This window comes from Ruegeria atlantica (assembly GCF_013032005.1).
GTDB lineage: Bacteria > Pseudomonadota > Alphaproteobacteria > Rhodobacterales > Rhodobacteraceae > Ruegeria > Ruegeria atlantica_A.
In genome coordinates this window covers 1-112,678 of the sequence record NZ_WQBE01000011.1, presented here as the reverse complement: position 1 = coordinate 112,678, position 112,678 = coordinate 1, and the positions used below count along the sequence as shown (strand labels likewise).

Below are 112,678 nucleotides of genomic sequence, written 5' to 3'. Positions count from 1 at the left end.
AGATCAGGTCCATCTGTTCCGGGCGATACATGCGCACGGCAATGTCGGCCTCGCGATACAGCAGGTTTTCGATCGTGTCCGTTGCCACCAGTTCCAGTTGAATGGCCGGCTCCTGGGCCCTGATCTGTGCCAGAATTGGTGGCAGCAGATGATGCGATGCAAAGACCGAGGCGGTGATGCGCACCGTCCCCTCCAGTTGCTGTGCCTGACCTGCCGCCGTCAGGCTGAATGACGTCATCGCTGAATGCATCTGTTGCGCCATCGGCAGCAGTTGCGCCCCAACATCGCTGAGCTTCAGGCCGCGGGCATGCCGGTCGAACAAGGACACGCCCAGCTCATCCTCAAGCGCGTGGATTTGGCGGCCCAGCGTAGGTTGGCTTCGGTCCAGCTGCCGCGCTGCTGCCGAAAGCGAGCCGGTCTGAGCCACGGCCAGAAAGCTTTGGATCAAAGACCAGTCGGCATGAGTAAGAGATTTGTCCATTCATAAATGAATACACGTTCCGAGTCTGGCGGCAATAACAGAAGTTAAATGAATGGATCAGTGCGAAAGCTGCTTGGGCGCAGCAATGTCGACCCAGACCAACCGGTGTCTGCTGGCCTGTTCGGCGGCGATGCGCAGAGGCGTGCCCGGTTTGGGCCAGAACACCCCCGCTGCGGTAACTTGCAGGTCGGCCGAGGGCAGCACGTAATCCACCCGCATTTCGCCCACCGCCTTCCAGACCACAGTAGTCTGGGACTCCAATGGTTGATCTGCGTGTGGGTCCTGCAAGCGCGGATCGGCCAGCAGCGCCTGTATTGCCTCTTTCCGCCCATCGCCGCGTGTCGGGTCCAGGTTGGCATCTCCGGCGATCACGAAGGGGCCTTGGGGCCTATGCCCCAATTTTCCGTCCAGAACTGCGGACCAAAGGCGGATTTCGTCGCGGTTGCGCAACCCGTTGCGGTCCTCGGGGCCGTCAAACACTGGTGGGGCGGCGTGAAATGTCATCAGATCCAGCGAACCAACGGGTGTGTCCACAGGTACGATCCAATGGGCCACGGCAGACAGGCGCTGAATGCGCTGGGCCTGTTCCGATGGGAAGGGGCCGTCTTCCGTCACTGGCAATTGCGCGCCCGGTAGGTCGCGCCACAGCAGATCCGTAAACTGCTGCACAGTGTCGGTGCGGATAGGGTGCCGTGACAGCACCGCAAGCCCACCCTGACCGGTGAAACGACCCCAGCCCTGCGCGTCTGCCGGGCCATGGGTGCGCCCGTCTCCGTTCAGATCCAAAGCGGTCTCAAGCCCTGCATTGGGCTGGGCGGCGAAGTGATGGGGATAGTCCAGTCCAGCGGTCCGCAACAGATCGACCAAAGCAGTCAAAGCCTGCCCGTCCATATCCCAGTCGATGCCTTGCAAGCTGACGATATCTGGTCGGGCGGCGACCAGAACGTCGACCACCGCCTGTACCTGTGGATCGCCGCGCCGGATATCGCGCAGCAACAGACCAGGCCCGTCGCGGTTAAGTTCAGTGTTGAAGGTGGCAATGCGCAGCGTTTCTGCCTGTGCCATTACCGGCAACAGCAACAGAAGAAGAATGCGGATCATGCGGCCTGTGTGGACTCAGCCGTGGAATAGGCGCGGCGCTTTTCAACGATCAGATTGGCGATGCGCAATGTCGCCATGCCGCGCATGATCATTGAGGCGGGCAGGAAGGCCCAGGCGCTCATGGTCCAGATCATGGTCTGAGGATTGCTCAGCGAGATCGGGTTGGCATAGTCAGTCAGCAATTTGATCAGCGCTGGAATCAGGAATGGCAGCAGCACCCCGATCGAGATATTCAGGCGCCCGTCCCGTTGCAGGCGGGTGACGACGTCCCCGCCCTTGGTCGGGTCAAACAGAGGCAGGTTGGTCCAGACGTTGAACGCACCGTTGCCGGTAGGCCAGCCGCGCATCTTCACCGCATAGGCAAAGCTGGCAATGGTCACTAGCGCGGCAACATAAGCCACACTGGCTGAGATACGCACCAATTCGATCAGCGGCGCGTTGGCATCGGCGGGCAGCACCAGCACAACCAGCCGAACCGGCGAATAAGGGAAATCGACAACATTGGCGATGCCCAGCCCCAACGCATAGAAAAGCCCGGTCAGATCGCTGGGCGCATAGGCGTTTTTGCAGATCAGCGTCAGGAAAGTGATCATCGACATCAACCCGACAAAACGCAGGCGGTTCACAGGTGGTGCGTCGCGGAATTCGATAAAGCTGGGAAAGGCCGAGTTATATTCAGCAAACGTCAGAAAGAATGCGAGAATGGCGAGAAAGACGACAATCTCGGTGCCATTCGTTGACGATACGGGCAAGTACAACGCGGGGGTTAGCACCATCAGTGCAACCATTATTCCCCGAATTGCCGCCCCAGTTGTGCGCGCAATCACTATCCGAACCCTTTCCAAACCGGAGTAGCCGATTCTGTGCCGACTTACGTTCCAACTTGTGCCCGCCGCGTAATTATTTGACGGATGCCTCTGTCTCGCCAACATTGACGATAAGCGACATTTCGCTCAAGCCAGGGTGCAGAAAACACGTACTTTCGGGCAAAATGATGGCGCAACTGGTGCGGGATTGCATCATTTTCGACGCAAATCCGACGTGTATCTCAATTTGATACCTACATCTTGTGGTTTTCGAGCTTTTAACCCCAAGAATGCGAATGGGGCCGCCGAAGCGACCCCATTAGGTTGAGTGTCCACAGATTCATCCACAGAATCACACCCAGGGGCGGGCCTGGCCTGCGTGATCCTCGAATTTGTCGATGTGATGGTCTTTTTCCATCGTGAGGCCAATATCGTCCAAACCGTTCAGCAGGCAGTGTTTGCGGTGTGGGTCGACGTCAAACTCGATCACGACGCCATCCGATGTTGTGATCTGCTGATCTTCCAGATGCACGGTCATGCGGGCGTTCTGACCCTTATGGGCATCTTCCATCAGCAGCGCGTGATGTTCTTCTTCGACCACGATCGGCAGAATGCCGTTCTTGAAGCAGTTGTTGTAGAAGATGTCGGCAAAGCTGGTCGAGATCACCACCTTGATGCCGAAATCCTTGATTGCCCAGGGCGCGTGCTCGCGGGACGAGCCGCAGCCGAAATTGTCGCCTGCCACCAGAATCTCGGTTTCACGATAGGCGGGTTGGTTCAGGACGAATTCTTCGTTCTCCTGCCCGTCATCGTGATAGCGCATCTCATCAAACAGCACGACGCCAAGGCCGGACCGTTTAATGGTTTTCAGATGCACTTTCGGAATGATCATATCGGTGTCGATATTGATCAGTGGCATTGGGGCAGCCACCCCGTGGACTTTGTCAAACTTTTCCATGTTCACACTCCTGCGGGAGAAGGCTGCGCCCGTGCCCCGCGTTTAAGCCTGTTTCGCTTCTATTGTTTCGTCTTTGGGTGCGTTCTTGATGAAGAGCGCCATGAAGACCAATCCGAACCCGTTGAACAGCATCTCAATGCCCAGGAAGATCCCCAGAATGCTCAGCAGAGCCTGGGGTTCCTTGCCCACATACGTCCAGATGATAGCGGCGAGGACGATCGACAAGATGCCCGAGATCATCGTGGGCCAGAAAAACTGCGTTCCTTTCATTTGGAACGACAGAATGACCCGCGCGATGCCGCCTGCCATAAACAGAACCAGCATCACCGTCGCCAAGGTCAAGGTCCCCTGCAGCGGGTGATCCAGGAAAGACCAGCCCAGAAACAGCATCACCACACCCATGATGAGAGACAGGATCTTGTTGCCGGTGCCTTCGACGGTGAACCCGCCGACAACCTGCAACGCGCCTGCAATCAGCAGCAACACCCCGGTCACCACCGTCACCGCAACTGAAGCTGCAATCGCATTGCCCAGCGCAAAGACGCCAAATGCTATCGACAGCAGCCCCAGCAGGAACCATTTGATCCAGTCACTCATGTGTTCAATCCCTCAAATATCTAGATATGAGGAGACTTTACATCAATTCACGGACGTCTGTCAGCCGTCCCGTAATTGCCGCAGCGGCAGCCATTGCCGGGCTCAGCAGGTGGGTGCGTCCGCCCCGGCCCTGACGTCCTTCGAAGTTGCGGTTCGAGGTTGCGGCACAGCGTTCCCCCGGTGCCAGCTGATCCGGATTCATCGCCAAGCACATCGAACACCCAGCCAGACGCCATTCAAAGCCTGCTGCTTTGAAGATATCCGCCAGACCCTCTTCTTCGGCCTGCGCGCGCACCAGGCCCGAGCCGGGAACGATCATGGCCCGCAGACCATCTTTGATCTTTTTGCCCTTCAGAATTTCGGCGGCAGCGCGCAGGTCTTCGATCCGGCCATTGGTGCAGGACCCGATAAAGACGGTGTCAATTTCCACATCGCTCAGCTTTTGGCCCGCTTCCAGGCCCATATATTCGATCGAACGACGGGCCGCCTCGACCTTGCCGCCTTCGAAATCCTCGGGGTTCGGCACGGTCGCGGTGATCGGCAGGACGTCTTCGGGGCTGGTGCCCCATGTGACGACTGGCGCAATGTCTTCGCCGCGCAGAGTGATAACCTTGTCAAAATGCGCGTCTTCGTCGGTGTAGAGCGTTTTCCACCAGTTCAAAGCCGCTTCCCATTGCGCACCCTTCGGCGCGTGGGGGCGTCCTTTGACATATTCATATGTGGTCTCGTCCGGCGCGATCAGGCCGGCACGCGCGCCGCCTTCGATGGCCATATTGCAGACGGTCATGCGGCCTTCCATCGACAGATCACGGATCGCTTCGCCACAATACTCGATGACATAGCCGGTGCCGCCAGCCGTACCGGTCTCACCAATCACGGCCAGAGTGATGTCCTTGGCGGTCACGCCTGGCTGCAATTTGCCGGTGATCTCGACCTTCATGTTCTTGGATTTCTTCTGGATCAGAGTCTGTGTGGCCAGAACATGCTCGACCTCAGACGTACCGATACCGTGGGCCAGCGCTCCAAACGCGCCATGGGTGGCGGTGTGGCTGTCGCCGCACACAACGGTCATGCCGGGCAGGGTCCAGCCCTGTTCCGGGCCGACGATATGCACGATGCCCTGACGGACATCATGCACTGGGTAATAGTGAATGCCGAAATCCTTGGCGTTCTTGTCCAACGCTTCGACCTGAATGCGCGATTCCGGGTTTTCGATCCCGTTCACGCGATCCGGTGTAGTCGGAACGTTGTGATCCGGCACGGCGATGGTTTTTTCCGGGGCGCGCACCTTGCGGCCCGCCATGCGCAGGCCTTCGAACGCCTGCGGGCTGGTCACTTCGTGGACCAGGTGGCGGTCGATATACAGCAGGCAGGTGCCATCATCGGCTTCGTGCGCGACATGGGCATCCCAGATTTTGTCATAGAGTGTTTTGGGGGACATTGGTCCTCTCCCGTATTTAAATGAGAAATAGCTGGCGAGTGGCTGGACGCGCCTTATAGGCGGGCCAGAACCGTGCGGGCGGCCCCAAAGAACCGTTCACGCAGGCGCGTGCGGTCTTGCAACGTGGGTGCAGGGGCCAGATTGAGTCTCATGCGCACCAGATATATCGGGCTTTGCTGTCAATCAAGGTTCAATCCGGTGTCAGACTTGCATCATTGTGCAACGCTGTCCAAGCTGGAACCATGAATCAGGACCTGATCCCCAGCTCGCTGTCGGACCTTTATGAAAACATGGTCGCGGGCTTTTCCGTGCAATTCGAAAACCTTGTCGAACTGATTGTCACCCCCGGTTGGCGACAGCACCAGTTGGTCATCATTGTTGTTCTTTGGGGGTTGGCCCTCCTTTTGAAATTGGCAACGCAAGGCCGGTGGGAGACCTGGGCCCGGTCCCGCTCGGGCTGGCCAAAATGGCGGCTTCGTACATTGGTACAGTTAATGCAGCGCCTGACGCTGGTTTATTTCGTGGTGATGTCCTGGGCGTTGTATCTGTTGATGCAGCAAGTCACCTGGCCGTCGCGCAGTTACATTATCGGTGTGTTTGCGACTTTGGCCTTGGCATGGCTGGCCATTGCCCTGGTGGCGCGGCTGGTGCGCAACCGGACCCTGCGGCGGATATTCAAATGGGCCATGTGGGTCTATGCAACACTGATTGCGCTGAATCTGACCGATGACGTGGCCGATTTTCTGGACGGGGTAGCGATTTCCATTGGCGATCTGCACATCTCGGCGCTGGGGATCATCAAGGCGGTTCTGCTGATCGGTATTTTGCTGACGCTGGCCCGTATTGGCACCCGCGCGGCTGAGCGGGGGCTGATGAACAATGACGATATCACCCCATCCATGCAGGTGTTGTTGGCCAAGGGCATTCAGGTGCTGCTGTATGGCGCTGTCTTTCTGGCAGCCATCCGCACGCTTGGGTTTGACCTGACCGGTATTGCGCTGCTGTCCGGTGCGATTGGTGTGGGGATCGGGTTCGGGCTGCAAAAGGTGGTGTCCAACCTGATATCCGGGATCATCATCCTGATGGACCGGTCGATCAAGCCGGGCGACGTGATCTCGTTGGGCGACACGTTCGGCTGGATCAATGCGCTGGGCGCGCGTTATGTCTCGGTCGTGACGCGGGACGGGCGGGAATACCTGATTCCGAACGAGGATCTGATCACCAATCAGGTGGTGAACTGGTCGCATTCCGACAAATTCGTGCGATTGGACCTGGAGTTCGGCACCAGCTACGACGACGACCCGCATAATGTCCGTGCAACGGCCATCGGTGCGGTCAAATCCGTGACGCGCGTGTTAAGTGGCGGTAAGCACGAGCCGGTCTGCCACATCACCGGGTTTGGTGACAGCAGCGTGGATTACGTCCTGCGGTTCTGGATCAGTGACCCGACCAAGGGCCTGACCAATATACGCGGCAATGTCTATCTGGCCCTGTGGGATGCGTTTAAATCCAAAGGTATTTCCATCCCTTTCCCACAGCGCGAGGTTCGGTTGTTGTCCGACGCAGCCACGCAACAGGTCGCCAAAGAGTGATCCCCTGTGCGCCCCGCATAGCGGCGTTTCATTGAAATGTTGCATTCCCCTTGTTACCTTATTAGTACCCCGGCGCCGGGGTTTTACGGCGCGCAGCAAAGGAGGACTATGTTCTGTCTCTACATACCCAGGCGGGTTTGCCCGCCGATGACCGGGCCAATGTAATGGCTCACTCTCAGTCAATCAGCGACAAGCTGCTTGAACGTATCCTTTCCTCACTTTCCGATGACAAGGCCGAAGATGTCGTGCAGATCAACCTGCAAGGCAAGTCCTCGGTTGCGGATCACATGGTGATTGCCTCGGGTCGGTCGACCCGTCAGGTCTCGGCCATGGCGGAAAAGTTGACGGATCGCATCAAGCAGGAATTCGGTTTCACCTCGAAGGTCGAAGGCAAGGATGCCGGCGACTGGGTGTTGATCGATACGGGCGACGTGATCGTCCATATCTTCCGCCCCGAAGTGCGTGAATTCTATCAGCTGGAAAAGATGTGGCTGCCTCAGGGCGGCAGCGCCTCGGCGAACTGAGGCGCCATCCCGGCCTGCATTAACAGGTCGGCGGCGAGAGAAATATGCGTATAAGCATTTGTGCGGTCGGGCGATTGCGTGCCGGACCGGAGAAGTCCCTGCTTGATGATTACCTGACCCGATTTGACCGGACCGGCCGCGCGCTGGGCCTTGGTCCTGCGCGGGTGATCGAGGTTGAGGACAAGAAAAACGCAGGCATGGGGGCGGAAGCCGCGCTGCTGCGTAAGGCTCTGCCCAAGGGCGCAGTGATCTGCACACTGGACGAGCGGGGGCGGGTGATGTCCTCGCCGGATTTTGCCAAGAAACTGGGCGGATGGCGCGATGCCGGGCGTCAGGATTTGGCGCTGATCATTGGCGGGGCGGACGGAATAGACCCTAATCTGCGGGACGAGGCCGATTTTTCTATCTCATTCGGGTCAATGGTCTGGCCCCATATGCTGGTCCGTGTGATGCTGGCCGAGCAACTGTACCGGGCTGCAACCATCCTGTCGGGCGGCCCTTACCACCGGGTCTGACATGGCGCAGCTTTTGATCGTCTACCATTCGCGCACCGGCGGCGCCCGGCAAATGGCCGAAGCCGCGGCTGAGGCCGCGCATGATGAGGCTGAAACCATCCTGAAACCCGCCGATCAGGCCGGACCGGACGATCTCCTGCGCGCCGATGGCTACCTGTTCTGCGCGCCCGAGAATCTGGCCGCGATTTCGGGTTTGATGAAAGAGTTTTTCGACCGCAGCTATTATCCCGTACTGGGCAAGATCGAAGGCCGTCCCTATGCCCAGATGGTGTGCGCCGGGTCCGATGGCGAGAACGCCGCGCGCCAAATGGCCCGGATCGCAACCGGCTGGCGGTTGAAAGAGGTGCAACCGCCCCTGATCATCTGTACCCAAGCTCAATCGCCCAAGGCGATCTTGGCGGAAAAGACCATCCCTGGTGATCAACTGGAAAAATGTCGCGAAATCGGCGCCGCCTTGGCCGCAGGTCTGAGTCTGGGTGTTTTCTGACTCTCAGTTCAGATCAACAACCGTGGTGCCTTCGTTCCAGCCATCCACATTGCACCGTGCCTGAACCTGCACTTGAGTAGCGCCCTTGGGAATCACGACACCACTGAGTGAACGGGTAAAGGGCTGCTCATTCTCATGTGGATGGTGCAACACGCGCATGCCCAGCTCGTCGCCGTCCATATCCAGCACGCGCCAGCCATCGGCGTAATGATCCCAGCCAGTATCGGGATGGCGGATCGTCACGTCGAATCGCCAGGTATCGCCGCTCTGACGGGCTGAGACATTCTCGATCACCGACGGATCGGCAAGGGCAGGGCTGGCCAGAAAGGCACTGAGAATCAGGTATCGCATGCGCTGACCATAGGGTGTGCGACGCACCCGCGTCATCACGAACCTGTGTTGGGTGGCAGGTCCATCAGGATCGATCGTGAATGCGAGGCAAATTCCCGCCGGTACAACACGCCAAAGGTGACGGTGGTGCCGATGATCAGGGCAACCGGCCCCAATATCCATGTCACCGAGGCCAGCGCAAAATAGGTCGCTCGAAGGGCACGGTTGAAGCTGCGCGCGGCGGTAACGCAAATCTCGGCGGCTTGCGCGGCGCGGGGATAGGCCTGCGGGTCTTCGGGGTCATTGGGCACGGCGGCCATCAGCACCCCGCAATAGCCGAACAGGCGATGCGCCCAGACATACTTCAGAAACGCGTTGGACAGAAATGCCAGTACAATCAGAATCTTGATCTCCCAGACCAAGGCCGGGGCGCTGCCTATGGCCAGATCCTGCGCCACTCCGGCCAGACGTTCGGTATTGCCCAGCAAGGCCAGCCCGCCGCCAATGGCAATCATCGTGGTCGAGGCGAAAAACGTGCTGCCCTGCCGCATGGTGCCAACCATCTGCGCATCAAACATGCGCGGTTGGCGCGTTACCATCTCGTGCATCCAGTTGCGGCGAAAATCATCCATCATCATCGTGACGGAGTTTTTGCGCGGTGAAGGGTTGTCGATCCGCCAGCCGATCCACTGCCAGGCACAAAACAGCAGCAAAATGGCCGCATAGTCGAGTGGTGAAAACACCAGGGCGCGTTCAATCCAGGTCATGGTCGCGACACTACGCGCGGCCAAGAGAACTTGCCAGATGTAGAAATTGGTAATATTAATTTACCAAACCGGAGGGCTCGCCATGGACATGCCAACGCCAAACCCAGATATTCTGCGCCGCAGGGACGCCGTTTTGCAGCAATTGCTGGAGGTTTTGCCCCAAGATGCCGTGATCCATGATGCTGCTGAAACCCTCGCGTATGAATGCGATGCGCTGACGGCGTATAAATGTCCTCCGATGCTGGCGGTGCTGCCGGCGACCACGCAACAGGTCTCGGACGTGCTGCGCATCTGCCATGCCGAAGGCGTGCCGGTTGTGCCGCGCGGTTCGGGCACGTCTCTGGCGGGCGGGGCATTGCCGACGGCGGATTGCGTCATTCTGGGCATCGCCCGCATGAACGAGGTGTTGGAGACCGATTATGACAATCGCTATATCCGCGTTCAGACCGGCCGCACCAATCTGAGCGTGACCGGGGCCGTTGAGGAAGAGGATTTCTTCTACGCCCCCGATCCTTCGTCACAACTGGCCTGCGCCATCGCGGGCAATGTCGCGATGAATTCCGGCGGGGCGCATTGCCTGAAATACGGTGTGACGACCAACAACTTGTTGGGCGTGACCATGGTATTGATGGACGGCAGTGTGGTTGAGATCGGCGGCGCGCATCTGGATGCAGGTGGATTGGACCTGCTGGGGGTGGTTTGCGGCTCGGAAGGGCAATTGGGTGTCGTGACCGAAGCAACGCTTCGCATACTGCGCAAACCCGAGGGCGCTCGGCCGGTTCTGATTGGTTTCGACGACAACGAAGTCGCCGGGCATTGTGTCTCGGATATTATCAAATCGGGCATTCTGCCCGTCGCGATCGAGTTTATGGACACGCTGTGCATCAGGGCTTGTGAGAATTTTGCCAAAGCAGGCTATCCCGATTGCACGGCGCTGCTGATCATCGAGGTCGAAGGGTCCGAGGCTGAGATCGACTATCAACTGTCGAAGATCGTCGAGATTGCCAAACGCCATAACCCGGTGGAAATTCGCGAAAGCCAATCGCCCGAGGAAAGCGCCAAGATTTGGTTGGGCCGGAAATCGGCCTTTGGGGCCATGGGGCAGATGAACGACTATATGTGTCTGGACGGTACGATCCCGGTCTCGTCCCTGCCCGAAGTGTTGCGCCGGATCGGCGAGATGAGCCAAGACTACGGCCTGCCCGTCGGTAATGTGTTTCATGCGGGTGATGGTAACATGCACCCTCTGATCCTGTTCGACGCCAACAAACCCGGTGATCTTGAGAAATGCGAGGCGTTTGGCGCCGACATTCTGCGGCTATGCGTTGATGTAGGCGGCTGCCTGACGGGTGAACACGGGGTAGGCGTGGAAAAGAGGGATTTGATGACACATCAATACGCGCCGCAAGACCTGGAAGCACAGATGGCGATCAAGGATGTGTTTGATCCGAAATGGTTGCTGAACCCCGCCAAAGTGTTCCCTCTGGACGCGTCAGCATCCCGGCGCGATGTGCGTTTGGCTGCGGAATAATAGGCTCTAACACAAAAGATATGCGATGAAACCCAAGACGGAAACCGAACTGGCCGAGATGGTGGCCGGACTGAGCCATCCGGTGCGTATTGCCGGTGGTGGCACCCGTGGTATTGGCGGGCCAGACGCAACCATTCACACCGCGGGCCTAAGCGGAATAACCCTGTATGAACCCGGCGCGCTGACCCTTGTGGCGCAGGCCGGCACACCCTTGGCCGAAATTGAGGCCGCTCTGGAGGCAGAAGGCCAGCAATTGCCGTTTGAGCCTATGGATCATCGTGGTCTGCTGGGCACGGGCGGAGAGCCCACCATCGGCGGTGTCGTGGCGGCCAATATCTCGGGCCCACGGCGTATTCAAGCCGGGGCCTGCCGGGATTTCCTGCTGGGTGTGCGATATGTCGATGGCAAGGGGCAGATGATCAAAAACGGTGGCCGGGTGATGAAAAACGTTACCGGATACGATCTGGTCAAATTGATGGCAGGGTCCTGGGGCACGTTGGGGATTTTAACCGAAGTGTCGCTGAAAGTGCTGCCAAAGCCCGAATCCACCGCGACCTTGGCTGTACAGGTCGCTGATGCTGAAGACGCAGTGCAAGCCATGTCCGCAGCACTGAAATCTCCATTTGAGGTCAACGGGGCCGCGTATGACCCTCAAGATGGGCGCACCTATTTGCGGATCGAGGGGTTTTCCGATTCGGTGTCCTATCGCTTGGGCCAACTGAGATCCGTATTGACCGGATTCGGTGAGGTCAAAGAAATCCCGGATCCTGCTGACCTGTGGCAAGACCTGCGTGATGTTAAGCCGTTTCAGAGTCTAGACGGCGACGTCTGGCGGATTTCGGTCAAGCCAAGCGACGCGCCCGATGTTTCGATGCATCTGGCAGCGGACCAGCTTTTGTTCGATTGGGGCGGGGGCCTGATCTGGGCGCGGGTCTCACAGGGAACTGATCTGCGCGCACGTTTGGGTGCATTAGACGGCCACGCAACACTGGTACGGGCTGGAGCAGATACAATAGAAATTTTGGGTCAATTTCAGCCTGAACTTGCGGAAGTTAAGGCTCTAACACGGGGATTAAGACAGCGTTTTGATCCACGCGGCCTCTTCAATCCGGGCCTGATGGGATAAATTGATGCAGACGACGTTTACCGAAGAACAGCTGAAGGACCCGGCGATCCAGCGCGCGAATGAAATTCTGCGTAGCTGTGTGCATTGCGGGTTCTGTACTGCCACCTGCCCCACCTATCAGGTACTGGGCGACGAACTCGACAGCCCGCGCGGACGTATCTATCTGATCAAGGACATGCTTGAGAATGAGCGTGTGCCGGATGAAAAAACGGTACGGCATATCGATCGTTGTCTGTCCTGCCTGGCTTGTATGACAACCTGCCCGTCCGGCGTGCATTACATGCATCTGGTGGATCACGCGCGGGACTATATCGAACAGAATTACAAACGCCCCTTCAGTGATCGTGCGCTGCGCTGGATACTGGCGCAAATTCTGCCCTACCCGACACGATTCCGCTGGGCGCTACTTGGGGCGAAACTGGGCCGCCCGTTTCGCTTCCTCATGCCGGATGCGCGACTGCGGGCGATGTTGGATATGGCGCCCAAGCATATCCCTCCGGTCAGCCGAAATGACGACCCGCAAAGCTTTGTGTCCAAGGGACCGCGCAAGAAACGCGTGGCTTTGATGACAGGCTGTGCGCAAAAGGCGCTGAACACCGATATCAACGACGCAACCATTCGCCTGCTGACCCGGTTGGGGTGTGAGGTTGTGGTGGCCAAAGGGGCCGGGTGCTGTGGCGCGCTGACCCATCACATGGGCAAGACCGGCGACAGTCACAAAGCGGCCCAAGCCAATATCAAGGCCTGGACGGCCGAGATGGATGGCGGTGGACTGGACGCCATCGTTATCAACACCTCAGGTTGCGGCACGACGGTCAAGGATTACGGGCACATGTTCCGAAACGATCCGCTAGCAGAAGACGCCGCGCGGGTGGCGGATATCGCGATGGATGTCAGCGAATTGCTGATGCTTCTGGACCTTCCCGAAGGTACGAACCAGAACTTGACCGTTGCCTATCACGCGGCATGTTCTCTGCAGCATGGGCAACAGATCAAAACTCATCCCAAGACTTTGTTGAAAAAGGCTGGATTCACCGTATTAGAGCCTGCTGACAGCCATTTGTGCTGTGGCAGCGCTGGTACGTATAACCTGATGCAGCCGGAAATCTCGGGCCAGTTGAAGCAGCGCAAAGTGAAAACGCTTGAGGCCAAGAAGCCCGACATGATCGCGGCGGGCAATATTGGTTGCATGATGCAAATCGGCTCGGGCACAGATATTCCGGTTTTGCACACGGTTGAATTGTTGGACTGGGCCACCGGTGGCCCCAAACCACGGGCCTTGCAACCGGGTGATGGGGCACAGATTCCGATCCTCAGGTAAGCCTGGTTGATGCAGCAGCGCATCAGTTTTCGGACGAAACCAAACCCGGCACGGCTGCCCTATTTTCGCCCAACCACGACCGTAGGAAGGTGATCCAACAGCAACGCCGGAGAACCGCTTGCAAAACTGGATCAGGGCTTTAGCGCTGGCATTGATGCCGATAGCGGCCGCGGCGCAGGATAGTGGGCTAAAAAGCCTGGATACCACCGATGCCGGGCGGGCGTGGATGGCCGTTGGCCGTCTGGATATAAACGGATCGGGGTTTTGCACGGGTACGCTGATCTCACCTACTTTGGTGCTGACCGCCGCGCATTGCCTGTACGACAAAACAACCGGTCAGCGGATCGATCTGTCCGGGGTCGAGTTTTTGGCTGCGTGGCGTCTGGGCCGCGCGTCCGCCTATCGTGCGGCGCGGCAGGCGGTGGTGCATCCGGACTATCGCTATGACAACGAAACTTCGACGGCACGGTTGCGCAATGACATTGCACTGATCGAGTTGTGGCAACCCATTCGCAACACCACTGTGATCCCGTTTGAAACCGGCGATCGCCCCCGTCGTGGGGAAGAGGTGGGCGTTGTCTCGTACGGGCAAGACAGGGCCGAAGCCCCGGCGCTGCAAGAGGTCTGCTCGGTCATGACCCGCCGGTCAGAAGTTCTGGTGATGTCCTGCGATGTCGAGTTCGGCTCTTCGGGCGCGCCGGTTTTTTCCTTTGAGGGTGACCGCCCACGCATCGTGTCCGTGGTGGCTGCCAAGGCCGAGTTGAACGGCCAGCGCGTTGCCGTCGGTACCCCGGTCGAAGGGTCGCTGCGCCTGTTGCAAGCTGAACTGTCGGCTGGGCGCGGGTTTCTGGCTGCGCCCCCTGAGGGTACATCCAAAAGAAACATTGGCGCGAGGTTCATCAAGCCATGATACGAATTCTGCTGGGCACATTGTTATGCTTGTCTGTCTTGTCGACCGCATCCCATGCGCAAACCGCAAAACGCAAGCTGACGGATCGTGACGACCTTTATGGCTGGGAGGCGGTGGGCCGCCTGGATATCGGCAATAAGGGCTTTTGCACCGGCACGCTGATTGCACGGGATCTGGTTCTGACGGCGGCTCATTGTGCGTTGGATAAGGCCACCGGCCGGCCCTATAAACCCGGAGAAGTGACGTTTCGTGCCGGATTGAGCAACGGTAATTCTCTAGCCGACCGCAAAGTCATCCAGATCGCCACCCATCCGGATTTTGTGGCCAATGCGCCGGTCTCGGCACCGCGAGTTCGCATCGACGTGGCGCTGATGCGTCTGGATACCCCGGTCCCGCACGGCGTCGCCGATCCGTTTGCGTTGTACGAGGGACGGATCAACGACAACGAGATCAGCGTTGCATCCTACGGGCAAGGCCGATCCGAGGCAATTACGCGCCAGCGTTCGTGCAGCATCCTTCAACGCGGTCGCGGGCTGATCAGCTTTGACTGTGACGTAACCTTTGGGTCTTCGGGGTCGGCCATTCTGGCAAAAAAGGGACCGCGCTGGCAGATTCTGTCGGTTGTATCCGCGGGTGGTTTTGATGGTCGGCGCAAGGTCGGGTATGGCATGGAACTGTCTGGGATCGTTTCTGATTTGAAAGCTGACCTGCGCCGAGATGCACCCCAGCCCAAGGCCAAGATCCGCCGGTTGCAGGTGGGGTCGGACAAGTCCAGTTCCGGTGCCAAATTCATCTCATCCGACGGGTCTTGAACTCGTTCGAAATGCTCCCCATGTGAGTTGTACCGGGTCGCCGTGAACGGGGCCTGGCATGCTCAATCGCCCGTCCGAACGGAGGGCAAATCGTAGATCGCTCAGATATGAGGATATGACACATGCGTACTTTTGATTTTGCACCGCTGCACCGCGCAACCATTGGTTTCGACCAGATCGCAGACATGATGGACCGCGTTCTGACCAATGACGTGGCTCAGCCCAGCTATCCGCCTTACAACATCGAAAAAACCGATGCCGACACCTATCGCATCTCGGTCGCTGTCGCCGGTTTTTCGGAAAATGACCTGTCGGTTGAAGTGAAGGAAAACGCGCTGATCGTCGCCGGTAAGAAAGCCGCCGAAGACCAAGAGCGCAGCTACCTGCACCGTGGCATCGCCACCCGTGCATTCGAGCGCCGCTTTGCGCTGGCCGACCACGTGCGTGTTACCGGCGCGAACCACGAAAACGGCATGCTGAATATCGACCTGAAGCGCGAGGTGCCTGAGGCCCTGAAACCGCGCCGGATCGAGATCGCTTCGGCCAATGCCATTGAAAAGGATGTGGTCGACGCCAAAGCCGTGAACTAAGGCGGTCAACCCACACGCCGCGGCGATCTCCTCCTCTCTGGGTCGTCGCACCATGCGCCCCGCGTTCCTCCAGACGCGGGGCGTTGTTTTTTTAGCGCACCTAAGCAAACTCTTTTGGTCCACCAAAATTCTGGCAATCACTAAACACCGTGAACTAGTCTTTTTCAGGATTAACCGTTGATCAAGAATTCAAAATTGTTGACCACAAAAGGAACCGGGAAACATGCGCTCTAGTTTCATTTTCACCAGTGCAGTTTGTGCCGCCTTAGCGTTTACGGCACTAACAGCGACAAATACCCAAGCTGACGATGCCGGGAAGATAATCGCAGGGGTCGCTCTGGGTGTGTTAGGCGCGTCAATTGCTGAACATCACCATAAACACGGGTCGCCGTACCAGAAACACCCCGACGTCTCGCCCGAAGAGAATGCAGTTGGGCTGTGTATGCATCGCACCAAAACCGCGATGACCAATCAGGGATATTACGCTGTCGATTTCGAGCGCACGCTGTCTTACACCACAAATTCAGATGGGATCGATCTGATTGATCTGGAGGTCGCCCGGTCCAAGAACACCAATGATGCGCGCAGCACGATCAAAGCCCATTGCGCAATTCAGAACGATGCAGTGGTGAATTTCCGGTACTCGAATTACTGAGCCTCAGGCCCGGAACCCAGCGTATTGAGAATGGCCACCGCCGAATGGCGATGGCCCAATCGGATCAGACCGACATGCAAATGTATTTCATCTCAAGATAGTCTTCCATGCCGTGATGGCTGCCTTCGCGGCCCAGACCGGATTGTTTGACGCCGCCGAACGGGCCCAGCTCGGTTGAGATGATGCCGGTGTTCACGCCCACGATGCCGTATTCCAGCGCCTCGGCCACTTTGTAGACGCGGCTCAGGTCCTTGGCATAGAAATAGGAAGCCAGACCAAAGATCGTGTCATTGGCCATGGCGATGACATCATCCTCGTCCTCGAACTTGAACAGAGGGGCCAGCGGGCCAAAGGTCTCCTCTTGCGCGACCTTCATGTCCTGCGTCACGCCAGTGACGATGGTGGGCTGAAAGAAGGTGCCGCCCAGATCATGTGGCAGGCCACCGGTCAGGATAACGCCGCCTTTTTCCGTGGCATCGGCGATGTGTTCGCGCACCTTGGCGACGGCCTCGTCACTGATCAGCGGGCCGGTGGTGATACCCTGGTTCAGGCCGTCGCCGACGTGCAGGGCCTCGGTTGCGGCTTTCAGCTTGGCCGCGAATTCGTCGTATACACCGGCCTGCACATAGATGCGGTTGGCGCAGACACAGGTCTGGCCGTTGTTGCGGAACTTGCACATCATCGCGCCTTCGACGGCCGCATCCAGATCGGCGTCGTCGAATACAATGAAAGGTGCATTGCCGCCCAACTCCATCGAACATTTCATGACCTGATCGGCGGCCTGACGCAGCAGGATGCGCCCCACCTCGGTCGAGCCTGTAAAGGTCAGCTTGCGCACGCCGGGGTTTTCGCAGAACTCTTTGCCGATCTCGCTGGCCTGAGACGAGGGCACGACGTTGAACACGCCGGCAGGTACGCCCGCCTGTTCCGCCAGCAGCGCCAGCACCAGCGCTGACAACGGCGTTTCCGTCGCCGGACGGGCCACAAAGGCGCAACCTGCGGCCAGCGCCGGGGCCGCCTTGCGCGTGATCATTGCGTTGGGGAAATTCCACGGAGTGATCGAAGCCGCCACACCGATGGGCTGTTTCAGCACGGTGATCCGCTTGTCGCGCTGATGGCCGGGGATGGTCTCGCCATACACACGCTTGGCCTCTTCGCCGAAGAATTCGATGAACGAGGCACCATAGGCAATTTCACCCACGGCTTCAGCCAGCGGCTTGCCTTGTTCGGCGGTCAGGATCTTGCCCAGATCCTCGGCGTTTTCCATCATCAGGTCGAACCAGCGGCGCAGGATTGCAGCGCGTTCTTTGCCGGTCAGCTTGGCCCATTCTTTTTGCGCAGCCTCGGCCTGAGCGATGGCGCCTGCCACCTGCGCCCGGCTGACATCGGCAACCTCGGCCACCACATCCCCGCGGGCCGGGTTGGTCACCGCAAGGGTGCCATTGTCGCCATCCACCCACTGACCGCCAATATAGGCTTTGGTCACCAGCAGGTCAGGGTTTTTCAGAAGGGATTTCAGATCGGTTGTCGCGTCCAGCATGGGTCAGCCTCCGGCAGAAAATTGGTTCAACGCACCCAATCAGGTGGGGTCCGGAATGTCTATGTCCACTATCGCCAGCGGGTCAATCCAGATTTGATCAAATAACCTTCAGTTCAAGGCTGTGCATCACGCCTATCTTTTTCAGGCTGAGTTTGTCAAAGTCTGGAGGAATTTTGGACCCAAGGGGATGTAAATACCCGTAACATTTCCTATCTTATTGGGTAAATAAAGAAAAAAGGGATAGCAGAGATGTCGAACCATCAATTTGATGCCTTGATCGAAGAGACTCAGGCGAAAGTCCGTGAAAGCCAATCACAGATCGAAGGGCTGACATCGCGGATTGAGGCCGCCCGCGCCAAGATCGGCACCACCGAGGCGGATATCGACATCGAAAATGCCACGCTTGAAGACGTGCATGCCCATACCGAGGTGATGAACGCCAATATCGCCGAGCTGATCATGGGTCTGGACGATGTGACCAACGCGTTTTCCAAGGATTTCGACGAGATGCGATCGAAAACCGGGTGGGAATCGTTTGTCGGCATCTTCGCAAAGGCCAAATCCGAGTCGATGCGGCAGGAACGGATGCGCACCGCTAATATCGACGACAAGCTGCAGGACCTGATCGCCAAATCCGACGTGATCGTCAAGCTGCTGGAAGGGCAGTTGTCGGTGTTGGAGGAGCAGCGGGTAAAGGTTGAGGACAACCTGACCGGCACGCTGGACGACCGTGAGGCGACCGTGGCCGAACTGGAAGCCTTGCGCGCCGAGATTCAGGGCATGGACCCGACGATCATTACGCTGGAGAACAAGATCAGCGTCGAACAGGACGCCGCCGCGCGCACCCAGCTGGAAACCGAACTGGCCGAGCTGAACAAGCAGTACAACGCCAAGGTTCAGGAAGAACAGGTCAAGCTGGCCAAGTCTCAGACGCTGGAGCGTTATATCGAAAAGGGCAAGACCTGGGTCGATTCATTGCAGAACCAGGCGGCGACGCAGATGGTGCTGATCAACAAGCTGCAAACAGACACCCAACAGCGTGTGGTTCTGTATGACGCCCTGACCAAATCGCTGAAAACGGCACAACAGCAGGACGTCGCCCACCGTATTAACGAGATCGGCGTGCAGACGGACCAAGAGGCGCAAACTGCCATGGCTGCCATCGGCACCGCGACCAATCAGAAAATGGCTGACATGCTTGAGGCGCATGAGGACCACATGGTTTTTGCCCGCGACGTGCTGGAGAAAAAGGCCAAGGCGGATGAACGCTTTGCCCGCCGGTTTGCCTCGATTGTCGAGAAGCATGATAAGAATTTGTATGGCGGGTGAGGCGCTTCAGTGACGTTCCGTTCCAAAGGCAAGCCAAAAGGAATACGCGACAGGTTCAGGATAGGGATTCTCTTTGTTGTCTTTGGCGGGTTCCTAACTTTGCTTCTTCTGACAGCTAATTGGATGCCAGACCATTTGGTGATTAAACCTGTGCTGATAGCGGGTGTTCTTTTGGTGACATTCTGCCTCTGCGTTCTGTTCGCCAACGGTCTCATCAAGCTTGAACAGCTTGATGAGAAGTTGTTCGGTCGCCGACAAAGAAAAGAGCGCGTGGATAATGACTAACCCCACCCAAGACCATGTCGGCCTGACCGACACCTTCGCCTCGCGCCGGTATTTCCGCAAATTTGAGGTGATCACCGTCCACCTCCTGCGCGTAGCCGCGACGATGGAGGCCGAGGGCGCGATCAGCAAGCAAGAGGTGCGGATCGTGTCGCGCTACCTTTCGGGGCTGCTCTACACCTTCCGCGCGCTCAGCATGAAGTACCTGCTGGTCGGGCGCGATACGGGGCGGTTCTTTGGCAGCCTTGCCATGGACAAGCGAGACAGCGGCTTTCCGGTGGCGGCCGAGTTGTTGACTATGGCCAATGACGCGCAGCAGGCGCAGGTGCATCTGGAGAATATGCCCTCGGAAGATGATCTGAAAACCGACATGGTGCGGGCAATTATTGGCGACCGTGAAATCCCCACCAAGCTGCAATTCGCGCTGTCCCAAAGGCTCTATTACGAGGAATTGCTGAAAGGTCAGCTGTTCTGGGCCCGCAACGATCCCGAATGTCACTGGATCGGGAATGAGGGCGAGCGGCGTAAGTTCATGATCCACTGGGCGGTCTATGACAGCCAGATCAACCTGCCGGTTATCTATCTAATGCAGTTGGAGGACAGTGGCAAAACCGCCCTGCCCAAGGATCAGCGCCGCTGGCCCGAAGTGCAGGCGCATCTGATGGCGCAGTCCTTGGGTGGATTGAAACTGGTGACCATCGCCAAAGGTTTCGATCAGGACTTCGACGACCTGCACCCCAAACACCTGCGCCGCATCCACGTGGGCCCGATGTATTCCTCGGCCTATACGGAGCAATCCGGGCCACTTCGGCAGGTGCTGGAAGACGCGCAAGCGCCCGAAGGTCAGGACTGGGCGCTGGCCTGGACCACTGAAGAATTGGAGAGCGAAGACGTGATCGAAGAACGCGCCGGGTGGTTTTCCACCGTCGAACGCGAGGTGTTCGCTTTGGACCCGTTCGGCGGGCAGGGGGCCGAGACCGGTGCCACAAGCACGCAGCGATCCATCATCCTGCCCCAGCGCCCGTTCCAGGTGCTGGCCGAGCGCAACCCGCCGGGGTTTGCCGACGTGCGCAAGTTCGTCGTTAGCAAGACCGGGCAGGTGTTGAGATATTGAGGATTTCGCCTTCGGCGAGAGTATTTTTGAAAAGATGAAGCAAGGGCGGTTTTGAGATGAATTTGACGTCTGATCAGATGGAATTGCGCGAAGCGGATATACGCAAACATTATCCGGCGGCGACCGCCTTGCTGAATGGGTTTGAACACGCGCCGCGGATTGCGAAGGCGGTTGATGCGACGGTCGAGCGTTCACCGGGTGTGTCCACGGGGCGGCGGTTTCGGTCCACGACCCCTGGTCTAGTGACAAGGCGTACTGTGCGGGCCGACGGGGTGCATCTGGTTGAACGGATCGAAGCTTCGGATGATGGCGATGCGCTGGTCTCGCCGCCGCAGGCCACTACGCAGCAGGCAATCCGCCGTGCGGTTGCCATTGCTCTGGCGGTGGCTGAAGCCTATGCCGAACAGACACCGCTGGCAGACCTGAAACGCGCGAACCTTGCGGGCGATCTGCCCGCCGCGCGCAAAACCGAGTTTTCGGAATTGCTGACGGCTGAGGCGCTGATCACCTCGCATACTTTCGGCAATGCCTTGGCCTATCTGATGTCCTCGCATCTTGGCGAAACCACTGCTGATATTGGTGAGATCGAAGAGGTCTTGACCGACAACGGTCAACTCGCCCTGCATGGCGCGTTGTGGGAACTGGACCAGATGCTGGCCAAACATGCCCCTGACGATGCCTATCTGATCGCGGCCACCAGCGCCTATGCTGAACAGCTAATGGAAAAAGCCGCCCTGCGCGCGCAATCTGCTGGTCATCTGGCCTCGTTCCACAACGCCGCCTGGCATATCGAGGCCGATGATCTGACGATCCGAGGGTTTGAACCCGCCTCGAAGGCCAAATCCACCACCCTGACCATGACGTTCAAGAAACCGAACGAGGTCGTTGGCAACCACATCGCCAAGTATCAGGCGATGAAGCTGGCGAAGATGGTGATGGCCTATGACTTCGACCGCCGCCTGAACCCGTTTGCGGAGCTTGGCGGGTTCATCTTTACCTTCATGGGGGATGGCAAACCGGGCACCGGAAAAACCACCCTGATCCAGATGATGGCCGGGCTAATCAATGACTACTGCCTGAACGCGGGCTATCCGTTCCGCTATCAGAACCTGAGCACCGACAATATTGACAGCTATCAGGGGAAATCCGGCCAGAACGCCAAGGCCTTCATCAACACGATCATCGACCCCTCGGTCATCGGGTTTGGCACCATCGACGATATCGACCAGCTGGCGGGCAAGCGCGGCGACCGGCAGTCTTCAGCTGGGCAACTGGAAATTACCGCCGTTTTGATGGAGAGCTTTGCCGGCGCCAACACCGTTGTACGCGGTAACTGCACTTTCGGCATGTTCTCGAACTACCCCGAGAATGTGGACGACGCCCTGCGTCAGCGGGCTGGCGCGCGGTTTCTGGTGGACGGGCCGCAGACGCGCGAGGATTACATCGACATCCTGCACCTGCTGATGGGCCGCAATCATGACATCCCGCTGGGCGAGCACGAAGCCTATGCCGCGCAGGAAATCAAAAAGGCCGTCGCCGCCAGTTTCGAAAGCCACTCCCACCCGCATGAGGACGCTCTGCTACAGGTCTATGACCGGGTCTCCGGTGAGATCGGCCAGATGGACACGATTGCCAAGCTGGGCACATACCTCAAGGCGATCCAAGCCGCGGATGAGCGCTTCACCGGTCGCGCGATCAAGAACATCACCGACGCGGTCAAGGTCCGCGCGATGGATTTCGAACTGCCCGACGAATGGATGGAAAACCCCGACGTGTTCCTGTTCCGCGACTACGACACCAAGAAGGCCATGATCGAGGACCTGCGCCAGCCGATCACGGTTGAGATGGTGATGCAAGAGATCAACCGCTACGCCGACAGCGAATTCCGCTATGCCGACAAGAGCGATGAGGTCGCCATCGAAAACGCGGTGCGTGAGATGGGTCGGATGGAAGAGGCCAAGCGGCGGTATCTGGAGGGGAAGGGGTGAGCACTACAGAACGCAACCGTTTCTTGCGACTTGGCAACCCAATACTATGGGGGCTTATAGCAACCTGTGCGATTGTAGTATTTGGTGTGTTAACTGCTCTGCTTTCTGTTTGTGAAGTCAGTTTTTTTGGTGTCGAAGACTGTGTTGGAACCAAGTGGTCTTACTTCCTCAAGGCGGCTCCAAATGAGGTCGGCGACACTCTGGCGGGCTTCGCGGGTGCTCTAGCATTCATATGGTTAATCGCAACTGTCTGGCTACAAAGCCAAGAACTGGCTGCGCAAAGAGAGGAACTACGTGAGCAGCGGGTGGCAACTCAAGACATGGCCAAAGCCCAAGACAAGCAAGTTAAGTTGCTAGAGCTACAGGGTAAAATCTTTGAAGAGGAACAGAAACAACGAGTGGAGGATCGAGCATCTGCGGAATTCAGTAAATTGTTGACCCAGCTCGACGAGGAATTTTCGCTTGGGCGATTGAATTCACTGGAGTGGAAATACTCCCTTGAAGACGCTGGTCAACTAACTCACTTTCGCGATATCCAGCCATTTTATCATTCATCTATGAGGAACTTAAGCCCTCGTGCTAAGTTAGAGTTCGTCGCGGAAAGACTAGTTGGTGCTGAAAAGGCTTTGCTTTCTTCCGAAACCTCCATCGTGGTCGAAAAAGCGCCTTTGAAAACTGGACCAATTCAAGACTTGTTCCAAATTGTAACAAAGACATCGGAACTGCAGTCTTCGCTCTCCGAGGCAGATAGAAACAAATTGCAGGTTTGGCGAATAGCCGACATAAATTCGTCTCTGCGAAAACTGATAGATGCCAATGTTTGGGAGACGGAGAAAAAATGATCCGCCTCATCAAAAAAGGCCTGATGTTTGGCAACCTCGTCCACATCTCCAGCCCGGCTCTGGTCGAGCGGTATAACCGCGCGCTGCAGCATCTGGCGGGCAAGACCACGGCGCTGACGGATTTCCATGTCGATATCTCGGGCTATTCGCCGGAGGTGGGGATTGAGCTGGAGGATGAGCTTTACCTCAATCCCAACGGGGTCAACCGGCAGTTCATCCTGCTGACGACCGAGCAGAAACGCGCGCCTTTGCTGAACGTCAAATTCTCGACCTCGCGCGATATTCTGCGCGAATTCATCGAGATGAACGAGGCGCAGTTGTTCGCCCTGACCGCCACCGATGCAGTGGCCGGAGAGCTGGTGAACTCGGTCATCAAACTCACCACGCCGCGCGATCTGCTGAACATCAAAAAGATCGAGATTGAGGCCGACACTGCAGGCGGCACCCTGCGCAAGGCGCAGCAATTGGCGGGCATGGTCGAGCGGTTTAAGACCGAAGAGGACGCCTGGTTCGATGATGTGTTGATCGCCAAGATGATCGAAACGGCCAAGGAAACCGGCGACGTCACCCGCAACCCCGTTCGCCTACGCCACACCGCGTTTGAGCAACGCAACTTCTGGACGGCGCATTTCGGCGGGCTCTATCTGTTCCCGGATCTGGACCATCCGGCGGCGATCTGCATGGGCGAAAAACCCGACGATCTGAAGATCAAATACACGTTCGAGCCGTCGCAGCGAAACCAGATCGCCAAGTTTCTTGACTATAACGACTTGGTCGAACCAATCGTCAAAGCGCGGGGCGTGGATGCCACCGCGATCCTGCAGCAAAAGATGGATTTCCTGACCGTCGACGCGGCGGCGGATGCAGGTGTTGACCTGACGGGGCTGGATCGCAGCGATATGCGACGGCTGGCCCGTAATCACGCAGACCGCCTGCCCGAGGCTTATCACGGTTTGGGCCAATTACTGCGCTGGGCGAAGGATGGTGGTCCGTGGCCGCGCATCACCTCGGACCATCCGGCCTATTTCTACACGTTGCGGGCCACCGATACGTCGAACCGTGATCTGGTGAACATGCTGCTGGCTGAGCTGGCCCCGCTGGACCCGCGCCAAATGTTCATCTGCCACAAAGAACTGTTTTACAACACCTATGCCGGTTGGCCCGAGACCAAGAAAGCCTATGTTGCCGACTTTCTTGCGCGCGAGTATCAGGTGGACAAGGCGGGCGCCCGCGCTGCGCTGTTCGGACATGAACCGGACATGAGCGGCAGTGACCGGATTAGCGATGACATCATCGCACGCGTTGGTCCCTGGGGCGCAGTTGGGAGGAATTGAATGCTTGTCGCAATCCGTTTTCTAATTCCACTGCTGATCGTTCTGACCGTGATCTATGTCGGGCTGTCGATCTATTCCCGCCTCGTCCGTCGGCGTAAGTTGATCGCGCATTGGGAAAAAAAAGGGCTGCACGGTGATCGAGAGGCTTTTCTCGAGCGGGGAATGCGGCAATATGACAAATCGTTCCGCAAGAAACTGCTGCTGGGTGTCTATGTCATCCCGCTTGGGGCCATTGCCCTGCTGATCTATATTACTAATTTCAAATGAGGGCCGGATAGATGGTCTATGTCAAATGGGTATTCATCATCGTGTTTTGGGGGCTTGTTGCCTCGGTGCTGGAATACACCTTGCCACAGCAAGATGTGGTGCGGATCGTAAAAACCGAGGTGCGGCGCGTCGATTTTGGTGAGAACTCGATCTTCTGGGCACAGCAAGATACAGGCCAAGAGGGCGCGCAGACTGTCAACCGAGATGTGCGATTTGTGGAGACCTTCCGCCCGAACGGGAAACCGCGCGTTTATCGCAATGAGGATACCGGCTGGGGCTGGCCGCCCTATTTCAAACTCGACAGTTCGAACCTACAGGCGGAACTGACCAATCTCGTGTCGACTGCGGATAACCCGCAATGGGTGGTTTTGCGCCATTATGGTTGGCGCAATCAGCTTATGTCGATCTTTCCCAATGTGGTCTCGGTGCGCCCGGTGGACAGCCCTGATGTGCGGCTGATCCCATGGTTCAACATCATCTTTCTGACGGTTTTCTTTGCCGTCGTCTGGGCTATTTGGGTGCGCTGGCGTCGGTTCCGGCAACGCCGTATCGACCCGATGCTTGAGAATATGGAAGATGGGATTTATGCCGCCGGTGATGCGATCGAAGAAAAGCGCAACGGGTTCCGCCGCTGGCTTGATAGCTGGAAATCCAAGTGATGGCGGGCATCTGATCCCGCCACCTGCTCGGTTCTGTTTGCTTATCGAACTACAAACTCAGCGTGCAATGCCCCGGCGGCCTTGATCGTTTTCAGTATGTCGATCATGTCGCGGGGCGACACGCCCAGCGCATTCAGCCCGGCCACAACCTCGGACAGGGTAGTTGCCTCGGGGATTTCGGCCAACCCAGTGCCCTCTTCTTCTTCGATACCGGCGAAAGTGCGGGGGACCACAACCGTTTCGCCGCGGGCAAAAGGGTTAGGCTGAACTGCGATGGGGGATTCCTCGACTGTCAGGGTTAGATTGCCTTGTGATACCGCGACCCGTGAAATCCGAACCTCTTGCCCCATGACGATGGTCCCTGAGCGCTGATCGACCACGACGCGCGCCTTGGTTTCCGGTTCGACCAGAATGTTTTCGATCCGACCCAGCGCATGCGCGGTTGAAACCGACTGGGTTGCGGCAATGTTGAGTTCCACCGTGCCGGAATCCCGCATAATCGCCACTGCGCGGTTGAATTCTGTGTTGATCGCAATCTCAATCCGACTGGCGGTGGTGAAGTCCGGCTCGCGCAGGGCAAGGCGCATTTGCGTCAAGGTTGACAGGTCAAAATCGATCTCACGCTCAACCCGTGCGCCCGAGGGGATCACGCCGGAGGTCGGCACTCCCTGAACAACCGACGCAGCCTCACCCTCAGCCACGGCTCCACCGGCCAGAACCGTGCCTTGCGCCACAGCATAGATTTGCCCATCGGCCGCGTTGAGCGGTGTCATGATCAGGGTGCCACCCAACAGGCTTTTGGAATCACCAATGGCCGACACCGTCACGTCGATCTGCCCGCCGACCCGCGCGAAAGGCGGCAGGCTGGCGGTCACCAACACAGCCGCTACGTTTTTAGGGCGAAAATCTTCGCCATTCACGTTGACGCCCAGCCGTTCCAGGATGTTCGACATAATCTCTTCGGTGAAGGGTGAATTGCGCAGCCCGTCGCCAGTTCCGTTCAGCCCGACAACCAGGCCATAGCCGACCAGATCATTGCCCCGCACCCCGTCAAAATCCACAAGGTCCTTCAGGCGGATCGTGCCAGCGGATGCTATCCCGGGCAGCAACATCAGTAGGAAAACAAAAAGCTTCATCTTAGGAAATTCACCAGCGACAGGTTCGCATTGCGAACGGTGACGGAATACAGGCTCTCCAACTGGAACTGGACGGTCTGCAACTGTGCAGCTGTTTCATAGGGGTCCGCAGCGATCAACTTGTTCCTGCTGAATTCAAGGCTGGTCTGCGCGGCGCTGTTGCGCGTGGCCGCCTGTTCGATCCGAGCCTCTGCTGAACCGACCTGAGCGCGCAAGTTCACCACATCGTTCTGGGTGTTGGCCAGATCGACGCCCAACTGTGTAAACAGGGCAGTGCGCTGATCACGCGGCAAGTTCAGAGCATTGTCAGAGACCAACGCCGCAACGGCGATATCCCGTATCGCATCCTTGATCGCGGGGTCGGTGGCTGTGATCGGGATCGTGATGCTTTCATTCTCGGATATCTGCATTGGTGCCAACGCATTGCCCGAGCCCTGGTAGATCACCGCGTCAAACCCGGCGGGGTCGTTGAACCAGTCTTCTGCCGCCTGTCTGATATCCGCCGTTGTGACGTATCCGCTCAGCTCCGTTTCAAGTGCGTTCAACAACGTGTCGGTTGACGGCAGGGGGGAGACATCAGTGGCCGCGCCGGAATACAGGCTGCGTCCACCAGCGCGGGTGTTCAGCGCTGATATGATCGTATCCAACTCGTTCCGGGCCTGAACCGATGCATTTTCATGGCTGACCGCCTGGTTTGACGTGCCGAAGGACAAAAGGGAGGAGGTCAACTCGGTCACGGACTCGTTAATCGTGGTCAAGCTCAGCTGCATGGCATCCGTGAACAGCCCAGCCTCAGCCGTCGATATCTGATAAGCGTCTAGACGCGATAGGCTGCGGTCCAGATCCAGCAGATGGGAATAGTCACCATCCAGACGTCCCGACACATCCTGAACCTTGCCGGTCGACATCTCATAAGACAGGGTTTCGATTTCGTTTCTGAGTTCGGTCGAGCGGGTCCGCAATGTCATGCCCCGCGCCAGATCGCCAATAGACGTCAAATTCATCATCAGAGCCTCAACAAGGTTTGCATCAATTCATCCACTACCGAGATGACCCGCGCGTTCGCGGCATAGGCCTGCTCGATCTCCATCAGGTTCTGCAATTCCTGGTCGGTATCCACGCCCTGTTCCGCCTCGATTCTGGCCATTTCCAGCTGCGCGCTGTTGGCAAAGGTCAGGCGCTGGCTGGCGGAATGAGCGTCCGACCCGGTTCTGGACATCAGCGCATCGGTCAGGTCCGAGGCGCGCATGTCACCGGTGCCAAAGGGCGACCCCGCGACGGGCCGGGCATCGCTGAGAATGGCGCCAAAGGCTTGCAATTGCGTGGCATCGCCCGGATCGCCGGGGGCCACCGCACCAAGCCCGTCGCGCAAGCGCCAGCTGTCACCCCCAGTGTCGGGATCAACAATCGTGTTCAAGCTGATGCGCGAGGCCAGCCCCTCAGGCGCAGTGGCATCGAAGCGGTTGCCAGCATCCGTGAACAGACCGGGATCGGTAGGCAATGCGGTGGGGTCCAGACCGGGTGTTTCGAACCGTTCGATCATATCCCGCGCGACCGAGTCGAGATGAGCCTGTGCCTCAACCGCCAGCTCATCGCGAATTTCAAACTGCGCCATCAGCGCGCCGCCGCGTATCTGGGCGTTGTCTCCGCCGGTGCGCACCGGGTTTCCGTTCATCTCTAACCCCGACAGCAGCCCATTGCCCACCGTCATGTGGGGTTTGGTGTCGCCCGTGGTGGTAAAGGAAAATTCGGCAGCCGTGCCTTCCAGCAGGATCAGGCCATCGTCTGAGTACAGCGACACCTGATCGTTCGCACGCGGAACCGCGTTCACCGGCACCAGCTCATTCACCTGATCTATCAACACCTGCCGCTGGTCCAGCAGGGCACCAATATCACCACCCGCATGTTTGACCGACGGAATTTTGGCGTTCAGCTTCTCGATATCCTTGAGGGTCTGGTTCAGGCTCTCTACCTGCTTTCCAATGGAGCGATCTGCGTCCGAGCGCAGCTGCCGAACACCTTCGGACGCCGAATTGAGCGCGTTGGCCAGATCACGGCCCGCGCGGGTCACCTGATCCAGTCGCTCAGAAGAATCTGGCAGGCTGGCAGCGGTGATCAGGCTGCTGTCGAACTCGGCCAACCGATTGGCGAGCGATGTGGGATCGTCAACCGTGCCAACGACGCCCTCAACACTGGTGTGAAAGCTGGAAACTGCAAATTGGTAGGCCAGTTCCGCATCGGTGGTGCGACGGTTGGCGGTTAGAACCGGGTCCTGATTGCGAATAACGCCTGCGGTGCGCACCCCGGTGCCCGAAATCACGTTTGTCGTCAGTTCCAGAGACCTGCGGGCAAAGCCGGGCGTCCGCGCGTTGGCGATATTGTCTGACACGACCGAGGTGCCGCGGCTCGAGGCCGTCAGGCCGCTGACGGCGTTGTTGAATGCTGTCGACAAATTCATCAGACAGGCCCCCTTTCCGGGTCAAAACCCAAATCAGCGTTTGATGTTGGTGGTTTCCTGCAGCATCTCATCAACCGTCTGAATCACCGTGGCAGCCGAGGAATAGGCGCGTTGGGTCTGGATCAGCGAAGTCAGCTCGGTCGCGATGTCTGTGGTCGATTCCTCGCGCGCGAAAGACACAAGTTCACCTGTTGGACCTTCCCCTGCGTTCCAGAGAAAATATGTGCCGCTTTCCCGTGATGGCGCATAAGTCTGGCTGTCCAGCGCGGTCAGGCCATTGGGGTTGGGCACATCCGCCAGCGGGATCTGGAACATGCGGCGGCTGACACCGGTGTCATAGAACGCATATACATAGCCATTTTCATCGACCTGAACGCTGGTCATCGTGCCCACGGCCGACCCGTCGCGTGTGATCGAAACGGGCGCAAAGGTATCGGACAGTTGCGTGATGCCGTCCGCATCGCCGATCTGGCCGATATTGATCTCCATCGGGCCACCCGCGACGTTGACCACAAGGCTGCCGGTTGCCGGGTCATAAGCCCCGCCCGATACGGTGGCGACGCTGGCCAGTGTGCCGCCAGCGGTGCGGCTGTCGGTGAACGTCAGCGTGTATTCCCCGATCACCGCCCCGCCCGAGGCTGAGTCGCGCAGCACCATGGTCCATTCATTGCTGCTGCCGGCCCCGGGGACGGTTGGCACAAGTTCGATATCCACGCTTTCGGATTTGCCCAGGTTGTCGAAATATTCAACCGACAGGGGTTGTGTGTCGCCCGGCGACCCGGCTTCGGTGGCCGTTGCGGGCAAGTTCATACGCAGATTCATCTGTGTGGTCGGCGCGCCGGACAGTTGATTGACGCTAAGCTGCACGGGCTCGAGCGCCGCCGGGGTGTCCCGCGGCACCGCGGGAATTGAACCGTCCGGGTTGGCGCGCCAGCCCAGCAGGACCAAGCCGGATTCGGTGACCAGATACCCTTCCTCATTGGTGCGGAAAGAACCGGTCGTGGTCAGTTGCATCTCATTCGAGCCACCCGCGATTTGCGAGCTTGGGCGCACCGGCAGCATGCCTCGGCCGCGTACTGCCAGATCGGTTGAATTGTTGGTCGTCACCAGTGACCCGCGCTGATCGATCAGACGCTGGCTGGTGGTTCTGACCCCACCCGCCGAGTAGCTGCCGCCCTGACCCGAGGTGACCATCGAATGAAAATCCGTCTCAACCCGCTTGTAGCCGAAGGTCGATGAGTTGGCGATGTTGTCTGAAATAGTAGCCAGCCGGTTGGCGTTGGCCTTCAAAGAAGCCACACCGGCATTCAGCGAGGAGGAAATCGTCATTGGCACGCCCTTCTGTTGCGTCAATCGTTGAGGCAACAGCTAACGCACTGCCCCTTAACAGCGCGCTAACAGTTAAAATGCGGCCTATCCTGTGCGTTCAGGTGTCGCGCAGAAAGATGATTTCGATCCGGTTATTGCGCACGGCCATCGGGTTTTCATCGCTCAATTCCCGGTCGGCATGACCGGTCACGCGATCCAGCCGAGAACCCGCAAAACCCTTATCCTCAAGCAGTTGGCGTACCACCTGCGCGCGCGAGGTCGATACATCCCAGGACGGGTCCTGCGCCAGAACCACGGGCGAGGCGCTGACGTGACCCTCGACTGAGACAGCATTTGTCACCAGATCCGAAGATCGCGTCACCAGCAGGGCCAGCGCCCGCATCATCGGGGTCGGTTCATCCGTTCCCGATTCGAACAGCGGCTGATCTTCGGTATCAAACAGCTCGACCACCAGACCTTCGTCAGTGACGCGCGTAACGATGTGCTTGAGGACCTTGTCCGACACCATGCTTTCCCCGGTATGCCCCAGAAGTTGCGCTTCGAGCGTCGAGAAGTCCTCGGACATTTCCTTGCCGCCATCGGGATTCACGCCGATCGACCCCCGCGCTTGCCGCGCAATCGTCGGGTGCCGCTTGGTGGCGCCCGAGCCATCCATCACCATGGTCACTTCGGAAAACATGTTGTTCCCGCCAAAAGCCCCATCGCCCCCGCCCGAAACCGGGTTTACCGGAATTGTTGGCGAGAAATAATCCGCCAGCCCTTTGCGTTGTTTCTCAGTCGTTGCATTCAGCAGCCACATCAACATGAAGAACGCCATCATGGCCGTGACAAAGTCGGCATATGCAACTTTCCAAGCGCCACCGTGGTGACCATCGCCACCTGACACACGTTTCTTCTTGATGATGATTGGCGCCGCATTGGATTGCGCACCCATCTCCACCACCTTTTTTATCACCCAACTACAGGGGTAGCCGGGCAGGTCTTAAGGTGGGCTTAACACTTAAAACTGTCCGGATTTCGCTAGCGCGGCAGGTTGGCGCTGGCCCGCCGCAGGATCAGTTGCAGACGGTTAAAGCTGTTTTTGATTCCATCTGGCTCGGGTTTGCCAAAGAACGCGTCCAGTTCCTCATGCACGCGCACGGCCTGATCCAGCAGCGGGTCTGCGCCTTCGGCATAAAGCCCGGCCTTGATCATGACTTCGGATTGTTCATAGCTGCCGACCAGTTTGCGGGTTTCCGAGATCAATTGGTTTTCCTCTGCGGTCGCCGCCCCCGGCAGGCTGCGCGATACCGAACGGCTGAGGTCAATCGCCGGAAACCGCCCGCGCTCGGCAATGTCGCGGCGCAGCACGATATGCCCGTCCAGAACCCCGCGCAGGATGTCGGCCACTGGTTCATCCATATCCGATCCCGCGACCAGAACACTGAACACGGCGGTGATATCACCTTGGTCCGCCGCTCCGGGACCCGCGCGTTCACACAACCCGGCAATCAGCGGCGTGACCGAAGGTGGGAAGCCCCGCAACGAAGGCGCTTCGCCCATGGCAACGGCGATTTCGCGGTGCGCCTCGGCAAATCGCGTCACCGAATCGGCCAGAAACAATACGTTCAGCCCCTGATCGCGCAGATACTCGGCCACCGACATTGCCGACCAGGCGCAACGCCTGCGGGCAAGTGCCGATTGATCGGACGTGGCCGCGACAACGACCGAGCGTTTCATCCCCTCTGCCCCCAACGCATGTTCGACAAACTCGTTTACCTCCCGCCCGCGTTCGCCCACCAGTGCCACGACAACGGCATCCGCCTGCATCGATTTCGCGAGCGTTGCCAGCAAGGTGGATTTTCCGACGCCCGATCCGGCGAACAGACCGATGCGCTGACCCTGGACCACGGGCAGCATCGTGTTGAGCATCGCTAAACCGGTCTCCATCCGTACGCCCAGCGGTTTACGTGCCACAGCGGGCGGCGGAGCGCGCATGATGTCCTGCGCATGTGCGCCCGAAAGCAGAGGTTTCCCGTCCAGCGGTTTGCCAAAGGGATCGACCAGGCGCCCCAGCCAGTGCGTGCCGGGTGCGAAAGCGGGTGTCTGGTCCAGAATCACCCGGTCACCCAGGCACACCCCATCCGGCGCGGCGGTTGGCATCATGTGAATACCGTCGGCCTCGACATGCAGCACTTCGCCCGGCAGATTCGGGCCGTTACGACGCCGCAATGTCAGGTGGTCACCGATTCGCGCCTGCCCTTCAAGCCCTTGTATTTCAATGACTCCGCGTGCCACGCCGGAAACGCGGCCCATATGGCGCACAGCAGACAGACGGTCGAATTCACACTTCAGAAGCATCGGGTCGAGATCGGACATCGTGGGTTCTCCAACGGGTTTCTGCAAACGCTTTCTAAAGGAATCGGGGTTAAGCCTTGATTGAAATTGATCGAGGGAGAAGCCCCGATGTTCTATGACCTGAACGTCTTTAAGGCAGCGTACGCAATGGCAACCCATGCCGGGCAACGGCAGGCAGTGATTGCGCGCAACATGGCCAATGCAGATACGCCCGGCTATCAGCCCCGCGATATCGAAGGTTTTCAGAAAGCATTCGAAAAATCAGACCGTCAGGTTTCGATGTCCGCCACCCGCGCGGGTCATCTGAACGGCGCCACCGCCCCACAGCCCTGGGCCGAGTTTGAGGTTGCGCCCTCGGGCGATCCAAACGGCAATGGAGTGTCTGTCGAGGAAGAGATGTTCAAAGCGGTCGAGGTCAAGCGCCAGCATGACCACGCGCTGACCATCTACAAATCCTCGATGAACATCCTGCGCAGCAGCCTTGGCCGGTCATAAGGAGTGTAAGACATGAGCGATTTTTCCCATTCCCTAGCCGCCTCAACCAATGCTCTGCGTGCGCAATCAGCCCGCCTGCGGCATGTGTCCGAGAATATCTCGAACGCCGATACGCCAGGTTATCGCCGCAAAACTGTGCCGTTTGAGACGGTGCAAAAAAACGGACAAGAGGTGGTGCAGGCCGGGCGCGTCAAACTGGATCGCCGCGAGGGTTCGCGCATTTATGACCCCGGTCACCCGATGGCGGATGAAACCGGCCATTACCGTGGCTCGAATGTCGATCTGATGATCGAAATCGCAGACGCACGTGAGGCGCAGCGCAGCTATGAGGCCAATCTCAAGATGTTCGACCAGTCACGCCAGATGTCGTCGAGCTTGATGGAACTTCTCAGAAAATAAAGGACACCAGAATGGATATCCGATCCCTGACCGCGGCACAAAACTACGCTGTCGCTCGCCCGGCCACGCAGGCCGATCCTGATCACGCCGGATTGGCGCAAGGGCTGCGCAGAACGTTTCAGGACTTTACAGCGACGCTGAAGCATTCCGAGCAAATGTCGCAGGCCGCCATGACCGGCCAGGCCGATCCCCACGCTCTGGTACAGGCACTGGCACAGACCGAGCTGGCCGTGGAAACGGCGGTCATTGTCCGCAACAAAGTGGTCGAGGCGTATCAGGAAATCCTGCGGATGCCGGTCTGATCGGATGCTCAGCGAAGGTCTCTTCTATGACATTGTGCGCCAGGCGCTGTGGGTTGCGGTCATTACCTCGGTTCCTATCCTGGCGGTGGCGCTGGTGTCGGGCCTGATCGTGGGTCTGTTTCAGGCGCTGACCTCGGTACAGGAAATGACACTGACCTTCGTGCCCAAGCTGATCGCCATCGTCATCGTGTTCTGGATCTCGATGGGGTTCATGACCCAGACGCTGGTGACGTTTTTCACCACAACCCTCATCCCATTGATCGCCGGAGGCCGCTGATGGATACCGCCTATACCACTTTGTCCCGCCAGACGGGCCTGATGAATGAAATGCGGCTGGTGGCGAATAATATCGCCAATGCCAACACCACCGGATATCGCGCGCAGGGTCTGGTGTTTTCTGAGTTTGTCCGCGATTTGCCGGGCAACCCGTCCCTGTCCATGGCACGGGCCGAGGCGCGCAACACCTCATTGCAGCAGGGCCTGCTTACGGAAACCGGCGGCCAGTTTGATTTTGCCATCGAAGGTGATGGGTTTTTCATGGTCGAAACGCCATCCGGCAACAGGCTGACCCGGGCCGGGGCGTTCTCACCCAGTGCCGAGGGTGATTTGGTCACGATGGACGGCCACCGGGTGCTGGACAGCAACGGCGCACCTGTTTTCATCCCGCCGGATGCTGCGTCGATTGACGTTGGCAGCGATGGCACACTGAGTATCGAGGGGCAATTGCTGGGGCAGATCGGCGTCTATCGTGTGGCCGATCCCGAAACGCTGGTGCGTGAAGGCAGCACGCAGTTCCGCGCCGAGGGCGAAATTGACCCGGTCGAAAACCCAGTGGTGCTGCAGCGTTTTCTCGAAGGGTCCAACGTCAATGCGGTCGAGCAGGTGACCCGGCTAGTGGAAATCCAGCGCGCCTATGAGCTGGGCCAAAGCTTTCTGAAAACTGAAGACGAACGTCTGCGCGGCGCGCTCAAGGCGCTGATGCGTTGATTTGTGAAAAGGAGATTTTGACATGCGAGCATTGAAAATTGCGGCTACGGGCATGACCGCGCAGCAGATGCGGGTCGAGACGATCTCGAACAACCTGGCGAACACGAACACCACCGGCTACAACGCCCGCCGGGCTGAGTTCGCGGATTTGCACTATCAACAAATGGCGCGGGCCGGGGCGGTGAACGCCAATGACGGCACCGTTCTGCCCACCGGTATTCAACTGGGTCTGGGTGTGCGTCCGGCGGCTGTCACGGTGCAACTGGCGCAAGGCGGATTGTCGGCCACCGGGAGCGATCTGGACGTGGCCATCGAAGGGCGTGGTTATCTTGAAGTAACGCTGGCCAATGGTCAGTCGGGCTATACCCGCGATGGCAGCCTGAAACGATCCGCCGAGGGGTTGATCGTCACATCAGACGGGTTTGCCGTCGCGCCCGAGATCACTATTCCTGACGATGCCCGGTCGATCTCGATCAACGCTGCGGGCGAAGTTTATGCCTATTTCGACGACACGGCAGACGGGCAGCTGTTGGGTGAGCTGACGCTGGCCAGTTTCTCGAACGCCAAGGGGCTTGAGGCGATTGGCAGCAATCTTTTCAAGGAAACCGAAGCCTCAGGCGCACCCGTGGTCGGCACACCGGGTGAGGATGGTCTGGGCACGCTGCGGCAAGGGTATCTTGAAGACAGCTCGGTCGATGCGGTGCGCGAAGTGACCGAACTGATCGAGGCGCAGCGGGGATATGAGATGAATGCCAAGGTCATTTCCGCCGTCGACCAGATGATGGGCGCAACCACACAGGTGCGGTGATGCGGTTTCTGGTTTTGATGTTGGCCCTTTTGGTGCCGGCCTCGGTACAGGCTGAAATCGTAGTGCCGACACGCACTATTCGCGCCAAGGAAATCATCTCGGCGACTGATCTGGAGCTTAAGGCCCAGCAGGTGCCCGGCGCGATAACCACGCCTGAGTTTCTGATCGGGCAAGAGGCCCGCGTCGCGCTGTATCCCGGACGCCCGATCCGTGAAGGCGATGTGGGTCCACCGGCCCTGGTGGATCGCAACGATCTGGTTGTCCTGATCTTTGACCGCACATCGCTGTCGATCACCGCAGAAGGCCGCGCGCTGGGTCGTGGGGCCGCCGGTGATCGTATCCGGGTCATGAACCTGTCCTCCCGTACCACTGTGACGGGCCTTATCCGGCCCGACGGCCAAATCGAGGTAAAATGATGTCGCAACTTTCGAAATCTCTGTTGTTTGCCGTTCTGGCGGTGTCAGCCTGCGGGCGCTTGGATCATCTGGGCAAACCGCCAAGCTTCACTCCGAACGAGGACTCCCCCGAACATGTCGCGATGTTGTGGCCGGGCCTGCCTTTACACACCCAGCCGCAGCGCAATGTCGACAAATCCTCACTTTGGAGCGGTGGGCAACAATCGCTATTGGGCGATCAGCGGGCGATCAAAAAGGGGGATATCCTGACGGTCGTGATTGAGCTGGACGAAAAAGCCGAGTTTTCGAACGACACGGAACGCTCGCGGTCTGCTTCGGAAAGCCTTGGCATCGTCGGCTTGTTTGGCCTGCCACAGCGCGCGGCGGATCATCTGCCGGAAGGGGCATCGCTGGCGGACGCGGTCGAGATCGATTCCGCCTCAGAAAGCACGGGTGAAGGATCGGTTAAGCGCAAGGAAAAGCTGACGCTGCGTGTGGCCGCGACCGTGATCGACGTGCTGCCAAACGGGGTGCTGTCGATTTCGGGCTCGCAGGAACTGCGCGTCAATTTCGAACTGCGCGAGCTTTTGGTGACGGGCTACGTGCGACCACAGGATATCTCGCGCAAAAACGAGATCACCTATGACAAGATCGCCTCGGCCCGCGTGTCTTATGGCGGGCGCGGACAGATCACTGACGTGCAGCAGCCGCGTTATGGCCAGCAGATCCTGGATGCTGTGCTGCCGTATTAAGGAGCGGATGTGATGAAGAAACTTCTACCCGTCGTATTCTTGCTGATCGGTCTGGGGGCCGGTATCGGTGCCGGAGTTGTGTTTGCGCCCTCCGGTGAACCGAAAGAGGCCGCAAAACAGGAAAAACCCAAGGCCAAGGCGGAAAAACCCAAAGAGACATCCGCCAAGAAAAAGGACAATGCTGGGAAAAAGGACACGCAAAGCGACTATGAATACCTCAAACTGACCAAGCAGTTTGTGGTGCCCGTCGTCGATGCGGACCGGATCGCGGCGTTGGTCACCATGTCGCTGAGCCTTGAAATCACTCCTGGCATGACCGAAGCTTTCTACGCGCTTGAACCCAAGCTGCGCGACGGGTTTTTGCAGGTCATGTTTGATCACGCCAATACCGGTGGTTTTGACGGCGCATTCACTGAATCGGACAATATGAGCGTTCTGCGCAAAGCGTTGCTGGAGACAGCGCGCAAGGATTTGGGCGATGATGTGTTTCAGGTCTTGATCATGAGCGTCAACCGTCAGGACGTTTGATTCTGACGGGGTTATACGCTGTTTAGTAGGGTGACGATTTCCGGTGCTGGGCGCGTTTGTGCGCCTTTTTCTCGGCGTCTGACAGGTTGGTGACGGCTTGTTTGCGGCCAAAGGCCGTGCGCAGCGCGTCCATCGCCGACAGTTTTTGCGCCCGAATCCGCGCCAGTTTCATATTCAGCTGGCGGCGCGTGGCCGACTCCCAACCGTTCCACAACACATCGGTGCCGGTGACCCGGTACCCCTCGGCCGCGGCGCTGTGTTGGCGAGATTGCCGGACCTGCGCGTCCAGCCGCGCCAATTGCTGTTGCACGCGTGCTTCAGCCTCTAGCAGGGGGCGTAGGGCGTTGTATTCTTTTTGAAACACGGCCTCTGTAACGTTTTTCAGGTCTGATAGGGCGGCTTGTTTCATCTGATCTGTCCTTTGGCCTTTTTGCGCATCGCCTCTGCAAATCGGATGGCAGCAGCGACGGGGCGATAATGTTCTTCCGCGATTTCCTGTCCGATCTCGACGGCGGCATGCAGGGCGCGGGCCGTAGGCGGGTCGGAATGAATTGGAACACCAGCCTCCGCTGCCCGGCCCCGGATTGCTGCGGCCACCTCGCCCACGCCTTTGGCCACACAAACCGGCGCTGAACCCGCCGTCCGGGCCCATTTCAAGGCCACCGCGTAATGGATCGGGTTGACGATCACCACATCCGCCGAGGGTACGTCGGACATCATCTGGTTCGTGGCGATGTCCTGCGCGCGCTGGCGGCGTTGTTGTTTGACATGCGGGTCGCCTTCGGCATCCTTGGTTTCGTCCTGAATTTCCTTGCGCGACATCCGATTCTTGCGAATATGCTCGGCATGTTGCCAAAGATAGTCGATCACCCCGATGGCAAGCGCCACGGTGATGACGATGAACAGAAAGCGAAACAGAAAATTCATCATCAGCATGACCGATGACCGCGCCGGAGCGGCGCTGGCGGACAGAATCTCGTTTAGGTTGGAGCGCAGAAACAGCGCCAGACAGGTGCCGTAGATCACCAGTTTCACAAAGCTCTTGGCGAATTCGAACAGGCCGCCGCGCCCGAATTTGTTCTTCGCATTCGAGATGATCGAGATGCGGGACAGTTTGGGTTTCAGCTTGCTGGGCGCAAAGATCAGCGCACGCTGTGCGATCAGGCTGAGCAGAACAGCGGCGGCGGGCACAGCAAACAGAACCGTGACGGACAACAGCGCCGTTTTGACCATCCCACCGACCGGGCTTGCGGCGGGCCCGTCGGCCAGCAAGGGAGCGATTGTGTCGGCCTGATCAATCAGCACGACAAACAGGCTTCCCATATGTTGCACGCCGAATTGCCCGGCCGCGAACAGGGCAATGAGGAACCCGGCATAAGCGGCAACCACGGACAGGTCGTTGGACTTGGCAACCTCACCCTTTTCGCGCGCTTTCTGGAGCTTCTGCGGCGTCGGCTCGTAGGACTTGTCGCTGTCGTCTTCGGACCCGCTCATCTCGGGTCCTCAAGCGGGTTAAGCATGAAGGCAAAAAAGGCATCAGACCAGACAGACAAGATCAGGGGCGTGCCCGCGAACAACAGGAACAGGCCTGCAAAAGTAATGGCCGGAGCGCCAACAAACGCCACCATCAGCTGCGGCATCGCGCGGTTGATGACGCCAAGCGCAAGGTTATAGATCAGCGAGGCGATCACGAAGGGTATAGCCAGCGCAAACGCCAACCCAAAACTGCGCGCAATTTGCTGCACCCCCCATTGCGACAGGTCCGGGGCTAGTATTGGGGTGCCCATTGGAAACAACGTATAGCTGTGGATCAGAAACTGAGCGACGCGGATGTGCAGGCCGAGCAAAACCGCCAGTGTCAGGCCAGCCAGTGTCAGAAGATATCCCATCGCGGGCACGGGATCTGCAGCAGCTGGACCCAGAATCTGCGACAGCGATGTTGCCTGCGCCGCAATCGATCCTGCCGTTTGCAGGGCCAGCACGAACAGTCGCAGTGACATACCCAAGGCCATCCCGATCAGCACTTCGGTCAGAACCAATCCTGCCATTGGCAACAGGCCGGGTGGGGCAACAGGCGCGGCAATCGCTGGTGTCACAATAAGGGTAAAGGTAGCCGCGATGCCGAATTTGACGCGGGTCGGAATGCTGCGCTCGCCAAAGGCGGGCAGCAGCGACACCATGGCCGAGGCACGCAGGAGGACGGCAAAGAGGTGCCACAAACCCTCACCTAGCTGGGGCAAAAGCTCGGGCGGTAGCGCGATCACGCGGGCACCGTTCCAACCAGCGAAGGCCGCGCCTCGAGCCCGATTTCTTCGAACGACAGCACCGGGTTGGCTATGCCGCGCGCGTGCATGATGGTGCGCAGCAAACGGCGACGGCGGGTCGAGGTGACCAACGCCGGAAACAGCCCGTGATCGGCGGATTGCGCGACACTGTCGACCACGCCATCGGCCAGCTTGTTGAACAGGTTCGGCGGCAGCGCCACGTCGAGACCCGCTGCAGGCGCGTCGATCTGGTAGGTGGTGAAGGTATCCTCCCACTCCGGGGCCAGTTGGATCAGCGGGATCGATCCGTCTTCGCGTTTCATCTCGGCCACCAGTTGGAAACCCAATCGCTGCCGGACCAGTTCGCAGATGCCTTCGGGTTGGGTGGTGGTCAGCCGCGCCTCGGCCACGCTTTCCAGAATCAGCGCCATGTTGCGGATCGAGACCCGTTCGTCCAGCAGCAGACGCAGCACCGCATGTAGCGTGTCGATCGGTACCTTGTCGGGGATCAACTCGTCCAGAAGCTTGCGGTTAGCCTCGGCCCGAACCGGATCGCTGAGCCGTGTCATCTCGGATAAAAGGCGGCGCACGGATTTCAGCGTCAGCAGGCGTGAGAAGTTCTGTTTGATGATCTCAAGCAGATGAGTGGCCAGAATCTCGGGCGGGGAAACGATGGTGGCCCCACTAAGCGCGGCGGCCTCTTGATCCTTGGGCAGAATCCAGCGGGCGGGGGCGCCATAGACGGGCTCGGTCACGTCATTACCCTCGGGCAGCATGTCGCGGTCATCCTGTACCAGCGCCAGAACCAGATCGGGGTTCAACACGCCGCGCGCCTGTTCGACGCCCTGGACCTTGACCACATAGGAGCCCATGGGCAGATCGGCGCGGTCGGTCAGGCGGATATCAGGCAGGATCAGGCCAAAGCTTGAGGCCACATAGGTCCGCATATTGGCGATGCGCGCGTCCAGCCCGGTGCCGGGGTTGAGGACCATGCTGACCAGATCGGGGGCAAACTCCAGATGCACATCGTCCAGGTCCAAAACATCGCCAATGGCTTGCGAGACCGGTGTGTCTTCCTGCGGTGTTGGGGCCAGCGCCTCTTCCGCTTCGGTCTTTTGCTTGCGATGGACGTTAAAGGCCGCATAGCCCAGAACACCCGCCCCCAGGATGAATGGCAAAAAGGGCAGGCCGGGCACCAGCGCAAACAGCACCATCAACATGGCAACTGTTGCCAGGGCCGCCGGATGTCGGCCCAGCTGCGAGAAGATTGCGTTGTCGGTCGCCCCCTGCGTACCGCCGCGGGCCAGCAGCAGGGCTGACGCGATCGATATGATCACCGCCGGGATTTGCGACACCAGCCCGTCACCGACGGTCAGGATGGCGTAGGTCTCGAACGCGGATGAGATTGGCATCCCATGGACGATCACACCCATGATCAATCCCATCACCAGGTTGAGCAACGTGATCAGCAGCCCGGCTATCGCATCGCCTTTGACAAATTTCGACGCCCCATCGAGAGAGCCGAAAAACGTCGTCTCTTGCTGCTCACGCTCGCGGCGTTCTTTAGCCTGTTGGTGGTCGATGGCCCCGGCGGACATGTCGCTGTCGATGGCGAGCTGTTTTCCCGGCATGCCGTCCAGGGCGAACCGCGCTCCGACCTCGGCCATGCGGGCGGCGCCCTTGGTGATGACCATGAAATTCACGATCACCAGCACCCCGAACACCACCAGCCCCAAAAAAATACTGCCGCCCATGACGAAATCGGCAAAACCTTCGATCACGTCCCCAGCGGCATTGGGTCCCGTGTGCCCCTCTCCGATGATAAGCTTGGTTGAGGATACGTTTAGCGATAGCCGCAGCATCAGCGAGGCCAAAAGGATTGTCGGGAAAGACGAGAAGTCCAGCGGCCGTTCGATAAACAGCGTCAGCGTAAAGATCAGGATCGCCAGCGCGAACGAGGCAGCCAGCCCCACATCCAGCACCCAGGCGGGCATCGGCAGGATCATCATCACGATGACCGTCATCAGCGCCAGCGCCAGCAGCACGGTCGGAGAAAACAGGGAACGGGCGTCGATCTTGGGCACGCATGCCTCCTAGTTGAACGAGATAAAGGCGGTGGCAGTGCCCGAAGGCGGAACCAGCGACCCCAGCGCGCCGCCACCCGGTTGTGGCAGATTGACCGGGATCAGAGGGGTTGCGGCGGTGGTTAACGGGTCGCGCGCGGCCCGTTCCGGGGCAGTGGGCAAGGATTGATCCAGTTGTGCCAGTACGGTCTGAAACCGGCCCGAGTAAGCATTGGCCAGCGATGGTGTGCGGGAATGATAGGCCCCAACGGCTGCGGGCCACGATCCAAGCTCGGCATACAGTTCATTCAGAAACCGGGCGGCGTAGGTGGCGTTTTCATCCGGGTCGAACATGGCGTCGATGGACCGGAATGCCTTGCCGTGCCAACGGTAATTGATCTGAAAACAGCCGATGTCAAAGCTGCGCTTGCCTGCTTTGAAAATGTCGAAAACGTAAGATTTCGCCTCAAACTCGGACGTGAACCAGTATCCTTGCCCTTCGACATTGATGGTCCAGGGCCAGGGTTCCAACTGCCCGCCGCGCAACCGCCCGGTTTCCACCCGCGCAATCGCGCGTAAGACATCCAGTGGTACACCCTGGGATTGGGCAGCGCGGCGCGCGGCTGCATCGCAAATGCCCGCCCCGCCGGCATCGGGCATGGCAAAGACCTGTTGCGCCGCACTCAACGCAAGCAAACTCAGGCCAAAGATCAAACGATGGGGCATTCTGCCGGTCCGGGATTCTGATCAGTCCCGGCCAAGCTAGTCCTGCTAGGGTTTACAGAGGGTTATCAGCCGTTCAGATTCGATCAATCCGGCGGCCGAAGACAACGCTGGTATTGGTGCGCAGCACGCCGGGGATCTTGGCCAGATCATCAACCAGAATATCCAGATCTTCGATCCGCGGGGCCTCGGCCGATAGCAGCAGGTCGAACTCGCCATTTATCGACAGGCAGAGCTTGACCTCGGGGTAAGCCTCAAGCCGATTGATGATACGCTTGGTTTCCTTTTGCTGCACTTCCAGCAGCACGACCACCTGTACGCGCGGGGCGTCTTCGGGGCTGTTCAGAACCACCGAATAGCCTGCGATCACGCCACGCTCTTCCATGCGGCTGATGCGTTCATGAACGGTGGTTCGGGCCACGCCCAGCTTCGCGGCAATCTTGGTGGTCGATTCGCGAGCGTTGTGCTGCAGGGCGGCGATGATGCGACGGTCTAGCTGATCCATGATGCACCAAGGTGTAATGCACCGGGGCAGGGGGGCTCAAGACATGTCAGCACGTTCTTTTGAAACGGCTTTCCGGTCCGAACGCGGCCAGATCACAAGGGCCACCATAACCCCGGGGGCCGCGATCAGGGTCATCCAACCCAACGTTGCTGCCGTGCTGGTTGTGGTCATGATCCAGCCGGTCAGTGGATATAGCACCAGCCAGCAGGCGTGCGACAGGGTGAACTGGGCGGCAAACACGGCTGGTCGGTCTTCGGATCGGGTCGAGCGGGTCAGCAACCGGCCCGAAGGCGTCAGCGTGGCGGAATAGCCAAACCCGATGCAGGCCCAGAGTATTGCGAGACCGATCAGAGAGATCGGCATGCCCGCGAACAGGATGGCAGAGAGACCAATTGCCAGGATTCCGAAAATGGCCCCGCTCAGCATAACGGTGCGGTCCATGAACCGATCTAACAGTTTGGGCAGGGCAAATGCGGCCAGCATCGAACCGCCGCCGAACCCGGCCAACGCTATGGCCACAGCGCTTTCCGACAGGCCCAAATCGGACCGTACAATTACAACCGTATTGACGATAATCATCGCGCTGAGGGTCGCTGCTGTCCAAGTCAGGGCAAGTAATCCGCGCAGTCTGGGTGTATGCAGGTACAGACGAATGCCGCGTGTCGTACGGTCATAAATTCCACGGCGTCTTGTCGGTTTGGGTGAGGGCAGGGCAACCGACACCACCAACAGTGCCGAGGCGATGAACCCCAGGCCCGTACCCCAGAACAGGCTGTCGAAACTGACGAACAGCAAAAGCGCTGCGGCCAGAGCAGGACTGAGCAGGCCTTCAAGATCATAGGCAAGCCGCGACAGGGAGAGCGCCTTGGTATAGTCCTGCTCATCGGTCAGCACGTCAGGGATGGTGGCCTGAAACGCCGGGGTGAACCCGGCTGAGGCGGATTGCAGGGCAAAGATCAGCACATAAATCTGCCAGATCTCGGTCACGAAAGGCAGGCAGACGGCGACCGCTGCACGCACCAGATCCAACGTCACTAGCATCCGGCGGCGGTCGAGCCGCTCTGCGAAGGCTGCTGCAAGTGGGGCGACGACCACATAAGCCACCATCTTGATCGTCAGCGCGGTGCCCAACACCAGACTGGCCGCGCCACCTGCCAGATCATAAGCCAGTAGCCCCAACGCAATTGTCGCCAAACCGGTGCCCGTCAACGCAACGACCTGAGCGCCCAGCAAATGGCGATAGGTTCGGTTTCGCAGGACACTCAGCATCGGCGGTTCGGACCTTTTTTCAATTGGCGTCGCGTCAGGGCCTGCTTAATGCCAGACGCACGGCGGCCTTATCCATTTTCGTGTCAAAGCAGGTGGGGTCAAGAAATCCGCGCATGTTTGTCGCATTCTATTGATGGCGTTGAGTTTACGGGCCAAACCTCCTATCTCGGGGGCGATATCGCATAAAGGAAGACCCCGTGGCGAACCATCTTTATAAAAACGACCTGCCGGACGGGTTGGACCTAGGCCCTGTGGTGGCCATTGATTGCGAAACCATGGGGCTGAACCCGCATCGCGACCGCCTGTGCGTGATCCAGATGTCGGGCGGCGACGGCAACAGCCATATCGTGCAGGTTGAAAAGGGCCAGACGCAGGCACCAAACCTGTGCGCCATGTTGGAAAACCCCCACGTGTTAAAGCTATTCCATTTTGGACGGTTTGACATTGCCGCGATGTACCACACCTTTGGCGCACTGGCCGCGCCGGTCTATTGCACCAAGATCGCCAGCCGTCTGGTGCGCACCTATACCGACCGTCATGGCCTGAAGAACCTGTGTCAGGAGCTGATTGGTGTCGATATTTCGAAGCAGCAGCAGATGAGCGACTGGGGGGCCGAAACCCTGACCGACGCTCAGCTGGAATATGCGGCCTCGGACGTTCTGTACTTGCATCAGCTACGCGATGCGCTGGACGGGCGTTTGGCCCGCGAAGGCCGTGCTGAGATGGCGCAGGCGTGTTTTGACTTCTTGCCGACGCGTGCGAAACTTGACCTCGCAGGCTGGCCCGAAACGGATATCTTTGCACACTCATGACTGATAACGAGTCCTTTCTGAGAACCGCCAAACAGGTCGTCACCGACGAGGCCCGCGCGCTGGACGTGCTGGCCGACAGTCTGGACGAGCACTTTGCCGAAGCCGTGCAGATGATCCTGCAGGCCCCGGGTCGCATCATCATCAGCGGCATCGGCAAATCCGGCCATATTGGCCACAAGATCGCCGCGACGCTGGCCAGCACCGGCACACCGGCCTATTTCGTGCATCCGGCCGAGGCCAGCCATGGGGATCTGGGCATGGTCTCCAAAGGTGATGTGGTTGTGGCGATTTCCAATTCGGGCGAGGCACCGGAACTGGTAAACCTGCTGGCCTTTACCCGCCGCTTTGGCATTCCGCTGATCGGCCTGTCCAGCAAGCCGGAAAGCACGTTGATGAAGCAGGCCGATGTGCATCTGCTGATCCCGTCGCTGGGTGAGGCCTGCGGGTTCGGCATGGTGCCCTCGATCTCGACCACGCTGACATTGGCGATGGGCGATGCGTTAGCCATTGCGCTGATGAAATACCGCGACTTCCAGCCCGAGGATTTCCGCGCCTTCCACCCCGGCGGCAAACTGGGGGCGCAGCTGTCCACTGTGCGCGATCTGATGCATGCCGACCTGCCCGTGGTGCCTGTTGGCACCCCGATGAGCGAAGCCTTGCTGGTCATGAGCCAGAAAAGCTTTGGTGTCGTCGGCGTGACCGACGAGGCGGGCCGCCTGATGGGCATCGTCACGGATGGTGACTTGCGCCGGAACATGGACGGGTTGCTGAACAGAACTACCGAAGAAGTGATGACCCGCAACCCGATGACCATTGCACCAAACGCTATGGCGGAAGAGGCGGTTGCGATCATGAACGATCGCAAGATCACCTCGCTGTTTGTAGTTGATCCCGAAGGACAGGGGCAGGCCGAGGGGCTGCTGCACATCCACGACTGCTTGCGCGTCGGTCTGGGCTAGGTAGGGGCTGAGCGGTGGACGGACATTCACGCATGGTTCAGTTTTTTAAGGTGGTGCTGCCGTTGGTGGCCATCTTGATGCTGTCCACTGTGTTCTTGCTGTCGCGCAGCATCGAAACCAATGTGTCCGTGCCCTTTTCCCAACAGGATATCGACGAACGGTTGGCCGATCAGGTGGTGACGCAGCCAAACTACCGCGGCACCACGCGCAAGGGCGAAGAGGTCCAGATCCAAGCAACCCGCGCCACGCAGGGCACCGAAGTTTCCACCCCGACAGCGGCCGAGTTCCGGGGCCGCCTGGGCCTTTCGGGCGGCGGCGTTATCACGTTGGATTCCAACTCTGGCATGATCCGCCCCGACAAAAACACCGCGACCTTTATTGGCGATGTGGTCATCACCTCGACCGATGGCACCGAGATCACAACCGATCTGCTGAACACCGCGCTGGATGAAATTCGCGGTGACGCGCCGGGTGAGGTGCACGGCACCGGGATTCTCGGCAACATTTCAGCAGGTGGCATGACCTTTGGAACGGAAAAAAAGGACGGACCGGTCCATATTATTTTTACAGACGGCGTGAAGCTGATATACGAGCCTGAAAAAGCAGAAAGATAACCTGTGTTCGATTTTCGATTTGTTCCACTTTGCCTTGTACTGACACTTGGTGCTTTTTCTGCGGCGGCGCAGGAGACTCAGGTTGCGTTTGGCGCGGTCAAGGCTGACCCTTCGCTGCCGGTCGAAGTGACCTCGGAAACCCTCAACGTCAATCAAGAAAACGGCTCGGCCGAATTTGTGGGCAATGTGATCGTCATTCAGGGGGAAATGCGCCTGACCGCTGAACGGGTGCTGGTTCTGTATAATGAGGATCGCTCGGGTATCGAGCGGATGGAAGCGACCGAAGATGTGGTTCTGGTCAGCCCGCCCGACGCGGCCGAGGGTGACTGGGCCGAATACACCATTGATTCAGGTGTGATCGTGATGAAGGGCAATGTGCTGCTAACGCAGGGGCCCAGCACCATCAGCGGCGATCAGATGAATGCTGATCTGACCACTGGCACGGCAACGATGACAGGCAATGTCAAAACCATCCTGCAGCAGGGCAATAATTGATGGCGCGGCCTGAACTGACCGTGGCCGAGGGGCAATCCGGCCTCAGAATAGAAAAGCTGCGGAAATCCTATAGCAAAAAGACCGTGATCCGCGATGTGTCGATGACGCTTGACCGGTCCGAGGTCGTGGCGCTGCTGGGTCCTAACGGGTCGGGCAAAACCACCACGTTCTACTCGGTTGCCGGGCTGGTCTTCCCTGAGGCGGGCACGGTTACGATCGACGGGCAGACCGTAACGACCTTGCCGATGTACCGCCGCGCGCGTTTGGGCATCGGTTATCTGCCGCAAGAGATGTCGATCTTCCGCGGCATGAGCGTCGAGGACAACATCGCCTCGGTTCTGGATATCACCGTCCGCCATGCCCATCGCCGCAAAGAGCGGCTGGAAGAGCTGCTATCGGATTTTTCGATTGAACACCTACGCCGGGCACCCGCGCTGGCCTTGTCGGGCGGTGAACGCCGCCGGGTTGAAATTGCGCGCTGTCTGGCGGCCGATCCGAAATACCTGCTGTTGGATGAACCTTTTGCGGGTGTCGACCCGATCAGCGTGGGCGATATCCGCCACCTGGTCGCTGATCTGAAAAAACGCGGTATCGGGGTTCTGATCACCGACCACAACGTGCGGGAAACGTTGGAGATTGTGGATCGCGCCTATATCCTGCATGACGGTCAGGTGCTGATGTCCGGTACCCCGGACGAAGTGGTCGAAAATGAGAACGTCCGCCGTGTCTATCTGGGTGAAAATTTCCGTATATCATAGGCTTGCGCAGAAATGCGCCGACTGCATGGCGGAAATCACGTATATACACGTCTGTTTTGATTGACTCTCCCGCCGTCTCTTGCCTCAATTGGGTCATGGCATTTCTTCGGTTTCCGTCTGGATCACGATGCCCCTTCCTGGAAGGGCAAATGGCGCGGCTACTGCAGGATATGCCTTTTTCCCCCACCCGATAAAAACACGTGCGTCGCGTAACGTGACGTAAGAATGGGTGTGAATTGTGAAGGAGATCACATGCGTTACCAAATCAGCGGAAAACAGATCGACATCGGCGCGGCGCTGCAAACTCACGTGCAGACCGAACTGGGCGAGGTTGTGGGCAAATATGCCCAGCGTCCGACAGATGCCAACGTCGTCTTTTCCCGTTCAGCGCATGAATATGTATGCGAAACCACCGTACATCTTTCTACGGGGCTGACGGCGCAGGCCAAAGCTCATGCAACTGAAATCTATGCAGCGTTCGAAGGTTGCTGCGACAAGATGGAAACACAGCTGCGCCGGTATAAGCGGCGTTTGAAGGATCACCACAAGGATCGGTCTGAGCCTGTTGAACTCTTTGGGGCGTCGTCCTATATCCTCGCCTCTGACGAATCTGACTCGGCAGCCGAACCCGAATCTCTGCAGCCGATGATCGTGGCTGAGATGGAAACCAAGATCCCATCGCTGAGTGTTGGTGAAGCCGTCATGCAGATGGAACTGGCCGGCGCCCCGGTGCTGGTGTTCCGGAATGAAAACAAGGACGGATTGAACGTCGTTTATCGTCGGGAGGACGGTAATATCGGCTGGATCGATCCGTAACAGGCAAGAATAGCAAAGGCAGGCCCCTGCAAATGTGGGGGCATCGCCATGGAGCGTAATCATGGAGCTTTCGAGCATATTGAAGCCCGAAGCAGTTCGCGTACTGTCCGCCGCTTCCAGCAAGAAGCGGTTGTTTCAGGAAATTGCGGATGTGGCTGAGGCAGCGTTGGGCCTTGATGCCCAGATTGTTGTCGAAGGGCTGCTGGAACGGGAAAGCCTGGGGCCGACTGGTGTGGGGCATGGCGTGGCTTTGCCGCATGCCCGTATGGCTGAATTGGAAAACGTTTCAGGCGTGTTTGTCATGTTGGAAAAACCGATCGATTTCGGATCGGTTGACCGCCAGCCGGTCGATATCGCCTTTGCCCTGTTCGCCCCAGAAGAGGCCGGGGTGGATCATCTGAAAGCACTGGCGTTGGTGTCCCGCACCCTGCGTGACACTTCGGTCTGCGCCAAGTTGCGGGCCAACCCGGACCCGGTCAAGTTGTATGCGATTTTGACCGAAGCGCAGTCTATGCAAGCGGCCTAAGCCTTTAAGGATATGAAAAAAGCCCCCGGTTTTCCGGGGGCTTTTTCGTTTTTTGGATGGGGTTGCGGTTAACCGCCAGCGCCCATTTCCAGCGTCCACCAGATTTTCCCGCCACCTTCCTGATGCCATGCAAAACCCATCTGCGTGGCCTTGGGGTCCAAAATCACCGAGCGCGGACCAGGTTCCTGCATCCAGGCGGCCAGCGTTTCGGTTTCGGTTTCATAGGTCTCGGAAATTGCTTCGCCCAGGAACGTGCCAAAATAGCCCACGCGCTGTGCGCGGTCGATTGGCGATGATCCGTCCGACCCAAAATGCCATGGGCGGTTTTGCCGTGCCATGTCCTTGGCGTGGGTGGCAGCCGCGGCATTAAGCTGCGAATTCAGCTGCACTGACTGCAAGCCCTGCGCCTGACGCAGTGCGTTGACCGAATCAAGCATGCGGAACTGCAGTTTTTCGGGATTGCCCCGGATTTTGTAGACGGTCGGCAGCGGCCGGCCATCCGATCCATATGTCGGGGTGCTGCTGGGTGTACATGCGGCCAGCGCAATAAAGCAGGCAAACAGTAGTGAAATAATACGCGTCATGATCGACCTGATGATTGTGTTAATCTACGGCATAGCGTGACAGACCGTCTTGAGCAAACGCACAATGGACCCATTCTGCGTGATTCTGCCGGTTTGATTTGCGACTGAAGCATTCTGGCAATAGAATACGACAGATTTTCAGACTGGCCTTAGCAAAGGACCGCCCCTCATGGTCAAGAAACACATTCATGTAGCTTCCCGTCGCGGATTCCTGGCCGGGGCTTCAGCCCTGCTGGCCTCACCTGCGATTGCGCAATACATTCCCGGCGACCCGCTGCGCCCCGCACCCGAGGCGGAACCCAATGTGCGGCGAAATATCTCGGGCTTTCGTGCGTTGGATTGGCAACCCTATTTCTCGAACACAAATAACGGGGCCATTCTGGTCGATACCGTCTCGCGCGCGTTACATTACTGGTCCGACGACCAGCGGGTGTATAAACTTTACCCCTCGTCCGTACCTCTGACCGAGGAGCTGACGCGCCGTGGTCGTACAAGTGTGATCCGCAAAGTCGAGGGTCCGAGCTGGTCACCCACGCCTTCGATGAAAAAGCGCAACCCCGAATGGCCGGATTATATCCCGCCGGGTCCTGATAACCCATTGGGAACGCACGCTTTGTATCTGAGTTGGAAATATTATCGCATCCACGGAACGCATGATACGCGCAAAATTGGCCGCCGTTCGTCGAATGGGTGCATCGGTTTGTTCAATGAGGATATCGCGGAATTGTTTTCAATGGCGAAGGTCGGCACGCAAGTGTTGCTAATTTGACGACATTTTCGCGCACGAACCCGCTTGCGGCGCAAGTTGCAATTGCATTCCAGTCGGATAGCTGGTTAGAAAAAAACACGAGGTAAGTCTTGGGTGTGCGGTTTCACTATTCGGAACCGTGCAAATTCTGGAGGTTAATATGAAGAAACTCGTTCTCGCCGCTGCACTGACTGCTGCTGCTTCGACCGCTTATGCCGGTAACCTGGAAGAGCCGGTTGTTGAAGCACCGGTTGTTGTAGAGGAAACTCAAGGTTCGTCGCAGGGAATCATCCTGCCGCTGATCCTGCTGGTCGTAGTTGCCGCAGCTGTTGCAGCAAGCTAATTTGACGAGCGTCATCTAGAGAAAAGGCGGTGGAGCGATCCACCGCCTTTTTTCATGCCTGATTGATGGGTGCTGCTTAGTCCAGCCAACCCTTCAGATTGTCTTCGATCACCTTGCCCAATGCCGCGATGTGCGAATCATCATCGTTGAGGCAGGGGATATAGGTAAAGGTTTCACCGCCCGCCTCTTCGAAGCTTTCCTTGATTTCTTCGTTGATCTCTTCCAGCGTTTCGATGCAATCGGCGGAAAACGCCGGTGCGATCACGGCAATGTTTTTCTTGCCCTGCCGCGCCAGCTCGGCCACGTGGTCGACCGTATACGGCTTCAACCATTCCTCAGGCCCGAATCGCGATTGGAAGGTTGAAACAAGCTGATCGTCCGACCAATCCAGCCGTTCCTTGAGCAAGCGCGAGGTTTTTGCGCATTGGCAGTGGTATGGATCGCCCTGCTGCAAATACCGTTCCGGCATCCCGTGATAGGAGCAAACCAATATATCCGGCTTGGTCTCCATCGCTGCATAGGCCTGTTCCACCGACCCGGCCAGAGCGTCGATATAGGCGGGTTCATCGAAATAGGCAGGTACGGTGCGGGCGGCCGGTTGCCAGGCTTCATCCATCAGCGCGCGGAAGAACTGATCATTGGCGGTGGCCGTCGTCGCGCCCGCATATTGCGGATAAAGCGGGAAGAACAGGATGCGGTCGCAGCCCGCCGCCACCATTTCGCGCACTTTCGATTTGGTCGACGGGTTGCCGTAGCGCATGCAGAAATCGACCAGCACCTGATCGCCAAAACGCGCCTGCATTGCATTGCGCAGCTTAGCGGTCTGGTCCTTGGTGATCGTCATCAGCGGGCTTTCGCCCTTGTCGTGGTTCCAGATCGATTTGTACGCTTCGCCCGAGCTAAACGGGCGTTTGGTCAGGATGATTCCCTGCAGGATCGGTTGCCATTTCCATTTGGGATAGTCGATAACGCGCTGATCCGACAGAAACTCGTTCAGATACCTGCGCATCGGCCAATAGCTATAGTCGTCCGGTGTGCCAAGATTGGCCAGCAGGATGCCGACGCGGCCCATTTTGACCTTGGGGTGGTCCGCAGGGGCATGATCGGGGCGAGTGGCGTCAAACATTTCGAGCTTCCTGAGAGTTCTCTGTATCTGGCTGAGATAACCGGAAATCTCCGGTCGTCAATTGGACAGTTTGCCTTCTTTCGTTCCCAGGGCCTCGGCCAAGCGCGCCTGCGCTGATCCCGGACGCAATGGTTTTTGCTGGCTGTCATCGGGTGACCAGCCGGTCAGGCAAATCAATTCATAAGTGGAGGACAAACGCCCCTGCGGTGTCGGGAAGTGATCGGCGTAAATCTGCTGCGCCCGGGCAAAGACCTGCCGCTGTGTGGCGTGTTTCATGCGTCCGGACAGGCTGTTGGTCTCTCCCATCGCGCGCAGATCATGCATCAGATGGGTCAAGTCGCGGTATTCCGCCGTCAGACGAGCGGTATCGGCAACCGGCAGCGCAAGCCCCGCGCGTTGTAGTAACCCGCCCAGATCGCGCAGCTCGGCCATCGGGGCGATACGGGGGCTGAGGCCACCTGTGACCTCAATCTCGGCCTGCCCAAGGGCGGCGCGTAACTCGTGCAGGGTTTCACCGCCGAGACACACCACCAGCAGCAAGCCGTCGGGCTGCAGGGCGCGGTGACATTGGATCAGCTGCCCCACCGGATCATTGGCCCAATGCAGCGCCATGGCGTGAATCACCAGATCATGCGCTCTGGGTGCTAGGTCCAGAACCTCGTCATCCGAAACGATCTGTGCCTCCGGCAAAACGTCCTGCCAGATATGCGCAAACGGCGTCACAATCGCCGGGGCCGTAAAGGTTTTATTAACCATGGAGAGCCGATCCTGCACCTCATCCACCGCGGCGCGATGCAAAAACAGCGCCTCGTCCCGCGCGCGGGCACGGTGTCGGATCAGGGCTGGGCGGTCGAACAGAGAGGGTGCGTTGGACTCAGGCAGTTTCATAGGGCGCAACTACCGCATATGGCAGCGGATTCAAACCGCTGTCGAGTTGATCTATCCACCGCGATGTCTGGGATGTGGTGAATTGACCGAAGCGGATTTCGGCCTGTGCGGCGCTTGCTGGCGCGACACGCCTTTCATTGGCGGAGTGGTATGCGAAAGCTGCGGGGTGCCCTTGCCGGGCGAGGTGGATGGTCACCGGATCGAATGTGATGACTGCATGAAAACAGCTCGCCCCTGGCAGGATGGTCGGGCTGCGCTGATGTACGATGGCAAGGCGCGCGCCTTGATTCTGGCCTTGAAACACGGCGACAGACCTGAGCTGGCAAAGCCAGCAGCTCGGTGGATGGCGCAAGCCGGGCGGGATCTATTTCGCGACAACATGCTGATCGCGCCTGTACCCCTGCACTGGTCCCGTTTGATCAAGCGACGGTACAACCAGTCGGCATTGCTAGCGCAGCATCTGGGGCGGGAAACGGGAATTGAAGTGTGCCCGGACCTGTTGCACCGACGGGCACGAACGCCAGTTCTGGACGGGAAAACCGCTGCTCAGCGGGCGGAAACCCTGGCCGGTGCGATCTCGGCGCATCCCAGGCAGGGGTCGCGCATTAAAGGACGGGATATCTTGCTGGTCGATGATGTCATGACCTCTGGTGCGACTCTGACAGCCTGTGCGCGTGCCTGCCATGCAGCGGGTGCAAATCATATTTTCGTGTTGGTACTGGCACGCGTTGCCAAGGATGCCTAATTCGCGGAAGATCACGCGAAACCCAAAGGGACGGAATATGAAACCGGTTGAAATCTATACCTCGCCGCTGTGCGGTTTTTGCCATGCGGCCAAACGACTGCTGAAACAGAAAGGCGTCGAATTCAGAGAGATCGACGTGCTGATGCACCCCAAGCGCAAGCCAGAGATGATCAAACGCGCAGGCGGTAAACGCACCGTGCCGCAGATTTTCGTCGGGACGCAGCATGTGGGCGGCTGCGATGACCTGTACGAACTGGACCGTCAGGGCAAGCTGGACCGTCTTTTGGCGGCCTGATGAAATCCGCGCTGCTGCAAATCACTTCGTCGGATAACCCGGCCGAAAATCTGGAAATGGTGCGCGCCATGGTGGCCGAGGCCGCAGGTCAAGGCGCGCGGTTCATTCTGACGCCCGAGGTGACGAATTGCGTGTCCACCAGCACAACCCGACAGCGCAACGTTCTACAGCATGAAGAAGACGACCAAACGCTGGCGGGTCTGCGTGAACAGGCCGCCGCGCTGGGCGTCTGGCTGCTGATTGGGTCTTTGGCCATCAAAACCCACGATGCCGATGGGCGTTTTGCCAACCGTTCCTTTTTGATCGACCCGCAAGGGCAGATCGTGGTGCGGTATGACAAGATTCACATGTTTGACGTGCAGGTCTCGGAATCTGAGACCTTCCGCGAATCCAAAAACTATCGCCCTGGCGATAAGGCGGTGCTGGCCAAAACCGATTTCGGCACGGTTGGTCTGAGCATCTGTTATGACATCCGTTTCCCACATCTCTATGCCGCTTTGGCGCAGGCGGGGGCGCAAATTCTGACCATTCCAGCGGCGTTTTCGCCGGTCACCGGCGCAGCCCATTGGGAATCACTGCTGCGCGCGCGGGCGATTGAAACCGGCTGTTGGGTGCTGGCCCCGGCACAGACCGGAGAGCATCCGAAAACCCGCGGCAGAACACGTCAAACCTACGGTCACAGCATGGTTGTGGCCCCGTGGGGAGAGGTCGTTGTCGACGCAGGGGACGATCCAGGCATTCACTTTTTCGATTTGGATGATAGTTCTGTGTCAGAGGCGCGCCGTCGGGTGCCCTCGTTGACTCACGTGCGGCCTTTCGACGGGCCCTGATCCAGAACCGGACCATGACTGACGAACATAATGCCCTTGCGGTCACGCTGTTCAGCGAGATCCTGACCGCCGATCAACTATTGCGCAACCGGCTGAGCCGGGTGTTGCCCAAGGGCATGGAAATTTCGCATTTCTCGGTGCTGAACCATCTGGTGTTTGTCGGGGATGAGCGCAGCCCCGCGCAGCTGGCCAATACGTTCCACGTGACCCGAGGGGCGATGACCAACACCTTGGCCAAGCTGGAATGGGCCGGATACATCCACATCCGCCCCGACTGGGACGACGCCCGCCGCAAGATGGTCGCGATCAGCCCCGCCGGTCGTCGTGCGCGCGATCAGGCAATTTCGTCGATTGCGCCGCTGATCAACCGCGTGGTCGGAGAGCTGGGGCTGGAGCGTGTCCGCAGCACGCTGCCGGTGCTGCGGGATTTGAGAATCCGACTCGAAGACGAGTGAGTCAGGCTTTCAAAGCGGGATGCAGGTTGGACGCCCGGAACTCGGTCACGCGAAATTTGGCAACCTTTTCTTGTGCGAACGGGTCATGTTCCAGATACTTCTCAGCCTCCTCCCGGCTGTCGGCGGTCATCACGATCAGACCGCCACTGCGTGGAACCTTGGGCCCGGACATCAGGAACCGGCCATCTTTATATGACGCGTGCACAAAATCCATATGCGAGTCGATTACGGGTTCCACCTGATTCATTGGTACAATGTATTCGATGTCTACGACGAACAGGCTGCAACCTTCAGGGATTACTGACATAAAAAGTCCTTACTCTGGGCGAATGCTGGCTGTGACGTAATTGACGCTCAGATCCCGGTCCGAGATCGACCAACTCCAAAGAATCGGGTTGAATACGAACCCCTTGCGGTCCACCGGCTCCAGCCCGGCTTGGCGCAGCAGGTCGAACAGCTCATCGGGGGTGATGAACTTGTTCCACTCATGCGTACCCCGCGGCAGCCAGCGCATGACGACCTCGGCCCCGACGATCGCCATAGCATACGATTTCGGGTTGCGGTTGATGGTGGAACAAATCTCCAACCCGCCGGGTTTCAGCAATTGCCGCGTTGCGGTCAGATAGGACAGCGGATCGGCCACGTGCTCGACCACTTCCATGTTCAGCACCACATCAAATTGCTCGCCCGCCTCGGCCAACGCCTCGGCAGTGGTGTGGCGATAGTCGATGTCCAGCCCGGACTGTTCCGCGTGGATGCGCGCAACGGGCAGGTTGCCCTCGGCGGCGTCGGCGCCCACGACCTCGGCCCCAAGGCGCGCCATCGGTTCGCTCAGCAGCCCTCCGCCGCAGCCGATATCCAGCAAACGCAGGCCTTGAAACGGGTTCGGCGCGGTCAAATCCCGGTCAAATTCGCCCGCGATCTGCTGTGTGATATAATCCAGACGGCACGGATTCATCATGTGCAGCGGTTTGAATTTCCCGTGAGGATCCCACCATTCTGCGGCCATCGCTTCGAATTTTGCGATCTCGGATGGATCCACAGTGTTCGGATGCGCTTGCATTCCTGTCTCCGTATGCTCTTTTACGTTTAAGGACTATATAGGGCCATAATGGACAAGTACCCGGACCAAAAGCGCGCAGTGCAATATCTGTACCCGCCGATCGACCCGTTCGATCAGCGCATGGTGGATATGGGCGAAGGGCATCGCATTTATATGGAACAATGCGGCAATCCAAAGGGGATACCGGTTGTGGTGCTGCATGGCGGGCCGGGCGGCGGCTGCAGCCCGGCGATGCGCCGTTATTTCGATCCCAGCGTCTATAGGGTGATTCTATTCGATCAGCGCGGCTGTGGCCGATCGCGGCCCCATGCGTCGGTGACCGACAATACGACATGGCATCTGGTGGCCGATATCGAACGGTTGCGCACCCTGCTGGATATCGAGGATTGGGCTGTGTTTGGCGGCAGTTGGGGCGCGACTCTGGCGCTGATCTATGCACAGGCGCACCCGGATCGTGTGAGCCGTCTGGTGCTGCGCGGCGTGTTTCTGGCCACACAGGCCGAGCTTGATTGGTTCTATGGCGGCGGCGCAGGTAAGTTCTGGCCCGAGCAATGGGCGAAATTCACCGCTCTGCTGACCGAGGCTGAGCTGACCGACACGATCGCTGCTTATAACAAACGCCTGTTTTCGGGGGATCGGGCCACGGAAATCCTGTATGGGCGGGCCTGGTCCGCGTGGGAGAACGCGCTGGCTTCAATTCATGCCCAAGGCGGGACGGGGGAAAGCCCTGGCGAATACGCGCGGGCCTTTGCGCGGCTTGAGAATCACTATTTTATCAATAGCGCCTTCCTTGAGAAGGACGGTCAGATTCTGGACCAGATGGACAAGATCGCTCATATCCCCGGCCATATCGTGCAGGGTCGCTATGACATGATCTGCCCACCACAGGCCGCGTGGAATCTGGCCGAACGCTGGCCCAATGCCGAACTGAAGATGGTCCGCAACGCAGGCCACGCCCTGTCTGAACCCGGTATCAGCGCCGAGCTGGTCCGGATCATGGATCGCGTGGCCGAGGGGGTGGTATGACCCGGATTGACCGTCGTGCTCTGTTTGCCTCGGGTGCTGCCGCAGCTTTGCTGGCGGCCACGGGGGCGTCGCTGGCGGATACGCCTAAGGCCGGTGGTGCACTGCGGCTGGCTGTGCCACGCGATGACAGCTTGGAACAGGTGGCCCGTGGGGCGGTGTTTGATAATCTGACCGAAATTGCCCCAGATGGCACCTTGCGCGGTGAGCTTGCGACGGGTTGGCACACGGACGCGGATGCGCGGGTCTGGCAGTTCGATCTGCGCAAGGGTGTTACCTTTCACGATGGCGTGCCGCTGGACGTTGCGGATGTGATGGCAGTTCTGGGCATTGTTGGGCGGGTCGAAGCCGTATCGCCCAATCAGGTACAGCTTGAACTGGCTGAGGCAAATCCGGGCCTGCCCTTCCTTCTGGCCGATAGCCGCTTTGTCATCACCCGCGACGGACAAGGCGTGACGCCTTTGCACGCGGCCAATGGCACCGGATGCTACCGCGTGGAACGCGCCGAGGATGATCGTCATTTCCTGGGCCGCAAGGTGGTCGGGCACTATAAGGACGGCAAGGCCGGGTGGGCCGAGACGTTCGAAATCATTGTCATCCCCGACGCCCGTGTCCGGGCCGAGGCGTTGCGCGACGGGTTCGTCGACGTGGCGGCGCTGCCCTCAGGCGGCGAGTTGAAAGGCCAGCGCGGGCTGCGTTTTCACCCAAGCGAATCGGATATGGCACTGGCCGTGGCCCCACATGTGGGCATGCCGCGCCAGATCGGGGCGGGCCGCGCACTGGACGATGGCCGCATCGCCGAACGGTGGTGGATGGCGTAAATCCGATCACGTCTTGCACCGGGGGTTGCAGATTCGGGAAACCCTGCGTATATGCAGTTGCAACAGCGGCGTGTCGGGCTTCGGTCCGGGGCTCCACCGGAAATTTCGACGGGCCGCGCGCCCGTTTTTTTGTGCCCGTATGACAGGGTAGAGCACCTGATGACAAACGACCTGATAGCCAAAGCGGCGATTGATCGGCGGCTGGCCGAGATCATCACCCCCGTGATCGAAGATCTGGGGTATGAGCTGGTCCGCATCCGCCTGATGAGTGGCAAGACCACCACGATGCAAATCATGGCCGACAAGCCTGATGGCGGCATCGAAGTGGATGATTGCGCCGAAATTTCGAACGCGGTTAGCGCCACGCTGGATGTCGAAGATCCGATTCTTGACGCCTATACGCTTGAGGTTTCAAGCCCGGGCATTGATCGTCCTCTGACCCGTCTCAAGGATTTTGAGATGTTCGAGGGGTATGAGGCCAAGATCGAGACCGCCGAGCTGATCGATGGCCGCCGCCGGTTCAAGGGTGAGCTGGCTGGGATCGAAGGGGATGAGGTTCTGATCAACATCCCCGAAGGGTCCGAGACAATCACCATTGGTCTGCAATTCGACTGGCTAAGCGATGCCAAGCTGGTTTTGACCGATGACCTGATCAAGGAAATGTTGCGCCAGCGCAAGGACGCCGGTGCCCTGAACGAAAACGCTTTCGACGAGATTGAGACCGAAGGGTCCGAAGAGGAGACGAACTGATGGCAATCACCTCAGCCAACCAGCTGGAGCTGCTGCAGACCGCCGAGGCCGTGGCCCGCGAAAAGATGATCGACCCCGGTCTGGTTGTCGAAGCGATGGAAGAATCGCTCGCCCGTGCCGCCAAGAGCCGTTACGGCGCCGAGATGGATATCCGCGTCAGCATCGATCGCAAGACCGGCAAAGCGACGTTCACCCGCGTTCGCACCGTGGTCGAGGATGAGGAGCTTGAGAACTACCAGGCCGAGATGACCGTCGAGCAAGCCAAGCAGTACATGGAAGCGCCCGAGGTCGGCGACGTCTTCGTCGAAGAGGTTCCCCCGGTTGAAATGGGCCGGATTGCTGCTCAGTCCGCCAAGCAGGTCATCCTGCAAAAGGTTCGCGAAGCTGAGCGCGACCGTCAGTACGAAGAATTCAAGGATCGTGCGGGTACCATCATCAACGGTGCGGTTAAGCGCGAAGAGTTTGGCAATGTCATCGTCGATCTGGGCGGTGCCGAAGCCGTTCTGCGCCGCAATGACAAGATCGGCCGCGAAAGCTATCGCCCGAATGACCGCGTGCGTGCCTATATCAAGGAAGTGCGCCGCGAGGTTCGTGGCCACCAGATCTTCCTGTCGCGCACTGCGCCGGAATTCATGGCCGAGCTGTTCAAGATGGAAGTGCCGGAAATCTATGACGGCATCATCGAGGTCAAGGCCGTGGCCCGTGACCCCGGCTCCCGCGCCAAGATTGCCGTGATTTCGTACGATGGGTCCATCGATCCCGTCGGTGCCTGCGTTGGTATGCGCGGCAGCCGCGTGCAGGCCGTTGTGAACGAGCTGCAAGGCGAAAAGATCGACATCATCCCGTGGAACGAAGACCAGCCGACCTTCTTGGTGAACGCGCTGCAGCCCGCCGAGGTTTCCAAGGTGGTTCTGGACGAAGAAGCCGGCAAGATCGAAGTTGTTGTGCCTGAGGAACAGCTGAGCCTCGCAATCGGTCGCCGCGGTCAGAACGTGCGTCTGGCCAGCCAGCTGACAAATCTGGATATCGACATCATGACCGAGGCCGAAGAATCGGCGCGTCGTCAGAAAGAGTTCGAAGCCCGTACCCAGCTGTTCATGGAAAGCCTGGATCTGGACGAATTCTTTGCACAGCTGCTGGTGTCCGAAGGCTTTACCAACCTCGAAGAGGTCGCCTATGTCGAGCTGGAAGAGCTGCTGGTCATTGACGGCGTCGACGAAGGCACTGCGCAGGAGCTGCAAACCCGCGCACGCGAATTCCTGGAAGCCCAGGCAAAGGCAGCGCTGGACGCAGCCCGTGCCTTGGGTGCCGAGGACAGCCTTATTGGATTCGAAGGCCTGACACCCCAGATGGTGGAAGCGCTGGCAAAGGACGACGTAAAAACGCTTGAGGATTTTGCCACCTGCGCCGATTGGGAACTGGCCGGCGGCTGGACCACGGTCGATGGTGAGCGAATCAAGGATGACGGTGTGCTTGAGCCTTTCGGCGTTACGCTGGAAGAAGCACAGGATCTGGTCATGACCGCACGTATCATGCTGGGCTGGGTCGATCCCGCCGAGCTGGAACAAGCCGAAGAAGATGGCGAAGCAGTAGACGAGGAGGCCGAGGCCTGATCTCAGGCCTCGGGGTGCGCGCATGGGTCGCGGTGGCGTCCATAAGGATCGGTCCGAAGGACCTGAACGCAAGTGCATCGCCACGGGCGACATTCAACCTAAATATGGGTTGATACGCTTTGTGACGGGGCCGGACGGACAGGTCTATCCGGATGTTGCGGCGAAATTGCCGGGTCGCGGAGTCTATGTGGCGGCGGATCGCGCTGCACTGGACAAGGCCGTTGGCAAGAAGCTGTTCGCCCGCGGGTTCAAAGCGCAAGTCAGCGTGCCACAGGATTTGACCGATGAGGTCGAAAAACAGGTTTCGCGCCGGGTGATCGAGCTGTTGAGCCTGGCGCGCAAGTCCGGTGACGCGGTCGCTGGGTACGAAAAGGTCAAGACATGGCTGGACCGGGAAGAGGCACAAGTGCTGATTCAGGCCAGCGATGGATCGGGGCGCGGCAAGTCGAAACTCAGCACGCCGCACTTTGGAAAATACATCGGTTGGCTGACCGCAGACGAGTTAGGACAGGCATTTGGGCGCCAAACCGTGATTCATGCGGCCATGGCCTCTGGTGGACTCGCCAAACGTGTTGTAGAGGAAGCGCAGCGCCTGCGTGGCTTGCGCGAAACGGATGACGGCGGCAGGGGCCGCGCGGAAGGGTAAAAAGCTTTATGAGCGAGAATGACGGCAAAAAGACATTGGGTCTTCGTGGTGGGGCACGCCCCGGAAATGTGAAACAGAGTTTCAGCCACGGACGCACCAAGAATGTCGTAGTGGAAACCAAACGCAAGCGCGTGGTGGTTCCCAAGCCGGGCGCCGGCAAACCGGGAGGCGGAGCAACGCCGTCGGGTGATCCGTCGCGTCGCCCTGCAGGTATCTCTGACGCGGAAATGGCGCGCCGGATGAAGGCACTGCAGGCCGCCAAGGCCCGCGAAGTCGAAGAGGCCGCAGCGCGTGAAGCCGCCGAAAAGGCGCGTGAGGAAGAACGCGCCCGTCGTCGTGCCGAGCAAGAAGCAAAAGAGCGCGAACAGCGCGAAGCTGAAGAGCGCGCCCGCGCCAAGGCCGAAGAGGAAGAGCGCAAGCGCAAAGAGGCGGCAGAATCCGCCAAACGTGCCGCTGCTGCCCCAGCTGCCGAAGAACCCAAAGCGGCGCGCGCACCGGCCAGCAAACCAGCCCCGGCCGCCACCCCGCGCAAGCAGGACCGTGAACGTGAACAGCGCGGTCGCGGCAAGGGCCGTGATGACAATCGTCGTTCCGGCAAGCTGACACTGGGTCAGGCCACCGGTGGCGAAGGTAGCCGTCAGCGCTCGATGGCGTCGATGAAGCGCAAGCAGGAGCGAGCGCGTCAGAAAGCCATGGGCGGCCCGGTCGAGCGGGAAAAGGTAATCCGCGACGTGCAACTGCCCGAGGCGATCACAGTGTCCGAACTGGCCAACCGTATGGCCGAGCGTGTGGCTGATGTGGTCAAATCGCTGATGAACATGGGCATGATGGTCACGCAGAACCAAACCATCGACGCCGATACCGCCGAGCTGATCATCGAAGAGTTTGGCCACAAGGTCACGCGTGTTTCCGATTCGGATGTCGAAGACGTCATCAAAGAGGTCGAAGACAGCGAAGAAGATCTGCAGCCGCGTCCGCCGGTCATCACCATCATGGGTCACGTCGACCACGGTAAGACCTCGTTGCTGGATGCGATTCGCGATGCGCGCGTTGTTGCCGGTGAGGCTGGAGGCATCACCCAGCATATCGGTGCCTATCAGGTGAAAACCGATGGCGGCACTACGCTGACCTTCCTGGATACGCCAGGCCACGCGGCCTTTACCTCGATGCGTTCGCGCGGGGCTCAGGTCACGGATATCGTGGTGCTGGTTGTGGCTGCTGACGACGCGGTGATGCCGCAGACGATCGAAGCGATCAATCACGCCAAAGCGGCCGAAGTGCCGATGATCGTGGCGATCAACAAGGTCGACAAGCCGGATGCAAACCCGGACAAAGTGCGCACCGATCTGTTGCAACACGAAGTGATCGTTGAGAAAATGTCGGGTGAGGTTCAGGACGTCGAAGTGTCCGCCATCACCGGTCAGGGCCTTGATGAATTGCTGGAAGCCATCGCGCTGCAGGCCGAGATTCTGGAGCTGAAAGCCAACCCCGACCGCGCCGCCCAAGGTGCTGTGATCGAGGCGCAGCTGGATGTGGGCCGTGGCCCCGTCGCCACCGTTCTGGTTCAGAACGGCACGCTGCGCCAGGGCGATATCTTCGTTGTGGGTGAGCAATACGGTAAGGTCCGCGCGCTGATCAACGACAAGGGCGACCGCGTCAAAGAAGCTGGCCCCTCGGTCCCGGTCGAGGTTCTGGGTCTGAACGGCACGCCCGAGGCCGGTGACGTTCTGAACGTGACCGAGACCGAAGCACAAGCCCGTGAGATTGCCGCTTATCGTGAACAGGCCGCCAAGGACAAACGCGCTGCCGCTGGTGCCGCGACCACCCTTGAGCAGCTGATGCAGAAGGCCAAGGAAGACGAAAACGTCACCGAGCTGCCGATTCTGATGAAAGCGGACGTACAAGGTTCGGCCGAGGCCATCGTTCAGGCGATGGAAAAGATCGGCAACGAAGAAGTGCGCGTGCGCGTTCTGCACTCGGGCGTTGGTGCGATTACCGAAACCGATGTCGGCCTGGCCGAAGCGTCGGGTGCCCCGATCTTTGGGTTTAACGTGCGTGCCAATGCTTCGGCGCGGAACACTGCGAACCAGAAGGGTGTGGAAATCCGTTATTACTCGGTGATCTACGATTTGGTCGACGACGTGAAAGCCGCCGCTTCGGGCCTGCTGAGCGCCGAGATCCGCGAAAAGTTCATCGGTTACGCTGAGATCCGCGAAGTCTTCAAGGTTACCGGCGTCGGCAAGGTTGCTGGCTGTCTGGTCACCGAAGGTGTGGCGCGTCGTTCCGCAGGCGTCCGCCTGCTGCGCGACAACGTGGTGATCCACGAAGGCACGCTGAAGACGCTGAAACGCTTTAAGGACGAAGTGTCCGAGGTTCAGTCGGGTCAGGAATGCGGTATGGCGTTCGAAAACTACGACGATATCCGCGCAGGTGACGTGATCGAAATCTTCGAGCGCGAAGAGGTTACGCGTACGCTGGATTGATCCTGCTTTGTATGGGAAATGAAAACAGCGGCTCAATTGGGCCGCTGTTTTTTTGTGAAATACCACGAACCTTAACTGTCTTGAACGAAATTTTCTGACTCTAATCCCGACCGCGCATAAGCAACTCCGACATTGCCACACGGTGAATCCAACATAACGTCGGCTGTGCGGACAAAGCAGACATCACGCGGAATCGCGTCTTGACCCGCTACTCGGACAGCTTTCTGACTTGGGCGTGTTCAAATTTTCTCAAGATCACCCAATACCCAGCCGCTCTCAATCCAGCCTTCAGCAGGTCCGTACAGTCGAAACAGTAAGAAGTACGGTTCCGTCGTCGGTATCCAATTGCTCTCCTGTCCTTCGGGTGCTTCGGGAGCAAAGTAGATGTCATACGACCCATCTTCGTTGACCTGCATTGTTTCTACATCCCGCGACGACAGGCCGACTGGGTTCACATTGCGGATGAAGCTCTTGGTCTCCATCGAGTAGACAATCACGGACCAGAAATCCTCGGCGGGCGTGTCTGCAGGGATGTTCAGTTTGTAAGTCTGAGTATGGTCGTACATGTCTCCCGCGCTGTCGCGCAGACCAGTGAGATAGAAGGTGCCACCGCCCAGATTCTTGGGCAGATAGGTAATCCAGAAGTAACTTCCACCAGCCCGATCATCGACCAACACTTCGGTATCGGTCTCGTATGGGAAGCCAAGCTCGGCTTGCCCCTCGGCAAAGTCCCAGATCAGCCACTGCGACTTCAAGTCACCGCTTTCGTCGACCCAAAGCGGAACGGTCGCTAAACCGGGCTCAACGAAGTATCGCTGCATGGCGGCATAGGCCAATAGAAGCCCCTCGTTCATAGCATCGATTTGGCGTTCCGTCGGTTCGAAGGGTTTGCCTTTTTCGATCCCAAGATCCTTCAGGAAATTGACCATGATCTTGTCTTGCGGACGGATCGGGTTGTTTTGAATGTAGTCGTTCAGGTCCTGAAAGTAGGTATGATTGTAGTAGGGCAGCGAGTCATACGGAACCTCAGAGGCTTCGTGGTAGGTGTTCGGCGGCGGGTTATCCGCTTCCGATAAGTAATAGACCTTGATCGTCTGCGCATAGTCCGCTGCGTCGGCATCCGTCGCTCCGTTGTATAGCCTCGGGCGGAAAGAGAAGCCGTACTCGTAGGTATCAGTTTCGAAGGGCATATAGCCCGCATCCGTCAGTTCCTGGACCGACATCTCTCCTTCGTAGCCGGGCGGGAGCATCAGGTACTTGCCCCCTTCTCCCTTGTCATGGCCGTCCGGCCCAACATCGACAATTGGCACGTCCCAGGCGTTCACAATCGTTCCAAAGTAGCTGACGTTGTCTGTTGCCGCCGGCACCTCGATCACAAGTGGACCGGGTTCAGATGTCATCGACGACCATGCATAGGCGGTCACGTCGTTCGCTGTCAAAAACCCATGCTTAGAGTCGAAGGGTTTGTTCAGGTAAACGACATCGTTGTAGTCGCCACCGAGGTCACGCCGAATGCCTTTCAGGAAGTCCACCATACCAGCCGCAGGCATTCCCCAGATTGCGGCCTGCGTCGCGCGTTGAACCATGATCGTGTATTCAATGTCCTCGATCTCGGCCGATCTCGCCAGAATATCGCCTGTGTCGTTGAAAGACTGCGAAACGGCTTGTTGACCAGACAGTAGGATTGCGGAAGCTACCGTCAAACAGGGCAGTACAGTTTTCATATTGATACCTCGGCGTTTAATTGAAACCCCTGCAGTCTATGTGCGAATTACTCGGAAGTGCAGTGGCAAACGTCGCCCAAAAAACGTAAAGATTTCTTGCGTCGGCTTCGGGCTTGAACCGGACATTCCCTGCTCCGTCAAAAACGTTCGGTTCGTTAGGGATGGGCAGGTTTGTGTGCTAAAGGCCAGACCTGACTGATACCCAATTTTCTTGGCTATCGGGACGTCGCCAAAAACGTTTCCGGATGCATAATTATATCGAAATGCTGCATCCCCTTTTTCAGATCGAAATTGACCGCATGCCCGGCTTTGCGCAGCAATTCGGCATAATCTCGGCTCTGGCGGACGAATTCGGGGGTATCCCGTTCCGCCACAGTCACATGGTAACGCGGGCCAGGGGCGGGTAGGTGCAGGATAGGGGACAGATCATGTATCTCGACCGGGGTCAGTTGCAGCGGATCGTTTACGGACGTCAGGCTGATCGGCTCCAGATCATAGACGCCGCTAATCAGGATCACCTCGCGCACGCGGAGCCCGGCGCGGGCCAGCGCATCGGCCGAGGTTGCCATGACCATAGCCGCCAATTGCGCCCCGGCGCTGTGGCCCGACAGGGTGATCCGTGACGGATCGAAACCCAGATCAGGCGCATTTGCGGCCAGCCACAGCAGGGCGTCGCGGCATTCGTTGATCATGTCGCCAATCCGCGCCTCGGGGGCCAATGTGTAGTTCAGGGTCGCAAAGGACTGTTCGGCCTCAACCAGTGCCGGGGCCATCATTGCCGACTCGTTCTGACTCAGCGCCTGCCAGTAACCGCCGTGAATAAAGACGTGCAGCGGCGCGCCTGCCCCCTTCGCGGGAAAGAAATCCAGAACCTGAGCCCTACCGTCGCCGTAAGAGACATTCCCGATGACTTCCATCTGTGCCCGGTGCTGCGCGCTAAGCGCGGCGTAGCTGTCGAGATAAGGCGTCAGGTCGCCGCCGATCATCGACCGGGGCGAATATTCCTGCTCTAGCTCTTCCTGCGAAAACCCGCGGTACAGCATCGCTTACTCCTGCTCGGAATACATCAGTTCGGTGCGCATATCGTAAAGATCATGGAAGAACCGCAAATCCAAGGCTTTCCGTAAGAAGGCAACGCCGCTGGACCCGCCGGTGCCCGGCTGGTTGCCTATCACTCGTTCTACCGCGGTGACGTGATCGAAGCGCCAGCGCTGGAACAGGGATTCCACGTCCATCAGTTTCTCGGCTAGCGCATAAAGATCCCAGTATTTGCCTGTGTCGCGATACACCTGCACCCAGATCTTCACGACGCGAGGATCACCAGAGTAGGGCTGGGCAAAGTCGCGATCCAGTAGGTCCTGCGGTACGTCAAATCCCTGCCGGGCCAACATGAACAGAACCTCGTCGTATAATGACGGCTTGGTCAGCGCAGCGTTCAGCAGTTCCATGACCTGCGCGTCATGTTCGTGGACTTTTAGGGTCGAGGCGTCCTTGTTGCCCAAAATGAATTCGATCTGGCGATAGCCATAGCTTTGAAAACCGGACGAACTGCCCAATGCCTCGCGAAAGGTCATGTAGTCCGCAGGGGTCATGGTCAGCAACGTTTCCCAGGCGGATATCAGTTGCCGCTGGATGGCCTTGACCCGGTCGAGATTTTTCATCGCCGGGCCGAATTCATCCTGTTGCAGAAATCGGCGCACCTCGACCAGTTGGTGATGCATTAGTTTCAGCCACAGCTCGCTGACCTGATGAATGATGATGAACAGCATCTCATCTGGTTGCGCAGGATCCTGAAAGGTTTTTTGCAGGTTCAGCAGGGTTTTGAGCTGCAGGAAATCGCCGTAACTCTTGCGATGGGTCTGTGCGAAATCGGTGACCAGAGTGTCCTCGATTCCGCGTTCCAGATACCGATCATCCTTATCGCCCATATGCTCCTCCAAACGACTGGGTTCACCCCTGTTTAGGGGCTGAACCCGCGCAGTACCAGAGCGTCAGGTCCAGTCCAGCACCACTTTGCCTGACCGGCCTGATTTCATCGCGGCAAATCCTTCGGCAAAATCGTCAACTTTCATCTCGTGCGTGATGACACGGCTGACATCCAGACCGTTCTGTAGCATGGCGATCATCTTGTACCAGGTCTCGAACATCTCGCGCCCGTAGACGCCTTTGATGGTGATGGCCTTAAACACGATGCGGGACCAGTCGACCGGGGATTTGCCGGGCGGAATACCCAGCAGAGCGATCTTGCCGCCCATCACCAGCGCCTCGACCATCTGATCCAGCGCGATTTGTGAGCCCGACATTTCCAGCCCTACATCGAACCCTTCTTTCATGCCCAGTTCTGCGATGACGTCCTGCAGGTCTTCTTTGGACACATCCACGGTGCGCACGGTCGGAACCACATGTTCCGCGAGCTTCAGGCGATCGGGGTTGATATCGGTGATCACCACATGGCGCGCGCCAGCATGGCGGGCGACAGCGGCAGCCATGATGCCGATGGGGCCTGCGCCGGTGATCAGAACATCCTCACCCAGCAGATCAAAGCTGAGCGCGGTGTGAACCGCATTGCCCAATGGATCGAGGATGGCGCCGATCTCATCCGGCACGTCCTCGGGCAGGGGCACCACGTTGAAGGCGGGCAGTTTCAGATATTGGGCAAAAGCCCCCTGTTCATTCACGCCAATCCCGCGCGTGCCCGGATCAAGGTGGAACTTTCCCGCCCGGCTTTGACGGCTGTCGGTGGTGATCAGGTGCCCCTCGCCCGAGCAGCGCTGACCGATCTCAAGACCTGTCACATTGCGCCCGATCTCGACGATCTCGCCCGCAAACTCGTGGCCGGTGATCATCGGAATCGGCACTGTGGCGGCGGCCCAGTCATCCCAGTTCCAGATATGGATGTCGGTGCCGCAGATGCCGGTCTTGTTGACACGGATCAGCACCTCTTCGGGGCTGATTTCGGGCACCGGGGCCTGGACCATCCACAGACCTTCCTCGGGCTTGGATTTCTCCAAAGCTTTCATCGTGTTGGGTCGCATCAGATCACTCCCAATTCTTTGCCAACTTTGCCAAAGGCGGCCAATGCTCGGTCCAGTTCGTCTTTCGTCAAGGCTGCATTCATCTGCGTTCTGATCCGCGCTTGTCCGCGCGGGACAACGGGGAAGAAGAAGCCCGAGACATAGACGCCCTCATCAAACAGACGCGACGCCATGTCTTGCGCCAATGTGGCCTCACCCAGCATCACCGGAATGATTGGGTGTTCGCCGGGCAGCAGGTCAAAGCCCAGCTTTTCCAGCCCAGCACGCCAGTATTTCGCGTTGCCGAATAACTGAGCGCGCAGCATTTCGCCCTCTTCGACCAGCCGGATCGCCTCAAGACCTGCGGCGACAATCGAGGGTGGCAGCGAGTTTGAGAACAAATAGGGCCGCGCCCGCTGCCGCAGCAGATCGATCACTGGTTGCGGCCCGGCGATATAACCGCCGATTGCCCCCCCAAGTGCCTTGCCCAAGGTTCCCGTTAGAATGTCGATATCGACACCAAAATGATCTGGCGTGCCTGCGCCGTTCGGCCCCATAAAGCCGGTCGCGTGGCAGTCATCGACCATGACGATGGCATCATATTTATCGGCCAGCTCGCGAATTTTCGGCAGGTTGGCCAGGTAACCGTCCATCGAGAACACGCCGTCGGTCGCGATCATGATGTGCCGCGCTCCGTCCTCGCGCGCCTGTTTCAGCCAGGCTTCGAGGTCGTTCATGTCGTTGTTCAGGTAGCGATAGCGTTTCGCTTTGCACAGCCGCACCCCGTCAATGATCGAGGCATGGTTCAGACTGTCCGAAATGATGGCGTCTTCTGGCCCTAACAAGGGCTCAAAGAGCCCGCCATTGGCATCGAAACAAGCCGCAAACAGGATCGCATCGTCCTTGTTCAGGAATTGCGCCAGCTTCTGTTCCAACTCGCGGTGAATGTCCTGGGTGCCGCAGATAAACCGGACCGAGGCCATGCCGAACCCTTTGGGCCGCATCGCGCCCTTGGCGGCGTCGATCAGCGCAGGGTGATCGGCCAGACCCAGATAATTGTTGGCGCACAGGTTGATCACCTGCTTGTCGCCCACAGTAATCTCACCGCCCTGAGGCGAGGTGATCATTCGTTCGCGTTTATACAGACCCTCAGATTCAATCTGCGCAAGGGTGTCCGTGATGTGGGACAGGAATGCATCGGCCATGGCGGTCTCCGGTTTATATGAGTCGCGTATCTAACATAACGGATATGGTTCCCAAATAGGGGAATTCAATATTGCAGAAAAAAATCCACGATAACGGAACATGCGGAGGACCTTGAAAATTGCTTTCGATTCGGAGGCGTCTATTCCGGTTTTGCCACGTTGTCCTGAAACTGTTTGGTTGAATTTGTGTGCGGATAGGGTTCTTCGGGAATGTCGACGCCAAGGAAAGTGCACAGTGGTTTCCATCCACTTCCGGTTTCATAGACCAGCAACCGGTCCTTCGGGACGGTGTCGCGGACTTTTTCGATATGCTTCCGAAACACGCTGACGGCGTGATCCCGATCATCCATCCGGCCGTCGAAGATGCCATGAACGATAAACTTGCTGCACATCTCGGCAATTGCGTTTGCATGATCCGAGTCGTGCCGTCCGCGCATTGTGGTCATGAATGGTCCAATCGTGGCCCATATGCTGTCAAACCAGGCATCAGGGTCGCGCACGCTCAAAATGATTTTGGCATCTGGATAATGATCAGAAAGCTGGCGCCAGTATGCGGCGCCTGGCCAGTCGACTTGCGCGCGATAGCCCTGAAACATGGCATCCCAATCAGCTTGCTCGCCATGTGCGGCACGGTTCCAAGCAGGCAGTTGTTCGGGATTGTCCCGCACTTCGAACATGTGGTGACAGGGTCCGAAATTTAGCTGTTCCAAAGCAAGCTTCAGCGAATTCGTCCCAGTGCGGCCAAATCCAGCGCCAATCACTTCCAAAGTCATTTTGGGTAACTCCAATTTGTGTAAATGCCATAAAATAGCACAACACACAGGTATCCCCCAAACTTCGCCCCGGTCGGGGTCAGGCGTTTTTCACAATCAGGAACACGCGCGCGGGACCGCTGGGCGATGCGATCGAGTGCAAGACGTCCGCCGCATAACGCGCTGTATCGCCTTGGTTCAACTCCATTGTGGCCGATCCCGATGTGACGCTGACCGACCCGTCCAAAACCGTCAATTGCTCTTGCGCGCCGCGCGTGTGGGGCTGGCTTTTCAATGCGCCGTCTTTGTCGAACTGAATGTCATAGACTTCATGCCCGCCCGCTTCTTCGGGGGGGGACAGGATGCGAATCCGGCAGTTTTGTCCCATATTGTCGATGCTTGGCACTTCAGAGTTTCGCAGCACTTCGATTTGGTTTGCGGTGCCGGTCTCCTCCAGCAGACCGGCGAAATCCACCTGCAAGGCCCGGGTCAGGTTCCACAGGGTTGAGATGGTAGGGCTGCTTTCCCCCCGTTCGATCTGACTAACCATTGAACGCGACACACCACTGAGATTAGCCACGGCTTCGAGCGACAGGCCCTTGGCGCGACGTGCCTCTTTCAGGCGGGCGGGAAGGCGTGTCAGGATATCGTCTGTATTCTCCGTCATGACGGAATTTCATGCGCCTTGTATATGTGGTTGTCAATTCCATCCGTGACGGGACGTCCCATAGGACAGGGCGACGTGGTGTATGCATACTGCGCGCAAATGCACGAGGAGTGATCCATGACTGATATCGTAATTTTGGACGGTGCCCGCACCGCTATTGGAACCTTTGGCGGCGCGCTGGCTTCGACCGCTCCGATCGATCTGGCTACGGTTGTCACCGAAGCCGCGCTGGAACGCTCGGGTGTTGAAGGTGGTCAGATCGGGCATGTGGTGTTCGGCCACGTGATCAATACCGAGCCGCGGGACATGTACCTGTCGCGCGTTGCCGCGATGCAGGCGGGGATCCCAAATGGTACACCTGCGATGAACGTGAACCGGCTGTGCGGGTCAGGCGCGCAAGCGATTGTCTCGGCGATGCAGTCCCTGATGCTGGGGGATGCCGAGTTTGCCGTGGCCGGCGGGGCCGAGAGTATGTCGCGCAGCCCTTATATCGTGCCGCAGGCGCGCTGGGGCGCGAAGATGGGCGATGTCACCTCGTTGGATATGATGCTGGGGGCACTGAATTGCCCGTTTGGCACTGGACATATGGGTGTGACGGCCGAAAACGTGGCCGACGAACACCAGATCACCCGCGAGCAGATGGACCAATTCGCCGTGACCAGTCAGACCCGCGCGGCAGCGGCGATTGAGGCGGGGTATTTCGACAGCCAGATCGCGCCCGTGCAGGTCAAGGTCAAGCGGGACATGGTTGATTTCAAGGTCGATGAACATCCCAAGGCCACCACTGCCGAGACCCTGGCCGGATTGCGACCGGTATTCCAGAAGGACGGGCGCGTGACGGCGGGCAATGCCTCGGGCATCAATGACGGGGCGGCGGCGATGGTATTGGCAACAGCGGACGCGGCCGAGAAAGCCGGGTTGAAGCCCAAGGCGCGCGTGCTGGGCTATGCCCATGCGGGTGTTCGCCCCGAGGTTATGGGCATTGGACCGGTTCCGGCGGTGCGGAACCTGATGGAAAAAACCAGCCTGTCGGTGGATGATTTCGATGTGATCGAAAGCAACGAGGCCTTCGCGGCGCAGGCTCTGGCTGTGAATCAGGAACTGGGTTTGGACGCGTCGAAGGTTAACCCGAATGGTGGCGCGATTGCCTTGGGTCACCCGGTTGGGGCAACCGGCGCAATCATCACCATGAAAGCGCTGTATGAGTTGGAGCGCGTTGGTGGGGCCAAAGGTCTGGTGACTATGTGCATCGGTGGTGGGCAAGGTATTGCACTGGCTATCGAGCGGCTTTGATTTCGCACCGTGCAGGGGGGCTGTCTGCCCCCCATCGCGCGCAGGCGCGATTCCCCCCGAAGGTATTATTGGCCAGAAGAAGCAGACGGTCTGGCTCAGCTGAGCGCGTTGACAATCAGGACAAGCGCAGCACCGGCTGCGGCACCGATTGCGGCAGGTAGGGCCGCGGACCATAGGGATGACTTTTGCGGGTCGTCTTTTTGCGTCTGGGCGATCAGGGCATTTTCAACCAGACCCGGCAATCGTGGGCCAAAGCGGGCCAGAACCATGGCGGTTTTGCCGAAGTCCCGCAGCGCGGCGCGGGGACCGATGGATTGCTTTATGTAATCCTCGACCACGGGGCGGGCGGTTTCCCAAATGTTCATATGTGGGTCGAGCGAGCGTGCGACGCCTTCGACCACAACCATCGTACGCTGCAACAGGATCAGTTCGGTCCGGGTTTCCATGCCAAAGCGCTCGGTGACCTCGAACAGGTAGTTCAACAGGCGGCCCATTGAGATATGCGAGGCGTCCATGCCAAAGATCGGCTCGCCCACCGCTCGCAGCGCGCGGGCAAATTCGTCGACATCCTGGGTGGCGGGGACGTAACCGGCCTCGAAATGCACCTCGGCCACGCGTTTATAGTCGCGGCGGATGAACCCGAACAGAATCTCGGCATAGACCCGGCGGGTGTATTCGTCGATGTGACCCATGATGCCGTAGTCATAGGCAATGATATCGCCATTTGCGGCGACCTTCAGGTTGCCCTGATGCATATCGGCGTGGAAATAGCCATCACGCAGGGCGTGCAGCAGGAATAGGTGCAGGACCCGCTCTGCCAGATCGCGGCGGTTGTGGCCCACCGCGTCCAGTGCAGCATTGTCGCCCAGCGGTACGCCATCCGCCCAGCTAAGCGTCATGACCCGGCGCGCGGACAGCGACCACACCACGGGGGGCAACCAAAATCCCGCATCGTCCTTAGTATTGGCGGCATATTCTGAGGCAGCGGCGCTTTCTAGTCGCAAGTCCAACTCACCCCGTACAACGCCGTCGAAATGTTCGATCACGTCCATCGGTCGCAGGCGGCGCGCGCCGGGGGCGAACAGGTCGACAATACGGGCGGCGAAATAGAACGCATCGACATCCTTGTGAAAGGCACGCTCGATCCCCGGGCGCAGCACTTTGACGGCGACATATTCGCCAGTGCTGACCAGCCGGGCCTTGTGAACCTGCGCGATCGACGCTGCGGCGATCGGTTCGCTGAATTCCTCAAAAACCTCATCGACAGACTGGCCAAGTTCCTTTTCCACCTCGGCCATGGCTTCGGCGCGGGAAAAGGGTGGCAGCTTGTCCTGCAACACACGCAATTGGGCGGCCAGTTCTTCGCCCACCACGTCGGGGCGGGTCGAGAGAATCTGACCGAATTTGATATAAGCCGGGCCAAGCGCCGTCAGCGCTCGGGTGGCGGGCGGCATATTGGGATCGCCCTTGTAACCCAGCCATTGAAACGGTTTGCCCAACGCATGCGCCAGAAATCGCAACGCGCGGGGGGCCTCAAAGGCGTCCAGCACCACGTTCATGGCGCCTGTGCGTTCAAACGTGGCGCCTGTACGGATCAGGCGAATGATGTTGTGGGGTCCGCGCATAAATCAGATCTTCCAGCCGGAATGCAGCGCGGCGATGCCCATGCTGAGGTTGCGGTATTTGGCGTTTTCGAATCCAGCGGCACGAACCATGCCCAGAAAGGTTTCCTGATCGGGGAAATTGCGGATCGATTCGACCAGATATTGATAGCTGTCGTAATCATTGGCGATCAGCTTGCCCATGCGGGGAATGACGTTGAAGCTGTACAAGTCATAGAGCTTTTGCAGCCCTTCATTGGGCAACTGGCTGAATTCCAGCACCATCAGGCGTCCACCGGGCTTCAGAACTCGGAAGGCTTCGTTCAAAGCCTCTTGCGGGCGGGTCACGTTCCGGATGCCGAAGGAAATGGTGTAGACGTCAAACGTGTTGTCCTCAAACGGCAGGGCCATCGCATCGCCTACCACCCAGTTCAGGCTGTCGGACATCTGATCTGCCTCGGCGCGCTGGCGGCCTTCGACCAACATCGGTTCGGTCAGGTCCAGAACGGTGGCGTGGCCGTATCCCGCGCGTTTGAGAAAGCGGAAAGAGATATCGCCCGTTCCACCGGCCACATCCAGCAGACGTTGACCAGGACGCGGGGCCAGCCAGTCCATCATCGCGTCTTTCCAGACCCGGTGGATGCCCATCGACATGACATCGTTCATCACGTCATATTTTGAGGCGACCGAGTTGAACACGCCCTGCACACGACCGGCCTTGTCGGCCTCGCGCACGGTTTCAAACCCGAAATGAGTGGTCTTGTCGCTGTTGTCGGACATAAGCCTTGCCGTTTGTCGAATTTCGTCTCTGTTATAGGGCTCTGGAACCGGGGCACAATGCGGCCCTTTGAATTAGGAGCCATCTAATGCCCGAATTGCCCGAGGTCGAGACAGTAAGACGCGGCCTGAGCCCCGCAATGGAGGGGGTCGTGATCGAACGGGCAGATGTGAATCGCCCCGATTTGCGCTGGCCGTTCCCGGACCGCATGGCCGAGCGGCTGACCGGGCAACGGGTGGATCAGCTGCGGCGGCGGTCGAAATATATTCTGGCAGATCTCAGCAGCGGTGAAACTTTGTTGATCCATCTGGGTATGTCTGGGCGGATGACAGTATCGGGTGATCCGCTAGGGCAGTTCGTGCATGAGCATCCCATGCCCGAAAAACACGACCACGTGGTGTTTCACATGGCCAATGGCGCGCGTGTGACATTCAACGATCCGCGGCGCTTTGGCGCGATGGACCTGTTGCCCACGGCTACAGCCGAGGATCACAAGCTTTTATCCGTTCTGGGGCCAGAGCCGCTGGGCAATGATTTTCACGAACAGCACCTGATCGAAGCGCTCAAGGGCAAGAATACTCCTGTCAAATCTGCACTGTTGGATCAGGGAATCGTTGCCGGATTGGGCAATATCTATGTTTGCGAGGCCCTTTATCGCGCGGGTGTGTCGCCACGTCGCAAAGCAGGACAAATTTCTGCCGCCCGTGTCGGCGCGCTGGTTCCGATCATTCGGCGGGTACTGCAGGACGCGATCGACGCGGGTGGTTCATCCCTGCGCGATTTCCGCCAAGCCGATGGAGAACTTGGATATTTTCAACACAGCTTTGACGTTTACGGACGCGAAGGCGAACCCTGCAGAACCCAGGGATGCAGTGGGGAAATAAAGAGAATCACTCAGTCCGGTCGCTCATCCTTCTATTGTGCGCAATGCCAAAGATAACTTGATCCAGATAAATCGCGTGATAAGGAATCGTACTTGAACGGAACAACCGGAAGCTTACACCTCATGGCTTTTGAGACGATCATCGTCGAAATCGAAGACCACGTCGCCCTTATCAAGCTCGACAGACCCGATGCGCTGAATGCGCTAAATTCGCAGCTGGCGCAGGAACTGTGCATCGCATTGGAAGACGCGGATACCAACGACAAGGTGCGCTGCATCGTCATTACCGGTTCGGACAAGGCGTTCGCGGCCGGCGCGGACATCAAGGAAATGTCCGAGATGAGCTTTGTTGATGTCTACAGTTCAAATCTGTTTGGTGCTCTGAATGACCGTGTTTGCGCGATCCGCAAGCCGATCATTGCAGCCGTGGCTGGCTATGCGCTGGGCGGTGGGTGCGAATTGGCCATGCTGTGCGATTTCATCATTGCTGCGGATACCGCCAAGTTTGGGCAACCCGAAATCAATCTGGGCGTCATTGCAGGACTGGGTGGTTCGCAGCGCTTGACGCGTTTCGTTGGGAAGTCCAAATCGATGGACATGAACCTGACCGGTCGCTTCATGGATGCCGAAGAGGCCGAGCGTTCGGGTCTTGTCAGCCGCGTCGTACCGGCCAAGAAACTGATGGAAGAGGCGATGGGCGCCGCCCAGAAGATCGCTGAGAAATCGCAGCTGAGTGCAATGGCGGCGAAAGAAGCTGTGAACCGCAGCTATGAGTTGCCTCTCAGCGAAGGGATGCTGTTTGAACGTCGCGTGTTCCACTCGATGTTTGCGACAGAAGACCAGAAAGAAGGCATGGCGGCCTTCTTGGAAAAACGCGCGGCTCAGTTCCGCGACAAGTAAAGCGCGTAAGCGACCGAAACAGGCGGGCTTGGCCCGCCTTTTTACATGACTGCTATGCGGCGCGAAAGAATCGGCTTGGCAAAGCCTGCAAACTTGGATAACTAGCGCCGCTATACATGCGCGAGCGGCCCGCTTGGCCCGACTCACACTCGTGATTCTGAACCGGTGCGGATAGTCCGTGACGCGCAACCATTGATAACCGTACCGAATGAAGGTCAGAAACACATGGCAAACTCGCCTCAGGCTAAAAAGCGCGCTCGTCAGAACGAAAAGCGTTTTGCTATCAACAAAGCACGTCGCTCGCGCATCCGTACTTATCTGCGCAAGGTCGAAGAAGCGATTGCTTCCGGCGACAAGGACGCCGCAACCGCAGCTCTGCGTGCCGCTCAGCCCGAACTGATGCGTGGCGTCACTAAAGGCGTCTTTCACAAGAACACTGCTTCGCGGAAAATGTCGCGCCTGTCGGCACGCGTGAAAGCACTGGGCTAATCGCACACGTTGACCTTGCGTCAACAAAACAAGGTTGAATTGTTCTCAAAGGCGTCACAATGCGTGGCGCCTTTTTGTTGCTGTTGCCGGAAAGTCGCGCCTTCACAAAACCGAGAGATTCTTTCTGCAAAAGACCCGAGTCAATATCAGAGTTTCGTTGCCGTACGCCTTGGCCTCTTGCTACCACTGTTACAGCGATTCACTCGCTTGGGGGGACAGGCTGTTTCGGCGATCTGACTGACGGGCATCAGGACGGTCACGAAACGAATGTTGGCAATCGGTCACGGCTGATTTGCTGATCTGCTAAAGGTCTTGGGGTAACCGAAGATCTGAGCCCTGTCTAAAAATTTGATTGCGAAGCGCAACCCGGTTACGGGGCGCCCGGATTGTGGGTGCCTGATTGCCGGGCTGTGCAAACTTTCGGGACAGTCCCGCCAGACCCATATGGTTTGGCGATGGGTATCCTATTGCGTGTGAATGCTAAAGAACCGGGCAACCGGGCCAGATCAATAAGGCCGACAGGCCAATAAAGAATGGGATGCGTGAGGCGCTTGATGACACAAGAGAAATGGGGACAACTGCGTAACAAACTGCTCAAGGCGATCGGCAAGAACAACTATACCACCTGGATCGAGCCTCTTGAATTCCAAGAGCTGCAGGATGGCGTGGCCACGTTCTCGGTTCCGACCAACTTCATGGGCAATTATGTTAGTCAAAACTTTGCGGACTTGATTCTGTACGAGATGAACACCGCAGGGGAATCGGTCCAGCGCCTGGCGTTTCGCGTTGCAGCCAATTCGCCGGTGCGTCCGTCGGGTGATGTAGAACCTGCGCCGTCTGTTGTTCAGGACACGACTCAGCCGCAGTCCCTGTCACAGCGGGCCGAACCCGCGAATGATGCGCTCGAATCCCTTCAGGCTGCACCGCTGGACGCCCGTTTCACCTTTGACAGTTTTGTGGTGGGCAAACCCAACGAGCTGGCCCATGCCGCCGCGCGCCGTGTTTCTGAGGGCGGCCCCGTCACGTTCAACCCGTTGGTTCTGTATGGCGGCGTTGGTTTGGGTAAAACCCACCTGATGCACGCCATCGCTTGGGAGCTGAAAACCAAACGCCCCGAACTGAACGTGCTGTACCTGTCGGCGGAACAGTTCATGTATCGCTTTGTACAGGCGCTGCGCGAACGTCGGATGATGGACTTCAAACATCTGTTCCGTTCCGTCGATGTGCTGATGGTGGATGACGTGCAGTTCATCGCCGGCAAGGATTCAACTCAAGAAGAGTTCTTTCACACGTTCAACGCGCTGGTTGATCAGAACAAGCAGATCATCATTTCGGCTGACCGCGCGCCGGGTGAGATTAAGGATCTAGAAGATCGCGTGAAGTCGCGCCTGCAATGCGGTCTGGTCGTCGACCTGCACCCCACCGATTACGAACTGCGCCTGGGCATCTTGCAGAACAAGGTGCAGCAATACAGCAGCACCTATCCCGATCTGACCATCGCCGATGGCGTGCTGGAGTTTCTGGCCCACCGTATCTCGACCAACGTGCGCGTGCTGGAGGGTGCCCTGACCCGTCTGTTCGCCTTCGCCTCGCTAGTGGGACGCGAGATCGACATGGAGCTGACGCAGGACTGTCTGGCTGACGTGCTGCGCGCGTCCGAGCGCAAGATTACTGTCGAAGAGATTCAACGCAAAGTGTCGGACTATTACAACATCCGTCTGTCCGACATCATCGGCCCCAAGCGCCTGCGGTCTTATGCCCGTCCGCGACAGGTGGCGATGTATCTGTGCAAGCAGTTGACCAGCCGATCCCTTCCGGAGATCGGGCGTCGCTTTGGTGGTCGCGATCACACCACCGTCATGCACGGCGTCAAACGCATTGAAGAATTGAAAGTCACCGACGGCCAGATCGCCGAAGATGTGGAAATGCTGCGCCGTTCGCTGGAAGCCTAAGGGTCATCCTATCATTCAAGAAACGCCCCGGACCCTCACGCCCGGGGCGTTTTCTTGTGCGCTTAAATCCACGGTTGAATAGGAACTGTGCCCGCCCGGCCACGCGCCCCTTGACCCTTTGGCCGTTCCGACCCAGAAAACCATAAAAAATCCTTGTGCCTCAGGGTGGAACCGCTAACGTGCCAGTCCCGCCTGTTTTCGGCACGCAAGTCAGAGGAATTGAGGGTATGAAGATCAGCATCGAACGCGGCACCCTTCTTAAGGCCGTTTCGCAGGCCCAATCTGTTGTAGAGCGCCGGAACACTATTCCCATCCTTGCCAACGTGCTGATCGAGGCCGAAGGCGATCAAGCCATGTTCCGTGCCACCGATCTGGATATCGAGGTGGTGGATAAAGCCCCGGCGCAGGTCGAAAAGGCAGGGGCCACAACCGTTGCAGCGACGACCCTGCACGAGATCGTGCGCAAACTGCCGGATGGGGCACTGGTGACGCTGACCTCTGACAGTGCGGCGGGCCGCCTGACGGTTGAAGCAGGCCGGTCGAATTTCTCGCTGGCAACGCTGCCGAAAGAGGATTTCCCGGTGATGGCGTCGTCGGAATATCAGTCGAACTTTACGGCTTCGGCAGCACTGTTGCGACGGCTGTTCGACAAATCGAAATTCGCCATCTCGACCGAAGAGACCCGGTACTACCTGAATGGTGTCTACATGCATGTGGCTGACGGGTCCGAAGGCGGCAAGGTGCTGCGCTGTGTGGCCACCGATGGCCACCGTCTGGCTCGCATTGATGCAGATTTGCCGGATGGTGCCGCAGACATGCCGGGCGTGATCGTGCCGCGCAAAACCGTGGGTGAGCTGCGCAAGCTGCTGGACGATGATGAGATGGATATCGCCGTCTCGGTCAGCGAAACCAAGGTGCGTTTCGCAACGCCCGATATCACACTGACCTCAAAAGTGATCGACGGCACCTTCCCCGACTACACCCGCGTGATTCCGCAGGGCAATACGCGTCAGCTGGAAGTGGACGCTGCTGAATTCGCGCAGGCCGTGGATCGGGTTGCTACCGTTTCGTCGGAACGCTCACGCGCTGTGAAACTGCAACTGGATGCGGACAAGCTGGTTCTGTCGGTCAACGCCCCCGATAGTGGTGCCGCCGAAGAAGAATTGGCCGTGGCCTACGGCGACGAACGGCTCGAGATCGGCTTCAACGCCAAATACCTGCTTGAGATCGCCAGCCAGGTGGATCGTGAAAACGCCGTGTTCCTGTTCAACTCAGCCGGTGATCCGACCCTGATGCGGGAAGGCAATGATCTAAGCGCAGTCTATGTTGTCATGCCGATGCGCGTCTGATCGACCCCGCGGGGTGTTTTTTAACGAAAGGGATGGGTCATGAGTTTGGCCCTGACCGAACTTACGGTCTCGCATTTCCGGTCCCACAAGCTAGTGCGGTTGTCCTTGGATGGGCGGCCTGTGGCGATACATGGACCGAACGGGGCGGGCAAAACCAACATTCTTGAGGCAGTGTCGCTGTTTTCCCCCGGTCGCGGTATGCGCCGGGCCAGCGCGGCCGAGATGACCCGGCGACCTGAGGCGCTGGGCTGGAAGCTGTCCGGCCTGTTGCAAGCACAGGGCCGGAATTACGAGATCGAGACCTGGTCCGAAAGTGGCGCGGCGCGGCAGGTTCGGATCGATGGCAAAGCGTCCAATCAGATAGATCTGGGTAAACTGGCGCGGGTGGTTTGGCTGATCCCCTCGATGGACCGGCTGTGGATCGAAGGGGCTGAGGGGCGGCGCCGCTTTCTGGATCGGATTGCGCTGAGTTTCGACCCCGCCCATGCCGAGGCCTCGCTGACCTATGAAAAATCCATGCGTGAACGCAACCGCCTGCTGAAAGAGCAGGTGCGCGATGCCCATTGGTATGCAGCGCTCGAAGGGCAGATGGCCGAGACCGGCCATAGAATACACTCCGCGCGGCTGGCCGCGTTGGAACATCTGCGAAGGGCGCAGGAACAGGCGGAAACGGCGTTTCCGTCCGCTGATCTGGAATTGGTGCAAACCGAAGGCGCGATGCCCGAGGCAGCTGAGGATTTGCGCGAGGCCTTGAATGAAAGCCGTTTCCGCGATTTGGCTGCAGGGCGCACATTGGTCGGGCCGCATCGGTCGGACCTGTATGGTGTGTTTGCCGCCAAAGGTGTGCCAGCCAAAGATTGCTCGACCGGAGAGCAAAAGGCGCTGTTGGTGTCGCTGATCCTGTCAAACGCGCGGGCGCTGGCCGGGATGGTTGGCGCGCCTCCGATCGTGTTGCTGGATGAGGTGGCCGCCCATCTGGATGCGGGGCGACGGGCGGCGCTGTATAATGAGATTTGCGCGCTGGGCGCTCAGGCCTGGATGACGGGCACCGGGCCTGAGCTGTTTGCGGAACTGGGCGACCGGGCCCAGACGTTGATCGTGAGTGATGGCCTTGAGGGCTCGGTCGTTTCCGCTTAGGCGGGTTCGCTGACTTTGCGTTCCCACAGGAAGCCGCGCATGACCTCGTCAACCGGCGTTTGTGCCATGTGGTTGACGTAGTTCGACATGGTTTTCTGCGCCAGACCCAGCACCACGTCCAATACAGCGCGGTGCGAGTAGCCTGCATCAAAGAACGCCTGCAGCTGTTCCTCGGACGGGTTGCCCCGGGTTTCCATCATTTGCAGGGTGAACGTGCGCAGCGCCTCAAGCTTGGCATTGGGCAGCGGGGTTTCGTTGCGCAGGGCCTCGGTGATCTCGTCCGAGACCTTCATCATCTTGGCAATGCCGGTATGCGCTGGCACGCAGTAATGGCATTCGTTTTCCACGTTGATGGTCTGCCAGACGACGGTTTTTTCGTCATTGTCGAAATCTGTCTGCACGAACAGATGGTGCAGCACCTGATAGCCTTCCAAATGCTGGGGGCTTTCGGCCATCACTTTGTGCAAACCGGGCAGGCGGCCAAACGCGGCCTGAGATTTTTCCAGCAATGGTTTGGAACCTTCAGGGGCGGATTCGAGGTCGTGTGAAGGGAAGTTGGCCATTTGGGAATTCCTTTTTTCTGGCGGCTGAGTCCGAAATAGCCTTTCTTGAGCGGTCGCTCAAGTATATATTTGAGCAACCGTTCAAGAATTGGTGAATATGATGCCCCGCAAACCTGCCTATGACCGAGATACCCTGATCGCTCAGGCCCGAGATATATTCTGGCGTCACGGTTGGGCCGGAACATCGTTGAAGGACCTAGAGCGTGAGTTGAAGTTGAAGCCAGGCAGCTTTTATGCGGCGTTTGGTTCGAAGGATGCGCTTTATGCGCTGGCAATGGAACGCTATGCGCAGGATGGCGTCGCCAATATGATGGCCTTGGCGCAGGATCTGGGCCCCTTAGAGGCGCTCAAGGCCCAGCCGCGACTGGTGGTCGAGGCGTCTGTGTTGCCTACCAAGGCTTGCATGTTGTCCAAAACCTATGCCGAATTGCAGGCGCGGGGACATGAGCTGGCAAGTCAGGCCCGCATCCACATGATCGCAATGAAGACCTGTTTTGCAGACCTGTTTCAACGCGCGCAAAAGGCCGGTGAGATCGGTTCGGAACATGACCCGGAGCGTCTTGCCGCGCGGTATCAATCCGACCTTCTGGGCCTGCGATTGTCGGCCGAGCGGGATGATGTGAACGCAGCGGAAATTGCCGCAGATATCGCGGCCGACCTCGATCGGCTTTGATCCGCAAATCAAGGTCATCCAAACCACAAAATCTTGGGGGAGCGCGTGACATTCCCCACCAGAAAACGTATAAGTTACCAAAATAATATAGGTACTGACTGAATGTCCGACGACGCACAGGCACCCCAGGAATACGGTGCTGATTCCATCAAAGTTCTCAAAGGCTTAGAGGCGGTTCGCAAACGTCCGGGCATGTATATCGGCGACACGGACGATGGCTCGGGTTTGCACCACATGGTCTATGAGGTTGTCGACAATGGTATTGACGAGGCGCTGGCCGGTCATGCCGACCATGTGACAGTGAAAATTCACGCCGATTCCAGCGTTTCGGTCAGCGACAACGGGCGTGGTATTCCGGTGGATATTCACCCCGAAGAAGGTGTCTCGGCGGCTGAGGTCATCATGACGCAGCTGCACGCGGGCGGTAAGTTCGACAGCAACTCTTACAAAGTGTCGGGCGGTCTGCACGGTGTTGGCGTTTCGGTCGTGAATGCCCTGTCCAATTGGTTGGAACTGCGTGTCTGGCGAAATGGCAAAGAGCATGTCGCCCGGTTCGAAGGCGGCGAAACGGTCGAGCACCTGAAAGTAGTCGAGGAGTGTGGCGACCGCACCGGAACCGAGGTGCGGTTCCTGGCCTCGACCGACACGTTCTCGAATCTGGAATACTCGTTTGAAACGCTGGAAAAACGCCTGCGCGAGCTGGCCTTCCTGAACTCGGGAGTGCGTATCATCCTGATCGACGAGCGCCCGGCGGAACGGTTGGAAACCGAGCTGTTCTATGAGGGTGGCGTTAAGGAGTTCGTCAAGTATCTGGACCGCTCGAAATCGGCGGCGATGCCAGAACCCATTTATATCAAGGGCGAACGCGACGATATCGGCGTGGAAATCGCTATGTGGTGGAATGACAGCTATCACGAGACGGTCCTGCCCTTCACCAACAACATTCCACAGCGCGATGGCGGCACCCATGTTGCCGGTTTCCGGGGCGCGTTGACCCGCACGATAAACAACTATGCGCAATCCAGCGGGATCGCGAAAAAGGAAAAGGTCAGCTTTACCGGCGATGACGCGCGCGAAGGTCTGACCTGTGTGTTGTCCGTCAAAGTGCCCGATCCGAAGTTCTCGTCCCAGACCAAGGACAAGCTGGTGTCGTCCGAGGTGCGCCCAGCGGTTGAAGGTCTAATGAACGAAAAGCTGGCAGAGTGGTTCGAAGAGAACCCGAACGAGGCCAAGACAATTGTCGGCAAAATCATCGAGGCTGCTCTGGCGCGTGAGGCCGCGCGCAAGGCACGCGAACTGACCCGCCGCAAAACGGCGATGGACGTGAATTACCTAGCCGGCAAGCTGAAGGACTGCTCCGAGAAGGACCCATCAAAGACCGAAGTTTTCCTTGTCGAGGGGGACTCGGCTGGCGGATCAGCTCAAACGGGTCGGGATCGTCTGACGCAAGCGGTGTTGCCGTTGCGAGGGAAAATCCTGAACGTGGAACGGGCGCGGTTTGACCGGATGCTGTCTTCGCAGGAGATTGGCAACCTTGTCATGGCGCTGGGCACCGGTATTGGCCGCGATGAGTTCAACATCGAAAAGCTGCGCTACCACAAGATCGTCATCATGACCGATGCGGATGTTGACGGCGCGCATATCCGAACGCTGCTGCTGACCTTCTTCTATCGGCAGATGCCGGAACTGATCGAAGGCGGATACCTCTATATTGCGCAGCCGCCGCTTTACAAAGTTTCACGCGGTAAATCAGAGGTTTACCTGAAGGACCAAGCCGCTCTGGATGACTACTTGATCAATCAGGGCGTTGAAGGGGCCGTGCTGAAACTGGGCTCGGGTGAAGAGATCATCGGACAGGACTTGACCCGTGTGGTCGATGAGGCGCGTCAATTGAAACGCGTATTGGACGCATTCCCGACCCATTATCCGCGCCACATTCTGGAACAGGCCGCCGTTGCCGGTGCCTTTGTGCCGGGTGCTGTGGATGCTGACCTGCAGGGTGTGGCCGACAAAGTTGCCGCCCGTTTGGACTTGATTGCGCTGGAATACGAACGCGGCTGGCAAGGTCGGATCACGCAGGATCACGGCATCCGTCTGGCCCGTATCTTGCGCGGTGTTGAAGAGGTCCGCACGCTGGACGGCCCCATGCTGCGCTCGGGCGAGGCCCGCAAAACCGGCAGCTTTACCCAAAGCCTACAAGAGATCTACAACACCCCCGCCACCCTCATCCGTCGCGACCGTAGCCAGATGATCCACGGCCCGCTGGACTTGTTGCGCGCCATTCTGGAAGAGGGTGAAAAGGGTCTATCGCTGCAACGCTACAAAGGGTTGGGAGAGATGAACCCCGACCAGCTATGGGAAACCACGCTGGACCCGGACGCACGGACTCTGCTTCAAGTGCGGGTGGACGATATGGTCGAGGCAGATGACCTGTTCACCAAGCTGATGGGCGACGTGGTGGAACCGCGCCGTGAATTCATCCAACAAAACGCGCTGAGCGTCGAGAATCTGGATTTCTAAGTCTCTGTAGGTTTGCGCATAACACTTCGCGCACCCTATAAGTTTGCATAGTTTGCCCATAGTTTTGCGCTCCGCGCTTGTCCGCCTTAGCGGTGAATTCAATCAGTTTTGACGTAGTCGTTGCGTTTATGGCGCTTTGCGGGGCTCAACCCCGCAAAGGGTCTCCCTAATGCTGCGCGTTCAACGAAGGTCAGCTTGACGAGGCAAAGCGCCAAAACGTTTGCCAGACGAAATTTGAACATAGGCGCGAAGCCATCCTCATGCTAATTTTAGAGAGGATTTGTAGGGTGGGAAGCTGTTGGATCGCCAGCACACAAAAGAGATTGACCGTGTCTTAAGCGGGTTCGATACAGGGAGAGACCGGCTTGTCGCGGACAGCTGGCAGCGCTGTGTTGAAACCTATGGTATGGATCCCTCACGGCAGGAACCCGCGCATATCCTGCCTGACACCAAATTCCGTGAACATCTAGAGCAATCCGAACGTCTGATCGCAACAGCGCGCTCGGGGCTGCAATCGTTGTTTGCGCAGGTTGCAGGGCAGAACTACGTCCTGCTGCTTGCGGATGCGGATGGCGTCTGCGTCGATTTCTTTGGCGACCGGAACTTTGAGGACGAACTCAGAACTGCCGGTCTTCATCTGGGATTCAAGTGGACGGAAGAGTTGGCAGGAACGAACGGGGTAGGGTCGTGCATCGTTACAGGTCAGCCGGTGACGATCCATCAGGGGGATCATTTTTCGATCACGCATACGCCGCTGTCTTGTACGGCAGCGCCTATTTTCGATACCAAAGGTGGTCTTGCGGCTGTTCTGGATGTTTCGTTGTTGCGTGGCCCTTCGCCTAAGGCGTCGCAGAATCTGGCCATGACATTGGTGACGAATTCCGCCCGTCGCGTCGAGATGGCAAACCTGATGGCATCGACCCGGCGCGATTGGGTCCTGCGCTTTTCAGCAAGCCCCGAATTTCTTGAGGTCGATCCAGAAGCGGCGGTTGCAGTGGACGGAAGCGGCAAGATCATTGGTATGACCTCGGGGGCTCGACGCGCACTGGACCCGGACGGTTCGGGCCACCTGATCGGGTCGCAATTGCAGGACTGGCTTGAAATCAGTGTTGATGACATGCCGGAGTTCATGCGCGGCAGACCGTCCGAAGACCGCGTTCTACACCTCAAGGACGGGCGCGCGCTCTATGGTCATGCCGTTGCGCCACAGACGTCGCAGATGACGGCGGCCCTGCGCAAGCGAGAACAGGTTCTGCCCGGAGCCCTTGGCAGTTTTGCGGGGCCGGACGCGGACCTTCAGCAGCTTTTGAACAATGCTGCACGTCTTGCACCGACCAGCCTGCCGCTTTTGCTGACCGGTGAAAGCGGCACGGGCAAGACCAAACTGGCGCGTGCGATCCACATGGCCGATCCTGCGAGACAGGATTTCCACACAGTGATCTGCTGCGATACCGAGACATTCGATTTCTGCCAAACCATCGACCCGGGCACGCTGTTCCTGCGCGGTGTTGAAGACCTGAGCGAGCCTGCACAGGCCTCTCTTTTAGCAGTGCTTGAGCGGCGGGCTGATCTGAGGATCATTGCCTCATGTCGGCAACCCCCGGCGGGATTGCAGGGCGGTCTGCGTGAAGATCTGCTGCACCGGATTGCGGGGGCCACATTTTCTCTGCCGCCTTTGCGCCACCGAGCGGATCTGGATTGGCTAATTGATCGCCTGCTTCGACGGTTTGCAAGCCATGATATTCACCTGTCGACAGTCGCGCGCGCCGATCTGAAATCACGACTATGGAGCGGCAATATTCGTGAACTGGAACATCTGCTGCACAGCGCGGTCGCCCTGTGTCAGGACAACATCATCGACTTGACGGATTTGCCAGCCCCGGCGCTCGCCCCTGCGCAAAAGCTAGACTCAGATGATTTGGAAGCACTGTTGCGTGCTTGCGATTGGAACATGTCTCAAGTGGCGCGACGCCTTGGCGTGAACCGGTCGACAATCCTGCGCCGTGTGCGAAAGGCCGGGCTTATTTCACCTGCATAAACGAACATGCCTTCGTGTTGCGCCCTTGTTGCGCGCGCAACAAGTCTTGGTGTTTTTGGCCTAGGTCAAGCGTTGAGCCGCCAAATCGACTTGCCCGAAGGGACGCGGATTTGCCAGCCTTTTGCTCCGTGGAGATAGGGAGGATGACATGCTCGACACAACACTCTCGGATCAGGTGCAGGGGTTCCTGGATGACTTCGGTTCGGCTTTGTCCCAAGGCGATATCGATGCCGCCTGCGATATGTTCCAGGACGATTGCTATTGGCGCGATCTAGTCAGCTTTACCTGGAATATCAAAACGGTCGAAGGCAAGGCGCAGGTGGCAGATTTGCTCGGGCATCAGTTGGCCACAACCAAGCCGAGCGGTTGGAAAATAGCCGAAGGTGAAGTGCCCACTGAAGACGGCGGAATAACCACCGCGTGGATCGAGTTCGAAACCGAAGTGGCACGCGGCTATGGGCTAATCCGCCTCAAGGATGGCAAGATATGGACCTTACTGACCACGATGGTCGAGCTGAAAGGTCATGAAGAGCCCAAAGGGTTCAACCGCCCACTTGGGGCCAAGCATGGTGCGGGTAAACACAGGACCACATGGGCGGAAGAACGGGCCCAAGAAGAGGCTGAACTGGGCTACAAAACACAGCCCTACTGCGTCATCATCGGCGGTGGTCAGGGTGGGATCGCCATGGGTGCGCGGCTGCGACAGCTCGGTGTCCCGACGATCATCGTTGAACGGAATGACCGGCCTGGCGACAGTTGGCGCAATCGCTACAAATCCCTCTGCCTGCATGATCCGGTCTGGTATGACCATTTGCCTTATATCAAGTTCCCGGAAAACTGGCCCGTGTTCTCGCCCAAGGACAAGATCGGCGACTGGCTTGAGATGTACACCAAAGTGATGGAGCTGAATTATTGGACGCGCACGACGGCCAAATCCGCCACCTTCGATAAAGACAAGGGCGAATGGACCATCACGGTGGACCGGGATGGCGAAGAGGTGGTGTTGCGGCCCAAGCAGCTGATCATGGCGACGGGTATGTCCGGCAAGAAACGCATGCCTGATTTTCCGGGTATGGATGTTTTCAAAGGTGAGCAGGCACATTCCTCGGAACACGACGGGCCGGCCAGATGGGCAGGCAAGAAGGTTGTCGTGGTGGGGTCCAACAACTCGGCCCATGACATCTGCGCCGCGCTTTGGGAAAACGATGCCGATGTCACAATGGTGCAGCGGTCCTCAACCCATATTGTCCGCTCGGACACCCTCATGGAAATCGGACTGGGCGATCTTTATTCTGAACGTGCGGTGCGGTCTGGCATGACGACCGAAAAGGCCGATCTGATCTTTGCATCACTGCCTTATCGCATTCTGCATGAATTCCAGATTCCGGCCTATGCCGCGATGAAAGAGCAGGACAAAGAGTTTTATGACGGTCTGGAAAAGGCCGGGTTCTGGCTGGATTGGGGCGATGACGAAAGCGGGCTGTTCATGAAATACCTGCGCCGCGGATCAGGCTATTACATCGATATTGGGGCCAGCCAGTTGATCATTGATGGTGAGATCAAGCTGAAACGCGGTCAGGTCACTGCGCTTGATGAAACCGGAGTCATCCTTGATGACAGAACGCATCTGGATGCCGATCTGGTGGTCTATGCGACCGGGTATAATTCGATGAACGGCTGGGTTGCTGACCTGATGGGTCAGGATATGGCGGATCGGCTTGGGAAATGTTGGGGTCTGGGCTCTGACACAACCAAGGACCCGGGGCCTTGGGAAGGCGAGCAACGCAATATGTGGAAGCCGACACAGCTTCCAAACCTCTGGATGCATGGTGGAAACCTGCATCAGTCCCGACATTATTCACAGTTCCTGTCGCTGCAAATAAAGGCCCGGATGGAGGGTGTACCAACGCCGGTCTACGGCATGCAAGAAGTGCATCACCTCAGTTAAAGCATGTGCCGCGACCGAGAAGCAGACTTTGCAAATTTGTACGGATGGCCCAAAAAGTACTATGATTTGGTAAGTCATATACGCCGCGTTTCTGAGATATTTCTCCCAAGTGCTCCATCCACGGGCTGCGTTCTGCTTTTAGGCAACACAATATGTCTGTTTGCAAGATCGCGCGTTGGATGAAGGCTTTTGAAACCTTGTTTCAATTGCCTGGAGAGTCGGTTGTGTCCAACACTCAGGCGACCAAAGGATTGAATGCAATGCTCTGCAAGATTGGTGATGTTGAGGTTTGGCGAATTCTTGAAATTCATGCCCCGTTCATGAAGCCAGAAGAGTTGTTTCCAACCGCCGGACCAGATGTCAAAGCCGCTATTGAAAGCCTTGTTCCAGGCAGCATCGACCACAACTCGGGACGACTAATTTTACCCATACAAGGTTTCCTTCTGAAAACGCCTTCACATAACATTTTGGTGGATAGCTGTGTCGGCAATGATAAGACCAATCTAAATCACCAAGCTTGGCACCAACGATCAGACGACCGGTTTATAGCAGCATTGAAAGCGGCTGACCTCGGCACCGACGAAATTGACTACGTGCTGTGCACCCATCTTCACGTAGACCATATCGGTTGGAATACGCAGCTAAAAGATGGTCGTTGGGTGCCTACGTTTCCAAACGCACGCTACCTTTTGCCCAAAGACGATGAAGAAACTCAGCGTTTGCAGAACAGTATTACCTACGTCGAAAGCGTCTTGCCTGTAGTGGAAGCTGGTCAGGTGGAACTGGTGGAGGCAGGGCACAAGTTGGGCGACCATGTGACTTTGTTCCCTACGCCAGGACATACGCCGGGCCATGTTTCTGTACTCGTGAAGAGCAAGGGTGATGAGGCGTTGATTACTGGCGATGCGCTTCATACGACCGCGCAATGTAAACATCCCGACTGGCATTTCAAATTCGATTCTGACGCCGAATTGGCTGTGAAGTCGCGTAGATTGCTGCTTGAGCATTGCTCGGAAACCAGTTGCTTGGTCTTGGGGTCTCACTTCGCGTTGCCCTCAATAGGGCATGTGAAAGCCGATAACGACAGTTTTCGTTGGGACGAATGAGATTTGGCGTCCCGTAGTCGATGATGCCAGAAAGCAGAGATATTCATTAACGAGCGCTGAGCGAACAATGTCCCTGCCGGTTGGAGTGAGGAGCCGCATCAACTATCGTCGAACGTATGTCAAACAAGGGGCAACAGTTGCAACGAAGGTTGGCGGCAATTCTAGCCGCGGATGTCGTTGGGTATTCGGCGCTTATGCACAAAGACGAGCAAGCCACAATTCTAATGCTTGATCACCTGGAAAGCGACATCGTCACCCCAACGATAGCAGGCCAATCAGGTCGTGTCGTAAAGAGCATGGGCGATGGTTGGCTAGTGCAATTTGACAGCGCGGCGCAAGCTGTAACCGCAGCAATGCAGCTACAAGAGCAGTTGGCTGAACACTCGTTAATGAACATGCGGATTGGTGTTCATGTGGGCGACATCACTGAAAAAGGTGACGACATCTTAGGTGACGGTGTAAACATTGCGGCACGGCTTGAGAGTATTGCGCCAACCGGTGGCATCGCAATTTCTGAACCCGTACATTTGAACCTTGAACACACTCTGGCAGACGCTTTCAAAGCAGTTGGGAAAAAGAAGCTCAAGAACATCCAGCGCAGCCTGGATGTGTGGATTCACAATGGACCGCAACTTGGCGCATCGCAAAGCTCGCATTCTTTCACAGAGACGAGCTTGCCAAAGCTATCCATTCATCCTGTCACGTGCAGCGACCAACGAACCGAATTAAAGGAAACGGCCGCAGCTCTTACTTCAGATTTCGGCTCTTTTTTTCGAACGATCAACTGGTTAAACGCGGCAATAACATCCACGGAAGCATCCGAGGGATATGTACTTCGCGGCGTGCTGCGTGGACACGGCGACCGATTGCGTCTGGAAGCCCGCCTAAATGACTCTTCTGGTCCTGAAATCTGGACTCAGAAGTTCGACGGTTCGGTCGATGCTATCTTTGATTGGCAGGACGAAGTTGTAGAAAAACTGTTGGATGCGGTTAGCGGAATCTTGATCCAGTCGCTGACCGCAAAGCTCTCCGCTTTGCCTGAAGACGAACTGACTGCCGAACAGTGCGTCTTGATGGGCATGATCACATGGTCGGAGGCCAGCATCGACAGCTATGAAGAGACGTTGTCGTACCACGCCAGGGCCATCGACGCCAAACCAACCCTCGCTGCCGCCTATGCCGAAGCTATTTGGACAATGAATGGCGCGAGAACCTATGATCTTCGACGCGAACTGTCATCTTATTACGAGAAACTACCACACTGGATTGAGGCCGGTCGACACATGGCAGGTCAAAGCCCAACGCTTGATCTGAGTGTTGCCGTGGCGGATTATAATGTGGACGGGGATGCTGATCGACTTTCCGTGGCGCTTGAGCAAATCAGGCAACGAGCGCCATTAGATGCCCGCCTGCATTTGTTTATGGGTTGGGGATACAACTGGGCCGGGTTTCCTAAAATGGCATTAAGCTGTTTTCAGACGGCGCTTCGGTTGGGCCAATATGGAGCCGTTTTCGTAGGTGCTTCCGGAGGTGCTGCCACCTCTTGCGTTATGCTTGGTCGAGACCGCGATGCCATCGGCTACGCTGAGGCAGGTTTGCGCTTCTCAAAAAACTATGCCGCACTTCACAGCACGAGGGCTGCTGCTCACGCAATGCTTGGGGAACCTGAAGAAGCGTCTGCTGCTTTGGCGCAAATGCTGCAAATGGAACCTGGTGAGACGATTTCGAAGTGGCGTAGCAACGTGGACTATGGTGGCTCTGAAGGCGCTGAACGCTACTTTGAGGCACTTCGCCGGGCAGGGTTGCCAGAATAGCGGTGCCGGAACTAAGTTGCCCTGGCAAAACCGGCAGCTTGATCGCGCATATTAGTGCCTGCAAAGCTCGAATTTGAAGGGCCACTTTGGGCTGGGATGCCAACAAACTGACTGGTACATCGAATTCACAAATTGTGGCACCGATCTAGCAGTCAAGGTTTCCCTTAAACCGGTGGCGGCGCATTGGGGAAACAGGCCCAACGCGCCTCATTCGTTTTGGATAACTGGTCTCAGGTCTGCGACGGCACCGGGTCTTGGGTTCGGATGCAAACCCAAAGAAAATAGCGTCGAGCGAACCGGGTAGCTGACTAATGCGACGTGACATAGCTGGTTCCTTTTCTGTTTATGCGCCGAGCTTGGCTGGTCTGAAGGAACTGGGCCACAGACGCGATCCGCCTGAACCCGTAAGTCATCCGTAAGTCACTTGGGCAATCACCTATCGTCAGGCATATTGATAAGCAGCGGCACGACTATTTCGGAGACAACATGACCGCCCCTTCGTCCATCTTCGCCGACAAACTTCGAAGCCATCGAGCTCGCAACGGTAAGGATGGTCGAATGTCACAGGAACAATTGGCTGCTTTGCTGGGATTAAGTGTAGATGCGGTTAGCAAATATGAGCGTTCGCTGTCTTACATCCGAGGTGATCTGGAGCACCTTTTGATAGAAAAGCTCGGATGGACGCGGGATGAAGTTGTGGCTTGCCGTGAGGATTGGGAAAGCCGTTCAATTGGAAAGCAGGCCTCCTACCGGGTTCTTCGCGAACACGAAGTGGCGTTGGAATACGGATCTATCGAGTTTGCCGATGCCGCCGTTCAGGCCTTGGAGTTGGCAAGCGCTCATGAGTTTCCCGACGGGTTCTCCGCCTGCGATCCCATCTGGGCGGAGATTCTAAAGGATGGGGCGATGTCTGGCGTTTATGTCATGATTGGAGATGAATTAGCCGCTCATATCTCGCTCATTTTCCTGGATGAAGATTTGGAAGCTAGGTTCCGCGAGCGCCGATTGGTTGAAGCTGAATTCAGTCTGGGAGCCCTCCGACGCCCGGTTCTTCCTGGCGATTATTTTGGCTATTGCGCCGGTGTCTACATCGCGCAAAGACATCAAAAATCTGCGCTTCATCTGCTAAATGGGTTTGTAAAAGTACTGGAAGATCTCGTGGAAAGGGAAGTTTATTTAAAAGACCTAGCTGCCATCGCTGCAAGTCCAATAGGGCATCAACTCTGCAAGGATCTGAATTTCCAATTCATCGGGCCACACTTTAACGCCGCAGGCCTCGAATTCTGGCGTCTCGCCGGGGAAAGCATACCCAATTCTCTCTTTGCTCGACGCAGCCCAGTGCTCAAGAAAGCTTATGCCGACCGTTTCAAAAAAACTTAAATACGGTCTGGCAATTGGTCATATGCAAATGACGTCCAGCGCAAAGGTTCAATTGTGGGCGATACATAGAACTGTATTTTGGGCAGCGCTACGTCGATGAAGTTAAGAGTCGAATGTCCGGTTCGAGCTGACAGCTATCTTAGTCGATACTGTGCATGATCCGAATTTTCGATTTACGTATCAAAGCGCTAGGGTCAGGACCCATTGATTTCCGCTTGGCTGCGTGATTCACGGTTCGAAAATCGAGCGGTGACCATGTCTGATCTTTTCTGGCTGACGGATGCGCAGATGGCGCGTCTTGAGCCTTTCTTCCCCATGTCCCACGGCAAACCACGCGTTGATGATCGACGTGTGTTGAGCGGCATTATCTTCATTAATCGCAATGGGTTGAGATGGCGCGATGCCTCTTCGGCGTATGGCCGACACAAGACGCTCTATAACCGTTGGAAGCGGTGGAGCGACAAAGGCATCTTCGCCCGGATGATGGCCGGTCTGGCTACCAAACACGGTGAAGAGAAGACCGTGATGATCGATGCCACCTACCTGAAGGCCCACCGTACCGCGACCAGTTTGGGCGTCAAAAAAGGGGGCGTGGACGCCTGATCGCTCGCACCAAAGGCGGCATGAACACCAAGTTGCATGCGATCTGCGACAGCCGGGGACGCCCGCTCAACCTGTTCATTACCGCCGGTCAGGTCAGCGATTACGTTGGTGCGCGGGCACTGCTGAGCGGCCTGCCGGATGTCGATTGGCTGCTCGGGGATCGTGGCTATGATGCCGATTGGTTCCGGGAAGCGTTGAAAGACAAAGGGATGCGCGCCTGCATCCCTGGCCGGAAGCAGCGGAAGAAACCGGTTAAGTACGACAAGCGTCGTTACAAACGGCGCAACCGGATCGCGATCATGTTCGGCAGGTTGAAGGATTGGCGGCGTGTGGCAACCCGCTACGACAGGTGCCCGAAGGTCTTCCTGTCAGCAATCGCCCTCGCAGCACTCGTTATCTATTGGCTATGAGTCCTGACCCTAGTCAACGTTCGAACCAAGGCTAACCTTCGGTCTGATACTTCACCAAAAGTGGGAGCATCACGATGTTTTCTATATGCGAAGTAGGCGCCAGCTCGGTGTCAAGCTGGATTGCTCGCAAAAAGTGCGAGTATCCAGCCCCGAAAACACTCCGTCTTGCGCGACTAGGACTGTACTCCAACCCCGTGCCGCTGCACCAAGGATATCGGTATGAAGAGTGTCACCGCACATCGCGATGCGTTCGGGCGGAACTCCTGGAAGTGTGGCTTCGACCATTTCAAACACTTCCGGAAATGGCTTGCCAAAGAACCTGATGTCTTGAAGGCCCTCATCTGCAAGCAAATGCCCGTAGTGACCGGGCTCCAGTGAGAACCCGAAGTCTCGTGGCGCTGCCAGATCAGCATTTGCGATCACCACTGGGCGCGGGTTGGCCAACAAGCTGTCGCAAAGCATGGATTGTTGAGATTGTTGCCAGATTTCGGTCGAGAGAAACAAGAAACCGTCAGCCCGGTCAAAGTCTGCCTGGTCTGCCTCAAGCCTGATCGTCTCGGATAAGATGTCCGTCAGGTCGTCAGACGGCGAGGCGATGCAGCCCCACAGACCGTCGTTCAAGTTTGCCAAGGCTGCGTCTCGGCTGGTTACAATCTCATCTGCATCAACCTGCATTCCGAGCTTCTGAAATTTTGCAGTCGCGCCCTGGTGATTATAGCTGGCAGCATTAGAAAGAATGCGAATCTGGTGTCCGCCCTTCCTGAGCTCTTTCAAACGAGCTGCCGCGCCGGGAATCGGAGTTTCCCCAACATTTAGAACGCCAAAAGCATCAAAAACAAAGGCGTCTACTTCGTTGCCAATATCCAGAAGTGACTCGATATCCAGAGTGGCTGCAGTGAATGTTGCTTTTGGAAGCCTGGGACGTATGGACTGATAACGCGAAAATATCGAGTTGGCGTCAAGCATGTGTCCAAATGTCCTTTTTTGATGGGCGCCCCCGACAGGTTTGACGCATTCCGGAATGTAACATCAACAAAAATAAATGGAAGAAAAAACAACATTTTGACAAATCGTTGCCAAGGAGTTTCGAGATTTCATGGGCAAAATACTGATTAATATAACTTTTTCGAAGCTTTCAGCCAAGGCGCCCTTTAAGGTTCTATGTGGCCTTGACTAAAAAATGTTGTTTTGTTGTTTTTTGGTGGTATGGTTTTGGCAACTTGAGGGGGATAAATGGCGTCAAAGAAGATCAGGCGGAGGGATTTAATCCAGCAGGTCGTGCAAGAGCGTGGCGGTATCAGTGTGGGGGCCTTAGCGGAAATGCTAGGGGTCTCGACGCAAACCATCCGCCGTGATCTGGACATTTTGTGCGACGGTGAAAACCTGCGGCGCGCGCACGGTCGGATCGAGCTGGCTGAAAGCCGTTTGAATACCCCGTTTGATCAGAGAGCCGGAACGAACTTACGTGGCAAACGGTCGGTTTCCGAACTTGTTGCGAGCATGATCCCCAACGGGGCGAACGTGTTCCTTTCAATCGGATCGACTCCGCTCGAAGTGGCCAAGGCACTGTCCGGCCACCAGGAGTTAACGGTCATCACGAACAACCTGAGTGCCGCGATGGCGCTGAGTAATGAAATCTCAAACCGTATCCTTTTGCCGGGAGGCGAGCTGCGCCTGCCTGATCGTGATTTTATCGGCGAAGAAGCAACCGATTTCTTTGACAGGTTTCGTGCCGAGTTCGCAATATTTGGCGTCGCCGGTGTGACGCATGATGGGGGGTTGTTGGAATTTCATCCAGCGGAGGTTCGGGTGAGAATGAAAATGCAGCAGCACGCGGCCAAATCGATTCTCGTAATAGACAGCAGTAAATTTGGTCGCATTGCGCCGGCATTGGGCGGCAACATCTCGGATGTCGACGTTGTCGTGTGCGACCGCCCTCCGGCCCCTGAATTTTCCGATCTCGCAGACAGTTTGGGCGAGGCCATTACTTACTCACAAGGAGAGCGCTGAATATGGCCGAACCGTTTGTTCACGTCGACAATATTGCCAAGCGCTGGAATGGGCAGCTTGGCGTCGAGAATATCAATCTTTCGATCCCGCGTGGTTCGTTCGTAGCGCTGCTTGGCCCTTCGGGCTGCGGCAAGTCAACGACGCTGAGATTGCTGTCGGGGCTAGAATTGCCGGATGAGGGACGGATCGTCATTGACGGGCGTGACATCACAACTTCTGCCCCTGCAGAACGCAATCTGTCGATGGTGTTCCAGTCTTATGCTTTGTTCCCGCATCTGAGTGTTGCAGAAAATGTCGTCTTTGGCCTCAAGGTGCGAAAAGTCGGCGCGGCGGATCGGCGCGAGAAACTGACCCGGGCACTCGAGATCACTGGCTTGCTGGGCTATGAGCAGCGTAAGCCGGGGGAATTGTCGGGGGGTCAGCGCCAGCGTGTGGCGCTCGCACGTGCGATCGTGGCAAACCAGCCGCTGTGCCTGATGGATGAGCCGCTTTCGAACCTTGATGCCAAGCTGCGCGCTTCGGTGCGCAAGGACATCAAGAAACTTCAGGTCGATTTGGGCATCACCGTGGTTTACGTCACGCATGACCAGACCGAAGCGATGAGCATGGCCGATATGGTCGTGCTGATGAAAGACGGCCATATCCAGCAGACAGGGTCCCCGGAAGAGCTTTACTACAAGCCTGCTAACACCTTTGTGGCCGAGTTTGTCGGTGCCCCGCCAATGGCGCTGATCAAGTCTGAAGGCGTGCCGGGATTTGAGCGCGCCACGACAATTGGCCTTCGCGCCGAAGCGGTGAAGGTGGTGGAATCCGGCAAGGGCAGGCTGACTTGTAAAGTATCGGAATGCGAATTCCTGGGTTCCGAGACTTTCATTGGCCTGTCACATCCTGCTGCCATTGGTCTGACAGTATCCATGCCCGGACTGAAACATATTCCGGCAGGAGAAGATCTAGAGATCAGCTTTGCCGATGAAGACCTGCATTTCTTTGACGACATGGGCAAGCGATTGGCCGGGTAGGTCAAGCAACTGAACTTTGGAAAGACACGAATAACTGTCATCACTGGGAGGAAAAAATGAACGTTATTAAGAAGATAAGTTTGGCTGCCGTCTCGGTCACCGCGCTGACATCGGCGGCGGCGGCTGAGACGGAACTAACAATGTATTATCCTATCGCGGTTGGCGGCGCGCTGACCGAGGTAGTGGATGGCATCGTTGCCGATTTTGAAGCTGCCAATCCTGACATCAAGGTTAACGCGATCTATTCAGGCAACTATGACGACACGCGCGTGCGTGCCTTGTCTGCACTTGCATCGGGTGAACCGGCTCAGTTGGCGGTGATGTTCTCGATCGATGCCTATGATCTGATCGAGCAGGATCTGATCGTGGCCTACGAAGATATCGACGGGGTTAACCCGGACTGGCTAGACAGCTTTTATCCGGCATTGATGGCCAATGGCCGGATCGAGGGCAAAACCTGGGGCATTCCGTTCCAGCGTTCAACTATCGTTGCCTATTACAACAAGGACCAGTTTCGTGCGGCGGGTCTTGACCCTGAGGCACCGCCCAAGACCTGGGACGAGCTGATCAGCATGGGCAAGGCACTGACCAACGACGACACCTATGGCCTGATGATCCCATCGACAGGCTATCCCTATTGGATGTTCCAGGCGTTGGCGATCCAGAACGGCAAGGAGGTGATGTCCGATGACGGCCTGACCACCTATTTCGATGACGAAACCGTTGTCGATACGTTGGAATTCTGGCAGTCGCTGTCGCAGGAGCATGGCATCATGCCCACTGGCACCGTTGAATGGGGTACCCTGCGGCAGGCGTTCCTCGAAGGTCAGACCTCGATGATGTGGCATTCGACCGGTAACCTTACGGCTGTGAAGAACAACGCCAGTTTTGACTTTGGCGTCGCCGAGCTTCCGGCCAATGTGCGACTGGGTTCGCCTACCGGCGGCGGCAACTTCTATGTTTTCAAGGAGACATCGGAGGAAGAGCGCGCGGCGGCCATGAAGCTGATCGAATTCATGACCTCGCCCGAGCAAGCGGCAGCGTGGTCTATCGCGACCGGCTATATGGGCGTGTCTCCGGCAGCGTATGAAACCGAGGCGCTTAAATCCTATACAGAAGAGTTCCCACCCGCTCTCGTTGCCCGAAATCAGCTGGAAAACGCTGTTGCCGAGTTCTCGACCTTTGAAACCGCACGCGTGCGTGAGGGTCTGAACAACGCAATTCAGGCGGCTTTGACCGGCACAAAATCGGCTGAAGATGCGTTAGGGGAAGCCCAGACATCGGCTGTGCGCCTGCTGCGTGATTATCAGTAACCTCAACTCCCTGGCGTCGGGCAGGGATGCCCGACGCACCCAACCTTGAGGGTCGCTATATGGCAGAGCATGTGAACATCGAGCGTCGTCGACAGGCCATCTACGGTTGGATCCTGTTGTCTCCAGCGGCAATTCTGCTGACGACCTTTGCGTTTTATCCTTCGCTTGCGACCTTGTGGTCGAGCTTGTTCAGCCGAGAAACCAGAAGACGCCCCAGCGAATTTGTCGGCGGCGAGAACTATGCCGACCTGTTCGCCGACCCAACCTTTTGGAAAGTTGTCGTGAACAACTTGATCTATGCGGGCGCGACCATCCCTATTTCTATTGCAATTGCGCTTTCGATGGCGCTTTGGGCGAACTCAAAGATCCCGGCTCGCGGGTTTGTACGCACCGCCTATTTCACGCCCACGGTCCTGCCAATGATCGCAGCGGCAAACCTTTGGCTGTTTTTTTATACTCCCGGATTGGGTGTGCTTGACCAGATCGGCGGACTGTTTGGCCTTCCCTCAATCAACTGGCTGGGACAGCCTGAAACTGCGCTGTGGGCTGTAATTATCGTGACGATCTGGAAAGAGGCTGGGTTTTTCATGATCTTCTATCTGGCGGCTTTGCAGACGATCCCTGAGGACCTCAAGGAAGCTGCCGACATTGAAGGCGCTAGCCGCTGGACCTATACGCGCAGGATTGTGCTGCCTTTGTTGATGCCGACGACGCTATTTATCATGGTCAATGCGCTGATCAACTCTGTGAAATTGATCGATCATTTGTTCATCCTCACCAAGGGCGGGCCCAACGACGCCTCCAAGCTTATCCTTTATTACATCTGGGAAATGGCCTTTGCCTTCTTTGATGCGCCCCACGCAGCGGCAATGACCATTCTGGTGCTTGTCGTGCTTGGCGTGGTTGCCGGCGTCAAGTTCACCATTCTCGACAAGCGGACCCATTACCAGTGAGCGGATTTTCCAGACATATCGAATCCTTTGGCGCATTGTTGTTGGCCGTGATCTGGATTTCCCCGCTGGTCTTTGCCTTTTGGGCGGCTTTCCACAGCACCTCTGACGCGGTCAACTTTAACATCACGTCGCCATGGACGCTCGACAATTTCCGCACCGCTTGGGAGGGGGCGCCGTGGCTACGCTATTTCCTCAACACCTTCCTTTTAGTGACGGTGATCCTTATTGGTCAGTTCTTCGTCACGACGCTGGCAGGATTTGCCTTCGCCCAGGTCCAGTTTCCGGGTCGGGATTTCGTGTTCATCCTAGTGCTGATGCAACTTTTCATCCTGCCCGAAGTGTTGATCGTGGAAAACTATGCAATGGTTTCGCGCCTCGGATTGTTTGACACGATTCTTGGCGTCGGAATGCCCTATATGGCCTCTGCCTTTGGCATTTTCCTAATGCGGCAGGCGTTTAAGGGCGTTCCTATAGAACTGCATGAGGCAGCGCGCGTCGAAGGCTGCGGCTGGTTCGGAATTCTTTGGCGAGTCTATGTGCCCTTGGCGCGCCCGACATATCTTGCTTATGCGTTGGTGTCGGTATCGACCCACTGGAACAACTTCCTCTGGCCGCTCATCGTGACCAACTCGCCCGACACACGACCGCTGACGGTCGGCCTGTCGATCTTTGGCGCACCGGAAAATGGTGTGGATATAAGCGTCATTTCGGCGGCAACGATGATGTCCGTTGCACCCTTGTTGATCGCGTTCCTCGTGTTCCAGCGTCAATTCGTTCAAGCCTTCCTGCGCGCGGGGATCAAATAGTCGTGGCGACATTTCTTCATCTAAGTGACTTGCACGCGGTATCGCGCGGCGATTTGTGTTCAGGCGTGCTTGATACCCGCGCGATCCTGATTGGGGTCATCGACCGATTGATCGAAAGAGGCGAAGCTCTTGGCCCGCTCGACGCGGTTCTAGTCACTGGTGACGTCAGCGAAGATGGCAGCCCGGACAGTTACGATTTCGCACGCGCACAACTGGAGCGGTTTGACCTGCCGATTTATGTTGTTCCTGGAAATCATGATGCGCGCAAGCCAATGCAAAAGGCCTTTTCAGGTTTGGACATCATGCCGGTGGACGGGCTTATTGATTGGGCGGACACGGTGGGCGATACCCGTGTCATCGGGCTTGACACGCTGGTTGAAGAACAGGGCGGTGGCAGGCTGCGCGTGGAAAGTCTTAATTTTTTGGAGCGGGAGCTTTCTGGGTCTGACGGGCCGGTTGTCGTTATGTTGCATCACCCGCCATTTAGCACCGGAATTGATTTCATGGATGTTATCGGATTGGAAAACCATTCCGATCTGGCAGAAATTCTTACAGTGCACTCCGGAGAGATCACGGTGTTGGCTGGGCACGTCCACGGCGTTCACATTGGCCGCGTTGGCGGTCACGTTGCCATTACAGCGCCGGGCCTTTGCAGCGGTTTTGCACTGGACCGACGCGCGGTGGCTCCGGTTGGGTTTTTTTCTGGACCTACGGGTTGCGCAGTTCTCGAGACCGGAAAGACCGGTACATGGAGCGCTGTTTCGCTAGACACTGCCGAGGGACCGTTTTCATTCTAAAGCGGACTTCGTGGCTCAGGAAACGAACGGCAAGTTTGTCCGCATTGCTGACATTCGCTGCAACTGCATTTTCGTAATTGTGCACGTTCACGCAGTGCGAACAATGCAGCCAGCGCCTGATCAATAAAAAGTGCGTGCCAAGGTGTAGCTTATCTTCGCGGCCATGGCTTGGCACCCGCTGCCTCCCTCTAGGGACATTGTTGCCGCAATGCCCTGCCAGGAAGTGGATGATGGGCGCGGATCACGGTGCTGTCGATCATTTGCAGATTGTGAGGAACGGCTCTGCTTTGGTTCAAAGTATCCATGATCGACTCCCATAGCATGTAGGACAGGTAAAGACCTGACAACACCGCTTCGGCGGATCAATAATTTTGCGCAAAACCGCTTGATTGGGAAGACCTCGTTACCGAAGTCCTGACCCTAACCGACGTTTTGCTCGGTGACGATTTCCCCAAACCTGTCAAAAAACTTGGCTGAAAGTTTTTTTGCAGTCCCTGCAATCAACCGGCTGCCCAATTGCGCTATTTTTCCGCCGATTGTGACCTTGGCAGTATAGGATAAAACCGTTTCCTCGCCCTCCGTGCTAAGATTGACATCCGCACCCCCTTTGGCAAAGCCCGCAGCGCCACCTTTTCCTTCACCAGTCAGGGAAAACTCATCCGGAGCATTGGAGTTGTCCAACGTCACTTCGCCGCTGAACCGAGCTTTGACGGGGCCGATTTTGAGCACAACTTTGGCCTCCAAATGCTCGGGAGAATGCTGGATCAATTCCTCACAACCGGGAATGCACTCACGCAACACATCCGGATCATTTAGCGCTCGGTACACGACGTCACGCGGAGCAGAGATTCGGATTTCGTCATTTAGTTCCATTTGAGAGTCCTTTACTCAACAGCATCTTGGGAAAACGCGAAGTGCGGTCTCGGTCGCCTCTTCCGGGGTCTGTTCCGGCTTCACAGTCCGAAAGGACTGCAACCATTTACGCCATTTTTTCATCATGCGATGTCTCCTTGGAATTGTCTGAATTCCGCCAGAGGATGATCTCGGCGAGGATCGAAAGGGCGATTTCGTGCGGGTCGATTGCATGGATATCCAGACCGGCCGGTGACTTGAGCCGACTGGTCTGCTCGACGGTCATTCCCTGCACTTCCAACCTCTCGCACAACACCTTGGCCTTTCGGTGGCTCGCGACCATCGAAACGCGTCGTGCTGGTGATTCAAGCGCAGATTTCAGCGCTGCACCATCGCCCTTCCCCTGTGAGGCTACCACCGCGAAATCGCGTGGTTCAACCCCCAATGCGCTTAGGTCATTGGGATCAAAACCGATGAATTCCACCGAGCTTTCTGAACCTTCAGGCAAGCAAACACGCAATCCGGTCAGCGCCGCGTGAGCGGCAAGCGCGTGTGCAATCGGAGACTCTCCGAAAATGATCAGGCGCGGGGCGTGCTGATAGGGTTCGATCAGCAAATCGACTGTTCCGCCCGAAGGACAACCGCTTTTGAAGGTCTCAACACCATCCGGGTCTGTCATCGCCACTACCTTTTCCGAAGGTTTCACGCGGATCATTTTCGGAGTTCCACCCGCAAGTGCCTCCTGCGCCGATGCGCGTACGACGCGCTGCACACACGCTCCGCCCAAATGCCCCCAAATACGCCCGTCCCTTGTGATCACGGCCTTGCCACCCGCTTTGGCTGAGGTTGCGTCGGCAGTTCGAAGGACAGTTGCCACGCAAAAGGCGTCGCCCTTTTGACGCAACTCCTCAATCGTGTCGAAAATGTCGAAACCTGCCATAGCCGTGTCCTTTCACAGTTTTCGGAATTCGGGTTCCAACGCCGACAGCGCGTCGAGCGTGTTGGCCGGGAGGTGCGCATCCAGATACGGCTCCGCAGCCTGCATGGCAGCAGCAATGGGCTGATAGTCTTTCCATCCTTTAAGAGGATTCAGCCAAACAATCCGCCGCGCCTTGCGTCGAACCTGAGCCAGCGCTTCTCCCAAGGCTTCAGGTGACGAGCTGCAATAGCCGTCCGAGAGGATCAAAACGATCGTCCGCCCGTTCAATGCGCGGGCACCGTATCCGTTCAGAAACTTCTCAAGGCTTCCCGAGATGTCGGTACCACCGCCGAACCCTTCGGCCATGAGTGATAGCCGTCCAGCCGCGCGCAGTGTGTCGTGATCGCGCAGTGCATCAGTCACACGCATCAAACGCGTGTGGAACAAATAGGCGTCTGCCTCAGCTCCACTACCGATCAATCCTTTCAAAAAGGCCAAAAAGACCCGCGAATAGACAGCCATGGAACCGCTGACGTCACACAAGGCCACAATCCTCATTGGGCGTGATGGGCGAGCGCGGCGATACAGATCCATCGGCTCTCCTCCTCGTGCAAGGCTGGCGCGTTGAATCCGGCGCATGTCCAAAGCAGAGCCCCGCAGAGCTTGCTTTCGCCTACGCGAGCGGCGGTCGCGGATGGCGCGTGCGATGGCGGTCGCGGCCTGTTCCGCCTGCCTCAGGGCGTCTTCATCCATCAGTTCGCGCAAATCCCGGCGCGACAGGTTGGCCGTACGGGTTGCGATTAGCTTCCCGTCTCTCCCCACGGCCTCCCCATCGCCGGTATCAGGTGCGGCGGCCTGATCCGTGCCAGTCTCGGATTCCTGACTATCCTGGCTCTCTTGCTGCCAGAGCATCGGCTTTGCAGATTGAACCCGCACATGCGCGGTTCGGGCGGTTCCCGTGCGTTGCTTGCCAGTGTTGAACCAATAGGCTTCGAACAAATCATCGAACCGCCGCCAATCGTCGACGTCGCCAGCCAGCAACGCGCAAAGTGCCTGCTGGGCCTGTCTGACATCCGTCGCCTCAACCGCCGCCAGCGCAGCCAATGCGTCCCCCGTCTCAGCCGGACCAACTCGCATCCCGTTCATACGCAAATGTTCGATGAAGCCGGACATGCGATCCGACAGACCAGATGCGCGAGAGGGGAAGCGGGTGACCTGCATCACGCCACCTTTCCGATCAGGCGATCCATCACTTCGGGCGGAGCTGCGTCATAGTCGGCTGCAGTTTTCAAAAGACAAACAAGGGTTGCCTGAACGTCTTTGCGGGACTGCGCCATGTCGTTGACGCCCAGCCCTGAAAGAGCGGCCGCCCAGTCCAGCATCTCGGCGATGCCGGGGGTCTTTTCCAAGTCCTCTTTGCGCAGCGCCTGCACAACGCTAATAATCTGGCGCGCCAACAGCCCTTCGACTGCGGGCATGCGAGCTTTCAGGATCGCCATTTCCGTTTCACGCGATGGGTAGTCGAGGAAACTATACAGGCACCGACGCCGCAGCGCGTCCGACAGGTCCCGAGTGCCATTCGCCGTCAGAATCACGATGGGCCGCGAACGCGCCTTGATGGTGCCGAGTTCAGGGATCGTGATCTGAAAGTCCGACAAAATTTCGAGCAGATAGGCCTCAAACTCCTCATCCGCCCTGTCGATTTCATCAATCAGCAGAACAGGTGGTTCTTCTTCGCTGATTGCTTCCAGCAAGGGTCGCTTTAGCAGAAAATCATCGTTGAACAGCTGCGCTTCGCTGGTGCCACCCTGTGCCTCGCTTGCGCGAATAGCCAGCAACTGGCGCTGGTAGTTCCACTCATAAATCGCGTGGCTGGCATCGAGCCCTTCATAGCATTGCAACCGGATCAACCGCGCGGCGCGCTGTGCTGCCAACGCCTTGGCGACCTCGGTTTTACCGACCCCAGCCGGGCCTTCCAGCAGCAGCGGACGCCCAAGCGTCTGCGCCAGATGCAACGCCATAGCCAGTCGGTCGTCGGCAACATAGCCCACCTCGGCGAGGCCTTGCTGTATATCCTGCAAGCTCATGCCATTCTCCCGGATTGCCGCCGCGCTGTATTTCAGCGCGGCGGCCTTTCCTGTTAGCCGTGCATTCCCAAACCGTTGGCGATCTTCCAGATACGCCAGTGGTCATGCGGCATGTGGCTCTGAACAAGGCCAAATGGCCGGAAAGCATCATGCACCGCGTTCGAGAACGCAGGCACACCGCCGACATTCGGGCTCTCGCCCACGCCCTTGGCACCGATCGGGTGATGCGGAGATGGCGTCACCGTGTGATCAGTGGTGTAGTTGGGCGTCTCCCACGCGGTGGGCAAGAAGAAGTCCATCAACGTACCGGTCTTGACGTTGCCCATCTCATCATAGGCGATTTCCTGACCCATAGCGATGGCCAACGCCTCGGTCACGCCGCCATGGACCTGACCTTCGATGATCATGGGATTGATCCGGGTCCCGCAATCATCCAGCGCATAGAACTGCCGGACCTCCCATTCGCCGGTATCGACGTCGATCTCCATGACGCAGATATAGGCCCCGAACGGGTAGGTCATATTCGGCGGGTCATAGTAGCTTACGGCCTCCAGACCGGGTTCCAGCCCCGGAATGGCCTGATTATATGCGGCAAAGGCGATTTCTTTCATCGTCTTGAACCGCTCAGGCGCACCTTTGACTGAGAACCGATCCACGTCCCACTCAACGTCGTCGTCATGCACTTCCAGCAAGTAGGCTGCGATCATCTGCGCCTTGGCGCGGATTTTGCGGGCGGCCATCGCCGTTGCCGCGCCGGCCACGGGTGTCGACCGAGACCCATAGGTACCAAGCCCATAAGGCGCGGTATCAGTGTCGCCTTCTTCCAGCGTGATGTCATCGGCAGGCAGGCCGATCTCGCTGGCGATGATCTGAGCAAAAGTCGTAGCATGGCCCTGACCTTGGCTGATCGTCCCCAGCCGTGCGATGGCGGAACCGGTTGGGTGAATCCGGATTTCGCATGAGTCGAACATTCCCAACCCAAGGATATCGCAGTTCTTGACTGGTCCAGCCCCGACGATTTCGGTGAAATGCGTCAGACCGATGCCCAGCAGTTTGCGGGTCTTTCCGGCTTTGAAGTCCTCGATCCGTTGCGCCTGCTCCGCCCGCAGACCATCATAGTCCACGGCCTTCAGCGCTTTGTCCCAAGCGGTGTGATAGTCACCCGAGTCATATTCCCATCCCAGCGCGGACTGATATGGGAACTGATCCTTGCGGATAAAGTTGATCCGGCGTAACTCGGCCGCGTCCATGTTCAGCTTGATGGCCAGAACCTCGATCATCCGCTCAATGAAATACGCAGCCTCGGTCACCCTGAACGAGCAACGATAGGCGACACCGCCCGGTGCCTTGTTGGTATAAACCCCATCCACAGCCAGATAAGCGGTGGGGATGTCATATGACCCGGTGCAGATGTTCATGAACCCGGCCGGGAACTTCGTTGGGTCGGCACAGGCGTCAAATCCACCATGATCTGCTGTGGTATGGCACCAGAGACCAGTGATCTTGCCATCCTTGGTCGCAGAGATCTTGCCCTGCATCCAGTAGTCGCGGGCAAAGGCGGTAGACATAAGGTTTTCCATCCGATTCTCGACCCATTTCACCGGTTGGCCGGTGACAATCGAGGCGACGACCGAGCAGACATAGCCGGCATACGCACCAACTTTATTACCGAAGCCACCGCCGATATCAGGGCTGATCACCCGGATATTGTGCTCGGCGAGACCAGAGATCAGCGACACTACGGTTCGAATCGCGTGCGGGGCCTGGAATGTACCATAAAGCGTAAGCTTACCGGTCACCTTATCCATCGAAGCCACACAGCCACAGGTCTCCAGCGGACATGGGTGGGTCCGGTGGTAATAGACCATCTCTTCGGCCACGACATCCGCCTCACCCAGCACGGCTTCCGTCGCATCTTTGTCGCCCTGTTCCCAAGTGAAAATGTGGTTGTGATGCTTGCGCGGGCCATGGGCGCCCTCGGTCTGACCCGCAAGGTCTTCACGCAGTACAACGTCCGATTTCAGCGCCTCGAACGGGTCGGTCAGAACGGGCAGTTCTTCGTAGTCAACCTCGACCAGTTCTGCCGCATCCGCTGCGATGTATCGATTTTCAGCAACGACATAGGCGACTTCTTGGCCCTGGAACAGAACCTTGCCATCGGCCAGCACCATTTGCTTGTCACCTGCCAGCGTCGGCATCCAATGCAAACCCAGCGGAGCCAGATCCTCGGCTGTCAACACAGCAACAACGCCGGGCACGGCCAACGCGGCCTCTTTGTTCACACTGACAACGCGGGCATGAGCATAGGGCGAGCGGACAAACGCGCCAAACAGCATCCCGTCCAGCTTGATGTCATCGACGTAGTTGCCCTTGCCTTGGGTAAAACGCACATCCTCGACGCGTTTGCGCGAGCTTCCCATCCCTTTGAGATTGGCGGCGCGTTCTTCGGGGGTCATGGTTTGATCGTTCATTCCGCGGCCTCCTTCTGAGCGTTCAGCATGTCAGCTGAGGCCGAGATCGCCTTGACGATGTTCTGGTATCCGGTGCATCGGCACAGGTTGCCAGCCATACCAAAGCGGATTTCTTCCTCGGTTGGGTTCGGGTTTTCCTGCAGCAGACGATGCGCGCGGGTGATCATGCCCGGCGTGCAGAAGCCGCACTGCAACCCGTGATGTTCGCGAAACATCTCTTGCAAAACGCCAAGGCTACCATCGTCATTGGTCAGCCCTTCGACGGTTGTGATATCGGCCCCGTTCACCTGCGCCACAAAGGTTGTACAGGACTTGACGGACTTGCCATCAATATCCACGGTGCAGGCTCCACAGTGACTGGTTTCGCATCCGATATGAGGGCCGGTGATTTTAAGATCTTCCCGCAGGAAGTGGATCAACAGCGTGCGCGGCTCGGCCAGACCTTCGACCTGTTTGCCGTTCACTGTTAGTTTTACGTGCATTTTTGACATGGTTGTTCCTCCCCTCAACTCGCACGGCTTTGCGCACGGTCGATGGCGCGGCGCAGCATCACGGCGGCCACGTGTTTCTTGAATTCGATGGGACCGCGGTTGTCAGCCACCGGGTCAATTGCGTCGAGCATCGCGGCGACGCAGCCGCTGACGTCTCCGTCGGCCAGCGCATTGCTTGCGCTTTCGGACCAGATGGGCGTGTCCGCAAGGTTGGTCATCGCGACCGAGGCCTGTCCGTTGCCAACCATCACCGCAGCCGCGGCTGTCGCGTAATCGCCGATCTTGCGTTTCTGCTTTTCATAAGCCTGCCCTACACCCACACCCGGCACCGGAATTGAAATCCGGGTCAGGATTTCTTCATCCTCACGTGCAGTAAAGTAAGCGGCCTCATAGAAATCCCGTGCCGCCACACTGCGGGCGCCGTCAGGACCGGACAGTTCGAACGTCGCATTCAGACACTGCATCAACCCCGGCATGTCGTTGCCCGGATCACCATTGGCAACGTTCCCTCCAACAGTGCCCACGTAGCGGACCTGTGGATCAGCGATCTGCAACGCCGCCTCACGTATCAGCGGGATTGCCTCTGCCAGACCGTCATGCGTGATCAGTTCATGCTGGGTCGCCATCGCGCCCAGCGAAACGGAGTCGGCTCCGATCTCGATGCCCTTCAATTCGTCAATGGCCTGAAGATCGACCAAGTGGCTCATTTCGGCCATGCGCAGCTTCATCATCGGGATCAGGCTGTGCCCGCCCGCAATGACGCGCGCCTCGTCTCCGTGTTCCTGTAGAATGCCGATGGCCGTGGCGATGTCGCCTGGCCGGTGATACTCAAAACCGGCTGGTATCATGTTTTTCCTCCCTGGGTCCAAGCGGTGTGCCTTGGGGAACCTGCGAGGTAGGAAAGAACGTGTGACTTAAGGCTTCCAGCGATCGGGAACAGGTCGCGCGGCTTGTTTCACGAAATGCGAATAGGCTGCATGAACTGCGATCAGAGGCCCAGAGCCTCGCGAATGTCCGTCAGGCGGGACCGGCTGACCGGCACTTTGGTCAACGCGTCGACCCCGTCAAAATAACAGGTGCCGTTGTCCTTGTGACGTTCAAAGCTAGAGACGTGTTTGGGGTTCACCAGATAGCTGCGATGGGCGCGCAAAAACCCGTCTGGTTTCAGGCGGTTTTCGGCCTCGGTGATCGACCATGGACAGAATAGTTTTTCAACACCCATATAGAGAACAGTATAATGCCCCTCGGCCCGGATGGCGGCAACGCTGGCGGGCTCCGCGAAATATGTCTGGCCTTCACGCTCGAACGGAACACCGGCGCGCAAGGTTGCGGGTTCCGGCGTGCGTTCGGGCGCCAGCTTTTCCTTCGGTTCGATGAACGAGATCCCGGTCAGCAGAAAAGCTCCGCAGATCAGGAAAACAGAAACGGTGACGCCCATCGCCAGAACCTGATTGTCCAGCGCGGGCCCCGCACCGCCGGCGGCGTCACTTGCCACAAAATCGGTCAGACCGGTCGCCACAAAGTGCATAGTAAAAACGGCCAACCCAAAGCAAACTGTGCCCAGCAGAATATTGCGTTGCGTGCGGTTGCCATAAGCAACCCAAATAGCCGCGACCGATAGGATCACCGAGGCCAACGTCGCCAGAGCTACGTCCAGAACATTGTATACGGGGCGGCATAGCTGCATTCCCGCCATGCCAATGTAGTGCATCACCACGATGCCCAGCCCCACGATCACCCCCGATCCGATCATCGTCTGAGGCGTACGCGGACGGAAATGCAGCAACAGCAGCGCCAGCCCAACCATCAGGATCGCTACAAGCGCAGAGATCAGAGTGATCAGAGCGTCGTAGTAAAACAGTATCGGCAGTTGCAGGCCCAGCATGGCAACGAAATGCATCGACCAGATACCGCCGCCCAGAATGACCGCAGCCAGAGCAACGACAAGCTTGCGGCGCTGGCTATCCAGCCGGGACGCGCCATGCGTCAGATAAAGGCCGGTAAATCCGGCCATCAGCGCAACGGCCAAAGAGGCCGCGACAAGCCAGGCGTTGTGCGAATAGTCCAGCATATAGGTGTACACGCCCTCCCCAGCGCGTGTCTGACGTTAGCAAACTGAAATTCCCGGCACAATCTACTCTGACCGGACTGCAGTAGCACGCGCAGAGGAATTCGACTCAGTCTCAGTGAGGCTAGCAAAGCTGTCCTGTGTCCGGCACCGAGTTCGCGCCATTCGGCAGCAGCGGCGGAACGTGTCTGCACGACGTGTCCTGGTTGAAGAGGGATCGCTCTTAGTTAAAGTGGTTGCAGTTCTAGACATGAAAGGTGGCGATTACGGTACATTCCATTCAAGTTGCGTCAAGGCAAGCTTCGCCGCTGCAGACATTTTACCTGCCTCCTACTGCTACCGACCTATCCGGGCGATCACGATTTAGAGTTCGCGCCAGACCGGAGCAAAGATCCAGTTAGCCCAAAGGCTACGTGACCAAATAGGCGCGAAGGCGTTTGAACACTTCGCGAATACACTGTTCATCTTCGGATCATTATATCGCCTTGCGACCCGTCGCACGTGCCTTGTTGTCCAGATCCCAGCCCGTGCCTCAACTGGCCCCTTGAGGAGTTTAGCGCAGCTTGGGAGGATTTCTTGGATCAATCCCGAAAGCGCCCCCTTATCGAATAAGGTGATCTTTTGCAGTCCAAGTGAACATCGGGTTATGGCTCGTCACGTCCGGGAGAGCTTTATGAGTGAAAAAGAACGCGATGACCAATAGGGCTGTAATGCTCGACTGCGTTATTTTGAATAGCGCGGCGATTGGGTTGATTACCCCTGCCCTATTCCTTGGCTTGGCAATTGAATCCGACACCTTGCATCGCTGTTCGACGCCGACAATTACTCGTAAGGAACACCGCGCGTAGATGGGTTCGCTAGACTGGGCTCCTTCGAGCCCTCTCCAACCTGCTTAGGACCCTTCAAACAGATCTAAAGTGGTCCGGTAAGACGGTGAACCAGACGCCTTAGAATCCGATTCATTTAAGGCTTGAGGCATATTTAACTCAAAAATATTGACACTCTCTTGAAGTGGTTGATAAACGGTAAAAAAGAGAAGTACTCCCTTAAAACGAGTATAAAATAATTAGTTTAAGGCTCTTGAGCAGTTATGTTTGATTTTAATTTACCCGAGCACGATCTCGGGGAATCCACCGCCTTTGCGCGGGCTCCAGCCTCTGCACCAAGTGTCTTTTTTGCCGTGGCAAAACGTGCGTTTGATCTTGTCCTGAGCGTATTTGTTCTGTTGCCTCTTGCGGTGTTTTTTGGAATCGTCCTGCTCGTCTTGAACCCAATTTGGAACAAGGGGCCTCTATTTTTCTCTCAGGAGCGTATGGGGAAAAACTGCGAACCATTCACAGCATACAAGTTTCGCAGCATGCGCCCGGCCAAGAAAATTGAACGGAGTGCTGATTGCCCGTTGGAAGAAGACAGAATTACCCAGCTTGGTCGCTTCTTGCGCAAGTCCCGCATTGATGAATTGCCGCAAATTATCAATGTTTTTAAGGGTGAAATGAGCTTGATAGGCCCTCGGCCGGATTACATCGAGCATGCCCGAGAATATATGTCGCTGATACCCGGATACCAAGCACGTCACCTTGTGCGCCCCGGAATCAGTGGTTGGGCGCAGGTTGAACTTGGGTATATCGAAGGTACAGATGCGACACGCCGAAAAGTACAGGCAGATCTGTACTACATCGCAAATACCGGGCTGATCATGGAAGCTTGGATCGTGTGGCGCACCATTTCGATCATGCTACGCCGAAGCGGAGCTTGAGCAATCTCCGTCGGTAGAGGCTTTCGGAAGATCCAGAGTTTCCCAGCGATCAAGATCTGAGGCGCCTGCCGCAGGTCAGGCAAGCTGATCAAGCTTGAAGAAAGTCAGGAAACTATGGCCTTCCGCCCTTTTTCGAAGGGGAGATGACTTGAGGATGACTCTACTTTACCGTGTTTTTCAATACTCAAAAAATGGATATCAAATTGTCTTTTTACAGAATTGCCACATGGTGTTTTGTGGATATTTTTTTGGCGGATTGTTTCGGGACGTTTGTTTTGAAAGTTGTTAGTGAGGC

At 57.7% G+C, this 112,678-nt stretch carries 117 protein-coding genes and 1 pseudogene (1 of these 118 cut by a window edge); 69 read left to right on the top strand and 49 right to left on the bottom strand.

Translation table 11 applies throughout. The features are described 5' to 3' along the window. The 7 genes from GOX21_RS17740 to GOX21_RS17710 all read right to left on the bottom strand — a co-directional run. Positions 1-481, bottom strand: the 5' portion of a protein-coding gene (locus GOX21_RS17740; RefSeq protein WP_170379341.1) for a LysR family transcriptional regulator. Its footprint begins 413 nt before the window's first position; 481 of the gene's 894 nt are visible here — the first part of the coding sequence; the start codon lies at positions 479-481; its stop codon lies off the left edge, out of view. A gap of 57 nt (positions 482-538) precedes the next feature. After that, on the bottom strand, positions 539-1,582 hold the full coding sequence (locus GOX21_RS17735; protein ID WP_170379339.1) for an endonuclease/exonuclease/phosphatase family protein: 1,044 nt from the start codon (positions 1,580-1,582) through the stop codon (positions 539-541). After that, entirely contained in the window at positions 1,579-2,409 is an 831-nt protein-coding gene (locus GOX21_RS17730) for a hypothetical protein (protein WP_170361854.1), read from the bottom strand. The genes GOX21_RS17735 and GOX21_RS17730 overlap by 4 nt, the downstream gene beginning before the upstream one ends. A gap of 331 nt (positions 2,410-2,740) precedes the next feature. After that, positions 2,741-3,346 (bottom strand): 3-isopropylmalate dehydratase small subunit, encoded by a 606-nt coding sequence (leuD, locus tag GOX21_RS17725; protein ID WP_170351856.1) that lies wholly within the window; start codon positions 3,344-3,346, stop codon positions 2,741-2,743. 42 nt (positions 3,347-3,388) lie between these two features. Then, on the bottom strand, positions 3,389-3,943 hold the full coding sequence (locus tag GOX21_RS17720) for an HdeD family acid-resistance protein (protein WP_170351857.1): 555 nt from the start codon (positions 3,941-3,943) through the stop codon (positions 3,389-3,391). A gap of 37 nt (positions 3,944-3,980) precedes the next feature. Then, positions 3,981-5,384, bottom strand: a complete 1,404-nt coding sequence (leuC, locus tag GOX21_RS17715) for a 3-isopropylmalate dehydratase large subunit (protein ID WP_170379337.1) — start codon at positions 5,382-5,384, stop codon at positions 3,981-3,983. Positions 5,385-5,437: 53 nt separating this feature from the next. Continuing rightward, the gene (locus tag GOX21_RS17710) at positions 5,438-5,536 is read right to left on the bottom strand and encodes an isopropylmalate isomerase (RefSeq protein WP_170351859.1); all 99 of its coding nucleotides are present in this window, start codon (positions 5,534-5,536) and stop codon (positions 5,438-5,440) included. 90 nt (positions 5,537-5,626) lie between these two features. On the opposite strand from GOX21_RS17710, the gene GOX21_RS17705 reads away from it, so the two are divergent. From GOX21_RS17705 to GOX21_RS17690, 4 genes are all read left to right on the top strand, one after another. After that, positions 5,627-6,976, top strand: a complete 1,350-nt coding sequence (locus GOX21_RS17705; protein ID WP_170351860.1) for a mechanosensitive ion channel family protein — start codon at positions 5,627-5,629, stop codon at positions 6,974-6,976. 164 nt (positions 6,977-7,140) lie between these two features. Continuing rightward, positions 7,141-7,500, top strand: coding sequence for a ribosome silencing factor (gene rsfS, locus GOX21_RS17700; RefSeq protein WP_058276550.1), 360 nt, complete (start codon positions 7,141-7,143; stop codon positions 7,498-7,500). 44 nt (positions 7,501-7,544) lie between these two features. Next, positions 7,545-8,015: a 23S rRNA (pseudouridine(1915)-N(3))-methyltransferase RlmH gene (gene rlmH / locus GOX21_RS17695; protein ID WP_170379335.1), complete on the top strand. Its 471-nt coding sequence runs from the start codon at positions 7,545-7,547 to the stop codon at positions 8,013-8,015. A gap of 1 nt (position 8,016) precedes the next feature. After that, on the top strand, positions 8,017-8,502 hold the full coding sequence (locus GOX21_RS17690; RefSeq protein ID WP_170379333.1) for a flavodoxin family protein: 486 nt from the start codon (positions 8,017-8,019) through the stop codon (positions 8,500-8,502). Between the two features lie 3 nt (positions 8,503-8,505). On the opposite strand, the gene GOX21_RS17685 is transcribed toward GOX21_RS17690, so the two are convergent. Both GOX21_RS17685 and GOX21_RS17680 read right to left on the bottom strand, forming a co-directional pair. Then, positions 8,506-8,853 carry a hypothetical protein gene (locus GOX21_RS17685; protein WP_170379331.1) on the bottom strand — a complete coding sequence of 116 codons (348 nt, stop codon included), beginning with the start codon at positions 8,851-8,853 and terminating at the stop codon, positions 8,506-8,508. A 35-nt stretch (positions 8,854-8,888) separates the two neighbouring features. Continuing rightward, positions 8,889-9,599, bottom strand: a complete 711-nt coding sequence (locus GOX21_RS17680; protein ID WP_170379329.1) for a DUF599 domain-containing protein — start codon at positions 9,597-9,599, stop codon at positions 8,889-8,891. Positions 9,600-9,681: 82 nt separating this feature from the next. Here GOX21_RS17680 and GOX21_RS17675 point away from each other — a divergent pair, with 82 nt between their 5' ends. From GOX21_RS17675 to GOX21_RS17645, 7 genes are all read left to right on the top strand, one after another. Beyond that, positions 9,682-11,130 (top strand): FAD-linked oxidase C-terminal domain-containing protein, encoded by a 1,449-nt coding sequence (locus tag GOX21_RS17675; RefSeq protein WP_170379327.1) that lies wholly within the window; start codon positions 9,682-9,684, stop codon positions 11,128-11,130. Positions 11,131-11,155: 25 nt separating this feature from the next. Next, a complete protein-coding gene (gene glcE / locus GOX21_RS17670; protein WP_170379325.1) occupies positions 11,156-12,256 on the top strand; it encodes a glycolate oxidase subunit GlcE in 1,101 nt (366 codons plus the stop codon). 4 nt (positions 12,257-12,260) lie between these two features. Beyond that, positions 12,261-13,577 (top strand): glycolate oxidase subunit GlcF, encoded by a 1,317-nt coding sequence (glcF, locus tag GOX21_RS17665; RefSeq protein ID WP_170379323.1) that lies wholly within the window; start codon positions 12,261-12,263, stop codon positions 13,575-13,577. Positions 13,578-13,695: 118 nt separating this feature from the next. Next, the gene (locus GOX21_RS17660; protein ID WP_254428605.1) at positions 13,696-14,487 is read left to right on the top strand and encodes a trypsin-like serine peptidase; all 792 of its coding nucleotides are present in this window, start codon (positions 13,696-13,698) and stop codon (positions 14,485-14,487) included. After that, positions 14,484-15,299 carry a trypsin-like serine peptidase gene (locus GOX21_RS17655; protein ID WP_170379321.1) on the top strand — a complete coding sequence of 272 codons (816 nt, stop codon included), beginning with the start codon at positions 14,484-14,486 and terminating at the stop codon, positions 15,297-15,299. Before GOX21_RS17660 ends, GOX21_RS17655 begins: the two co-directional genes overlap by 4 nt. A gap of 122 nt (positions 15,300-15,421) precedes the next feature. Continuing rightward, the gene (locus GOX21_RS17650; RefSeq protein ID WP_170351869.1) at positions 15,422-15,889 is read left to right on the top strand and encodes an Hsp20 family protein; all 468 of its coding nucleotides are present in this window, start codon (positions 15,422-15,424) and stop codon (positions 15,887-15,889) included. A 223-nt stretch (positions 15,890-16,112) separates the two neighbouring features. Further along, on the top strand, positions 16,113-16,544 hold the full coding sequence (locus tag GOX21_RS17645) for a hypothetical protein (protein ID WP_170379319.1): 432 nt from the start codon (positions 16,113-16,115) through the stop codon (positions 16,542-16,544). Between the two features lie 64 nt (positions 16,545-16,608). On the opposite strand, the gene GOX21_RS17640 is transcribed toward GOX21_RS17645, so the two are convergent. Further along, on the bottom strand, positions 16,609-18,084 hold the full coding sequence (locus tag GOX21_RS17640) for an NAD-dependent succinate-semialdehyde dehydrogenase (protein ID WP_170361865.1): 1,476 nt from the start codon (positions 18,082-18,084) through the stop codon (positions 16,609-16,611). A 249-nt stretch (positions 18,085-18,333) separates the two neighbouring features. Between GOX21_RS17640 and GOX21_RS17635 the strand changes: the two genes are divergently transcribed. From GOX21_RS17635 to GOX21_RS17600, 8 genes are read left to right on the top strand one after another with little or no spacing between them, the layout of a single operon-like run. After that, positions 18,334-19,413, top strand: a complete 1,080-nt coding sequence (locus GOX21_RS17635; RefSeq protein WP_170351872.1) for a hypothetical protein — start codon at positions 18,334-18,336, stop codon at positions 19,411-19,413. Between the two features lie 9 nt (positions 19,414-19,422). After that, entirely contained in the window at positions 19,423-19,698 is a 276-nt protein-coding gene (locus GOX21_RS17630; protein ID WP_170379317.1) for a hypothetical protein, read from the top strand. Next, complete coding sequence (locus GOX21_RS17625; protein WP_170379315.1) at positions 19,691-20,809, top strand: hypothetical protein; 1,119 nt, start codon at positions 19,691-19,693, stop codon at positions 20,807-20,809. Before GOX21_RS17630 ends, GOX21_RS17625 begins: the two co-directional genes overlap by 8 nt. A gap of 56 nt (positions 20,810-20,865) precedes the next feature. Next, on the top strand, positions 20,866-22,797 hold the full coding sequence (locus GOX21_RS17620) for an AAA family ATPase (RefSeq protein WP_170379312.1): 1,932 nt from the start codon (positions 20,866-20,868) through the stop codon (positions 22,795-22,797). Further along, entirely contained in the window at positions 22,794-23,639 is an 846-nt protein-coding gene (locus tag GOX21_RS17615) for a hypothetical protein (protein WP_170379310.1), read from the top strand. Before GOX21_RS17620 ends, GOX21_RS17615 begins: the two co-directional genes overlap by 4 nt. Then, the gene (locus tag GOX21_RS17610; protein WP_170379308.1) at positions 23,636-24,973 is read left to right on the top strand and encodes a DUF6638 family protein; all 1,338 of its coding nucleotides are present in this window, start codon (positions 23,636-23,638) and stop codon (positions 24,971-24,973) included. The genes GOX21_RS17615 and GOX21_RS17610 overlap by 4 nt, the downstream gene beginning before the upstream one ends. Beyond that, entirely contained in the window at positions 24,974-25,240 is a 267-nt protein-coding gene (locus tag GOX21_RS17605; RefSeq protein ID WP_170361871.1) for a hypothetical protein, read from the top strand. An 11-nt stretch (positions 25,241-25,251) separates the two neighbouring features. Further along, on the top strand, positions 25,252-25,899 hold the full coding sequence (locus GOX21_RS17600) for a DUF1523 family protein (protein ID WP_170379307.1): 648 nt from the start codon (positions 25,252-25,254) through the stop codon (positions 25,897-25,899). 41 nt (positions 25,900-25,940) lie between these two features. On the opposite strand, the gene GOX21_RS17595 is transcribed toward GOX21_RS17600, so the two are convergent. The 6 genes from GOX21_RS17595 to GOX21_RS17570 form a co-directional block, all read right to left on the bottom strand. Beyond that, the gene (locus tag GOX21_RS17595; protein ID WP_170379305.1) at positions 25,941-27,035 is read right to left on the bottom strand and encodes a flagellar basal body P-ring protein FlgI; all 1,095 of its coding nucleotides are present in this window, start codon (positions 27,033-27,035) and stop codon (positions 25,941-25,943) included. After that, positions 27,032-28,042: a flagellin gene (locus GOX21_RS17590; protein WP_226689702.1), complete on the bottom strand. Its 1,011-nt coding sequence runs from the start codon at positions 28,040-28,042 to the stop codon at positions 27,032-27,034. Before GOX21_RS17590 ends, GOX21_RS17595 begins: the two co-directional genes overlap by 4 nt. Next, positions 28,042-29,493, bottom strand: a complete 1,452-nt coding sequence (flgK, locus tag GOX21_RS17585; protein ID WP_170379303.1) for a flagellar hook-associated protein FlgK — start codon at positions 29,491-29,493, stop codon at positions 28,042-28,044. Before flgK ends, GOX21_RS17590 begins: the two co-directional genes overlap by 1 nt. Before the next feature lie 33 nt (positions 29,494-29,526). Then, entirely contained in the window at positions 29,527-30,822 is a 1,296-nt protein-coding gene (locus GOX21_RS17580; RefSeq protein WP_170351880.1) for a flagellar hook protein FlgE, read from the bottom strand. Positions 30,823-30,919: 97 nt separating this feature from the next. Continuing rightward, complete coding sequence (locus GOX21_RS17575) at positions 30,920-31,756, bottom strand: flagellar motor protein MotB (protein WP_170351881.1); 837 nt, start codon at positions 31,754-31,756, stop codon at positions 30,920-30,922. Between the two features lie 86 nt (positions 31,757-31,842). Then, on the bottom strand, positions 31,843-33,162 hold the full coding sequence (locus GOX21_RS17570) for a FliI/YscN family ATPase (protein WP_438826474.1): 1,320 nt from the start codon (positions 33,160-33,162) through the stop codon (positions 31,843-31,845). Between the two features lie 105 nt (positions 33,163-33,267). On the opposite strand from GOX21_RS17570, the gene GOX21_RS17565 reads away from it, so the two are divergent. From GOX21_RS17565 to GOX21_RS17525, 9 genes are read left to right on the top strand one after another with little or no spacing between them, the layout of a single operon-like run. Then, on the top strand, positions 33,268-33,654 hold the full coding sequence (locus GOX21_RS17565) for a FlgB family protein (protein ID WP_170379388.1): 387 nt from the start codon (positions 33,268-33,270) through the stop codon (positions 33,652-33,654). A 12-nt stretch (positions 33,655-33,666) separates the two neighbouring features. Then, positions 33,667-34,053: a flagellar basal body rod protein FlgC gene (flgC, locus tag GOX21_RS17560; protein WP_170379299.1), complete on the top strand. Its 387-nt coding sequence runs from the start codon at positions 33,667-33,669 to the stop codon at positions 34,051-34,053. Between the two features lie 11 nt (positions 34,054-34,064). After that, positions 34,065-34,355 (top strand): flagellar hook-basal body complex protein FliE, encoded by a 291-nt coding sequence (fliE, locus tag GOX21_RS17555; RefSeq protein WP_170351884.1) that lies wholly within the window; start codon positions 34,065-34,067, stop codon positions 34,353-34,355. 4 nt (positions 34,356-34,359) lie between these two features. After that, on the top strand, positions 34,360-34,632 hold the full coding sequence (locus GOX21_RS17550; RefSeq protein ID WP_058282142.1) for a flagellar biosynthetic protein FliQ: 273 nt from the start codon (positions 34,360-34,362) through the stop codon (positions 34,630-34,632). Then, positions 34,632-35,342 carry a flagellar hook-basal body complex protein gene (locus tag GOX21_RS17545; RefSeq protein ID WP_170379297.1) on the top strand — a complete coding sequence of 237 codons (711 nt, stop codon included), beginning with the start codon at positions 34,632-34,634 and terminating at the stop codon, positions 35,340-35,342. The genes GOX21_RS17550 and GOX21_RS17545 overlap by 1 nt, the downstream gene beginning before the upstream one ends. A 22-nt stretch (positions 35,343-35,364) precedes the next feature. Then, entirely contained in the window at positions 35,365-36,150 is a 786-nt protein-coding gene (flgG, locus tag GOX21_RS17540) for a flagellar basal-body rod protein FlgG (protein ID WP_170379295.1), read from the top strand. After that, on the top strand, positions 36,150-36,566 hold the full coding sequence (gene flgA / locus GOX21_RS17535) for a flagellar basal body P-ring formation chaperone FlgA (RefSeq protein ID WP_170379293.1): 417 nt from the start codon (positions 36,150-36,152) through the stop codon (positions 36,564-36,566). The genes flgG and flgA overlap by 1 nt, the downstream gene beginning before the upstream one ends. Beyond that, positions 36,566-37,297: a flagellar basal body L-ring protein FlgH gene (flgH, locus tag GOX21_RS17530; protein ID WP_413247495.1), complete on the top strand. Its 732-nt coding sequence runs from the start codon at positions 36,566-36,568 to the stop codon at positions 37,295-37,297. The genes flgA and flgH overlap by 1 nt, the downstream gene beginning before the upstream one ends. Before the next feature lie 12 nt (positions 37,298-37,309). Continuing rightward, entirely contained in the window at positions 37,310-37,825 is a 516-nt protein-coding gene (locus GOX21_RS17525; protein WP_170379289.1) for a flagellar basal body-associated protein FliL, read from the top strand. Between the two features lie 22 nt (positions 37,826-37,847). On the opposite strand, the gene GOX21_RS17520 is transcribed toward GOX21_RS17525, so the two are convergent. From GOX21_RS17520 to GOX21_RS17490, 7 genes are all read right to left on the bottom strand, one after another. Then, a complete protein-coding gene (locus GOX21_RS17520) occupies positions 37,848-38,234 on the bottom strand; it encodes a hypothetical protein (protein ID WP_170379287.1) in 387 nt (128 codons plus the stop codon). Next, complete coding sequence (flhB, locus tag GOX21_RS17515) at positions 38,231-39,319, bottom strand: flagellar type III secretion system protein FlhB (protein ID WP_170379285.1); 1,089 nt, start codon at positions 39,317-39,319, stop codon at positions 38,231-38,233. Before flhB ends, GOX21_RS17520 begins: the two co-directional genes overlap by 4 nt. After that, a complete protein-coding gene (locus GOX21_RS17510; protein WP_170379283.1) occupies positions 39,316-40,089 on the bottom strand; it encodes a flagellar biosynthetic protein FliR in 774 nt (257 codons plus the stop codon). Before GOX21_RS17510 ends, flhB begins: the two co-directional genes overlap by 4 nt. After that, entirely contained in the window at positions 40,086-42,113 is a 2,028-nt protein-coding gene (flhA, locus tag GOX21_RS17505) for a flagellar biosynthesis protein FlhA (RefSeq protein ID WP_174818946.1), read from the bottom strand. The genes GOX21_RS17510 and flhA overlap by 4 nt, the downstream gene beginning before the upstream one ends. Before the next feature lie 69 nt (positions 42,114-42,182). Next, on the bottom strand, positions 42,183-42,878 hold the full coding sequence (locus tag GOX21_RS17500; RefSeq protein ID WP_254428604.1) for a lytic transglycosylase domain-containing protein: 696 nt from the start codon (positions 42,876-42,878) through the stop codon (positions 42,183-42,185). Positions 42,879-42,951: 73 nt separating this feature from the next. Continuing rightward, positions 42,952-43,380 carry an Lrp/AsnC family transcriptional regulator gene (locus GOX21_RS17495; protein ID WP_170379279.1) on the bottom strand — a complete coding sequence of 143 codons (429 nt, stop codon included), beginning with the start codon at positions 43,378-43,380 and terminating at the stop codon, positions 42,952-42,954. Positions 43,381-43,416: 36 nt separating this feature from the next. Next, entirely contained in the window at positions 43,417-44,649 is a 1,233-nt protein-coding gene (locus GOX21_RS17490) for an MFS transporter (protein ID WP_170379277.1), read from the bottom strand. Between the two features lie 197 nt (positions 44,650-44,846). Between GOX21_RS17490 and GOX21_RS17485 the strand changes: the two genes are divergently transcribed. From GOX21_RS17485 to GOX21_RS17455, 7 genes are all read left to right on the top strand, one after another. Beyond that, positions 44,847-45,461, top strand: coding sequence for a ribonuclease D (locus GOX21_RS17485; protein ID WP_170351896.1), 615 nt, complete (start codon positions 44,847-44,849; stop codon positions 45,459-45,461). Continuing rightward, positions 45,458-46,420, top strand: coding sequence for a KpsF/GutQ family sugar-phosphate isomerase (locus GOX21_RS17480; RefSeq protein ID WP_170379275.1), 963 nt, complete (start codon positions 45,458-45,460; stop codon positions 46,418-46,420). The genes GOX21_RS17485 and GOX21_RS17480 overlap by 4 nt, the downstream gene beginning before the upstream one ends. A gap of 32 nt (positions 46,421-46,452) precedes the next feature. Continuing rightward, positions 46,453-47,034 carry an LPS export ABC transporter periplasmic protein LptC gene (gene lptC, locus GOX21_RS17475; RefSeq protein WP_174818944.1) on the top strand — a complete coding sequence of 194 codons (582 nt, stop codon included), beginning with the start codon at positions 46,453-46,455 and terminating at the stop codon, positions 47,032-47,034. A 3-nt stretch (positions 47,035-47,037) separates the two neighbouring features. Then, positions 47,038-47,529: an LptA/OstA family protein gene (locus tag GOX21_RS17470; RefSeq protein WP_413247494.1), complete on the top strand. Its 492-nt coding sequence runs from the start codon at positions 47,038-47,040 to the stop codon at positions 47,527-47,529. Continuing rightward, positions 47,529-48,287 carry an LPS export ABC transporter ATP-binding protein gene (lptB, locus tag GOX21_RS17465; RefSeq protein ID WP_170351899.1) on the top strand — a complete coding sequence of 253 codons (759 nt, stop codon included), beginning with the start codon at positions 47,529-47,531 and terminating at the stop codon, positions 48,285-48,287. The genes GOX21_RS17470 and lptB overlap by 1 nt, the downstream gene beginning before the upstream one ends. Positions 48,288-48,539: 252 nt before the next feature. Further along, positions 48,540-49,103: a ribosome hibernation-promoting factor, HPF/YfiA family gene (gene hpf, locus GOX21_RS17460; protein ID WP_170351900.1), complete on the top strand. Its 564-nt coding sequence runs from the start codon at positions 48,540-48,542 to the stop codon at positions 49,101-49,103. A 61-nt stretch (positions 49,104-49,164) separates the two neighbouring features. After that, complete coding sequence (locus GOX21_RS17455; RefSeq protein WP_170351901.1) at positions 49,165-49,629, top strand: PTS sugar transporter subunit IIA; 465 nt, start codon at positions 49,165-49,167, stop codon at positions 49,627-49,629. Positions 49,630-49,697: 68 nt separating this feature from the next. Here the strand turns inward: GOX21_RS17455 and GOX21_RS17450 are convergent, their stop codons facing one another. After that, positions 49,698-50,213 carry a CAP domain-containing protein gene (locus GOX21_RS17450; RefSeq protein ID WP_170361893.1) on the bottom strand — a complete coding sequence of 172 codons (516 nt, stop codon included), beginning with the start codon at positions 50,211-50,213 and terminating at the stop codon, positions 49,698-49,700. Between the two features lie 169 nt (positions 50,214-50,382). Between GOX21_RS17450 and GOX21_RS17445 the strand changes: the two genes are divergently transcribed. Then, positions 50,383-50,982 (top strand): L,D-transpeptidase, encoded by a 600-nt coding sequence (locus GOX21_RS17445; protein WP_170351903.1) that lies wholly within the window; start codon positions 50,383-50,385, stop codon positions 50,980-50,982. Between the two features lie 139 nt (positions 50,983-51,121). Beyond that, positions 51,122-51,304 carry a hypothetical protein gene (locus GOX21_RS17440; RefSeq protein WP_010442520.1) on the top strand — a complete coding sequence of 61 codons (183 nt, stop codon included), beginning with the start codon at positions 51,122-51,124 and terminating at the stop codon, positions 51,302-51,304. 76 nt (positions 51,305-51,380) lie between these two features. Here the strand turns inward: GOX21_RS17440 and hemH are convergent, their stop codons facing one another. Then, positions 51,381-52,430, bottom strand: a complete 1,050-nt coding sequence (hemH, locus tag GOX21_RS17435; RefSeq protein ID WP_170379273.1) for a ferrochelatase — start codon at positions 52,428-52,430, stop codon at positions 51,381-51,383. Positions 52,431-52,487: 57 nt separating this feature from the next. Beyond that, positions 52,488-53,318, bottom strand: a complete 831-nt coding sequence (locus GOX21_RS17430) for a methyltransferase domain-containing protein (RefSeq protein WP_226689706.1) — start codon at positions 53,316-53,318, stop codon at positions 52,488-52,490. Between GOX21_RS17430 and GOX21_RS17425 the strand changes: the two genes are divergently transcribed. From GOX21_RS17425 to GOX21_RS17410, 4 genes are read left to right on the top strand one after another with little or no spacing between them, the layout of a single operon-like run. Further along, positions 53,299-54,063, top strand: coding sequence for a ComF family protein (locus GOX21_RS17425; RefSeq protein WP_226689707.1), 765 nt, complete (start codon positions 53,299-53,301; stop codon positions 54,061-54,063). The genes GOX21_RS17430 and GOX21_RS17425 overlap by 20 nt on opposite strands. Positions 54,064-54,100: 37 nt before the next feature. After that, positions 54,101-54,358, top strand: a complete 258-nt coding sequence (gene grxC, locus GOX21_RS17420; protein WP_170379270.1) for a glutaredoxin 3 — start codon at positions 54,101-54,103, stop codon at positions 54,356-54,358. Continuing rightward, positions 54,358-55,188: a carbon-nitrogen hydrolase family protein gene (locus GOX21_RS17415; RefSeq protein WP_170361896.1), complete on the top strand. Its 831-nt coding sequence runs from the start codon at positions 54,358-54,360 to the stop codon at positions 55,186-55,188. Before grxC ends, GOX21_RS17415 begins: the two co-directional genes overlap by 1 nt. Positions 55,189-55,202: 14 nt before the next feature. Further along, on the top strand, positions 55,203-55,643 hold the full coding sequence (locus GOX21_RS17410; protein ID WP_170351908.1) for a MarR family winged helix-turn-helix transcriptional regulator: 441 nt from the start codon (positions 55,203-55,205) through the stop codon (positions 55,641-55,643). Between the two features lies 1 nt (position 55,644). On the opposite strand, the gene GOX21_RS17405 is transcribed toward GOX21_RS17410, so the two are convergent. After that, positions 55,645-55,950, bottom strand: coding sequence for a YciI family protein (locus GOX21_RS17405; RefSeq protein WP_170361897.1), 306 nt, complete (start codon positions 55,948-55,950; stop codon positions 55,645-55,647). Positions 55,951-55,959: 9 nt separating this feature from the next. Next, a complete protein-coding gene (gene ubiG / locus GOX21_RS17400; protein ID WP_170351910.1) occupies positions 55,960-56,706 on the bottom strand; it encodes a bifunctional 2-polyprenyl-6-hydroxyphenol methylase/3-demethylubiquinol 3-O-methyltransferase UbiG in 747 nt (248 codons plus the stop codon). 48 nt (positions 56,707-56,754) lie between these two features. Here ubiG and pip point away from each other — a divergent pair, with 48 nt between their 5' ends. From pip to infB, 6 genes are all read left to right on the top strand, one after another. Continuing rightward, a complete protein-coding gene (gene pip, locus GOX21_RS17395) occupies positions 56,755-57,732 on the top strand; it encodes a prolyl aminopeptidase (protein WP_170361899.1) in 978 nt (325 codons plus the stop codon). Then, positions 57,729-58,550, top strand: coding sequence for an ABC transporter substrate-binding protein (locus GOX21_RS17390; protein WP_170379268.1), 822 nt, complete (start codon positions 57,729-57,731; stop codon positions 58,548-58,550). Before pip ends, GOX21_RS17390 begins: the two co-directional genes overlap by 4 nt. Before the next feature lie 159 nt (positions 58,551-58,709). Beyond that, entirely contained in the window at positions 58,710-59,300 is a 591-nt protein-coding gene (rimP, locus tag GOX21_RS17385; RefSeq protein WP_170351913.1) for a ribosome maturation factor RimP, read from the top strand. Next, a complete protein-coding gene (nusA, locus tag GOX21_RS17380; protein WP_170379266.1) occupies positions 59,300-60,913 on the top strand; it encodes a transcription termination factor NusA in 1,614 nt (537 codons plus the stop codon). Before rimP ends, nusA begins: the two co-directional genes overlap by 1 nt. A gap of 22 nt (positions 60,914-60,935) precedes the next feature. Continuing rightward, complete coding sequence (locus GOX21_RS17375) at positions 60,936-61,559, top strand: RNA-binding protein (protein WP_170351915.1); 624 nt, start codon at positions 60,936-60,938, stop codon at positions 61,557-61,559. 8 nt (positions 61,560-61,567) lie between these two features. Further along, the gene (gene infB / locus GOX21_RS17370) at positions 61,568-64,042 is read left to right on the top strand and encodes a translation initiation factor IF-2 (RefSeq protein ID WP_170379264.1); all 2,475 of its coding nucleotides are present in this window, start codon (positions 61,568-61,570) and stop codon (positions 64,040-64,042) included. A 239-nt stretch (positions 64,043-64,281) separates the two neighbouring features. On the opposite strand, the gene GOX21_RS17365 is transcribed toward infB, so the two are convergent. The 7 genes from GOX21_RS17365 to GOX21_RS17335 all read right to left on the bottom strand — a co-directional run bounded on the left by GOX21_RS17365 (position 64,282) and on the right by GOX21_RS17335 (position 71,404). Further along, a complete protein-coding gene (locus GOX21_RS17365) occupies positions 64,282-65,766 on the bottom strand; it encodes a DUF1214 domain-containing protein (protein WP_170379262.1) in 1,485 nt (494 codons plus the stop codon). A gap of 215 nt (positions 65,767-65,981) precedes the next feature. After that, entirely contained in the window at positions 65,982-66,809 is an 828-nt protein-coding gene (locus tag GOX21_RS17360) for an alpha/beta hydrolase (protein ID WP_170379260.1), read from the bottom strand. A 3-nt stretch (positions 66,810-66,812) separates the two neighbouring features. Then, positions 66,813-67,694 carry a tryptophan 2,3-dioxygenase gene (locus GOX21_RS17355; protein WP_170379258.1) on the bottom strand — a complete coding sequence of 294 codons (882 nt, stop codon included), beginning with the start codon at positions 67,692-67,694 and terminating at the stop codon, positions 66,813-66,815. A 63-nt stretch (positions 67,695-67,757) separates the two neighbouring features. Continuing rightward, positions 67,758-68,786 (bottom strand): L-threonine 3-dehydrogenase, encoded by a 1,029-nt coding sequence (gene tdh, locus GOX21_RS17350; RefSeq protein WP_170351947.1) that lies wholly within the window; start codon positions 68,784-68,786, stop codon positions 67,758-67,760. Between the two features lie 14 nt (positions 68,787-68,800). Then, entirely contained in the window at positions 68,801-69,985 is a 1,185-nt protein-coding gene (locus tag GOX21_RS17345) for a glycine C-acetyltransferase (RefSeq protein WP_170379256.1), read from the bottom strand. Positions 69,986-70,125: 140 nt separating this feature from the next. Then, on the bottom strand, positions 70,126-70,758 hold the full coding sequence (locus GOX21_RS17340; RefSeq protein ID WP_170379254.1) for a sulfotransferase family protein: 633 nt from the start codon (positions 70,756-70,758) through the stop codon (positions 70,126-70,128). A 79-nt stretch (positions 70,759-70,837) separates the two neighbouring features. Beyond that, a complete protein-coding gene (locus tag GOX21_RS17335) occupies positions 70,838-71,404 on the bottom strand; it encodes a helix-turn-helix domain-containing protein (RefSeq protein WP_170379252.1) in 567 nt (188 codons plus the stop codon). A gap of 117 nt (positions 71,405-71,521) precedes the next feature. Here GOX21_RS17335 and GOX21_RS17330 point away from each other — a divergent pair, with 117 nt between their 5' ends. Beyond that, positions 71,522-72,697: an acetyl-CoA C-acyltransferase family protein gene (locus GOX21_RS17330; RefSeq protein ID WP_170379250.1), complete on the top strand. Its 1,176-nt coding sequence runs from the start codon at positions 71,522-71,524 to the stop codon at positions 72,695-72,697. A gap of 95 nt (positions 72,698-72,792) precedes the next feature. Here the strand turns inward: GOX21_RS17330 and ubiB are convergent, their stop codons facing one another. Continuing rightward, the gene (gene ubiB / locus GOX21_RS17325) at positions 72,793-74,322 is read right to left on the bottom strand and encodes a 2-polyprenylphenol 6-hydroxylase (RefSeq protein ID WP_170379248.1); all 1,530 of its coding nucleotides are present in this window, start codon (positions 74,320-74,322) and stop codon (positions 72,793-72,795) included. Between the two features lie 3 nt (positions 74,323-74,325). Continuing rightward, positions 74,326-75,078, bottom strand: a complete 753-nt coding sequence (gene ubiE / locus GOX21_RS17320; RefSeq protein ID WP_170351925.1) for a bifunctional demethylmenaquinone methyltransferase/2-methoxy-6-polyprenyl-1,4-benzoquinol methylase UbiE — start codon at positions 75,076-75,078, stop codon at positions 74,326-74,328. A gap of 86 nt (positions 75,079-75,164) precedes the next feature. Between ubiE and mutM the strand changes: the two genes are divergently transcribed. The 6 genes from mutM to recF all read left to right on the top strand — a co-directional run bounded on the left by mutM (position 75,165) and on the right by recF (position 81,786). Beyond that, the gene (mutM, locus tag GOX21_RS17315) at positions 75,165-76,016 is read left to right on the top strand and encodes a bifunctional DNA-formamidopyrimidine glycosylase/DNA-(apurinic or apyrimidinic site) lyase (RefSeq protein WP_170361911.1); all 852 of its coding nucleotides are present in this window, start codon (positions 75,165-75,167) and stop codon (positions 76,014-76,016) included. 66 nt (positions 76,017-76,082) lie between these two features. Continuing rightward, positions 76,083-76,859 (top strand): enoyl-CoA hydratase, encoded by a 777-nt coding sequence (locus GOX21_RS17310; RefSeq protein WP_170361912.1) that lies wholly within the window; start codon positions 76,083-76,085, stop codon positions 76,857-76,859. Positions 76,860-77,084: 225 nt separating this feature from the next. Next, positions 77,085-77,348 (top strand): 30S ribosomal protein S20, encoded by a 264-nt coding sequence (gene rpsT / locus GOX21_RS17305; protein ID WP_170351928.1) that lies wholly within the window; start codon positions 77,085-77,087, stop codon positions 77,346-77,348. Between the two features lie 554 nt (positions 77,349-77,902). Further along, positions 77,903-79,300 carry a chromosomal replication initiator protein DnaA gene (dnaA, locus tag GOX21_RS17300; protein WP_170361913.1) on the top strand — a complete coding sequence of 466 codons (1,398 nt, stop codon included), beginning with the start codon at positions 77,903-77,905 and terminating at the stop codon, positions 79,298-79,300. Positions 79,301-79,527: 227 nt separating this feature from the next. Next, positions 79,528-80,649 carry a DNA polymerase III subunit beta gene (dnaN, locus tag GOX21_RS17295; protein WP_170361914.1) on the top strand — a complete coding sequence of 374 codons (1,122 nt, stop codon included), beginning with the start codon at positions 79,528-79,530 and terminating at the stop codon, positions 80,647-80,649. 39 nt (positions 80,650-80,688) lie between these two features. Continuing rightward, complete coding sequence (gene recF / locus GOX21_RS17290) at positions 80,689-81,786, top strand: DNA replication/repair protein RecF (RefSeq protein WP_170351931.1); 1,098 nt, start codon at positions 80,689-80,691, stop codon at positions 81,784-81,786. On the opposite strand, the gene GOX21_RS17285 is transcribed toward recF, so the two are convergent. Beyond that, positions 81,783-82,349, bottom strand: a complete 567-nt coding sequence (locus tag GOX21_RS17285) for a carboxymuconolactone decarboxylase family protein (RefSeq protein ID WP_170351932.1) — start codon at positions 82,347-82,349, stop codon at positions 81,783-81,785. The two genes, recF and GOX21_RS17285, sit on opposite strands and share 4 nt — an antisense overlap. A 100-nt stretch (positions 82,350-82,449) precedes the next feature. Between GOX21_RS17285 and GOX21_RS17280 the strand changes: the two genes are divergently transcribed. From GOX21_RS17280 to GOX21_RS17245, 8 genes are all read left to right on the top strand, one after another. After that, positions 82,450-83,022 carry a TetR/AcrR family transcriptional regulator gene (locus GOX21_RS17280; protein WP_170379246.1) on the top strand — a complete coding sequence of 191 codons (573 nt, stop codon included), beginning with the start codon at positions 82,450-82,452 and terminating at the stop codon, positions 83,020-83,022. A gap of 102 nt (positions 83,023-83,124) precedes the next feature. Next, entirely contained in the window at positions 83,125-85,542 is a 2,418-nt protein-coding gene (gyrB, locus tag GOX21_RS17275; RefSeq protein ID WP_170351934.1) for a DNA topoisomerase (ATP-hydrolyzing) subunit B, read from the top strand. A 295-nt stretch (positions 85,543-85,837) separates the two neighbouring features. Continuing rightward, positions 85,838-87,580 (top strand): sigma-54-dependent Fis family transcriptional regulator, encoded by a 1,743-nt coding sequence (locus tag GOX21_RS17270; RefSeq protein WP_170379382.1) that lies wholly within the window; start codon positions 85,838-85,840, stop codon positions 87,578-87,580. Positions 87,581-87,728: 148 nt separating this feature from the next. Then, positions 87,729-89,528, top strand: coding sequence for an NAD(P)/FAD-dependent oxidoreductase (locus GOX21_RS17265; RefSeq protein ID WP_170379244.1), 1,800 nt, complete (start codon positions 87,729-87,731; stop codon positions 89,526-89,528). 152 nt (positions 89,529-89,680) lie between these two features. Continuing rightward, positions 89,681-90,634 carry an MBL fold metallo-hydrolase gene (locus tag GOX21_RS17260; protein ID WP_254428603.1) on the top strand — a complete coding sequence of 318 codons (954 nt, stop codon included), beginning with the start codon at positions 89,681-89,683 and terminating at the stop codon, positions 90,632-90,634. Positions 90,635-90,750: 116 nt separating this feature from the next. Further along, the gene (locus tag GOX21_RS17255) at positions 90,751-92,448 is read left to right on the top strand and encodes an adenylate/guanylate cyclase domain-containing protein (protein ID WP_302476827.1); all 1,698 of its coding nucleotides are present in this window, start codon (positions 90,751-90,753) and stop codon (positions 92,446-92,448) included. A gap of 558 nt (positions 92,449-93,006) precedes the next feature. Then, positions 93,007-93,828, top strand: a complete 822-nt coding sequence (locus GOX21_RS17250) for a helix-turn-helix domain-containing protein (protein WP_170379240.1) — start codon at positions 93,007-93,009, stop codon at positions 93,826-93,828. 255 nt (positions 93,829-94,083) lie between these two features. Then, positions 94,084-94,841 (top strand): IS5 family transposase gene (locus tag GOX21_RS17245; protein WP_170485413.1). Its coding sequence is split into 2 segments (ribosomal slippage): positions 94,084-94,420 and positions 94,420-94,841, totalling 759 coding nucleotides; the frame shifts between segments, so codons are not numbered across the junction. Positions 94,842-94,922: 81 nt separating this feature from the next. On the opposite strand, the gene GOX21_RS17240 is transcribed toward GOX21_RS17245, so the two are convergent. After that, the gene (locus GOX21_RS17240; protein ID WP_170379862.1) at positions 94,923-95,807 is read right to left on the bottom strand and encodes an HAD-IIA family hydrolase; all 885 of its coding nucleotides are present in this window, start codon (positions 95,805-95,807) and stop codon (positions 94,923-94,925) included. 267 nt (positions 95,808-96,074) lie between these two features. Here GOX21_RS17240 and GOX21_RS17235 point away from each other — a divergent pair, with 267 nt between their 5' ends. From GOX21_RS17235 to GOX21_RS17210, 6 genes are read left to right on the top strand one after another with little or no spacing between them, the layout of a single operon-like run. Further along, a complete protein-coding gene (locus tag GOX21_RS17235; protein ID WP_170359564.1) occupies positions 96,075-96,851 on the top strand; it encodes a DeoR/GlpR family DNA-binding transcription regulator in 777 nt (258 codons plus the stop codon). 2 nt (positions 96,852-96,853) lie between these two features. After that, positions 96,854-97,870 carry an ABC transporter ATP-binding protein gene (locus GOX21_RS17230; protein WP_170379864.1) on the top strand — a complete coding sequence of 339 codons (1,017 nt, stop codon included), beginning with the start codon at positions 96,854-96,856 and terminating at the stop codon, positions 97,868-97,870. A 56-nt stretch (positions 97,871-97,926) separates the two neighbouring features. Continuing rightward, positions 97,927-99,183, top strand: a complete 1,257-nt coding sequence (locus tag GOX21_RS17225) for an ABC transporter substrate-binding protein (protein ID WP_170379866.1) — start codon at positions 97,927-97,929, stop codon at positions 99,181-99,183. A gap of 59 nt (positions 99,184-99,242) precedes the next feature. After that, the gene (locus GOX21_RS17220; protein ID WP_117872581.1) at positions 99,243-100,136 is read left to right on the top strand and encodes a carbohydrate ABC transporter permease; all 894 of its coding nucleotides are present in this window, start codon (positions 99,243-99,245) and stop codon (positions 100,134-100,136) included. Then, positions 100,133-100,942 (top strand): carbohydrate ABC transporter permease, encoded by an 810-nt coding sequence (locus tag GOX21_RS17215; RefSeq protein WP_170352096.1) that lies wholly within the window; start codon positions 100,133-100,135, stop codon positions 100,940-100,942. Before GOX21_RS17220 ends, GOX21_RS17215 begins: the two co-directional genes overlap by 4 nt. A 2-nt stretch (positions 100,943-100,944) precedes the next feature. Next, positions 100,945-101,739 carry a metallophosphoesterase gene (locus GOX21_RS17210; protein ID WP_170379868.1) on the top strand — a complete coding sequence of 265 codons (795 nt, stop codon included), beginning with the start codon at positions 100,945-100,947 and terminating at the stop codon, positions 101,737-101,739. A 215-nt stretch (positions 101,740-101,954) separates the two neighbouring features. On the opposite strand, the pseudogene GOX21_RS17205 reads toward GOX21_RS17210, so the two are convergent. From GOX21_RS17205 to GOX21_RS17165, 9 genes and pseudogenes are all read right to left on the bottom strand, one after another. Continuing rightward, positions 101,955-102,059, bottom strand: a pseudogene (locus tag GOX21_RS17205) (IS5/IS1182 family transposase); the annotation flags it as partial. Between the two features lie 100 nt (positions 102,060-102,159). Continuing rightward, positions 102,160-102,612 carry a CoxG family protein gene (locus tag GOX21_RS17200; protein WP_170352094.1) on the bottom strand — a complete coding sequence of 151 codons (453 nt, stop codon included), beginning with the start codon at positions 102,610-102,612 and terminating at the stop codon, positions 102,160-102,162. Between the two features lie 106 nt (positions 102,613-102,718). Further along, positions 102,719-103,531 carry an XdhC family protein gene (locus tag GOX21_RS17195; protein ID WP_170379870.1) on the bottom strand — a complete coding sequence of 271 codons (813 nt, stop codon included), beginning with the start codon at positions 103,529-103,531 and terminating at the stop codon, positions 102,719-102,721. Between the two features lie 12 nt (positions 103,532-103,543). Beyond that, the gene (locus GOX21_RS17190) at positions 103,544-104,731 is read right to left on the bottom strand and encodes a vWA domain-containing protein (protein ID WP_170379871.1); all 1,188 of its coding nucleotides are present in this window, start codon (positions 104,729-104,731) and stop codon (positions 103,544-103,546) included. Further along, positions 104,731-105,597, bottom strand: coding sequence for an AAA family ATPase (locus tag GOX21_RS17185; protein ID WP_170379874.1), 867 nt, complete (start codon positions 105,595-105,597; stop codon positions 104,731-104,733). Before GOX21_RS17185 ends, GOX21_RS17190 begins: the two co-directional genes overlap by 1 nt. Positions 105,598-105,650: 53 nt before the next feature. Then, a complete protein-coding gene (locus GOX21_RS17180; protein WP_170379876.1) occupies positions 105,651-108,068 on the bottom strand; it encodes an aerobic carbon-monoxide dehydrogenase large subunit in 2,418 nt (805 codons plus the stop codon). Next, complete coding sequence (locus GOX21_RS17175; RefSeq protein WP_093963851.1) at positions 108,065-108,559, bottom strand: (2Fe-2S)-binding protein; 495 nt, start codon at positions 108,557-108,559, stop codon at positions 108,065-108,067. Before GOX21_RS17175 ends, GOX21_RS17180 begins: the two co-directional genes overlap by 4 nt. A gap of 14 nt (positions 108,560-108,573) precedes the next feature. Then, positions 108,574-109,407, bottom strand: coding sequence for an FAD binding domain-containing protein (locus GOX21_RS17170; protein ID WP_170379878.1), 834 nt, complete (start codon positions 109,405-109,407; stop codon positions 108,574-108,576). A 140-nt stretch (positions 109,408-109,547) separates the two neighbouring features. Beyond that, entirely contained in the window at positions 109,548-110,630 is a 1,083-nt protein-coding gene (locus tag GOX21_RS17165; protein ID WP_170352101.1) for an MHYT domain-containing protein, read from the bottom strand. Between the two features lie 1,087 nt (positions 110,631-111,717). On the opposite strand from GOX21_RS17165, the gene GOX21_RS17160 reads away from it, so the two are divergent. Next, on the top strand, positions 111,718-112,383 hold the full coding sequence (locus tag GOX21_RS17160) for a sugar transferase (protein WP_170379880.1): 666 nt from the start codon (positions 111,718-111,720) through the stop codon (positions 112,381-112,383). A gap of 104 nt (positions 112,384-112,487) precedes the next feature. Here GOX21_RS17160 and GOX21_RS21455 read toward each other — a convergent pair. Beyond that, positions 112,488-112,678, bottom strand: a 191-nt coding sequence (locus tag GOX21_RS21455) for a hypothetical protein (RefSeq protein WP_217353062.1), incomplete at its 5' end; no start/stop codon positions are given.

Coding starts and splice junctions, on each gene's coding strand:
- GOX21_RS17735 (WP_170379339.1), bottom strand. CDS start 1,582: ATGATCCGCATTCTTCTTCTGTTGCTGTTGCCGGTAATGGCACAGGCA.
- leuD (WP_170351856.1), bottom strand. CDS start 3,346: ATGGAAAAGTTTGACAAAGTCCACGGGGTGGCTGCCCCAATGCCACTG.
- GOX21_RS17720 (WP_170351857.1), bottom strand. CDS start 3,943: ATGAGTGACTGGATCAAATGGTTCCTGCTGGGGCTGCTGTCGATAGCA.
- leuC (WP_170379337.1), bottom strand. CDS start 5,384: ATGTCCCCCAAAACACTCTATGACAAAATCTGGGATGCCCATGTCGCG.
- GOX21_RS17710 (WP_170351859.1), bottom strand. CDS start 5,536: ATGAGACTCAATCTGGCCCCTGCACCCACGTTGCAAGACCGCACGCGC.
- GOX21_RS17705 (WP_170351860.1), top strand. CDS start 5,627: ATGAATCAGGACCTGATCCCCAGCTCGCTGTCGGACCTTTATGAAAAC.
- rsfS (WP_058276550.1), top strand. CDS start 7,141: ATGGCTCACTCTCAGTCAATCAGCGACAAGCTGCTTGAACGTATCCTT.
- rlmH (WP_170379335.1), top strand. CDS start 7,545: ATGCGTATAAGCATTTGTGCGGTCGGGCGATTGCGTGCCGGACCGGAG.
- GOX21_RS17690 (WP_170379333.1), top strand. CDS start 8,017: ATGGCGCAGCTTTTGATCGTCTACCATTCGCGCACCGGCGGCGCCCGG.
- GOX21_RS17685 (WP_170379331.1), bottom strand. CDS start 8,853: ATGCGATACCTGATTCTCAGTGCCTTTCTGGCCAGCCCTGCCCTTGCC.
- GOX21_RS17680 (WP_170379329.1), bottom strand. CDS start 9,599: ATGACCTGGATTGAACGCGCCCTGGTGTTTTCACCACTCGACTATGCG.
- GOX21_RS17675 (WP_170379327.1), top strand. CDS start 9,682: ATGGACATGCCAACGCCAAACCCAGATATTCTGCGCCGCAGGGACGCC.
- glcE (WP_170379325.1), top strand. CDS start 11,156: ATGAAACCCAAGACGGAAACCGAACTGGCCGAGATGGTGGCCGGACTG.
- glcF (WP_170379323.1), top strand. CDS start 12,261: ATGCAGACGACGTTTACCGAAGAACAGCTGAAGGACCCGGCGATCCAG.
- GOX21_RS17655 (WP_170379321.1), top strand. CDS start 14,484: ATGATACGAATTCTGCTGGGCACATTGTTATGCTTGTCTGTCTTGTCG.
- GOX21_RS17650 (WP_170351869.1), top strand. CDS start 15,422: ATGCGTACTTTTGATTTTGCACCGCTGCACCGCGCAACCATTGGTTTC.
- GOX21_RS17645 (WP_170379319.1), top strand. CDS start 16,113: ATGCGCTCTAGTTTCATTTTCACCAGTGCAGTTTGTGCCGCCTTAGCG.
- GOX21_RS17640 (WP_170361865.1), bottom strand. CDS start 18,084: ATGCTGGACGCGACAACCGATCTGAAATCCCTTCTGAAAAACCCTGAC.
- GOX21_RS17635 (WP_170351872.1), top strand. CDS start 18,334: ATGTCGAACCATCAATTTGATGCCTTGATCGAAGAGACTCAGGCGAAA.
- GOX21_RS17625 (WP_170379315.1), top strand. CDS start 19,691: ATGACTAACCCCACCCAAGACCATGTCGGCCTGACCGACACCTTCGCC.
- GOX21_RS17620 (WP_170379312.1), top strand. CDS start 20,866: ATGAATTTGACGTCTGATCAGATGGAATTGCGCGAAGCGGATATACGC.
- GOX21_RS17610 (WP_170379308.1), top strand. CDS start 23,636: ATGATCCGCCTCATCAAAAAAGGCCTGATGTTTGGCAACCTCGTCCAC.
- GOX21_RS17605 (WP_170361871.1), top strand. CDS start 24,974: ATGCTTGTCGCAATCCGTTTTCTAATTCCACTGCTGATCGTTCTGACC.
- GOX21_RS17600 (WP_170379307.1), top strand. CDS start 25,252: ATGGTCTATGTCAAATGGGTATTCATCATCGTGTTTTGGGGGCTTGTT.
- GOX21_RS17595 (WP_170379305.1), bottom strand. CDS start 27,035: ATGAAGCTTTTTGTTTTCCTACTGATGTTGCTGCCCGGGATAGCATCC.
- GOX21_RS17590 (WP_226689702.1), bottom strand. CDS start 28,042: ATGATGAATTTGACGTCTATTGGCGATCTGGCGCGGGGCATGACATTG.
- flgK (WP_170379303.1), bottom strand. CDS start 29,493: ATGAATTTGTCGACAGCATTCAACAACGCCGTCAGCGGCCTGACGGCC.
- GOX21_RS17580 (WP_170351880.1), bottom strand. CDS start 30,822: ATGACGATTTCCTCCTCGCTGAATGCCGGTGTGGCTTCTTTGAAGGCC.
- GOX21_RS17575 (WP_170351881.1), bottom strand. CDS start 31,756: ATGGGTGCGCAATCCAATGCGGCGCCAATCATCATCAAGAAGAAACGT.
- GOX21_RS17570 (WP_438826474.1), bottom strand. CDS start 33,162: ATGCTTCTGAAGTGTGAATTCGACCGTCTGTCTGCTGTGCGCCATATG.
- GOX21_RS17565 (WP_170379388.1), top strand. CDS start 33,268: ATGTTCTATGACCTGAACGTCTTTAAGGCAGCGTACGCAATGGCAACC.
- flgC (WP_170379299.1), top strand. CDS start 33,667: ATGAGCGATTTTTCCCATTCCCTAGCCGCCTCAACCAATGCTCTGCGT.
- fliE (WP_170351884.1), top strand. CDS start 34,065: ATGGATATCCGATCCCTGACCGCGGCACAAAACTACGCTGTCGCTCGC.
- GOX21_RS17550 (WP_058282142.1), top strand. CDS start 34,360: ATGCTCAGCGAAGGTCTCTTCTATGACATTGTGCGCCAGGCGCTGTGG.
- GOX21_RS17545 (WP_170379297.1), top strand. CDS start 34,632: ATGGATACCGCCTATACCACTTTGTCCCGCCAGACGGGCCTGATGAAT.
- flgG (WP_170379295.1), top strand. CDS start 35,365: ATGCGAGCATTGAAAATTGCGGCTACGGGCATGACCGCGCAGCAGATG.
- flgA (WP_170379293.1), top strand. CDS start 36,150: ATGCGGTTTCTGGTTTTGATGTTGGCCCTTTTGGTGCCGGCCTCGGTA.
- flgH (WP_413247495.1), top strand. CDS start 36,566: ATGTCGCAACTTTCGAAATCTCTGTTGTTTGCCGTTCTGGCGGTGTCA.
- GOX21_RS17525 (WP_170379289.1), top strand. CDS start 37,310: ATGAAGAAACTTCTACCCGTCGTATTCTTGCTGATCGGTCTGGGGGCC.
- GOX21_RS17520 (WP_170379287.1), bottom strand. CDS start 38,234: ATGAAACAAGCCGCCCTATCAGACCTGAAAAACGTTACAGAGGCCGTG.
- flhB (WP_170379285.1), bottom strand. CDS start 39,319: ATGAGCGGGTCCGAAGACGACAGCGACAAGTCCTACGAGCCGACGCCG.
- flhA (WP_174818946.1), bottom strand. CDS start 42,113: ATGACGGTCATCGTGATGATGATCCTGCCGATGCCCGCCTGGGTGCTG.
- GOX21_RS17500 (WP_254428604.1), bottom strand. CDS start 42,878: ATGCCCCATCGTTTGATCTTTGGCCTGAGTTTGCTTGCGTTGAGTGCG.
- GOX21_RS17495 (WP_170379279.1), bottom strand. CDS start 43,380: ATGGATCAGCTAGACCGTCGCATCATCGCCGCCCTGCAGCACAACGCT.
- GOX21_RS17490 (WP_170379277.1), bottom strand. CDS start 44,649: ATGCTGAGTGTCCTGCGAAACCGAACCTATCGCCATTTGCTGGGCGCT.
- GOX21_RS17480 (WP_170379275.1), top strand. CDS start 45,458: ATGACTGATAACGAGTCCTTTCTGAGAACCGCCAAACAGGTCGTCACC.
- lptC (WP_174818944.1), top strand. CDS start 46,453: ATGGTTCAGTTTTTTAAGGTGGTGCTGCCGTTGGTGGCCATCTTGATG.
- lptB (WP_170351899.1), top strand. CDS start 47,529: ATGGCGCGGCCTGAACTGACCGTGGCCGAGGGGCAATCCGGCCTCAGA.
- hpf (WP_170351900.1), top strand. CDS start 48,540: ATGCGTTACCAAATCAGCGGAAAACAGATCGACATCGGCGCGGCGCTG.
- GOX21_RS17455 (WP_170351901.1), top strand. CDS start 49,165: ATGGAGCTTTCGAGCATATTGAAGCCCGAAGCAGTTCGCGTACTGTCC.
- GOX21_RS17450 (WP_170361893.1), bottom strand. CDS start 50,213: ATGACGCGTATTATTTCACTACTGTTTGCCTGCTTTATTGCGCTGGCC.
- GOX21_RS17445 (WP_170351903.1), top strand. CDS start 50,383: ATGGTCAAGAAACACATTCATGTAGCTTCCCGTCGCGGATTCCTGGCC.
- GOX21_RS17440 (WP_010442520.1), top strand. CDS start 51,122: ATGAAGAAACTCGTTCTCGCCGCTGCACTGACTGCTGCTGCTTCGACC.
- hemH (WP_170379273.1), bottom strand. CDS start 52,430: ATGTTTGACGCCACTCGCCCCGATCATGCCCCTGCGGACCACCCCAAG.
- GOX21_RS17430 (WP_226689706.1), bottom strand. CDS start 53,318: ATGAAACTGCCTGAGTCCAACGCACCCTCTCTGTTCGACCGCCCAGCC.
- grxC (WP_170379270.1), top strand. CDS start 54,101: ATGAAACCGGTTGAAATCTATACCTCGCCGCTGTGCGGTTTTTGCCAT.
- GOX21_RS17415 (WP_170361896.1), top strand. CDS start 54,358: ATGAAATCCGCGCTGCTGCAAATCACTTCGTCGGATAACCCGGCCGAA.
- GOX21_RS17410 (WP_170351908.1), top strand. CDS start 55,203: ATGACTGACGAACATAATGCCCTTGCGGTCACGCTGTTCAGCGAGATC.
- GOX21_RS17405 (WP_170361897.1), bottom strand. CDS start 55,950: ATGTCAGTAATCCCTGAAGGTTGCAGCCTGTTCGTCGTAGACATCGAA.
- ubiG (WP_170351910.1), bottom strand. CDS start 56,706: ATGCAAGCGCATCCGAACACTGTGGATCCATCCGAGATCGCAAAATTC.
- pip (WP_170361899.1), top strand. CDS start 56,755: ATGGACAAGTACCCGGACCAAAAGCGCGCAGTGCAATATCTGTACCCG.
- GOX21_RS17390 (WP_170379268.1), top strand. CDS start 57,729: ATGACCCGGATTGACCGTCGTGCTCTGTTTGCCTCGGGTGCTGCCGCA.
- rimP (WP_170351913.1), top strand. CDS start 58,710: ATGACAAACGACCTGATAGCCAAAGCGGCGATTGATCGGCGGCTGGCC.
- nusA (WP_170379266.1), top strand. CDS start 59,300: ATGGCAATCACCTCAGCCAACCAGCTGGAGCTGCTGCAGACCGCCGAG.
- GOX21_RS17375 (WP_170351915.1), top strand. CDS start 60,936: ATGGGTCGCGGTGGCGTCCATAAGGATCGGTCCGAAGGACCTGAACGC.
- infB (WP_170379264.1), top strand. CDS start 61,568: ATGAGCGAGAATGACGGCAAAAAGACATTGGGTCTTCGTGGTGGGGCA.
- GOX21_RS17365 (WP_170379262.1), bottom strand. CDS start 65,766: ATGAAAACTGTACTGCCCTGTTTGACGGTAGCTTCCGCAATCCTACTG.
- GOX21_RS17360 (WP_170379260.1), bottom strand. CDS start 66,809: ATGCTGTACCGCGGGTTTTCGCAGGAAGAGCTAGAGCAGGAATATTCG.
- GOX21_RS17355 (WP_170379258.1), bottom strand. CDS start 67,694: ATGGGCGATAAGGATGATCGGTATCTGGAACGCGGAATCGAGGACACT.
- tdh (WP_170351947.1), bottom strand. CDS start 68,786: ATGAAAGCTTTGGAGAAATCCAAGCCCGAGGAAGGTCTGTGGATGGTC.
- GOX21_RS17345 (WP_170379256.1), bottom strand. CDS start 69,985: ATGGCCGATGCATTCCTGTCCCACATCACGGACACCCTTGCGCAGATT.
- GOX21_RS17340 (WP_170379254.1), bottom strand. CDS start 70,758: ATGACTTTGGAAGTGATTGGCGCTGGATTTGGCCGCACTGGGACGAAT.
- GOX21_RS17335 (WP_170379252.1), bottom strand. CDS start 71,404: ATGACGGAGAATACAGACGATATCCTGACACGCCTTCCCGCCCGCCTG.
- GOX21_RS17330 (WP_170379250.1), top strand. CDS start 71,522: ATGACTGATATCGTAATTTTGGACGGTGCCCGCACCGCTATTGGAACC.
- ubiB (WP_170379248.1), bottom strand. CDS start 74,322: ATGCGCGGACCCCACAACATCATTCGCCTGATCCGTACAGGCGCCACG.
- ubiE (WP_170351925.1), bottom strand. CDS start 75,078: ATGTCCGACAACAGCGACAAGACCACTCATTTCGGGTTTGAAACCGTG.
- mutM (WP_170361911.1), top strand. CDS start 75,165: ATGCCCGAATTGCCCGAGGTCGAGACAGTAAGACGCGGCCTGAGCCCC.
- GOX21_RS17310 (WP_170361912.1), top strand. CDS start 76,083: ATGGCTTTTGAGACGATCATCGTCGAAATCGAAGACCACGTCGCCCTT.
- rpsT (WP_170351928.1), top strand. CDS start 77,085: ATGGCAAACTCGCCTCAGGCTAAAAAGCGCGCTCGTCAGAACGAAAAG.
- dnaA (WP_170361913.1), top strand. CDS start 77,903: ATGACACAAGAGAAATGGGGACAACTGCGTAACAAACTGCTCAAGGCG.
- dnaN (WP_170361914.1), top strand. CDS start 79,528: ATGAAGATCAGCATCGAACGCGGCACCCTTCTTAAGGCCGTTTCGCAG.
- recF (WP_170351931.1), top strand. CDS start 80,689: ATGAGTTTGGCCCTGACCGAACTTACGGTCTCGCATTTCCGGTCCCAC.
- GOX21_RS17285 (WP_170351932.1), bottom strand. CDS start 82,349: ATGGCCAACTTCCCTTCACACGACCTCGAATCCGCCCCTGAAGGTTCC.
- GOX21_RS17280 (WP_170379246.1), top strand. CDS start 82,450: ATGCCCCGCAAACCTGCCTATGACCGAGATACCCTGATCGCTCAGGCC.
- gyrB (WP_170351934.1), top strand. CDS start 83,125: ATGTCCGACGACGCACAGGCACCCCAGGAATACGGTGCTGATTCCATC.
- GOX21_RS17265 (WP_170379244.1), top strand. CDS start 87,729: ATGCTCGACACAACACTCTCGGATCAGGTGCAGGGGTTCCTGGATGAC.
- GOX21_RS17260 (WP_254428603.1), top strand. CDS start 89,681: ATGTCTGTTTGCAAGATCGCGCGTTGGATGAAGGCTTTTGAAACCTTG.
- GOX21_RS17255 (WP_302476827.1), top strand. CDS start 90,751: ATGTCAAACAAGGGGCAACAGTTGCAACGAAGGTTGGCGGCAATTCTA.
- GOX21_RS17250 (WP_170379240.1), top strand. CDS start 93,007: ATGTCACAGGAACAATTGGCTGCTTTGCTGGGATTAAGTGTAGATGCG.
- GOX21_RS17240 (WP_170379862.1), bottom strand. CDS start 95,807: ATGCTTGACGCCAACTCGATATTTTCGCGTTATCAGTCCATACGTCCC.
- GOX21_RS17235 (WP_170359564.1), top strand. CDS start 96,075: ATGGCGTCAAAGAAGATCAGGCGGAGGGATTTAATCCAGCAGGTCGTG.
- GOX21_RS17230 (WP_170379864.1), top strand. CDS start 96,854: ATGGCCGAACCGTTTGTTCACGTCGACAATATTGCCAAGCGCTGGAAT.
- GOX21_RS17225 (WP_170379866.1), top strand. CDS start 97,927: ATGAACGTTATTAAGAAGATAAGTTTGGCTGCCGTCTCGGTCACCGCG.
- GOX21_RS17220 (WP_117872581.1), top strand. CDS start 99,243: ATGGCAGAGCATGTGAACATCGAGCGTCGTCGACAGGCCATCTACGGT.
- GOX21_RS17200 (WP_170352094.1), bottom strand. CDS start 102,612: ATGGAACTAAATGACGAAATCCGAATCTCTGCTCCGCGTGACGTCGTG.
- GOX21_RS17195 (WP_170379870.1), bottom strand. CDS start 103,531: ATGGCAGGTTTCGACATTTTCGACACGATTGAGGAGTTGCGTCAAAAG.
- GOX21_RS17190 (WP_170379871.1), bottom strand. CDS start 104,731: ATGCAGGTCACCCGCTTCCCCTCTCGCGCATCTGGTCTGTCGGATCGC.
- GOX21_RS17185 (WP_170379874.1), bottom strand. CDS start 105,597: ATGAGCTTGCAGGATATACAGCAAGGCCTCGCCGAGGTGGGCTATGTT.
- GOX21_RS17180 (WP_170379876.1), bottom strand. CDS start 108,068: ATGAACGATCAAACCATGACCCCCGAAGAACGCGCCGCCAATCTCAAA.
- GOX21_RS17175 (WP_093963851.1), bottom strand. CDS start 108,559: ATGTCAAAAATGCACGTAAAACTAACAGTGAACGGCAAACAGGTCGAA.
- GOX21_RS17170 (WP_170379878.1), bottom strand. CDS start 109,407: ATGATACCAGCCGGTTTTGAGTATCACCGGCCAGGCGACATCGCCACG.
- GOX21_RS17165 (WP_170352101.1), bottom strand. CDS start 110,630: ATGCTGGACTATTCGCACAACGCCTGGCTTGTCGCGGCCTCTTTGGCC.
- GOX21_RS17160 (WP_170379880.1), top strand. CDS start 111,718: ATGTTTGATTTTAATTTACCCGAGCACGATCTCGGGGAATCCACCGCC.